At 60.9% G+C, this 113,631-nt stretch carries 108 protein-coding genes and 2 tRNA genes (1 of these 110 only partly in view); 34 read left to right on the forward strand and 76 right to left on the reverse strand.

The window, feature by feature from the left end; all coding sequences use genetic code 11:
- Positions 1-361: 361 nt before the first annotated feature.
- The 6 genes from QQJ98_RS02770 to QQJ98_RS02795 form a co-directional block, all read right to left on the reverse strand.
- The gene (locus QQJ98_RS02770) at positions 362-592 is read right to left on the reverse strand and encodes a hypothetical protein (protein ID WP_284323801.1); all 231 of its coding nucleotides are present in this window, start codon (positions 590-592) and stop codon (positions 362-364) included.
- Between the two features lie 183 nt (positions 593-775).
- Positions 776-1,267: a hypothetical protein gene (locus QQJ98_RS02775; protein WP_284323802.1), complete on the reverse strand. Its 492-nt coding sequence runs from the start codon at positions 1,265-1,267 to the stop codon at positions 776-778.
- Between the two features lies 1 nt (position 1,268).
- Complete coding sequence (locus tag QQJ98_RS02780; RefSeq protein ID WP_284323803.1) at positions 1,269-1,559, reverse strand: hypothetical protein; 291 nt, start codon at positions 1,557-1,559, stop codon at positions 1,269-1,271.
- Positions 1,556-2,092: a hypothetical protein gene (locus QQJ98_RS02785; RefSeq protein ID WP_284323804.1), complete on the reverse strand. Its 537-nt coding sequence runs from the start codon at positions 2,090-2,092 to the stop codon at positions 1,556-1,558. Before QQJ98_RS02785 ends, QQJ98_RS02780 begins: the two co-directional genes overlap by 4 nt.
- 459 nt (positions 2,093-2,551) lie before the next feature.
- Positions 2,552-2,641, reverse strand: a tRNA-Ser gene (locus tag QQJ98_RS02790).
- Positions 2,642-2,833: 192 nt separating this feature from the next.
- Entirely contained in the window at positions 2,834-3,514 is a 681-nt protein-coding gene (locus QQJ98_RS02795) for a GntR family transcriptional regulator (protein ID WP_284323805.1), read from the reverse strand.
- A 198-nt stretch (positions 3,515-3,712) separates the two neighbouring features.
- Between QQJ98_RS02795 and QQJ98_RS02800 the strand changes: the two genes are divergently transcribed.
- From QQJ98_RS02800 to QQJ98_RS02840, 9 genes are all read left to right on the forward strand, one after another.
- Positions 3,713-4,900, forward strand: coding sequence for a M24 family metallopeptidase (locus QQJ98_RS02800; protein ID WP_284323806.1), 1,188 nt, complete (start codon positions 3,713-3,715; stop codon positions 4,898-4,900).
- A gap of 92 nt (positions 4,901-4,992) precedes the next feature.
- Positions 4,993-6,591 carry an ABC transporter substrate-binding protein gene (locus QQJ98_RS02805; RefSeq protein ID WP_431307786.1) on the forward strand — a complete coding sequence of 533 codons (1,599 nt, stop codon included), beginning with the start codon at positions 4,993-4,995 and terminating at the stop codon, positions 6,589-6,591.
- Positions 6,592-6,670: 79 nt separating this feature from the next.
- The gene (locus tag QQJ98_RS02810; protein WP_284323808.1) at positions 6,671-7,678 is read left to right on the forward strand and encodes an ABC transporter permease subunit; all 1,008 of its coding nucleotides are present in this window, start codon (positions 6,671-6,673) and stop codon (positions 7,676-7,678) included.
- Positions 7,675-8,577: an ABC transporter permease subunit gene (locus QQJ98_RS02815; RefSeq protein ID WP_284323809.1), complete on the forward strand. Its 903-nt coding sequence runs from the start codon at positions 7,675-7,677 to the stop codon at positions 8,575-8,577. Before QQJ98_RS02810 ends, QQJ98_RS02815 begins: the two co-directional genes overlap by 4 nt.
- 3 nt (positions 8,578-8,580) lie before the next feature.
- The gene (locus tag QQJ98_RS02820; protein ID WP_284323810.1) at positions 8,581-9,435 is read left to right on the forward strand and encodes an ABC transporter ATP-binding protein; all 855 of its coding nucleotides are present in this window, start codon (positions 8,581-8,583) and stop codon (positions 9,433-9,435) included.
- Positions 9,432-10,283 (forward strand): dipeptide ABC transporter ATP-binding protein, encoded by an 852-nt coding sequence (locus QQJ98_RS02825; protein WP_284323811.1) that lies wholly within the window; start codon positions 9,432-9,434, stop codon positions 10,281-10,283. Before QQJ98_RS02820 ends, QQJ98_RS02825 begins: the two co-directional genes overlap by 4 nt.
- A gap of 133 nt (positions 10,284-10,416) precedes the next feature.
- Complete coding sequence (locus QQJ98_RS02830) at positions 10,417-10,728, forward strand: Dabb family protein (RefSeq protein WP_284323812.1); 312 nt, start codon at positions 10,417-10,419, stop codon at positions 10,726-10,728.
- Entirely contained in the window at positions 10,725-11,975 is a 1,251-nt protein-coding gene (locus QQJ98_RS02835) for a glycerate kinase type-2 family protein (RefSeq protein WP_284323813.1), read from the forward strand. The genes QQJ98_RS02830 and QQJ98_RS02835 overlap by 4 nt, the downstream gene beginning before the upstream one ends.
- Before the next feature lie 263 nt (positions 11,976-12,238).
- Entirely contained in the window at positions 12,239-12,946 is a 708-nt protein-coding gene (locus QQJ98_RS02840; protein ID WP_284323814.1) for a pentapeptide repeat-containing protein, read from the forward strand.
- Between the two features lie 73 nt (positions 12,947-13,019).
- On the opposite strand, the gene purU is transcribed toward QQJ98_RS02840, so the two are convergent.
- From purU to kdpF, 7 genes are all read right to left on the reverse strand, one after another.
- Entirely contained in the window at positions 13,020-13,904 is an 885-nt protein-coding gene (gene purU / locus QQJ98_RS02845) for a formyltetrahydrofolate deformylase (protein WP_284323815.1), read from the reverse strand.
- Positions 13,905-14,242: 338 nt separating this feature from the next.
- Complete coding sequence (locus QQJ98_RS02850) at positions 14,243-14,935, reverse strand: response regulator (protein WP_348523123.1); 693 nt, start codon at positions 14,933-14,935, stop codon at positions 14,243-14,245.
- Positions 14,932-17,706: a sensor histidine kinase gene (locus QQJ98_RS02855; protein WP_284323816.1), complete on the reverse strand. Its 2,775-nt coding sequence runs from the start codon at positions 17,704-17,706 to the stop codon at positions 14,932-14,934. Before QQJ98_RS02855 ends, QQJ98_RS02850 begins: the two co-directional genes overlap by 4 nt.
- A 13-nt stretch (positions 17,707-17,719) precedes the next feature.
- A complete protein-coding gene (gene kdpC / locus QQJ98_RS02860) occupies positions 17,720-18,265 on the reverse strand; it encodes a potassium-transporting ATPase subunit KdpC (protein WP_284323817.1) in 546 nt (181 codons plus the stop codon).
- A gap of 11 nt (positions 18,266-18,276) precedes the next feature.
- Positions 18,277-20,331, reverse strand: a complete 2,055-nt coding sequence (gene kdpB / locus QQJ98_RS02865) for a potassium-transporting ATPase subunit KdpB (RefSeq protein WP_284323818.1) — start codon at positions 20,329-20,331, stop codon at positions 18,277-18,279.
- Between the two features lie 9 nt (positions 20,332-20,340).
- Positions 20,341-22,050: a potassium-transporting ATPase subunit KdpA gene (gene kdpA, locus QQJ98_RS02870; RefSeq protein ID WP_284323819.1), complete on the reverse strand. Its 1,710-nt coding sequence runs from the start codon at positions 22,048-22,050 to the stop codon at positions 20,341-20,343.
- A gap of 34 nt (positions 22,051-22,084) precedes the next feature.
- Complete coding sequence (gene kdpF / locus QQJ98_RS19850; RefSeq protein WP_431307787.1) at positions 22,085-22,171, reverse strand: K(+)-transporting ATPase subunit F; 87 nt, start codon at positions 22,169-22,171, stop codon at positions 22,085-22,087.
- Positions 22,172-22,645: 474 nt separating this feature from the next.
- On the opposite strand from kdpF, the gene QQJ98_RS02880 reads away from it, so the two are divergent.
- Both QQJ98_RS02880 and QQJ98_RS02885 read left to right on the forward strand, forming a co-directional pair.
- The gene (locus QQJ98_RS02880; protein WP_284323821.1) at positions 22,646-23,230 is read left to right on the forward strand and encodes a TRAP transporter small permease subunit; all 585 of its coding nucleotides are present in this window, start codon (positions 22,646-22,648) and stop codon (positions 23,228-23,230) included.
- On the forward strand, positions 23,227-25,041 hold the full coding sequence (locus QQJ98_RS02885) for a TRAP transporter large permease (protein ID WP_284323822.1): 1,815 nt from the start codon (positions 23,227-23,229) through the stop codon (positions 25,039-25,041). Before QQJ98_RS02880 ends, QQJ98_RS02885 begins: the two co-directional genes overlap by 4 nt.
- 123 nt (positions 25,042-25,164) lie before the next feature.
- On the opposite strand, the gene QQJ98_RS02890 is transcribed toward QQJ98_RS02885, so the two are convergent.
- Both QQJ98_RS02890 and QQJ98_RS02895 read right to left on the reverse strand, forming a co-directional pair.
- A complete protein-coding gene (locus QQJ98_RS02890; RefSeq protein WP_284323823.1) occupies positions 25,165-26,271 on the reverse strand; it encodes a TRAP transporter substrate-binding protein in 1,107 nt (368 codons plus the stop codon).
- Positions 26,272-26,535: 264 nt separating this feature from the next.
- Positions 26,536-28,833: a heavy metal translocating P-type ATPase gene (locus QQJ98_RS02895; protein WP_284323824.1), complete on the reverse strand. Its 2,298-nt coding sequence runs from the start codon at positions 28,831-28,833 to the stop codon at positions 26,536-26,538.
- Between the two features lie 89 nt (positions 28,834-28,922).
- On the opposite strand from QQJ98_RS02895, the gene QQJ98_RS02900 reads away from it, so the two are divergent.
- Entirely contained in the window at positions 28,923-29,363 is a 441-nt protein-coding gene (locus QQJ98_RS02900) for a MerR family transcriptional regulator (RefSeq protein WP_284323825.1), read from the forward strand.
- A 53-nt stretch (positions 29,364-29,416) separates the two neighbouring features.
- On the opposite strand, the gene QQJ98_RS02905 is transcribed toward QQJ98_RS02900, so the two are convergent.
- Positions 29,417-30,361: a glycosyltransferase family 2 protein gene (locus tag QQJ98_RS02905; RefSeq protein WP_284323826.1), complete on the reverse strand. Its 945-nt coding sequence runs from the start codon at positions 30,359-30,361 to the stop codon at positions 29,417-29,419.
- Between the two features lie 118 nt (positions 30,362-30,479).
- On the opposite strand from QQJ98_RS02905, the gene QQJ98_RS02910 reads away from it, so the two are divergent.
- On the forward strand, positions 30,480-31,247 hold the full coding sequence (locus tag QQJ98_RS02910; protein WP_284323827.1) for a nitrilase-related carbon-nitrogen hydrolase: 768 nt from the start codon (positions 30,480-30,482) through the stop codon (positions 31,245-31,247).
- A gap of 141 nt (positions 31,248-31,388) precedes the next feature.
- Here QQJ98_RS02910 and galE read toward each other — a convergent pair whose 3' ends face one another.
- From galE to QQJ98_RS02950, 8 genes are all read right to left on the reverse strand, one after another.
- On the reverse strand, positions 31,389-32,375 hold the full coding sequence (galE, locus tag QQJ98_RS02915) for a UDP-glucose 4-epimerase GalE (RefSeq protein ID WP_284323828.1): 987 nt from the start codon (positions 32,373-32,375) through the stop codon (positions 31,389-31,391).
- A 121-nt stretch (positions 32,376-32,496) separates the two neighbouring features.
- Positions 32,497-33,801 carry a UDP-glucose dehydrogenase family protein gene (locus QQJ98_RS02920; protein ID WP_284323829.1) on the reverse strand — a complete coding sequence of 435 codons (1,305 nt, stop codon included), beginning with the start codon at positions 33,799-33,801 and terminating at the stop codon, positions 32,497-32,499.
- A gap of 202 nt (positions 33,802-34,003) precedes the next feature.
- Complete coding sequence (locus QQJ98_RS02925; protein ID WP_284323830.1) at positions 34,004-34,870, reverse strand: glycine-rich domain-containing protein; 867 nt, start codon at positions 34,868-34,870, stop codon at positions 34,004-34,006.
- Positions 34,870-35,283: a hypothetical protein gene (locus tag QQJ98_RS02930; RefSeq protein ID WP_284323831.1), complete on the reverse strand. Its 414-nt coding sequence runs from the start codon at positions 35,281-35,283 to the stop codon at positions 34,870-34,872. Before QQJ98_RS02930 ends, QQJ98_RS02925 begins: the two co-directional genes overlap by 1 nt.
- A gap of 10 nt (positions 35,284-35,293) precedes the next feature.
- Positions 35,294-36,910 (reverse strand): DUF2793 domain-containing protein, encoded by a 1,617-nt coding sequence (locus QQJ98_RS02935; protein ID WP_284323832.1) that lies wholly within the window; start codon positions 36,908-36,910, stop codon positions 35,294-35,296.
- A gap of 261 nt (positions 36,911-37,171) precedes the next feature.
- Complete coding sequence (locus tag QQJ98_RS02940; protein WP_284323833.1) at positions 37,172-38,095, reverse strand: DMT family transporter; 924 nt, start codon at positions 38,093-38,095, stop codon at positions 37,172-37,174.
- Between the two features lie 18 nt (positions 38,096-38,113).
- Positions 38,114-38,719: a LysE/ArgO family amino acid transporter gene (locus QQJ98_RS02945; RefSeq protein WP_284323834.1), complete on the reverse strand. Its 606-nt coding sequence runs from the start codon at positions 38,717-38,719 to the stop codon at positions 38,114-38,116.
- The gene (locus QQJ98_RS02950; protein ID WP_284323835.1) at positions 38,712-39,095 is read right to left on the reverse strand and encodes an ACT domain-containing protein; all 384 of its coding nucleotides are present in this window, start codon (positions 39,093-39,095) and stop codon (positions 38,712-38,714) included. Before QQJ98_RS02950 ends, QQJ98_RS02945 begins: the two co-directional genes overlap by 8 nt.
- A gap of 84 nt (positions 39,096-39,179) precedes the next feature.
- Between QQJ98_RS02950 and QQJ98_RS02955 the strand changes: the two genes are divergently transcribed.
- Positions 39,180-40,064, forward strand: coding sequence for a LysR family transcriptional regulator ArgP (locus QQJ98_RS02955; RefSeq protein WP_284323836.1), 885 nt, complete (start codon positions 39,180-39,182; stop codon positions 40,062-40,064).
- 209 nt (positions 40,065-40,273) lie between these two features.
- Here QQJ98_RS02955 and QQJ98_RS02960 read toward each other — a convergent pair whose 3' ends face one another.
- The 6 genes from QQJ98_RS02960 to QQJ98_RS02985 form a co-directional block, all read right to left on the reverse strand.
- On the reverse strand, positions 40,274-41,119 hold the full coding sequence (locus tag QQJ98_RS02960; protein ID WP_284323942.1) for a hypothetical protein: 846 nt from the start codon (positions 41,117-41,119) through the stop codon (positions 40,274-40,276).
- Between the two features lie 160 nt (positions 41,120-41,279).
- Complete coding sequence (locus tag QQJ98_RS02965; RefSeq protein ID WP_284323837.1) at positions 41,280-41,645, reverse strand: DUF6525 family protein; 366 nt, start codon at positions 41,643-41,645, stop codon at positions 41,280-41,282.
- A 10-nt stretch (positions 41,646-41,655) separates the two neighbouring features.
- Positions 41,656-42,855, reverse strand: coding sequence for a GTP-binding protein (locus QQJ98_RS02970; RefSeq protein ID WP_284323838.1), 1,200 nt, complete (start codon positions 42,853-42,855; stop codon positions 41,656-41,658).
- 191 nt (positions 42,856-43,046) lie between these two features.
- The gene (locus tag QQJ98_RS02975) at positions 43,047-43,790 is read right to left on the reverse strand and encodes a YebC/PmpR family DNA-binding transcriptional regulator (protein ID WP_284323839.1); all 744 of its coding nucleotides are present in this window, start codon (positions 43,788-43,790) and stop codon (positions 43,047-43,049) included.
- 85 nt (positions 43,791-43,875) lie between these two features.
- Positions 43,876-44,853 carry a DMT family transporter gene (locus tag QQJ98_RS02980; RefSeq protein WP_284323840.1) on the reverse strand — a complete coding sequence of 326 codons (978 nt, stop codon included), beginning with the start codon at positions 44,851-44,853 and terminating at the stop codon, positions 43,876-43,878.
- Complete coding sequence (locus QQJ98_RS02985; protein WP_284323841.1) at positions 44,850-45,662, reverse strand: TIGR00282 family metallophosphoesterase; 813 nt, start codon at positions 45,660-45,662, stop codon at positions 44,850-44,852. Before QQJ98_RS02985 ends, QQJ98_RS02980 begins: the two co-directional genes overlap by 4 nt.
- 146 nt (positions 45,663-45,808) lie before the next feature.
- On the opposite strand from QQJ98_RS02985, the gene QQJ98_RS02990 reads away from it, so the two are divergent.
- Positions 45,809-48,199, forward strand: coding sequence for a ligase-associated DNA damage response DEXH box helicase (locus tag QQJ98_RS02990; RefSeq protein ID WP_284323842.1), 2,391 nt, complete (start codon positions 45,809-45,811; stop codon positions 48,197-48,199).
- A gap of 118 nt (positions 48,200-48,317) precedes the next feature.
- Positions 48,318-48,983 (forward strand): ligase-associated DNA damage response endonuclease PdeM, encoded by a 666-nt coding sequence (gene pdeM, locus QQJ98_RS02995; protein ID WP_284323843.1) that lies wholly within the window; start codon positions 48,318-48,320, stop codon positions 48,981-48,983.
- A gap of 17 nt (positions 48,984-49,000) precedes the next feature.
- Here the strand turns inward: pdeM and QQJ98_RS03000 are convergent, their stop codons facing one another.
- The 19 genes from QQJ98_RS03000 to ruvC form a co-directional block, all read right to left on the reverse strand.
- Positions 49,001-49,771 carry a LytTR family DNA-binding domain-containing protein gene (locus QQJ98_RS03000; RefSeq protein WP_284323844.1) on the reverse strand — a complete coding sequence of 257 codons (771 nt, stop codon included), beginning with the start codon at positions 49,769-49,771 and terminating at the stop codon, positions 49,001-49,003.
- A 118-nt stretch (positions 49,772-49,889) separates the two neighbouring features.
- Positions 49,890-50,780, reverse strand: a complete 891-nt coding sequence (folD, locus tag QQJ98_RS03005; RefSeq protein WP_284323845.1) for a bifunctional methylenetetrahydrofolate dehydrogenase/methenyltetrahydrofolate cyclohydrolase FolD — start codon at positions 50,778-50,780, stop codon at positions 49,890-49,892.
- A gap of 980 nt (positions 50,781-51,760) precedes the next feature.
- On the reverse strand, positions 51,761-52,063 hold the full coding sequence (locus tag QQJ98_RS03015) for a chorismate mutase (protein ID WP_284323847.1): 303 nt from the start codon (positions 52,061-52,063) through the stop codon (positions 51,761-51,763).
- A gap of 87 nt (positions 52,064-52,150) precedes the next feature.
- Positions 52,151-53,827: a formate--tetrahydrofolate ligase gene (locus QQJ98_RS03020; protein WP_284323848.1), complete on the reverse strand. Its 1,677-nt coding sequence runs from the start codon at positions 53,825-53,827 to the stop codon at positions 52,151-52,153.
- 283 nt (positions 53,828-54,110) lie between these two features.
- Complete coding sequence (locus tag QQJ98_RS03025) at positions 54,111-54,710, reverse strand: MOSC domain-containing protein (RefSeq protein ID WP_284323849.1); 600 nt, start codon at positions 54,708-54,710, stop codon at positions 54,111-54,113.
- 130 nt (positions 54,711-54,840) lie between these two features.
- Entirely contained in the window at positions 54,841-56,760 is a 1,920-nt protein-coding gene (ftsH, locus tag QQJ98_RS03030) for an ATP-dependent zinc metalloprotease FtsH (RefSeq protein ID WP_284323850.1), read from the reverse strand.
- A gap of 84 nt (positions 56,761-56,844) precedes the next feature.
- Positions 56,845-58,092 carry a tRNA lysidine(34) synthetase TilS gene (gene tilS / locus QQJ98_RS03035; RefSeq protein WP_284323851.1) on the reverse strand — a complete coding sequence of 416 codons (1,248 nt, stop codon included), beginning with the start codon at positions 58,090-58,092 and terminating at the stop codon, positions 56,845-56,847.
- The gene (gene ybgF / locus QQJ98_RS03040; protein ID WP_284323852.1) at positions 58,083-58,928 is read right to left on the reverse strand and encodes a tol-pal system protein YbgF; all 846 of its coding nucleotides are present in this window, start codon (positions 58,926-58,928) and stop codon (positions 58,083-58,085) included. Before ybgF ends, tilS begins: the two co-directional genes overlap by 10 nt.
- A 61-nt stretch (positions 58,929-58,989) precedes the next feature.
- Positions 58,990-59,520, reverse strand: coding sequence for a peptidoglycan-associated lipoprotein Pal (gene pal, locus QQJ98_RS03045; RefSeq protein ID WP_284323853.1), 531 nt, complete (start codon positions 59,518-59,520; stop codon positions 58,990-58,992).
- Positions 59,521-59,604: 84 nt separating this feature from the next.
- Positions 59,605-60,936: a Tol-Pal system beta propeller repeat protein TolB gene (gene tolB, locus QQJ98_RS03050; protein ID WP_284323854.1), complete on the reverse strand. Its 1,332-nt coding sequence runs from the start codon at positions 60,934-60,936 to the stop codon at positions 59,605-59,607.
- A 95-nt stretch (positions 60,937-61,031) separates the two neighbouring features.
- Positions 61,032-62,285, reverse strand: coding sequence for a cell envelope biogenesis protein TolA (locus QQJ98_RS03055; RefSeq protein WP_284323855.1), 1,254 nt, complete (start codon positions 62,283-62,285; stop codon positions 61,032-61,034).
- A 6-nt stretch (positions 62,286-62,291) separates the two neighbouring features.
- Entirely contained in the window at positions 62,292-62,762 is a 471-nt protein-coding gene (gene tolR, locus QQJ98_RS03060; RefSeq protein WP_284323856.1) for a protein TolR, read from the reverse strand.
- Between the two features lies 1 nt (position 62,763).
- Complete coding sequence (tolQ, locus tag QQJ98_RS03065) at positions 62,764-63,459, reverse strand: protein TolQ (RefSeq protein ID WP_284323857.1); 696 nt, start codon at positions 63,457-63,459, stop codon at positions 62,764-62,766.
- Positions 63,460-63,612: 153 nt separating this feature from the next.
- Positions 63,613-64,011 carry a tol-pal system-associated acyl-CoA thioesterase gene (ybgC, locus tag QQJ98_RS03070; RefSeq protein ID WP_284323858.1) on the reverse strand — a complete coding sequence of 133 codons (399 nt, stop codon included), beginning with the start codon at positions 64,009-64,011 and terminating at the stop codon, positions 63,613-63,615.
- A complete protein-coding gene (locus QQJ98_RS03075) occupies positions 63,998-64,693 on the reverse strand; it encodes a DUF2161 family putative PD-(D/E)XK-type phosphodiesterase (protein ID WP_284323859.1) in 696 nt (231 codons plus the stop codon). Before QQJ98_RS03075 ends, ybgC begins: the two co-directional genes overlap by 14 nt.
- Entirely contained in the window at positions 64,690-65,325 is a 636-nt protein-coding gene (locus QQJ98_RS03080; protein ID WP_284323860.1) for a hypothetical protein, read from the reverse strand. Before QQJ98_RS03080 ends, QQJ98_RS03075 begins: the two co-directional genes overlap by 4 nt.
- Before the next feature lie 299 nt (positions 65,326-65,624).
- Entirely contained in the window at positions 65,625-66,650 is a 1,026-nt protein-coding gene (gene ruvB / locus QQJ98_RS03085) for a Holliday junction branch migration DNA helicase RuvB (protein WP_431307785.1), read from the reverse strand.
- On the reverse strand, positions 66,650-67,330 hold the full coding sequence (ruvA, locus tag QQJ98_RS03090) for a Holliday junction branch migration protein RuvA (protein ID WP_284323861.1): 681 nt from the start codon (positions 67,328-67,330) through the stop codon (positions 66,650-66,652). The genes ruvB and ruvA overlap by 1 nt, the downstream gene beginning before the upstream one ends.
- Positions 67,327-67,869 (reverse strand): crossover junction endodeoxyribonuclease RuvC, encoded by a 543-nt coding sequence (gene ruvC / locus QQJ98_RS03095; protein WP_284323862.1) that lies wholly within the window; start codon positions 67,867-67,869, stop codon positions 67,327-67,329. The genes ruvA and ruvC overlap by 4 nt, the downstream gene beginning before the upstream one ends.
- Before the next feature lie 341 nt (positions 67,870-68,210).
- On the opposite strand from ruvC, the gene QQJ98_RS03100 reads away from it, so the two are divergent.
- Positions 68,211-68,414 (forward strand): DUF1127 domain-containing protein, encoded by a 204-nt coding sequence (locus QQJ98_RS03100; RefSeq protein WP_284323863.1) that lies wholly within the window; start codon positions 68,211-68,213, stop codon positions 68,412-68,414.
- Between the two features lie 206 nt (positions 68,415-68,620).
- Here the strand turns inward: QQJ98_RS03100 and QQJ98_RS03105 are convergent, their stop codons facing one another.
- From QQJ98_RS03105 to QQJ98_RS03115, 3 genes are all read right to left on the reverse strand, one after another.
- The gene (locus QQJ98_RS03105; RefSeq protein WP_284323864.1) at positions 68,621-68,971 is read right to left on the reverse strand and encodes a hypothetical protein; all 351 of its coding nucleotides are present in this window, start codon (positions 68,969-68,971) and stop codon (positions 68,621-68,623) included.
- Between the two features lie 111 nt (positions 68,972-69,082).
- Positions 69,083-69,976 (reverse strand): 50S ribosomal protein L11 methyltransferase, encoded by an 894-nt coding sequence (locus QQJ98_RS03110; protein WP_284323865.1) that lies wholly within the window; start codon positions 69,974-69,976, stop codon positions 69,083-69,085.
- Between the two features lie 27 nt (positions 69,977-70,003).
- Positions 70,004-72,127: a primosomal protein N' gene (locus QQJ98_RS03115; RefSeq protein ID WP_431307788.1), complete on the reverse strand. Its 2,124-nt coding sequence runs from the start codon at positions 72,125-72,127 to the stop codon at positions 70,004-70,006.
- Positions 72,128-72,379: 252 nt separating this feature from the next.
- Between QQJ98_RS03115 and QQJ98_RS03120 the strand changes: the two genes are divergently transcribed.
- From QQJ98_RS03120 to QQJ98_RS03130, 3 genes are read left to right on the forward strand one after another with little or no spacing between them, the layout of a single operon-like run.
- Positions 72,380-73,072, forward strand: a complete 693-nt coding sequence (locus QQJ98_RS03120) for a DUF484 family protein (protein ID WP_284323867.1) — start codon at positions 72,380-72,382, stop codon at positions 73,070-73,072.
- Positions 73,069-73,992, forward strand: coding sequence for a tyrosine recombinase XerC (locus tag QQJ98_RS03125; RefSeq protein WP_284323868.1), 924 nt, complete (start codon positions 73,069-73,071; stop codon positions 73,990-73,992). Before QQJ98_RS03120 ends, QQJ98_RS03125 begins: the two co-directional genes overlap by 4 nt.
- Positions 73,993-74,041: 49 nt before the next feature.
- Complete coding sequence (locus QQJ98_RS03130) at positions 74,042-74,740, forward strand: CDP-alcohol phosphatidyltransferase family protein (protein ID WP_284323869.1); 699 nt, start codon at positions 74,042-74,044, stop codon at positions 74,738-74,740.
- 96 nt (positions 74,741-74,836) lie between these two features.
- Here QQJ98_RS03130 and QQJ98_RS03135 read toward each other — a convergent pair whose 3' ends face one another.
- From QQJ98_RS03135 to QQJ98_RS03145, 3 genes are all read right to left on the reverse strand, one after another.
- Entirely contained in the window at positions 74,837-75,697 is an 861-nt protein-coding gene (locus QQJ98_RS03135; protein ID WP_284323870.1) for an EamA family transporter, read from the reverse strand.
- A 108-nt stretch (positions 75,698-75,805) separates the two neighbouring features.
- Positions 75,806-76,240: a methylated-DNA--[protein]-cysteine S-methyltransferase gene (locus QQJ98_RS03140; RefSeq protein ID WP_284323871.1), complete on the reverse strand. Its 435-nt coding sequence runs from the start codon at positions 76,238-76,240 to the stop codon at positions 75,806-75,808.
- Between the two features lie 11 nt (positions 76,241-76,251).
- Positions 76,252-77,127: a LysR family transcriptional regulator gene (locus QQJ98_RS03145; RefSeq protein ID WP_284323872.1), complete on the reverse strand. Its 876-nt coding sequence runs from the start codon at positions 77,125-77,127 to the stop codon at positions 76,252-76,254.
- A gap of 130 nt (positions 77,128-77,257) precedes the next feature.
- On the opposite strand from QQJ98_RS03145, the gene QQJ98_RS03150 reads away from it, so the two are divergent.
- Positions 77,258-77,449 (forward strand): DUF1127 domain-containing protein, encoded by a 192-nt coding sequence (locus QQJ98_RS03150; protein ID WP_284323873.1) that lies wholly within the window; start codon positions 77,258-77,260, stop codon positions 77,447-77,449.
- Between the two features lie 178 nt (positions 77,450-77,627).
- Here QQJ98_RS03150 and ileS read toward each other — a convergent pair whose 3' ends face one another.
- On the reverse strand, positions 77,628-80,591 hold the full coding sequence (gene ileS, locus QQJ98_RS03155) for an isoleucine--tRNA ligase (protein ID WP_284323874.1): 2,964 nt from the start codon (positions 80,589-80,591) through the stop codon (positions 77,628-77,630).
- Between the two features lie 210 nt (positions 80,592-80,801).
- On the opposite strand from ileS, the gene QQJ98_RS03160 reads away from it, so the two are divergent.
- Positions 80,802-81,218 (forward strand): group III truncated hemoglobin, encoded by a 417-nt coding sequence (locus QQJ98_RS03160; RefSeq protein ID WP_284323875.1) that lies wholly within the window; start codon positions 80,802-80,804, stop codon positions 81,216-81,218.
- On the opposite strand, the gene QQJ98_RS03165 is transcribed toward QQJ98_RS03160, so the two are convergent.
- The gene (locus QQJ98_RS03165; RefSeq protein WP_284323876.1) at positions 81,195-83,975 is read right to left on the reverse strand and encodes a DUF2339 domain-containing protein; all 2,781 of its coding nucleotides are present in this window, start codon (positions 83,973-83,975) and stop codon (positions 81,195-81,197) included. The two genes, QQJ98_RS03160 and QQJ98_RS03165, sit on opposite strands and share 24 nt — an antisense overlap.
- Positions 83,976-84,090: 115 nt before the next feature.
- Between QQJ98_RS03165 and QQJ98_RS03170 the strand changes: the two genes are divergently transcribed.
- A complete protein-coding gene (locus QQJ98_RS03170; protein ID WP_284323877.1) occupies positions 84,091-85,302 on the forward strand; it encodes an FAD-dependent oxidoreductase in 1,212 nt (403 codons plus the stop codon).
- Between the two features lie 21 nt (positions 85,303-85,323).
- Positions 85,324-85,692 (forward strand): DUF2237 family protein, encoded by a 369-nt coding sequence (locus QQJ98_RS03175; RefSeq protein WP_284323878.1) that lies wholly within the window; start codon positions 85,324-85,326, stop codon positions 85,690-85,692.
- Here the strand turns inward: QQJ98_RS03175 and QQJ98_RS03180 are convergent.
- The 7 genes from QQJ98_RS03180 to QQJ98_RS03210 all read right to left on the reverse strand — a co-directional run bounded on the left by QQJ98_RS03180 (position 85,677) and on the right by QQJ98_RS03210 (position 90,859).
- Positions 85,677-86,198 (reverse strand): helix-turn-helix transcriptional regulator, encoded by a 522-nt coding sequence (locus QQJ98_RS03180; RefSeq protein WP_284323879.1) that lies wholly within the window; start codon positions 86,196-86,198, stop codon positions 85,677-85,679. The genes QQJ98_RS03175 and QQJ98_RS03180 overlap by 16 nt on opposite strands.
- Positions 86,199-86,259: 61 nt before the next feature.
- Positions 86,260-86,793: a hypothetical protein gene (locus QQJ98_RS03185; RefSeq protein ID WP_284323880.1), complete on the reverse strand. Its 534-nt coding sequence runs from the start codon at positions 86,791-86,793 to the stop codon at positions 86,260-86,262.
- Between the two features lie 123 nt (positions 86,794-86,916).
- Positions 86,917-87,402, reverse strand: a complete 486-nt coding sequence (locus tag QQJ98_RS03190) for a PepSY domain-containing protein (RefSeq protein ID WP_284323881.1) — start codon at positions 87,400-87,402, stop codon at positions 86,917-86,919.
- Between the two features lie 278 nt (positions 87,403-87,680).
- Positions 87,681-88,910, reverse strand: a complete 1,230-nt coding sequence (gene trpB / locus QQJ98_RS03195; protein ID WP_284323882.1) for a tryptophan synthase subunit beta — start codon at positions 88,908-88,910, stop codon at positions 87,681-87,683.
- 121 nt (positions 88,911-89,031) lie between these two features.
- On the reverse strand, positions 89,032-89,478 hold the full coding sequence (locus tag QQJ98_RS03200; RefSeq protein ID WP_284323883.1) for a GNAT family N-acetyltransferase: 447 nt from the start codon (positions 89,476-89,478) through the stop codon (positions 89,032-89,034).
- Positions 89,469-90,524: a quinone-dependent dihydroorotate dehydrogenase gene (locus QQJ98_RS03205; protein WP_284323884.1), complete on the reverse strand. Its 1,056-nt coding sequence runs from the start codon at positions 90,522-90,524 to the stop codon at positions 89,469-89,471. Before QQJ98_RS03205 ends, QQJ98_RS03200 begins: the two co-directional genes overlap by 10 nt.
- On the reverse strand, positions 90,521-90,859 hold the full coding sequence (locus QQJ98_RS03210; protein WP_284323885.1) for a DUF952 domain-containing protein: 339 nt from the start codon (positions 90,857-90,859) through the stop codon (positions 90,521-90,523). The genes QQJ98_RS03205 and QQJ98_RS03210 overlap by 4 nt, the downstream gene beginning before the upstream one ends.
- Before the next feature lie 144 nt (positions 90,860-91,003).
- Here QQJ98_RS03210 and QQJ98_RS03215 point away from each other — a divergent pair, with 144 nt between their 5' ends.
- Together QQJ98_RS03215 and QQJ98_RS03220 are read left to right on the forward strand one after the other, a co-directional pair.
- Positions 91,004-92,515 (forward strand): bifunctional metallophosphatase/5'-nucleotidase, encoded by a 1,512-nt coding sequence (locus QQJ98_RS03215; RefSeq protein WP_284323886.1) that lies wholly within the window; start codon positions 91,004-91,006, stop codon positions 92,513-92,515.
- A 108-nt stretch (positions 92,516-92,623) separates the two neighbouring features.
- On the forward strand, positions 92,624-93,178 hold the full coding sequence (locus QQJ98_RS03220) for a fasciclin domain-containing protein (RefSeq protein WP_284323887.1): 555 nt from the start codon (positions 92,624-92,626) through the stop codon (positions 93,176-93,178).
- A gap of 353 nt (positions 93,179-93,531) precedes the next feature.
- Here QQJ98_RS03220 and irrA read toward each other — a convergent pair whose 3' ends face one another.
- On the reverse strand, positions 93,532-93,948 hold the full coding sequence (gene irrA / locus QQJ98_RS03225; protein WP_284323888.1) for an iron response transcriptional regulator IrrA: 417 nt from the start codon (positions 93,946-93,948) through the stop codon (positions 93,532-93,534).
- A gap of 180 nt (positions 93,949-94,128) precedes the next feature.
- Here irrA and fabA point away from each other — a divergent pair, with 180 nt between their 5' ends.
- The 4 genes from fabA to QQJ98_RS03245 all read left to right on the forward strand — a co-directional run bounded on the left by fabA (position 94,129) and on the right by QQJ98_RS03245 (position 97,560).
- On the forward strand, positions 94,129-94,638 hold the full coding sequence (fabA, locus tag QQJ98_RS03230) for a bifunctional 3-hydroxydecanoyl-ACP dehydratase/trans-2-decenoyl-ACP isomerase (RefSeq protein ID WP_284323889.1): 510 nt from the start codon (positions 94,129-94,131) through the stop codon (positions 94,636-94,638).
- Positions 94,639-94,729: 91 nt separating this feature from the next.
- Positions 94,730-95,959, forward strand: a complete 1,230-nt coding sequence (gene fabB, locus QQJ98_RS03235; protein WP_284323890.1) for a beta-ketoacyl-ACP synthase I — start codon at positions 94,730-94,732, stop codon at positions 95,957-95,959.
- Positions 95,960-95,985: 26 nt separating this feature from the next.
- Complete coding sequence (locus QQJ98_RS03240; RefSeq protein ID WP_284323891.1) at positions 95,986-96,774, forward strand: SDR family oxidoreductase; 789 nt, start codon at positions 95,986-95,988, stop codon at positions 96,772-96,774.
- Positions 96,775-96,780: 6 nt separating this feature from the next.
- Positions 96,781-97,560, forward strand: a complete 780-nt coding sequence (locus QQJ98_RS03245; protein ID WP_284323892.1) for a site-2 protease family protein — start codon at positions 96,781-96,783, stop codon at positions 97,558-97,560.
- Positions 97,561-97,745: 185 nt separating this feature from the next.
- On the opposite strand, the gene QQJ98_RS03250 is transcribed toward QQJ98_RS03245, so the two are convergent.
- The 4 genes from QQJ98_RS03250 to QQJ98_RS03265 form a co-directional block, all read right to left on the reverse strand.
- Positions 97,746-97,819 (reverse strand) — tRNA-Gly (locus QQJ98_RS03250).
- A 370-nt stretch (positions 97,820-98,189) separates the two neighbouring features.
- Complete coding sequence (locus tag QQJ98_RS03255) at positions 98,190-99,593, reverse strand: RtcB family protein (protein WP_284323893.1); 1,404 nt, start codon at positions 99,591-99,593, stop codon at positions 98,190-98,192.
- A 707-nt stretch (positions 99,594-100,300) separates the two neighbouring features.
- Positions 100,301-101,431, reverse strand: coding sequence for a vWA domain-containing protein (locus QQJ98_RS03260; RefSeq protein WP_284323894.1), 1,131 nt, complete (start codon positions 101,429-101,431; stop codon positions 100,301-100,303).
- Complete coding sequence (locus QQJ98_RS03265) at positions 101,413-101,856, reverse strand: hypothetical protein (RefSeq protein ID WP_284323895.1); 444 nt, start codon at positions 101,854-101,856, stop codon at positions 101,413-101,415. The genes QQJ98_RS03260 and QQJ98_RS03265 overlap by 19 nt, the downstream gene beginning before the upstream one ends.
- A 175-nt stretch (positions 101,857-102,031) precedes the next feature.
- Here QQJ98_RS03265 and QQJ98_RS03270 point away from each other — a divergent pair, with 175 nt between their 5' ends.
- Positions 102,032-103,624 (forward strand): RNA repair transcriptional activator RtcR family protein, encoded by a 1,593-nt coding sequence (locus QQJ98_RS03270; protein WP_284323896.1) that lies wholly within the window; start codon positions 102,032-102,034, stop codon positions 103,622-103,624.
- A 210-nt stretch (positions 103,625-103,834) separates the two neighbouring features.
- Here the strand turns inward: QQJ98_RS03270 and QQJ98_RS03275 are convergent, their stop codons facing one another.
- The gene (locus QQJ98_RS03275; protein ID WP_284323897.1) at positions 103,835-106,111 is read right to left on the reverse strand and encodes an adenosylcobalamin-dependent ribonucleoside-diphosphate reductase; all 2,277 of its coding nucleotides are present in this window, start codon (positions 106,109-106,111) and stop codon (positions 103,835-103,837) included.
- 282 nt (positions 106,112-106,393) lie between these two features.
- Here QQJ98_RS03275 and QQJ98_RS03280 point away from each other — a divergent pair, with 282 nt between their 5' ends.
- The gene (locus QQJ98_RS03280; protein WP_284323898.1) at positions 106,394-106,819 is read left to right on the forward strand and encodes a DUF1489 family protein; all 426 of its coding nucleotides are present in this window, start codon (positions 106,394-106,396) and stop codon (positions 106,817-106,819) included.
- 127 nt (positions 106,820-106,946) lie between these two features.
- Positions 106,947-107,861 carry a DMT family transporter gene (locus QQJ98_RS03285; RefSeq protein ID WP_284323899.1) on the forward strand — a complete coding sequence of 305 codons (915 nt, stop codon included), beginning with the start codon at positions 106,947-106,949 and terminating at the stop codon, positions 107,859-107,861.
- On the opposite strand, the gene QQJ98_RS03290 is transcribed toward QQJ98_RS03285, so the two are convergent.
- From QQJ98_RS03290 to hisS, 4 genes are read right to left on the reverse strand one after another with little or no spacing between them, the layout of a single operon-like run.
- Positions 107,862-108,203 carry a hypothetical protein gene (locus QQJ98_RS03290; protein ID WP_284323900.1) on the reverse strand — a complete coding sequence of 114 codons (342 nt, stop codon included), beginning with the start codon at positions 108,201-108,203 and terminating at the stop codon, positions 107,862-107,864.
- A gap of 57 nt (positions 108,204-108,260) precedes the next feature.
- Positions 108,261-108,965: an ATP phosphoribosyltransferase gene (gene hisG / locus QQJ98_RS03295; RefSeq protein WP_284323944.1), complete on the reverse strand. Its 705-nt coding sequence runs from the start codon at positions 108,963-108,965 to the stop codon at positions 108,261-108,263.
- A complete protein-coding gene (locus QQJ98_RS03300; RefSeq protein ID WP_284323901.1) occupies positions 108,962-110,065 on the reverse strand; it encodes an ATP phosphoribosyltransferase regulatory subunit in 1,104 nt (367 codons plus the stop codon). The genes hisG and QQJ98_RS03300 overlap by 4 nt, the downstream gene beginning before the upstream one ends.
- Entirely contained in the window at positions 110,062-111,678 is a 1,617-nt protein-coding gene (gene hisS, locus QQJ98_RS03305; protein ID WP_284323902.1) for a histidine--tRNA ligase, read from the reverse strand. Before hisS ends, QQJ98_RS03300 begins: the two co-directional genes overlap by 4 nt.
- 72 nt (positions 111,679-111,750) lie before the next feature.
- On the opposite strand from hisS, the gene QQJ98_RS03310 reads away from it, so the two are divergent.
- Positions 111,751-111,945, forward strand: a complete 195-nt coding sequence (locus QQJ98_RS03310; RefSeq protein ID WP_284323903.1) for a SlyX family protein — start codon at positions 111,751-111,753, stop codon at positions 111,943-111,945.
- 46 nt (positions 111,946-111,991) lie between these two features.
- Here the strand turns inward: QQJ98_RS03310 and QQJ98_RS03315 are convergent, their stop codons facing one another.
- A complete protein-coding gene (locus QQJ98_RS03315) occupies positions 111,992-112,753 on the reverse strand; it encodes a sulfite exporter TauE/SafE family protein (RefSeq protein WP_284323904.1) in 762 nt (253 codons plus the stop codon).
- Between the two features lie 297 nt (positions 112,754-113,050).
- On the reverse strand, positions 113,051-113,631 hold the final stretch of the coding sequence (gene dnaE / locus QQJ98_RS03320) for a DNA polymerase III subunit alpha (RefSeq protein ID WP_284323905.1). 2,917 nt of this gene lie beyond the right edge of the window; 581 of the gene's 3,498 nt are visible here — the last part of the coding sequence; its start codon lies off the right edge, out of view; its stop codon occupies positions 113,051-113,053.

Genomic DNA, 113,631 nt, shown 5'->3' on the forward strand with positions numbered 1-113,631 from the left:
CTCGTCCTCCTTGCTTCCAAAATTACCAAGCAAGGCGTCTACAAATCTAGGGGCTATTCAAACAGGGAGATTCTGATTCATTCTGGCACCTGTTGAATCTTGTGAGCCTGAGACTGCCACTCTGCCCATCTCAGGGTGTTCCCGGCCTCTATAGCCGTCCAGCGCTTTGCGTCTCGGATCGGTGGCGGTGGCACCATCACTCGCAAAATCTTCTCCCATTGCTTACGATTAACAGCCATATCATTCAGACGACAAACACGGAGCGCATCCGGGCCAAGTTCGCGGCTGAATAGGTCAATCACATATTGACCTGAGGCCTTGATAAGACGGATTAGATTCTGAAAGTCTTCGTCAGTTTCGACTAGTCTCTGTTCCCGCATTGAATTGCCTTCGCTGCCATTTTATCACGCAGTTTGTCCAGCAGTGGAATCGCGCACATTTCCCCACGAAAAATTCGGCGCTGCAATTTCCTCACATATGCGGCGTCTCGCGCCAAATCATCTTTGACGGGTTTTTCTTTCGGTTTGGATTTAGGTTTATACTCAATCAATACTGCGGTGTCGCTGTCGGTCCATTCAATTGATTCATCCACTTTTCAAAACCCCGGCAACGGACGGACGTGGGGGGCGTCTAGATGCAAGATCACTGTAATATCCGGCCCCCGATCTGAATCAAACCGAAATGCTTCTGGGCCAATTTGCTGCCCAGATTTTGGGCTGAGGTCTCCAAGAATCTGCATAATTGATGCGATCTGTTCTAGATTGAGTTCCATTTTTTACTCCATTATGCCGACTTTGCGCGCTTCCGCAATTCTCGCGGCCAATGGCAGAGTCAAAAGAATTTCAAGCTGCTGCTTTTTGCCCATATCCGCCAGCGGGTGTTCTTTGGTGCCGCCTCCAACGCTGGCCACGCCAAGCTTGCGGGCCATCGCCATGCGCTCGGCACGCTTGTGGGGGTGGATTTCTTCGACTTTTAGGACCGCTTCCGCCTGTGCGACCACATCGCCCGCTTGAACGCGCCGTAGGTTTTGCACCTCGCGGAAAGCCTTCAACTCCATGAATTCTTTCTCATACGCGGCTTGATCAAACGCGCCCCCGAACGTGCCTAGGCGCGCTTCTGATAGCTGGAAGACGTCAGACTCGCTGATCTGGACGCCGTAATGCTTCATCGCGTCGTCTTGGACACGCTCGACCATCGCGGCCCATTTCTCGGAGAGAAACGGGGAGTCATTTACGAGTCGTTGAAACTCGGGGTATTCATTTTCCATGTTAACGGATTCCTTTATTGCTTGCATATTCGACCAGCAAAATCGTTTGAATGTGATCATACGTCGCTTTTGTATTCTGGTCTGGATCGGCCTTGCGCAATTGCGCCACGAGTCGCTCCACGTCTGACATTTTCAATCGAGTGGAAGCCTGAAAGATTTGAGTCAAAAGAGGTTCAGAATTCAGAATCTCTTCGATTTTGATGTTGCTCCCATTTGCGCGATTATATACGGCGCGCATTGCGGGGGTGCTGGAAAGGACTAGGCGGCGAATTGCGGTTAGAAAGGTATTCATGCCGCTGCTGCCTCAGTCCAAAACTCTTCCAACTCGCGCGGATCGAGTCCGCCATTGATCAGGCAGAACCCCTCGATAAACTTTGGCCAATTATGGGGGAGATTTGATTCTTCCCCCGTAAGTACAAATTCCGTAATTCCTGACGCCAGCAGGACCTTACTGCGTAGGGCCTCCCCATATATATAGAAGGCGTCGCCACCCGGAATTGTCGCCAAAGTATTCATAAATTTGGCTTGCATTTTTTTAGACCGCGCTTGCGCTTTGGGATCCACATGCAGGAAGGCTTCAAAACTGCGCGCGACCATCAGCCCGTCTTTACCGACGTAAAGGTCTGAATTGTGATCTGATACCTTGACAAGTTCCGCAAGTTTTGGACGTGCTTTCCTGTCCGTCCACTTCAGAACCTCAACTAGGTAATAGTGCGGGTGTCGGTTTTTGGTGAAATGGGGCGAGCAGCTCATTGACTGACCCACTGTCGTGGGGTTTAGGCCCAAGACCTCTGAGGCTGACGCCTGACTGATAAAAACTGGCATGTAGATTTCCTTTTAACTTAACGAATTTATACTTGACAATTCGGATTTTGTCAAAAATCCGCGCATAACGGTTCAATTAAGCGATTCGAGAATTAAAGTCAGATTGAGGCGCGCTAACGCGCCCCCGCCACAAAACAAAAAGGCCCCGAGCATTTACGCCGGGGCCTTATAGTCGTCTTGTCTTAAGCGGGGAGGCGCTAACGCGCCCCCGTCATAAACCAAGAAGGCACCAAGTTTTGACGTTAGGAGCCCGTGAAGTGAAGGGTCCGGCAGTCGTGTCGCTGTGGTGATGTGAACGGCCCCGCCGTATCAAGTAGCCTGTGGACGAGTCGTACATCAACAGATCAGACCGGTTAGAATGTCTGCTTGATACTCCACGCGTCAGCGTGGGTCCAATAGCGTGTCCAATGAGCTGATTCGAAATGTTGGATTTGTGAGAAATATCAATGGCTTGAGTGTTGGCGGAAGCGGTGGGATTCGAACCCACGGTACGGTTCCCCGCACGCTAGTTTTCAAGACTAGAGCCTTAAACCACTCGGCCACACTTCCCTGCCCGGAGCTTTGATACACAACCGGAGTCGCGTCTTCATTGATCCGTGGGGGGCTGATACCATTGTTTGCTGGGAATTCAAGCGCAAGCTGCGTCAAAGGCGGATGGCGTTGCTTTTCAAGCCCTAAGCTTTGCAAATATCTACGCTTTTCGACGGCGCGCTTTTCAAGAATCGGTGCCGCATCATCGGATTACGCGCTACCAAAACCTGCCTTGATCCGGGCCAGATGCACAATCAGCGCATGTTGCGCGCCGCGGATGTGGGTGACGGTCAGATCGGCGGCGGCAGCTGCGTCGCCCCGCGCGCAGGCTTCCAGGATTTCAAGATGTTCGATATTCGCGCGGGTGTGGCCTTCGCTCAGCACCAGTTGCGCGCGCACATAGCGGTCCAGACGGTCCATCGCATTGCTGAGTGTGGCAAGATGAAACGGCAGATTGCTGGCACGATACAGTGTCAGATGAAAGGCGCGGTTCAAATCACCCCAGCGCATCGGATCGTCAGAGCTGGAGAATTCCTCATAAATCGCCCGCGCCTCGGCGATCAGGGCGGGCGTCATATGCGGCACGGCGGCGCGGATCACATGCGCGTCAATGATGCAGCGAAAGTCGAAAATCTCACTGGCCTCGGCAAGCGAAAGCCCGACCACCACCGCGCCTTTGAAGCGATGGTTTTTCACCAGCCCCTGTTGTTCCAGCATGGTGATCGCCTCGCGCACAGGGATCCGGCTGGTGTGAAACAGCCGCGCGATTTCGTCTTGGCGCAACGGGTCCCCGTCTTTCAACTCGCCCTCAATAATGGCGCGGCGCAGCGATTCAAAGACCAGCCCGCCTGCCGAGACTGTCTTGGATACGTCCACGCCCTTTAGTGCCATGCTTGCCCCCCGATCCTCTGAATACTGCTTTACGCAAGGTGCGGCAAAATGGAAGAAGAATCACATTGTATATCGGATCCAATCCGGGTTAGCTAAAAAGCGCGTCAGTGGGGAGCTTGGCGTGCCAGCTTTGCGCGCGCTTTTGGCGCGTGATTGCCATTTCTCCTCCGCATGTCGCAGACAAAAAATGGACCGTTGATGACCGATTTTGCGACCGCCCTTGCCGCCTTTCGCCCCGTTGTGGCGCAGCCGATCGCGGTGGCAGAGTTACAGGCGCGAATTTCCGAATTGCAGGCGCGTATGCTGCGTGACGGCGTCAAAGCGGTCTGGCTGGATGCATCAACCGCACAGACCTACTACACTGGGCTGCGGCTGGGGCTGTCAGAACGGATTCACGGCGCGTTGGTGCCAGCTGCAGGCGCGCTGATTTACATTTCACCGCAGTTTGAGGTGCCAAAGCTGCGCAGCATGCTGCGGGTTGAAGGCAATGTTGCGGCTTGGGAAGAGCATGAGAACCCCTATGCGCTGATTGCTATGCAAGTGGCGGCGCTGGTGGCCCCGGGCGCGGGGCTTGCGCTGGACCCAGCGACGCCGTTTGTGTTTGCATCAGCGCTGATGGCGCAGGTGGCAGGCCCCGTGACCTCGGCGCAGGCGATGATTGAAGCGCAGCGGCAGTGCAAATCGGCGGCGGAACTGGCGCTGATGCAAACTGCGATGGATGCCAGTTTTGCTGTGCAAAAGGCGGTCTATGCCGGGCTGCGCGCCGGAATCTCGACCACCGAAGTCACCAATTTCATCCTCGCCGCGCATGTGGCTTTGGGCCTAAAGCCGCTGTTTGCCGCCGCGCAATTTGGTGGGGCCACTGCCTATCCGCACGGCGTGCCCGACCCCCAAATCTTGCAATACGGCGATATGGTGCTGTTCGATATGGGCGGCACCTTGCACGGCTATGCATCTGACATCACCCGCACTTATGTCTTCGGCACCGCCACCCCGCGCCAGCGTCAGCTGTGGGAATTAGAGCGTCAGGCGCAAAGCGCTGCCTTTGCAGCTGCACAAATCGGCACCCCTTGTGGCGCGGTTGATGAGGCAGCACGGACTGTGTTCACGGCTGCAGGCTTTGGCCCCGATTATCAGGTTCCGGGCCTGCCGCATCGCACCGGGCATGGCCTTGGCCTTGATATCCACGAAGCCCCCTACATTGTCGGCGGCAACCAGACCCCGCTTGCCGCAGGCATGTGCTTTTCTATCGAGCCTATGCTTTGCGTTTACGGCGAATGTGGCGTGCGGCTGGAAGATATTGTTTACATGACACAAACCGGCCCGCGCTGGTTTGTGCCGCCCGCCGAACGGTTGGATGATCCGTTCGCAGACCCCACGACCTAAGGCGCAACCCATCCGCGCCTGCAACGAAAACCGGCCCGCCTGAACAGGCTGGATAAGTGCTTAACAGAGAGTGAAAGGACCAAGACATGAAAATGCTGACCCGTATCCTTATTGCGGCATCCGCACTGGCGATGACCACCGCCATGCCCGCCCTTGCAAAAACCTTCGTCTACTGCTCGGAAGCATCGCCCGAGGGCTTTGATCCGGCACCCTACACCGCTGGCGGCACCTTTGATGCCTCGGCGCATCCAATCTACAACCGTCTGGTTGAATTCAAAAAAGGCACCACCGAGGTCGAGCCTGCGCTGGCTGAATCGTGGGAAATCTCGGCTGATGGTCTGGAATACACGTTCAAGCTGCGTCAGGGCGTGAAATGGCAATCGAACGACAAATTCACCCCATCGCGTGATTTCAACGCCGATGACGTGATCTTCAGCTACCAGCGCCAAGCGTCCGCCGATCACCCGTGGAACCAGTATATCGCGGGCATCACCTACGAGTATTACAACTCTATGGAAATGCCGTCCTTGATCAAGGACATCGTCAAGGTTGACGATTACACCGTGAAATTTGTGCTGACCCGCCCCGAAGCACCGTTCATGGCGAACATCGCGATGCCGTTCGCATCCATCTTGTCGGCAGAATATGCGGATGTGCTGGACAAAGCTGGCACCAAGGAAGACCTGAACAACGCGCCGATCGGCACTGGCCCGTTCAAATTCGTGGCTTACCAAAAAGACGCTGTGATCCGTTACGCAAAGAACGCCGATTACTGGGGCACAGCGCCGCTGATCGACGATCTGGTGTTCGCAATCACCCCGGATGCGGCTGTGCGCCTGCAAAAGCTGAAAGCTGGCGAATGTCAGTTGATGCCCTACCCTGCCCCGGCCGATATCGCCGCGATCAAGGAAGATACGAACCTGAAAATGGACGAGCAAGCTGGCCTGAACGTCGGCTACCTTGCCTACAACACCACCCAAGCGCCGTTCGACAACCCCAAGGTCCGCAAAGCTTTGAACATGGCGCTGAACAAGCAAGCCATCATCGACGCGGTGTTCCAAGGTGCAGGCCAAGTCGCCAAAAACCCGATCCCGCCGACCATGTGGTCGTATAACGACGCTATCGTGGATGACGTTTACGATCCGGTCGCGGCCAAAGCCGCTTTGGAAGCTGAAGGCGTCAAGGATCTGTCGATGAAGATCTGGGCGATGCCGGTGCAGCGCCCCTACATGCCGAACGCCAAGCGCGCGGCAGAACTGATGCAGGAAGACTTCGCCAAAGTCGGCGTCAAGGTAGAGATCGTTTCCTACGAATGGGGCGAATATCTGGACAAGTCGATGGAGCCGGGTCGTGACGGCGCGGTGATCTTGGGTTGGACCGGGGACAATGGTGATCCGGATAACTTCATGGGCGTGCTACTGTCTTGCGCTTCGGCCCAGCCGGGTGGTGCAAACCGCGCGTTCTGGTGCAATGAAGAGTTCTCGGCGCTGCTGGCAAAAGCCAAACAGACCGCAGACGTGGCAGAGCGCACCAAGCTTTATGAAGACGCGCAAGTGATCTTCAAGGATCAGGCACCTTGGGCAACCTTGGACCATTCGACGCAATATGTGCCGATGGCCAAGAACGTCACTGGTTTCGTGATGAGCCCGCTGGGCGATTTCACCTTTGACACCGTTGATCTGGCTGAATAAGCGCGTATGAAACCGAATGTGCGGGGGGCAGCCCTCGCACATTCGACATTTGGCCAAAGGCTTGGCCCAAGGAACCCCCATGTTCAGATTCATTTTCAGCAAGCTGCTGTATCTGGTGCCGACCTTTATGGGCATCACCATCATCGCCTTTGGTTTTGTCCGCATCCTGCCCGGTGATCCGGTGCTGCTGATGGCAGGCGAACGCGGCATCTCGCCCGAGCGTCACGCGATACTGTCCGAGCAGCTTGGCTTTGACCGCCCGATCTGGGTGCAATATTTCGATTTTCTGGGTCGGCTGTTCCAAGGTGATCTGGGCAACTCGCTGGTGACCAAAAAGCCGGTGATGGCTGAATTCCTGACCCTGTTCCCGGCGACGGTTGAATTGGGTCTGGTCGCTATTCTGATTGCCACATTGATCGGCGTGCCGGTGGGCGTGCTGGCGGCAATCAAGCGCGGCTCGTGGTTTGATCAGGTCTCAATGACCGCCGCCTTGGTCGGCTTTTCGATGCCGATCTTCTGGTGGGGCCTGCTGCTGATCATCTTCTTTTCCGGCATCCTCGGCTGGACCCCGGTGTCTGGCCGCATCAGCCTGATGTATTTCTTCCCCGATGTGACCGGATTCATGCTGATTGACAGCCTGATCTCGGGGCAAAAGGGCGCGTTCACTTCTGCCATATCGCATCTGATCCTGCCGTCCGTGGTGCTGGCCACCATCCCCTTGGCCGTGATCGCCCGGCAAACCCGATCCGCGATGCTGGAAGTGATGGGCGAAGATTATGTCCGCACCGCGCGGGCCAAGGGCATGCCGCCGCGCCGCGTCATCGGCGTGCACGCGTTGCGCAACGCGATGATCCCGGTGATCACCACGATTGGTTTGCAGATCGGCGTGCTGATGGCAGGTGCCATTCTGACCGAGACGATTTTCTCATGGCCGGGCATAGGCAAGTGGATGATCGATTCCATCTCGCGCCGCGATTACCCGGTGGTGCAAAGCGGGCTGTTGCTGATTGCGGGGCTGGTGATGCTCGTTAATCTGCTGGTCGATCTGACTTACGGCCTGATCAATCCAAGGATCCGCCACAAATGAGCGATACAACAATCAAACTCAGCGATGCCGCAATCCGCAAGCAGATGCTGGCCGATTTCTGGTTTTACTTCCGCCAGAACCGCGGTGCAGTGGTCGGCATGTGGGTGTTCATCGGCCTTGTGCTGCTGGCGGTTTTCGCCCAAGTCATCGCCCCGCATGACCCCACCCAACAATACCGCGACGCGCTGTTGGTCCCACCCTTCTGGCAAGAGGGTGGCAGCACCAGCTTCCTGCTCGGCACCGATGCGGTGGGCCGCGATATGCTCTCGCGGCTGATCTATGGCGCGCAATATTCGTTGTTCATCGGCGTCGTGGTGGTGGCCATCGCGCTGATCGGTGGCATTTTCGTGGGCCTGCTGGCGGGCTTCTTCGGCGGTTGGGTTGATACCGTGATCATGCGGGTGATGGACGTGATCCTTGCCTTCCCATCCCTGCTGCTGGCCCTGGTGCTGGTGGCTGTGTTGGGGCCGGGGCTGACCAATGCGATGATCGCCATTGCCATCGTGTATCAGCCGCACTTCGCCCGCCTGACCCGCGCCGCCGTGATGGGTGAGAAACAGCGCGAATATGTCACCGCCGCGCGTGTCGCGGGGGCTGGCACCATGCGGCTGATGTTCAAGACCATACTGCCCAACTGCCTTGCGCCCTTGATCGTGCAGGCCACGCTGTCGTTCTCGTCCGCCGTGCTCGATTCTGCCGCCTTGGGCTTCCTGGGCATGGGCGCGCAGCCACCGTCCTCGGAATGGGGCACCATGCTGGCCGAAGCGCGCGAGTTCATCCTGCGCGCATGGTGGGTTGTCACCTTGCCCGGCCTTGCGATCCTGATTTCCGTGCTGGCGATCAACCTGATGGGCGACGGCTTGCGTGATGCCCTTGACCCCAAGCTGAAGCGGAGCTGAGCCATGGCGCATAACACCGGGCCACTGTTGAACATCAAAAACCTGACCGTGCGCTTTGCGACCTCGACAGGCACATTCACTGCCGTTGACGGCGTCGATATTTCCGTCAGCCCGCGTGAGGTGCTGGCGATTGTCGGCGAAAGCGGTTCCGGCAAATCGGTGTCGATGCTGGCAGTCATGGGCCTTCTGGCCGACACCGCCACCGTCACCGCCGATGAGATGAGCTATGATGGCCGCGATCTGCTCAAGCTAAGCACTGCCGAGCGTCGTCGCCTGATCGGGCGTGAGATCACCATGATCTTTCAAGAGCCCGTCTCGTCACTGAACCCATCCTTCACGGTTGGCTTTCAGATCGAAGAAGTTTTGCGCTTTAACCTTGGCATGAACCGCAAAGACGCCCGCGCCCGCGCGATTGAGCTGTTCAACGCGGTTGGCATCCCCGAACCTGAAACCAAGCTAAACGCCTATCCGCATCAGATGTCGGGCGGGCAGTGCCAGCGCGTGATGATCGCAATGGCGATTGCCAGCAATCCGCGCCTGCTGATCGCGGACGAACCCACCACCGCGCTGGATGTGACGATCCAGAAGCAGATCCTCGATCTGTTGATGGATTTGCAGGAAAAACACGGCATGGCGCTGATCCTGATCACGCATGACATGGGCGTTGTCGCCGAAACCGCCGACCGGGTGATCGTGCAATACAAGGGCCGCAAGATGGAAGAAGCCGACGTGCTCAGCCTGTTTGAGAACCCGCAAAACTCTTATACCCGCGCGCTGCTCTCGGCTTTGCCGGAAAACGCCAAGGGTGACCGTCTGCCCACAGTGGCCGATTTCATGGCAGCGGAGGCCAAGCTATGATTGCCGATGCGAAGATCGTTGTGGAGGGCCGCGCGCTGACGCAAGACTACCATGTCAGCGGTGGCATGTTTGCTGCCAGCAAAACCGTGCAAGCGGTGAAGGGCGTCGATTTCGCGGTGGAAAAGGGCAAGACCCTTGCGATCGTCGGCGAAAGTGGCTCTGGCAAATCGACGCTGGCGCGGATCATTGCACTGATAGATCCGCCCTCGGGTGGCGTGCTGAAGGTGGATGGCCAAGAGGTTAACATCAGCCGCAAACGCCTGACGCCTGCAATGCGGTCCAAGGTGCAGATGGTGTTCCAGAACCCCTACGGCAGCCTCAATCCGCGCCAAAAGGTCGGCGATGTGCTGATGGAGCCTTTGCTGATCAACACCGCCATCCCCGCAGCCGAACGCCGCGAGCGTGCCGAGGCGATGCTGGCGAAAGTCGGCCTCGCCCCCGAACATTTCAACCGCTACCCGCATATGTTCTCGGGCGGCCAACGCCAACGCATCGCCATCGCCCGCGCGCTGATGCTGAACCCGGCGTTGTTGGTGCTGGATGAACCCGTCTCTGCCCTCGATCTGTCGGTGCAGGCGCAAGTGCTGAACCTGCTTGCCGATCTGCAGGATGAGTTCAATCTGACCTATGTGTTCATCAGCCACGATCTGTCGGTGGTGCGCTATATCGCCGATGATGTGCTGGTGCTCAGCAAAGGCGTCGCGGTAGAGCAAGGCAGTCGCGAGGCTTTGTTTGCCGATCCACAGCACCCCTACACCAAGCAGCTGTTCGCAGCGACTCCGGTGACGGATGTGGCCGCGATCCGCGCAAGGGTCATGCGCAAACAACTGGCGCGCGCCGAGGCCTAGCGGCACAGGATTCTGTTTCGGGCGCCCCTTGTGCAACCCCTTGCAGGCGGGCGCTTTGCAGGGTCTGATGGTCTAACAAAAGCCTCTCCAGCTTTCAGATCATCAGCCTCGGGCTCGGGGCGGAAGGGATACCATGATCCGCCATATCGTCGCGTTGCGCCTGAAGGCCAGCATCACCGAACCGCTCAAACAAAGCCTGTACAGCGATCTCGCCGGGCTAAGTGCGGTGATCGACGGGATCGTGGCATTTCACGCCGGGCGCAATGTCTCGATAGAGCCGCTGTCGCGCGGCTTTGATGATCTCTTCTGGTTTGATTTCCGTGATGCCGCCGTGCGCGATGCCTATGTGATCCATCCCGCCCATCAAGCCATCGGCGCGCGGATTGTCGCTGCCTGCGAAGGCGGTGCAGACGGGGTTTATGTGTTTGACGTAGAGCTGCCATGACCCCGCAAGATCGCAGCCTGCTGACGGGTCTGTTTCAGGCGGCGGTGCTGGCGGCGGACCCAGCACAGGCCCTGCGCGCGCATCTTCCGGCCCGGCCCAAAGGCCGGGTGGTGGTGATCGGCGCGGGCAAGGGGGCGGCGCAGCTGGCGGCGGCATTTGAAACGCTGTGGGATGGCCCGCTGTCGGGCGTTGTGGTGACACGCTACGGCTACGGCTGCCAGACCCAGCGGATCAAGGTGCTGGAAGCCGCGCATCCGGTGCCGGATCAGGCTGGATTGGCGGCCTCGGTGGCGTTGTATGGGGCGGTGCGTGGATTGACGGCGGATGATCTGGTGGTGGCGCTGATCTGCGGCGGCGGCTCTGCTCTGCTGCCCTGCCCGCCCGACGGGCTGACGCTGGAAGATGAGGCGGCGCTGAACCGCGCCTTGCTGGCATCGGGCGCGCCTATTTCAGTGATGAATGCGATCCGCAAGCAGGTGTCGGGGATCAAGGGCGGGCGGCTGGCGGCGGCGTGTCATCCGGCGCGGGTGGTGTCGCTGGTGGTGTCGGATGTGCCGGGTGATGATCCGGCACAGGTGGCGTCGGGGCCGACGGTGCCGGATGCGGTCAGCCGAGAGGATGCGCGGGCGATGGTCGCGGCGTGGCGGATTGATCTGCCAGAAAAGATCGCGGCTTGGCTTGCGGGGGAGGATGGCCGCGCGCCTGATCCTGCCGATCCGGTGTTTGCCGGGCACGAGGTGCGGGTGATCGCCTCGGCCCGGATCAGCCTTGAAGCGGCGGCGGCGGCATCGGCGGTGCCTGCGGTGATCCTGTCGGATGCGATCGAGGGCGAGGCGCGCGATGTGGGGCGGGTTCATGCCGCGATTGCCGGAGAGGTGTTCAGCAGGAACCGGCCTTTCGCGCGGCCCGTGGTGATTTTGTCGGGTGGAGAGACCACGGTAACGTTGCGCGGCAAAGGTCGCGGTGGGCGGAATTCGGAGTTTCTGCTGGCGCTGGCGCTGGCTGCCGAGGGTGTCGATTTCGCCGCCCTTGCCGCCGATACCGATGGGATCGACGGGTCGGAAAACAATGCCGGGGCGTTCGCGGATGGTGCCAGCATGGCGCGGCTGCGGCGGCTGGGGATGGACCCTGCGGCGGCTTTGGCGCGCAATGATGCCTATACGGCGTTTGAGGTCTTGGGGGATTTGTTCGCGCCGGGGCCGACGGGGACCAATGTGAATGATTTCCGGGCCATTTTGATCCGCTGAATTTGTGGTCCCAACTCGGGACCAAATTTTATCGTTTTTAATCAGTATCTTAGGGTGGTGATTTTAAGGTTTTGTTAAGAATTTAGCCCCCGCCCCCCGGATCGCCACATCTAGCCGCAAGCGCCCCGCGGCTGACAGCTTGGGCAATGGGGACTGCGCCAAGTTCTGCCGGTTGGGGCATTTGCACACACAGGCAAGGCCGAGACGGCTGGTCGTGCGCGCCGCTTCGGTGCTAGACTGGGCTGACAAGCAAAGGTCACACCATGAAACATTCTGCCTATCGGTTCCTTGCACCCTATGGAGTGGCGGTTGCCGTCACATTATCCGCCGCGATGCTTGCGCATCCCGCGCAAGCCGGGTGCAGCGATGGGCCGGGGGCGGCTATGGATTGGACCGGCTGTTCCAAAGAGCGTCTTATGCTGAACGGCCGCGATATGTCTGCGGGCATTTTCGAGAACAGCTTTTTGTCTGGCACCGGGTTCAATGATGCGGTGTTGGCTGGCGCGAACCTTCAGCGCAGCGAATTGGTGCGCAGCTCGTTCATCGGCGCGGATCTAAGCGGGGCTAATCTTGAAAAATCGCTCGCCAGCCGGTCAGATTTCAGCGGGGCCAGCTTGCGCGGCGCGCGGCTGGTCAAGGCCGAGTTTCTGCGCGTCAGCTTTGTCGGTGCCGATCTGACCGATGCTGACCTGAGCAATGGCGACTTTTATCGCAATGATTTCAGCAATGCCAAGCTGAGCGGCGCAAATATGAACGATGCCATCATGCCGCGCACTGTGTTCACCGGCGCTGTGATGGCGGGGGCCAATCTGGCGGGGGCGTTTTTGGAGCGCACGCATTTTGAGAATGTCGATCTGTCCGGCGTCGTTGGGCTTGAACAAAGTCAGCTGGATCAAGCCTGCGGCGACAGCACCACGATTTTGCCCGCCGGGCTGACCGTGCCAAAGCACTGGCCTTGCAACGAAGAATAAGCGCTTAGGACTGGCCCTGCCTAACGCAAGCGACGGCGCTGTGGCGGAAGGCCAAGCGCCGCCTTGTGGTCATTTAGCCCATGCGTTCCGAGGCATAAGAGCCGGGGCTTGCCGGGAACACGATGGTGCGATCGCCGTTCAGGAACACCCGGTGGTGGATATGGGCGTGGATCGCCCGGCTGAGCACCGCGCTTTCGACATCGCGGCCAAGGCTGACGTAATCATCGCCCGATTGCGCATGCGTGACGCGGACAATGTCCTGCTCGATGATCGGGCCTTCGTCGAGTTCGGCGGTGACGTAATGCGAGGTCGCACCAATCAGTTTCACGCCACGCTCGTAAGCCTGTTTATAGGGGTTCGCCCCTTTGAAGCTGGGCAGGAATGAATGATGGATGTTGATGATCCGTCCCGACATCTCGCGGCACATCTCATCCGACAACACCTGCATATAGCGCGCCAGCACGATCAGCTCGGCCCCGGTTTCGCGCACGATGCGCATTTGTGCGGCTTCGGCTTCGGTCTTGTTTTCCTTGGTGACTTTGATCAGGTGGAACGGAATGTCATGGTTGACCACCACCTTTTGATAATCCGAATGGTTCGAGATCACCGCAACAATGTCGATTGGCAAGCCACCGATGCGCCAGCGATACAGCAGATCGTTCAGGCAATGGCCAAAGCGGCTGACCATGATGATGACCTTGGCCTTGACCGATTCATCATGGAATTTCGATTGCATTTCAAAGGCTTTTGAGGTCTCGGCAAAGCCCTGTTGCAACGCTTCCAGCCCGCGACCTTCTTCGGATATGAAGCCTACGCGCATGAAAAACCAGCCATTCTGCACATCGTCGAATTGCGAGCTGTCAACGATGTTGCAGCCGCTTTCGGCAAGATAGCCGGCAATCGCCGCAACGATGCCGCGCTTGCTTGGGCAGGCGACGGTCAGGCAGTATTTGGTCATCGAAGTCTCCGTTTGGATAGATCTGCCCGGCGCGGGGCCGATGGCGAAAAGGCTGAGCGGGCGCTGCAGTGGCAAGGTAACAGGCAGTCTGCTGATTGGCCAGCCGAGGGCGACCAACAACAGCAAGCGACGACAACAGCCCTGCACGTTGGCCCAGATCGGGCAGGTGTTTGGATGTGGCAGCCTTTGCAGTGCCGCCCATACATCGGCTGCCGTGCAGGGGCCAAGTGTGGGCGGCGTTTTATCGCATTTTGGTGGGGAAAGTGCGCTGTGCGGCCATGGATTTGCCCAAGGTTTGGCCGTTTGCCGAAAGTTTTGGCAGTGCTGGGGCCAGCGGCCTAGCCATCGCTTTCGGCAAAGCGATAGCCTGCGCCGGGTTCTGTGCGGATCAGGTTGGGCATGTTGGGATCGGATTCGATCTTGCCGCGCAGCTGGCCGATGAACACTCGCAGATATTGGGTGTCGTCGTGATGTGCAGGCCCCCAAACGGCCGTCAGGATCTGACGATGGGTGACAACCCGGCCCGCATTGCGCGCCAGCACCGCCAGCAGGTCATATTCCTTTGGTGTCAGCCGGATCGGCACCCCTGCCCGCGCGATCAGCCGTTTGTCGAGATCAATCAGCAAATCGCCGAAGCGCAGTCGCGTCACCTCGCCCAAGGCGCGGGCGGCATGACGGGATGCCGCGCGCAGGCGGGCCAGCAGCTCGCCCATGCCGAAGGGCTTTTCAAGGTAATCATCCGCGCCCAGATCAAGGGCTTCGACCTTTTCCGCCTCGCGGTCGCGCGCCGATAGAATAATGATCGGCACGCGGGAAAACGCGCGGATGTCGCGCAGCACATCCTTGCCGTCGATGTCAGGCAGGCCCAGATCAAGGATGACCGCATCGGGGGCGGCACTGGCGGCAAGGCGGATCGCATCATGGCCGGTCAGGGCGGGCAGCACCTCGTAACCCGCGCTGCCCAAAGCGATGCGCAACAGGGATTGGATTTGCGGCTCGTCATCGACCACCAGCAGACGTTTCAGGGTCACGCGCTGCCCCCCCGATCAGAGGCGTCAGACGGCAGATCGGCGGGCAGTTCTGCGGCGGGCAAGCGCACCAGCAGCCGTGTGCCACGCCTGCGCACCGCCGGGCTTTCGGCACTGATCACGCCGCCCATCGAGGCCACCAAGCCCCGGCAGATCGACAGCCCCAGCCCCGTGCCGGGCTTGCGGCGATCTGCACCGCCCGCGCGGTAGAACTTTTCAAACACCCGCTCCAGATCGCTTGGTTTGATGCCGGGGCCTTCATCGGTCACAGAGATCACCACGTCCTTGGCCTCATCACGCGCATGCAGGCTGATTTCACCCTCGCCGCCATACTTATGCGCATTGTCGAGCAGATTGTAGATCACCTGGATCAACAGATCCTGATCGCCGCGCACAAAGCGCAGACCGGGGGCGATGCTCAGCTTGACCTTGCGCCCGGCATGGGTCTTTTGCAGCCGCTCGACGGCGCTGCGGATCGCATCGGCGACATCGACCCAATCGCGCCGCATCTTGATCGCGCCGGATTCAATCCGCGACATATCCAGCAGGTTCGACACAAACCGGCTCAGGCGGGCCGCCTCTTGGTCGATCGCCAGCAGCAGTTCCTGCCGCTGCGCTTCGGGCAGATCACCCAGTTGGCGCAGACTGGACACTGCCCCGGTGATCGAGGCCAAGGGCGTGCGCAGATCGTGCGACAGGGACGACAGCAGCGCGTCGCGGATGTTTTCATTTTCTTGCAGGGCGGCGGCTTTCACGGCTTCGCCCACCAGCTGCACCCGGTCCAGCGCGATAGCGGCTTGTTCGGCAATCGCGTTCAGATGCGCGTCATCATCGGCGGGCATCGGCTTGCTGCGGTCGGGAGGCTCGTAGCCCAGCACGGCGACCACCCTGTTCTGGGTGATCAAGGGTTGAAAGCGAAAGCGCACATTCGGCAGCGTGCCGGTTTTCCAGCCTGCGGCCTCGCGCTTTTCCAACGCCCAGCGCGCAGCACTTTGCTCGGCGGGGTCGGTCAGATCATCGGGCGGCCATGCCGCCTGCGTTTGCAGGCCCTCGCCGCCATTCAGCAGCAAGATTGCCTTACCCCCCAAGATGTTATGCACCTGAGACACCGTGGCCCACAGCACCTCGTCTGCTGTCGAGGCCGCCGAAAGCTTGCGCGAAAACTCGAACAAAGCCTGCATGCTGCGGCTGCGGCGCAGCGCTGCCAACGCCTGATCGCGCACCCGGCCCGTCAACGATCCGGTCAGCACGGCAATGCCCAGAAAGATCAGCAGCGCGAAAAACTCATGCGGGCGTGCAATGGTCAGGGTGTGGACAGGCTCGATGAACAGAAAGTTATAGGCGACAAACGACAAAAACGCCGCGATCACCGCCGATCTGGTGCCAAAGCTGACAGCGCAAAATAGCACCGCCACCAGAAACACCATCGACAGATTGGGCAGCAGCAAAATCTGGTTCAACCCTGACCCCGCCGCCGCAGCCGCCAAAGTCGCAACCGCCGCCGCTGCCGCATCGCGCAGCCAACCGGGGCGGCGCAGCGCCATTCCTAGTCCGGGCAGCCGCGCGACCGGATGCGGCAAAGGCACCACCTGCACGCCGATATCTTGCGCCATGGCCACCAGCTGATCCGACAAGGCCGCGCCAAAAAGACGGCCAAACAGCTGCCGCGCCCGCCCTACCCGCGAGCGTCCGATCAGAATTTGCGTGACGTTTTCGCGCCGCGCCAAGGCCAGCAGATCGGCGGTAAAATCCGAACTGACCAACCGCAAAACCTCGGCCCCTAAAGTCTCGGCCAAGGTCAGGCTTTCGGTGATGCGGCGCTCGGCCTCGGGGTCAAGCGTATCGCGGTCAGGGCGGGCCAGATGCACGGCAATCCAGCCTGCGTTCAGATTGGTGGCAAGACGGCTGGTCTTGCGCACCAAGGCCACAGCCCCCGCATCCGCGCCGATACAGACCAGCAGACGTTCCGACGTGCCCCAAGGCCCTTCGATGGCCTTTTGCCGCAAAAGCTGAGTCATCTGATCTTCGACCCGGTCGGCTGTCTGGCGCAAAGCCAACTCGCGCAGCGCCGTCAGATTGCCGGGGGTAAAGAAATTCTCAGTCGCGCGCTGCGCGGTTTGCGGCAGATAGACCTTGCCTGCTTTCAGGCGGGTGATCAGCTCGTCCGGGGTGATATCGACCAGAACCACCGCTTGGGCAGTGCGCAGAATGGTATCCGGCACGGTTTCGCGCACCGCGATGCCGGTGATATGCGAGACAATATCGGCAAGGCTTTCAAGATGTTGGATGTTCAGCGCTGTCCAGACGTCGATGCCTGCATCCAGCAGCTCTTTCACATCTTGCCAGCGCTTGGGGTGGCGGCTGTCCGGCGCGTTGGTATGGGCAAGCTCGTCCACCACCAGCAGGCGCGGACGGCGGGCCAATGCGGCGTCAATGTCAAATTCCGCAAGGGCGACGCCGCGATAGATCAGCTGGCGGCGCGGCAAGGTTTCAAGCCCCGCCACCAAGGCTTCGGTTTCAGCGCGGCCATGGGTTTCGATCAGCCCGATCACCACCTCTTGGCCCTCGGCGCGCAGACGTTGGGCGGCCTGCAACATGGCAAAGGTCTTGCCAACGCCGGGGGCCGCACCGAGGAAGATTTTCAACGCACCCCGCGCTGCCCCGCCGCGACTTGTCGCCTCACGCCCTTCCTGATCGCTCAGCGCAAGCAAAGCGTCGGGGTCGGGGCGTTTGGGTCCGTTGCGTGCGGGGCCTGGGCGGGATGGGTCTGCCATGGGGCGATAGTGTTCAGTTTACAGCAATTTTGTCGAGCGCAAGGTTCAGGCGCAGCACGTTGACGCGCGGCTCACCGATCAGGCCGAACATCGGCTGCTCGGTGTGATCGGCCACCAGTTTGGCAAGCTGATCCGGCGTCACCTTCCGCGCCGCCGCCACCCGCGCGATTTGCTCTGCGGCATTGGCAGGCGAGATATGAGGATCAAGCCCCGAGGCCGAGGTCGTCACCGCATCGGCAGGCACCGCGACCCGCCCCGCCACATCGCCGGCGACACGGTCAAGCAGCTGTTGCGACAGCGGGCCAAGGTTAGATCCAGACGAACCCGCCGCGTTGTAATCGACAGCCGAAGGGCGGGAATGGAAATAGCCGGGGCTGGCAAAGCTTTGTCCGATCAGATCAGATCCGATCACCTTGCCATCAAGGGCAATCTGGCTGCCGTTGGCCTGATCGGGAAAAGCCGCTTGCGCGACGCCAGTGATCGCCAACGGATAGGCAACCCCCAACAGCAGCGTGAAGGCGGCCAGCAAAACGACGGCGGGGCGAAGATGGGTCAACATGGTCGGGCTCCTTAAGCCAGATGCAGGGCGTTGATCAGAAGGTCGATGATCTTGATGCCAACAAACGGCATCAACAGACCGCCAAGCCCATAAATCAACAGGTTACGGCGCAACAGGGCGGCAGCTCCGCTGGCTTTGTAGGACACGCCCTTCAAAGCCAGAGGGATCAGCGCCACGATAATCAGCGCATTGAAAATCACCGCCGACAGGATCGCCGATTGTGGAGAGCCAAGGTGCATGATGTTCAGCGCTGACAGCTCGGGGTAAGTGGCGATGAACAGAGCGGGCAGGATGGCGAAGTATTTCGCCACATCATTGGCGATGGAAAACGTGGTCAGCGAGCCGCGCGTCATCAGCAGTTGCTTGCCGATTTCCACAATCTCGATCAGTTTGGTGGGGCTGCTGTCCAGATCGACCATGTTGCCAGCCTCGCGCGCGGCTTGGGTGCCGGTTTGCATCGCCACACCCACATCGGCCTGCGCCAAAGCGGGGGCGTCATTGGTGCCATCGCCGCACATCGCAATCAGCCGCCCGCCTTGCTGTTCGCGGCGGATATAGGCCAGCTTGTCTTCGGGCGTGGCTTCGGCCAGAAAATCATCGACGCCCGCTTCGGAAGCGATCGTGGCGGCAGTCACCTTGTTATCGCCCGTCACCATCACCGTCTTGATGCCCATGGCGCGCAGGGCGGCAAAGCGCTCTTTGATATTGGGCTTGATCACGTCTTTCAGGTGGATCACCCCCAACAGCGCACCGTTTTCCGCCACGCCAAGCGGCGTGCCACCTGAACGTGCGATGCGATCCACGGCGGCGCGGAACTCTGCCGGGGCGCGGTCCATGGTCAGGCCCGCATAGTGCAGAACCGAATCCACAGCGCCTTTGCGGATTTGGCGAGCGCCCAGATCAATGCCCGACATCCGTGTTTGCGCGGTGAAGCTGATGATCACCGGCGTCTGCGCGCCGAAATCCGGGTCCGACAGGCCGTGCTCACTTTTCGCCAATGCCACAATGGAGCGACCCTCGGGCGTGTCATCCGATTGGCTGGCCAGCAGCACAGCGGCGGCAAGATCAGTCTCGGTGATGCCGGGAAGCGCTACAAAATCCGCAGCCATCCGGTTGCCAAAGGTGATGGTGCCGGTCTTGTCCAGCAGCAACGTATCCACATCCCCCGCCGCTTCGACCGCGCGGCCCGAGGTGGCGATGACGTTAAAGCGGATCAAGCGATCCATACCCGCGATGCCGATGGCAGACAGCAAGCCGCCGATGGTGGTCGGGATCAGGGTGACAAGCAGCGCCACCAGCACCACCACCGACACCGCCGTGCCGGAATAGCCCGCCAACCCCCACAGCGTGACGGTGGCGATCAGAAAGATCAGCGTCATCCCCGACAACAGCACCGACAGCGCCAATTCATTCGGGGTCTTTTGCCGCTCGGCGCCTTCCACCAGCGCGATCATGCGGTCGATGAAGGTGGAGCCGGGGGCGGCGGTGATGCGGACCTTGATGAAATCCGACAACACCGTGGTGCCACCGGTGACGGCAGAGCGGTCGCCACCTGCCTCGCGGATCACCGGGGCGGATTCGCCGGTAATCGCGGCCTCGTTGATGGCGGCGACGCCTGCGATGATCTCGCCGTCCAGCGGGATCACATCGCCCGTCTCCACCAGCACCACATCGCCAAGCCCAAGTTGCAGGGCGCTGACATGCTCATACAGGTTATCGTTGGCATCGGGATGCAGCAGCAGCTTTGCCTGCACATCACTGCGGCTTTGGCGCAGGCTGGCGGCTTGCGCCTTGCCGCGCCCCTCTGCCACGGCTTCGGCAAAGGTGGCGAACAGCACGGTGAACCACAGCCAAGCCGCGATCTGGCCTGAAAACAGCGGCGTGCCGATGCCCAGGATCAGCTCGCGCAGCCACAAAACGGTGACAAGCGCGGCCACGACTTCGGTTACAAAGATCACCGGGTTGCGCGCCAGTTTGCGCGGATCAAGTTTCAGCACGGCATCGCGGGCGGCGGTCAGAATGATCGCACGATCAAACAGCGCCGGAGCGGTTGGGGAATTGGACATTTTCATCTCCTAGAACGTCTTGCCGGCCAGCATCAGCACATGCTCGACCACCGGACCCAGCGCCAAAGCCGGGAAGAATTGCAGCCCACCAAGGATAAGGATCACCCCTACCAGCAGACCGATGAACAGCCCGCCATCGGTCGGGAACGTGCCAACCGAGGCTGCAGCCCGCGGCTTGGCCGCCAGCGATCCTGCCATTGCCAGCACCGGGATCACATAGGCAAAGCGGCCCAAGCCCATCGCAATGCCCAAGGTGGTGTTGAACCAAGGCGTATTGGCCGACAGCCCGGCAAAGGCCGAACCATTGTTCCCCGCAGCCGAGGAATAGGCATAGAGCAGCTCGCTCAGCCCATGCGGGCCTGCATTGGCAAGGCTGGACAAAGCGGCAGGCAGCATCGCCGAGACAGCGGTAAAGCCAAGGATCACCATCGGCAGGATCAGCACCGCCAGCACCGCCAGCTTGATCTCGCGCGCCTCGATCTTCTTGCCCAGAAACTCGGGCGTGCGGCCAACCATCAGGCCTGCGACAAACACCGCCAGCACCGCAAACACCACCATGCCATAAAGGCCCGACCCAACACCGCCCGGCAGCACCTCGCCCAGCTGGATCAGGAGCAGCGGCACAAGGCCACCCAAGGGCGTCAAAGAGCCGTGCATGGCATTGACCGCACCGCAAGAAAGCCCGGTCGTCACCGCCACGAACAACGCCGACATGGATTGACCAAAGCGGATCTCTTTGCCCTCGAAATTGCCCATTGCCGGATCAACGCCCAGCGCCGCCATCAGCGGATTACCCGAGGTTTCGGCCCAATAGACAACGCCCACGCCCGCAATCAGCAGGAACGCCATCGCCGACAGGATCGCCCAGCCTTGGCGTTCTGACCCTACCATGCGGCCAAAGGTGATCGGCAGCGCGGCAGAGACCACCAGCATCGCCCAGATCGCCAGCATGTTCGACAGTGCCGAAGGATTCTCAAACGGATGCGCCGAATTGGCGTTGAAAAAGCCGCCGCCATTGGTGCCAAGTTGCTTGATCGCCTCTTGGCTGGCGATTGGGCCCATAGAGATGGTTTGCTGCGCACCCTCTAACGTGGTCGCATCAAAGCCCGCCGCCAAGGTCTGCGGCACGCCCAGCCAGATCAGCAGCAGCGCCACCACCACCGACAAAGGCAGCAGCACATACAGCGTCGCGCGGGTCATATCGACCCAGAAATTCCCCAAACCCTGCGCGCCCGACCGTGCAAACGCCCGCGTCACCGCCATCGCTATCGCAATGCCAGTGGCCGCCGACAGGAAGTTATGCACCGCAAGCCCGGCCATCTGGCTGAAATGGCTCATCGTGGTCTCACCACCATAAGCCTGCCAGTTGGTGTTGGTCAGAAAGCTGATCGCGGTGTTGAAGGCAAGATCAGGCGGCAAGCCGGCAAAACCTTGCGGGTTCAGCGGCAGATAAGCTTGCAGGCGCAAAATCGCATACAGCGAGGCAAAGCCCGCCGCGCTGAACATCAGCATCGCCACCGCATAGCTGTGCCAGCCTTGCTCGCGCGCGGGGTCCACCCCGGCCAAGCGATAAAATCCGGTTTCAACCGGGCGCAAAACCGGGTGCAGCCACGTGCGCCCCCCGGTGAAAACCTGTGCCATATAGCGCCCAAGCGGCACCAGGCTTGCCAGCACCAATGCCAGCACGACCGCGATTTGCAGCCATCCGATAAGTGTCATGGAAATCTCCAAGGCCCAAGCCCCGAACCTGCGTTCAGAACTTTTCGGGCGCGATGAGGGTGAAGATAAGGTAGATGCCAAGGGCTATGGCGACGATCAGGCCCAGAATGGGTTCAAACATCGTGCCCTCACGCCCGCTTAAGCAGGTTGGCGTAAAGCGCCATCAGCCCGATCAGGCCAAGGCCAAGTCCGCCATAAATCAAATCTGCCATGTGATGCTCCTGTTTGTGCAAGTTTGTGCATGGCGGCAATTTGCAGCAGAACGGCGTTAAGGCTCCATTCCGAAGATGGCGGTGCGATGTAAGGAAGTTGTGGGGGTTTTGGGCCCTGACTTACCGCCTAGGGGCGTGCCGCATCCGCAGTCGTTTGCCGCAATATCAGGCCAATTCGCAAAGCCCGCGCCGTACAGCCGCCAGCGGGGCGCTTTCTTGCAGCCCATATCCGCCTTCCCATACGTTACCACTTGGTTTTATGCGAAAAATCCGGGAAACTCGCGGATAGGAGGAGTGGTTTGATCATTGGTGGAAAATGTTTCCCACCAGTCTTGAGCCAACAACGAAAAGCGCCATCAGAGCGCCAAAAAGGGGGGTTACCGATGAAAAACCTGCTCGCGGTTTCCGCGGGGATCGACCGCATCAATGAAATCATCGGAAAGGCCGTGTCTTGGCTGATCCTGGTGGCGGTCATCGTCAGCGCAGTCAACGCGGTTGTGCGCAAAGTCTTTAGCGTCTCATCCAATTCATGGCTGGAACTGCAATGGTATCTGTTCGGCGCGGCCTTTCTGCTGGCCGCCGCCTATACGCTGAAACAGAACGAGCATATCCGCATCGACATTGTCTACGGCGCCTTTCCGCGCCGGGTGCAGCATTGGATCGACCTGTTCGGCCATGTGGTGTTCCTGATGCCGTTTGCCTTGCTGATGATCTATTACCTTGTGCCCTATGTCTCGCGCTCGTTCCTGTCGGGCGAGGTTTCGACCAATTCCGGCGGCTTGACGATCTGGCCCGCCAAGGCGCTGCTGCTGGCGGGGTTCTTCCTGTTGGCGCTGCAGGGTGTGTCGGAAATCATCAAGAAAATCGCGGTGATGCGCGGGGTGATCCCCGATCCCACCCCGTTCATCTCGGCGCATGAGGCCGCCGAGCTGGAAGGCAAGGCTCTGGTCGAGGAGATCAGCAAATGATGGAATTTATCGCGCTGAACATGGCACCGATCATGTTCGCAAGCCTCGTGATCTTTCTGCTGCTGGGCTATCCCGTGGCCTTTGCGCTGGCGGCGAACGGGTTGTTTTTCTTCTTCATCGGGGTCGAGCTTGCGCCGTTGTCAGATGGCGCAATCAACCTCAGCTGGCCGCTTTTGAACACCCTGCCCAATCGGTTCTGGGGGGTGCTGTCGAATGAGACCTTACTCGCTATACCGTTCTTTACCTTTATGGGCATCGTGCTGGAACGCAGCGGTATGGCCGAGGATCTGCTGGACACCATCGGCCAGTTGTTCGGCCCGATCCGCGGCGGTCTGGCCTATGCGGTGATCATCGTTGGCGCTTTGCTGGCAGCGACCACCGGGGTTGTCGCGGCATCGGTGATTGCGATGGGGCTGATTTCGCTGCCGATCATGCTGCGCTATGGCTATGACAGACGGGTGGCGTCGGGGGTGATCGCGGCCTCTGGCACTTTGGCGCAGATCATTCCGCCCAGCCTTGTGCTGATCGTGCTGGCTGATCAATTGGGCCGATCGGTTGGCGATATGTATGCAGCGGCGCTGTTTCCCGGCATGATCCTGACCGGGTTTTACATGGCCTATGTGCTGGTGATGTCATTCATCAAGCCCGACTCGATGCCCGCCCTGCCGCTAGAGGCCCGCACCTTGGGCCATGGCGTGACATCGTTGTTCGTGGCCTTGCTGGCAGCGGTGGCGATTTCCTATGGCGCGCACCGCTATTTTGACCAAGACGGCAGCAGCAATGCGACGATCATGGGCGCTGTGGTGGGGATTCTGGCAATCTATCTGGCCGCAGTCGCAGACAAAACGCTGAAAACCGGCGTGATGTCACGGCTGGCGCAACAGGTGATCATCGTGCTGATCCCGCCCTTGGCGCTGATCTTTCTAGTGCTGGGCACGATCTTCCTTGGCATCGCCACCCCGACCGAGGGCGGCGCTATGGGTGCGGTTGGTGCCTTGTTGCTGGCAGCGGCCAAAGGGCGGCTGACGATGTCGGTGGTGACGCAGGCTTTGGCCTCGACCACGCGGCTGTCGGCGTTCGTGATGTTCATTCTGATCGGCGCGCGGGTGTTTTCGCTGACCTTTTACGGCGTGAACGGCCATTTGTGGGTAGAGCATCTGCTGACCTCCCTGCCCGGAGGCCAGACCGGCTTTCTGATCGTGATCTCTATTCTGGTGTTTCTGCTGGCGTTTTTCCTCGATTTCTTCGAGCTTGCCTTCATCATCGTGCCATTGCTCGTGGCCCCAGCGCAGGCTTTGGGGATTGATCTGGTCTGGCTGGGGATCATTCTGGGGGTCAACATGCAGACCTCGTTCATGCACCCGCCTTTTGGCTTTGCGCTGTTCTACCTGCGCTCGGTCGCTCCGCGTCTTCCCTATCTGGACAAGGTGACAGGCAAGAAAACAGCGCCCGTTACCACGGGGCAGATTTACTGGGGGGCGGTGCCGTTTGTGGTCATTCAGGTGGTGATGGTGGGCGTGGTGATCGGCTTCCCGCAACTGGTGATGCATTACAAGGCAGCCCCGGTTGATACCAACAATGTCACGATCACCTTGCCGCAAATGCCCAAACTGGGCGCCGGTGGTTTGGGTGGCGGCGGCTTGGGGCAACCAAAGATCGGTGCTCCGGCTTTGGGCGCACCTGCTTTGGGCGCACCTGCCGTTGGTGCTCCGGCTGTTGGTGCTCCAGCTGTTGGCGCACCTGCCTTGGGGGCACCTGCTTTGGGCGCACCGGCCATCGGGCAGCCTGATCCGGCCCAGCCCGCGCCCTGACTGCGGGACTGAATGAAAACGGCGGCCCCTGATCGGGCCGCCGTTTTCATGTCTGCACAACCTGTCACAAAGAAAAACCCCCGATGGCCCGAAAGCCACCGGGGGTTTGATCCTTGCGAAACCTTACAGCTTGCCCGCGTTCTGCTGGGTCATCATGAAGGTGTCATAGTTGTATTCCGCGATCTGCGACCAAGTGTAATGCTCGGACCGGAAAGCCTTGATCGACCCCCACAGCTTGGCAAAGGTCGGGTTTGTCGCCTCCATCTCGGCATAAACCTCATTGGCGGCAACAAAGCAGGCTTCCAGAATCTCGGGGCTGAACGGGCGCAGCTGCGCGCCATTGGCCACCAGCGATTTGATCGCCGTCGGGTTTTTGTAATCGTATTTCTGCAGCATATCGGCATCGACGCCTTGGCAAAGCGAGCGCAGCAGCGACTGATACGCAGGCGTCAGACCGTCATAAGCTGCCTTGTTGAACATGAAATGCACGGTCGGGCCGCCTTCCCACCAGCCGGGATAGTAGTAATAGGGTGCGACTTTCTGGAAGCCGAGCTTCTCGTCATCATAGGGGCCAACCCATTCCGCGCCATCAATCGTGCCTTTTTCCAGCGCCGGATAGATGTCACCGCCCGCGATCTGCTGCGGCACCACGCCCAGCTTTTCCATCACCTTGCCAGCAAAGCCGCCAACCCGCATCTTCAGGCCCTGCATATCGGCCACGGTGTTGATTTCCTTACGGAACCAGCCGCCCATCTGCACGCCAGTGTTGCCACCCGGCAAAGCCACGATGTTCTGGGTTGCAAGGAATTCGTTATACAGATCAATGCCGCCGCCGTGGTATTGCCAAGCGTTATGCCCGCGCGCCGACAACCCGAACGGCACCGCAGCCGCCACCGCCCAGCTGGGATCTTTGCCCCAATAGTAATAGCCGACCGTATGGCAGGCCTCGATATTGCCCGCGGTGACTTCATCGGCGGCTTGCAGACCGGGCACAAGTTCACCCGCCGCAAACACCTGAATGGTGAAATTGCCATCGGTGGCCTCGGACAGCCGCTTGGCCAACACCTCGGCCCCGCCATAGATCGTGTCGAGCGATTTCGGGAAAGACGAGGTCAAGCGCCACGTCACTTTCGGCGCAGCCTGCGCAATCGCAGGGGCAGCCAAAGTGGTGGCCGCAGCGGCGCCAACGCCGCCAATGGCCGCTTTGGTTAAGAATGAACGACGATCCATGAATTCCTCCCGGTTGTGGTCATATGTCTTATGTCAGGCAAACCTGCTGTCGCGCTCCTCCCGACAGATGCCGAGAGCTTACATGGGAAACAGGCTCTGTCCAGTGGTCAGGCCGATGTTCGGCGCACTGCAAGCGGTTCTGCCCTAAGGGAAACTGCGCGCAGGGTGTGACAGTGGCGCAGTTCAGCCCAGCGTGCTTAGCGGTTGGGCTTTTGCCCCTAATCTAAGCAGCTGCCCCTGGCCCAAGCAGGCGCTTTGCGCGGCCTAGCGCGCTTCGGGGTTGAACCGAAGCAAGCGCAGCGCGTTCAGCGTCACCAGCACGGTGGCCCCGGTGTCTGCCATGATCGCCAACCACAGCCCGGTCAGGCCCAGCACGGTGGTGATCAGAAACACCGCTTTCAGCCCCAAAGCGATGGCGACGTTCTGGCGGATATTGCCCATCGCCGCGCGCGCCAGCCGGATCATCGCTGCGGCATCGGTAACGCGGTTGCGCAGCAGGGCGGCACTGGCGGTTTCCAGCGCCACATCACTGCCAGACCCCATCGCCACCCCGACCGAGGCCGCAGCCAGCGCGGGCGCGTCATTGATGCCGTCGCCCACCATCATCACGCCGCCCGCGCTCGCCATCGCCTTGATTTCGCGCACTTTGTCATCGGGCATCAGTTCGGCGCGATGCTCCATCCCCAGCACGGCGGCAATTGCAGCCCCGGTGCGGGCGTTGTCGCCGGTCAGCATCACAGCGCTGACGCCCAGCGCTTGCAGTTCGGCCACCGCCGCAATCGCATCGCGACGCGGTTCGTCGCGCAGCGCGATCAGACCCAACGCGATCAGGCCCTGCGCCACGCCTTCGCGGAACACCACCACCACGGTTTTGCCCTCGGCCTCCAGCGCATTGGCCCGCGCCATCGCGGCATCATCCAACACGCCCTGCGCCGCCGCAAATCGTGGCGAGGCGATCCAAGCGCGCGCGCCATCCACCACAGCTTCGGCCCCCTGCCCGATCAGCGCCTTGGCATCGCGGGCTTCGGGCGTGGCAATCCCCGCCGCCGCCGCCCGCGCCATGATCGCCAGCGCCAGCGGATGGCCAGAGCCGTGTTCAACCCCCGCCGCCACCGACAACAGCGCGGCCTCATCACCGCCAAGCACCACCAGATCGGTCACCGCAGGGCTGCCCGCCGTCAGCGTTCCGGTCTTGTCAAACGCCACCCGCGACACGCCCGCCACCGCCTCGATCACCGAGCCGCCCTTCATCAAAATCCCCCGCCGCGCGCCCGTCGACAGCGCCGAGGCGATCGAGGCCGGGACAGAGATCACCAGCGCACAGGGGCAACCGATCAGCAGCAAAGACAGGCCGCGATAAATCCAAACCTCCCAAACCTGCCCGAACACCAGCGGCGGCACCACCGCGACCAGTGCCGCCAGCAAAGTGATCAGCGGCATGTAAATCCGGCTGAACCGGTCAATGAACCGCTCTGTCGGGGCGCGGGCGGCTTCGGCCTCTTCAACAAGTGCTATGATGCGGGCGATGGTGTTATCCTCGGCGGCTTTGCTGACGGTGATCCGCAGCGCCGCCTCGGCATTGATCGAGCCTGCGAACACCGCATCACCGGGGCCTTTGGTTTTCGGCATCGACTCGCCGGTCACCGGGCTTTCGTCGATGCCCGAGCTGCCTTCCGCGATCACACCATCCGCAGGAATACGGTCGCCGGGGCGCACCAACACGCGCTGGCCGATCTGCAACTGGGCGGCATCGACCTCACGCGTGACGCCCGCTTCGTCAAGCAGCGCGGTTTTCGGCACCAGATCGGCCAAAGCCCGGATCGACGCCCGCGCCCGATCCGCGGCAACGCCTTCCAGCACCTCGCCGATGGCGAACAAAAACACCACCATCGCGGCTTCCTCGGCGGCACCAATGAACAGCGCGCCGATGGCGGCAATGGTCATAAGCGCCTCAATCGTAAAGGGAATCCCTGCACGCAGGGCCGCAAACGCCCGCATTGCGACCGGAGCCACCCCGATCAAGCACGCCGCAATGAACGCCCAAGCCGCAATTTGCTCAGAGGCAAAGGCGCGCACGCCCCAAGCCGCCGCCAGCAGCAGCCCGGTCGAGATCACAAGACTGCCCTTGGCGGTCTGATACCAGCTTTTGCCGCGATCCGCAGGGTCAGACCCATGCGTATGGCTGTGTCCGGCGGCGCCGTGATCGTGGCCGCCGTCATCGTCACCGCCGTGGTCATGGCCGGCATGATCGTGGTCGCCGCCACCGTGGTCGTGGCCTGCATGATCCTGCCCCATATCACCCCCCGGCAACACAACCTTGCGCTGCGCCGGGGCCTGCCCCTGCACCGCGATGCCGTAACCCAGCTTTTTCACCGCCGCCTCAATCGCCTCTGGTCCAGTGCCATCCGGCTGCAAATGCAGGCTCAGTTTTTCTGACATCACCCCGACCTGCACCTGCGACACCCCCGGCAAACGCTCTAGCGCCTTGGTGATCTTGGCAGCACAAGACGCGCAATCCATGCCCGAGATGGTCCAGTCGTGGCGGGTGTTCGGTTGTGTCATCTGATTTGCCTTCCTCTTTTTTGCCCATCTTGAATCGGCGCTTCAGCATAGCTAATGTCTCTAGCAACTATAGGTTCAAGAGGTAAATCATGCTGACCATCGGAAAATTGGGCCGTGCCTCTGGCGTGAAAGTGCCAACGATCCGCTATTACGAACAGATCGGCCTGCTGCCCGCTGCGGATCGCTCGGCGGGCAATCAGCGCCTTTACACCCGCGCCACGCAAGAGCGGCTGGCCTTCATCCGCCATGCCCGCGATCTGGGCTTTCCCCTAGAGGCCATCCGCGATCTGCTGGGCCTGTCCGACCGCCCCGAGCAATCCTGCGCCGAAGTCGATGCCATCGCCCGCACCCAGCTCTTGGCGGTCGAGGGCCGGATTACCCGCCTGTTGGCCCTGAAAACCGAGTTAGAGCGGATGGTCGATCATTGCGCTGGCGGCACGATTGCCGAATGTCGGGTGATCGAAGTGCTGGGCAACCACGCCCATTGCAGCGCCGATCATGGCCGCGATCTGCTGACGGTTTCAGAATAACTGGCTTTTCAGAATAACTCGCGCTGTGGGAACACCTGGCCCTGCCGGACCACTCAGGCGCCAAGACCCTGCAACAGCGCAGCATAGGCCTGCTCGCAGCGGCGCTGGCGGCGGCTGATCTTTTGATGCTGCAACATCTCGGCAATCAGCGCCTGCACCTCGGCGCTGTAACGGGCAATCGAGTGATCCTCGCCCGCAGGCTGATTGCGCTCGGCAAAGTAAGCCTCGGTGTGGCGGGCGGTTTCGGCATTGGTCTCCGGCACCGCCCCCCGACCCCGACTGCGCCGCAACGCAAAGCTGTCGGGGGCTTTCAGGCCGTAATGGTTGTAATGCGCCAGACGGTGCGACACCGCTTTCACCTCGCCATTGCGCAACTGCCGCCACAGCGGCAGGCTGGGGTCGGTCTTGCTGCGGGTGCCGTCGCCCCACAGCACCTGCAACGGGGTATTCTCTTTGAAGCCGACCATGCTGTGATTGTGGATACTGCGAAACCGCGCCGGATTCCGGGTCAGGGTTTTCAGCGCGGCATTGGCCTTGTGATGGGTGGCAATGCGCTGGGTGAACTGCGGACATACCAGCCCCGGCTGCCAGCGCGGCACCGGTTGACTGGTGAAAAACATCCCGTTCAGCGCGATCACATCGACATCCGGCGCGGCCCGCTCGGTCAGATCGCCGACCCGGTGATCGCCGACATGCACATTCAGAAATTCATCGGCATCCAACATCATCAGCCAGTCACTGCCATCAATATCATGCAGCCGGCGGATTTTCTCATAGCCCGCGTGCTGCGGAATATCGCCGGGTTTCAGCTTGTTCGGGACATGGCCGATATAGCCCGCGCCATCCAATGCCGCCAACAACCGATCCGAGCCATCGCTGCAATCGTTCGACGCGATGAAGATGCGCTCAAATCCCAACACCAGATGATGCGCCACCCATTCCAGCAGAAACGGGCCTTCGTCCTTGACGCTGGAAATCAGAGTGTGGCGGGGCGGCACGGGAAACCTTTCAGCTTTGTGCCAGATGAGGAAACCCGCCGCAGAAAGTCAATGCTGGCGGGGTGACACCGCGCGCGCGCCGCGCCATGATGCGGCCAAACCAACGCAGGAGCCCACGATGCCAGACCTTCGCCTTGCCTTGATGCAAGCCGCCTCGCCCGCCGGAGATTGTGCTGCGGCTTTCGCTGCGGCAGAGCATGGCTTGCGCGCAGCCGGTGCTGCGGGGGCCAATGTGCTGGTGGTGCCGGAAAGTTTCGCGCCGGGCTACAACAGCGATGCGATTGCGGCACTGGCACTGGCGCGGGGTGACGCTTGGCAGGATCGGCTGGCTGCGGCCTGCCGCGCCGCAAACTGTGGTCTGGTGTTTGGCTATGCCGAGCGTGACGGCGATGCGATCTACAACGCGGCCTTGGCCCTGGGACCAGATGGGGCGGAACTGGCGCATTACCGCAAGATCCAGCTTTATGGCGCGCGCGAGGCGTCGATCTACCAATCCGGCGACGCTTACGTCAGCTTCGATCTGGCCGGGCACAAGGCAGCGCTGCTGATCTGCTATGATGTCGAATTTGCCCCCCATATCGCGGCCTTGGCGGCGGCGGGGGTTACGGTGCTGCTGGTGCCGACCGCCAATATGCTGCCCTACACCCATGTGATGCGCGCCACCGTGCCCGCGATGGCGGCCAATCATGGCATGACGATTGTGTATGCCAATTATTGCGGGATCGAGGGTGATCTAAACTATGCCGGCGGCTCGTTGATCGTCGGCGCGGATGGCGATGTGCTGGCGCAAGCTGGGATGGGGCCGGCCTTGCTGGTGGCCGATGTGCCAGCGGTGGATGCAGCCCGTCTGTCCAGCCAAGCGCGCGATTACCGCGTCGTCCGGTAACCCTGTCACCGCCCCCTCGGCCCAGATTTCCCGAAGCCGCCCCGGACTTGATCCGGGGCCTCATGGGTCAGCCACGGCCAGGCAGAGGCCCCGGATCAAGTCCGTGGCGGCTTCGGGACGTTCATCTGCTTTCGCAAAACCTCAACGCAGGAACCCCGGCTTCTGGCTCCAGCCCAACGCATCCCGGATCATCTCGGGCAGGGTCGAGCGGTGCGGCTCCCAGCCCAGTTCCGCGCGTGCTCGGTCCGAGCCCGACACCAGCGCCGCCGCATCCCCCGCACGGCGCGGGCCTTGCACGATCGGCACATCGCGGTTGGTGACGCTGCGGCTGGCGTCAATCACTTGCCGGACCGAAAAGCCATGTCCGGTGCCAAGGTTGAACGCGCGGTTGCCGCGCCCGTCAAGCAGCCAGTTCATGCCTTTGACATGCGCATCTGCCAGATCCATCACATGCACATAATCGCGCACACAGGTGCCGTCCGGCGTCGGATAATCCTGCCCGAACACCGTCAGCGCCGGGCGACGGCCCTCGATTGCATCCAGCATCAACGGGATCAGATGGGTTTCCGGGCGATGCTGTTCGCCGATTTCGCCATCAGGATCAGCGCCCGCGACGTTGAAATAGCGAAAGATCACATGGTTCAGCCCATAAGCTGCCCCGAAATTCTTCAGCATCTCCTCGATGGCCTTTTTCGACGCGCCATAAGAATTGATCGGATGCTGCGGCGTGTCCTCATCCAGCACAACGCCGTCTTGGTCGCCATAAGTGGCACAGGTCGATGAGAACACGAAATTCATGCAGCCCGCCTGCACCGCCGCCTCGATCAGATTGAGCGAGCCGTTGACATTGGTGCGCCAATACCGCCCCGGATCGGACATCGACTCGCCCACCAGCGACAGCGCGGCAAAATGCATCACCGCCACCGGGCGATACTGGTGGAACGCCGCGTCAATGCTGGCGCGGTCCAGCAGATCGCCCTGCACAAACGGGCCGAATTTCACCGCTTCTGCCCAGCCGGTCGACAGATTGTCAAACACCACCGGCACAAAGCCCGCGCGGGCCAGAACCTTGCAGGCATGCGCGCCGATATAGCCCGCTCCACCCGTCACCAACACATGTTTCTGCATCTGCACCACTGACCTTCGCCGCCAAGACTGCCGCGACTAAAAAAGTATTAAGCCGCCCGCGTCCAGCGCAATCATCTGATGCACCGGACCTTTGCAGCCGCGTTTTCCGGCAAGCCGCGCCTTAGCGCCCGACCGCCGCATAGGTTTCAAACCCGGCCTCGGTCGCCTCGGCAAGCGAATAGATGTTGCGCAGATCGGCCATGCGCGGGGTCTCCATCTTTTTCGCCAGCTTGCCAAGATCAAGCGCGCGGAACTCGTTCCACTCGGTCAACAGCACCACCAGATGCGCGCCCGAGGCCGCCTGATAAGGGCTGTCGAGCCATTTGACACCCGGCAGCAAGGCCTCACCCTCGCGTTGGCCCTGCGGATCGACCACGCGGACCTTAGCCCCCGCACCGACCAAAGCAGGCACGATGGTCAGGCTGGGCGCGTCGCGCATATCGTCGGTGTTGGGCTTGAAGGTGACGCCCAGCACTGTGACGATCTTGCCGTTGACGCTGCCGTCACACAGATCGACAATCTTGTCGATCATCCGGCGCTTGATCTCATCGTTCACCTTGATCACGGTTTCAGTGATCTGCATCGGCACGGCATAATCCTGACCCATGCGGGCCAAAGCCATGGTATCTTTGGGAAAACACGACCCACCATAGCCGGGGCCTGCATGCAGGAATTTATTGCCGATGCGGCCATCCATCCCCATGCCTTTCGACACATCCTTGATATCAGCGCCAACTTTCTCGCACAAAGCCGCGATTTCATTGATGAAGGTAATCTTTGCGGCAAGGAAGGCGTTGGCCGCGTATTTGATCATCTCGGCGGACTCGAGCCCGGTATAAACCACCGGGAATTCGCGCAGGAACAGCGGGCGATAGATATCGGCCATCACCTTGCGCGCACGCGGGCTTTCAACGCCCACAACCACGCGGTCAGGCCGCATGAAATCGTCGATCGCAGCCCCCTCACGCAGGAATTCGGGGTTCGAGGCCACATCGAACTTTGCATCCGGGTTGGCTTCCGCTGCGGCTTCGGCGACCTTGCGATTGGTGCCAACCGGCACCGTCGATTTCGTCACGATCACCGTGTAACCCGTCAGCGCCCGGCCAATTTCCGCTGCTGCCGCCATCACATAGGTCAGATCGGCATGGCCATCGCCACGCCGGGTGGGCGTGCCGACTGCGATGAACACCGCATCCGCACCCGCCACCGCTTCGGCCAGATCGAGCGTGAACGACAACCGGCCTGCGGCCACGTTCTTGGCCATCAAGGCTTGCAAGCCGGGTTCAAAGATCGGCACCTCGCCCGCGTTCAGCCGGTCAATCTTGCCCGGATCTTTATCGACGCAGATCACCTCATGCCCGAAATCCGAGAAACACACCCCCGAAACCAAGCCGACATAGCCGGTTCCGATCATCGCAATCTTCATGCCAACACTCCTGGCTGTTCCTAAGCCGTCTTAGGCAGCCAGCGCGGTTGTGTCAAATCCGCGAACAATCAAAGCGTGGAAAATCAAGCGGAAAGCTGCAGGGTAACGGCCCGCAAGACCGCGATGCGCAAGGCAACGGGCCGCAGGGTTTCCCCTGCGGCCCGTTGTTTCGATAAACCACCGTTGTTTGGCTAAACCGCTGTCAGGCAAGGCAGGTGATCAGCACAAAGCCGTCGCCACCACGACCGCCCTGCCCCGCCGTGACCCCGCCACCACCGCCACCACCGCCCGAGCCGCGACCGCCCGCACCGCCAGCGCCGCCTCCGCCTGCGTTCGACGCGCCCCCGCCCGAGCCGCCGCAGAACGTCGGCGGCGACCACAGCTCATAGCCTGCCGCGCCCGCAGTGCTGCCCGCCGGACCTCCCGCCAAGGTTGGGCATAACCCCGCGCCCGTCACCGCGCCCCCCGCGAAATCGGCCGAGGTGGTGCCACCCCCGCCCGCGCCGCCACTGGTGAAGATATTCGATCCACCAAAGCTTACCGCAGCCCCTGCCGCCCCGGCGACCGCCCCGCCCGCAGCACCAGCTTGCCCCGCGATGCTGATGAAACTGCCCAGCGCCGAATAGGCCCCGCCGGATGTGACGCTGCCAGCAGCCCCCGCAGCCCCAACCGCCGCCGCCGTCCCCGTGCCACCGGCGCCGCCGCCATTGGCGCTGGCAAGCATGCTCGCCGCAACCGCAACCGGGGCAAAGCTGACGGTCGAGGCCCCGCCCGCCGCCGCCGCCGCGCCGCCTGCCCCCACCGCAACGAATAGCGTGCCGGGCAGCAGCGCTGCAGGCACCACGATGCGCGACACCGCCCCCGCACCGCCGCCACCACCACCACCCCGTGCCGAGGCCGCCGCGGCGGCAAAGCCCGCGCCGCCGCCACCGCCGCCGCCCACCAGCACGATCTCCAGCAGCACCGCCCCCAAAGGCAGCGTATAGCTTTGCCACTGCCCCGCCGCCCCCACCGGATCAAACCGCCGGGTCTGTCCCGCCTCACGCGGCAGGAAATGCGGAAAACTCATCAGTAATCCCCCCCGAAACCCGCCACCGCATAGCCGCCCGCCACCGCCGTGCCCAAAGTCAGATTGACCATATACCCCGGCGGCACCGGGATATTCAGCGGCAACTCGTTGCCCGACAGCGCCGCCACTTCCGACAGCGTGGTCGCGGGCAGCGACAGCTCGGCGATCAGCACATTGTTGGTGGCGGTCGCATTGCTGGCGCCATTGTTCAGAAACACCCGCAGCACGCTTGCCACATTGGTGCCACGCGGCCGCACCACCAGCTTTTGCAGATACGAGCCATTGCTCGCCTCTGCCGTGAACACTGTGGCGACGGTGCCGGTGCCATCCTTGGCGGTATTGGCAGCGGTCAGCGCGTTCACCCATTCGATGCGGGCGACTTTTGAGAAAATCGGGGAAGTATTGCCGGGCATTGCCGCTCTCCTAGTTGACGAAAGATTGTTGGTTCAACGCGACCTGCACGCCGTATTTACTCGCCGGGTTCAGCGCCCAGACCGCACCTGCGCCCGAGACGATGACATCGCCCTTGTCGCCGTCACTGACACCGCCGCCCGCGCCGATGACATGGCTGACCCCGGCGCTGCGCAGCTTGATCTGCCCGCTGGTGGTGTTCAGCCAAACCATGCCATTGGCTGGGCTGACCGGGTCTGCCGCCTGCCCGCCCAGGTTCAACACCTGCGGCAGACTGACCTGCCCCGTCGCACGGGCCACCGTCAGCGCTGTGTAAAAGCTGGACCCGTCCGGGCTGACCTTGATGGCGAAATCATCCGATCCGGTGGTGCCCATCTCGGCCCGCCCCGAAAAGCCGGTCTGAAACGTCAGGCTTGCGGTCTGCGCCGCCGCCGCCTTGTTCAGCTTCAACTGATGCCCGGCACCTGCATGGTTCAGCAGCGTCGCCGCCGCGTTCACCGACAGGCGGTTGGTTGCATCCGGCGTAGCGCCCCCCAGGCCCAGCGCATCCGCCGTCACCGTCGCATTGGGCGCGGCAATGCCGGTCACACTCGCGGCAAAGGTGACAGTGGGCGCGTTGATCACCACCGCCCCCAATGCCCCCGCCACAGCCGAACCGATATTGACCACCGTGGTCGAACCGCTGACCCCACCCGTGCCCAGATTGACCGTTGAAGTATTCCCCGATGAGGTCGCCCCGCCGCCAACGCTGTAGGTGCTGTTTGCGGTCGAGGTGCCAAGGCTAGCCACAGCCCCGCTGATCGTAAAGCTGCCCGAGAATGTCTTGCTGCCCGTAAAGGTCTGCGTCAACGACAGCCCCGCCAACTCGGTGGAGCCATTGGGCAACGTATAGCTGCGCGTTGTCCCGGTGCTGACCGACGCCACCGAGAATGTCGCCCGCTTGCTTGGATCGCTGGTGTCGCGCAGGCTAAAGCCGTTGGCCAACATGCCCTGCGGCAGTGCCACATATCCCGTCGCCGCCGCCACCGTCACCGCATCCAGAAACCCGCTGCCATCCGCCGAGACCTTCAGCGCCAGATCATCCGAGCCTTGGGTGCCCAGCAGCGCGCGGCTGGAATATCCGGTCTGAAACGCCAGACTGGCCGTGTCCGCCGCCGTGGCTTTGTTCAGCTTCATCAGATGCCCGGCCCCGGCATGGTCAAACAGCGAGGCCGCCGACGACACCACCAGCCGGTTGGTTGCATCCGCCGTCGCCGAAACTCCCAACTGCGCAACGCCCAGCGGCCCCTCGGCCAGACCCACCCAAGCGGCGCCGTTAAAGCTGACCATGCCAGCCTCGGCCAGCACATAGGCCTGCCAACCCGCAAGCGGTGTGATGAACTGCCACACCCCGGTCTCAAACACCGCGATCTTGCCCGCTTGCCCTGCCCAGACCCCACTGGCCCCGACCGGCACGATATAGCGGTCGCCCAAGCTTGGGCTTACCGGCGGATCCGTCACCGCGCGGCTCTGGACTGCCAACTGCACCATCAAATCGAGCAGCCGCAGCGCCTCGTTATGTGTCACATGCTTTTGCGCTTGTGCGGGTTGGATCAGGGGCAACGACAGGATCGTTGAAGTATCGGGCATCTATAACCTCCGCGAGAACGCTCATGGAGGCAGAAGCTATGAAAAACCCATTAACACCGATAAACCACAGCGCGCGCTGGCAGCACCATGGCCAAATCCCCGCAATCGGGTGGGGCTTGGTCGCGCCGACACCCTGTGATGCGCAGCGCCCGCACCGCCCAAAACCCGACGAAATATCCAGATGATGTGGTCAGATTTTCACAATCCACCACCTACAGAAATTTGTCCCAGCTGGGACAGAATCCCAAGGCCAAACGCCGCTCAATCGCCGCGCAAAGCCTCGGCGTCCAGCCCGCCCTGCACACCGCCCCGCCGCGCCTGTCCGCGCGCAGCTTCATCCTTCCACGTAACGAACGTGATCGCGCCAATGATCATCGCCCCGCCCAGCAGCACGAACACATCCACTGCCTCGTCAAACAGCAATGCCCCGACCAGCGTTGCCCAGATCAGCGTCAAAAACGTCACCGGCTGCGTCACGGTCAGCGGAGCCGCGCGAAACGCCCGCGTCATGCAATAATGCCCCGAGGTCGCACAGCCCGCCACAATCGCAAGCCAGCCCAGCTGCGCCCAAGTCACCGGCACCCAGACCCACCACGCCAAAGGGGCCAGCCCAATCGTCACCGTCACCGACATCATCGCGACGATCACCGATGCGCTCGCCAAACCCGTCAGGCGCTTGGCAAACAAATAGCTGCCGCAGAAAAACACCGAGGCCCCGATCTGGCTCAGATGCCCCATGTTCAGCGCCTGCACGCCGGGCCGCAGCACGATCAGCGCGCCGATCAGCGCCACCGCCACAGCCATGATCCGCCGCACCGACAACGGCTCGTGCAGAATAACCGCCCCGGCAATCAGCATCAAAACCGGGTTCAGATAGCCAATCGCCGTCGCATGCGCGACCGGGATGCGCGCCATCGCATAAAACCAGAACAGCACCGCAATCGTATGCGCCACCCCACGCCAGGCAAACAGCGCCAAAGCCTGCCCGCTCAGCCCCCGCAGCATCCCCGGCAACACCGGAGCCAGAAACACAACGCCAAAGGCAAAGCGTAAAAACGCCGACTGCGCGGCAGGCAGATCGGTGCCCAGATAGCGCACAATGCCGTTGACCCCCACAAAGGAAAGTCCCGACAGCACCATCCACATCACCCCTTCGCGGGGCCGTCCCAAATCGGTCATATTCATGGCCGCCATCAAGCAAGCCTAGCCGCCAATGGCAAGCCCCAGCGCGATGCTCCACATCGTCACGCCCACGATCACCTCTAGCACCACCCAAGCCTTTGGATTGGCAAACACCGGCGCCAGCAACCGCGCGCCATACCCCAGCGCGGTGAAAAAGCTGAAACTCCCCGCCGCCGCCGCCACCCCAAACGCCAGACGATGCCCCGGATATTGCGCCGAGATCGAGCCCAGCAACACCACGGTATCCAAGTAGACATGCGGATTGGCCCAAGTCAGCACCAGCACCGTCGTCAGCACCTTTGACACCGACACCGCAGGCCCATCGCCCGGCTGCAATGCCTCCCCTCCCGCCAGCGCCGCGCGAAACCGCAAGCCGCCATAGACGACCAGAAACACCACGCCGCCCCAGCGCATCGCCTCGGCAAACCACGGCACCGCCCCCGAGATCACGCCAAACCCCGACACCCCCAGCGCGATCAAAACCGCATCCGAGATGGCACAGGCCAGCACCACCACGCCGACATGCTCGCGCCGCAACCCTTGCCGCAGCACAAACGCATTCTGCGCCCCGATCGCAAGGATCAGGCTAAGGGCCACCAGATAGCCCTGAATCGCCGCCTCAAACATCACTCAATCCCCGCAAAGCCGCCATCGCATCGCCCCGCCGCTCCCACGGGACCAACACATGATCATGATAAAACCCCGCCACCACATTGGCGCTGATGCCTTCCGCCGCCAAAGCCCGCGCAATCGCCGCCGTCAGCCCCACCGCAGCAAGGTCGGAATGAACCGTCAATGTGATCCGGGCCCAATGCGCCAGCACCGCAATCCCCGCGGCCGCCAGAACGGCAACCTCTGCGATAACCGTCATCCCCTCTGCCTCGCAAATCTGCGCAAACGCCCCCGCGATGGCCTGATCGCTGACCGCATAGCCATAGGCTTGCGCGTGCAACTCGGGCCGCATCACCCGCAACAAAACCGCCAGATCCGCCTCACCCGCCATCGCAGCCTCCTGTTTCGGCTTGACCTAGCAGCCGGGGCGGTCCTCACTCAAATTAATCTTTCTCTGATCAGATAAGCCGCGCTAATGTTTGACCCCGCCCAACTTGCAGCCCTCGCCGCCGTGCATCGGCGCGGCTCCTTCGATCTTGCGGCGGCAGAGCTGCATGTCACCGCCTCGGCGATCTCGCAGCGCCTGAAAGCTTTGGAAGAGGTGGCGGGCACCCTGCTGATCCGCCGCGCCCAGCCCTGCACCGCCACCCCGGCAGGGCTGCGGATGATCCGGCACCACGATGAAGTCACGCTGTTGGAGCGTACTTTGGCCACCGATCTGCCGTGGCTGTCCCCCCGCCCCGCCACGTTGCGGATCGCGGTCAATGCCGACAGTCTGGCGACTTGGGTGATCCCGGCGCTGGCGGCCACGACGGGCTTTCTGTTCGATCTGGTGATCGACGATCAGGATGTCAGCCAAGATTGGCTGAAACGCGGCGAGGTGGCCGCCGCCATCACCGCCCACCCCGGCCCGTTGCAAGGCTGCGATACCATCCCGCTGGGGGCGCTGCGCTACCGCGCCACGGCCTCGCCCACCTATATCGCGCGCTTTATGGATCAGGGGGTGACAGAGGCCAGCCTTGCCGCAGCGCCCGGCCTGACGTTTTCCGACAAGGATCGGTTGCAACAGGATTGGGTGGCCCGCCTGCTGGGCAAGCAAAACAAGCGCGCGCGTCCCAGCCACCGCCTTGCCAGCAGTCAGGGCTTCGTCGATGCCTGCCTTGCGGGCTTGGGCTGGGGCATGAACCCCGAGGCTTTGGTTGCGCCCCATCTGGCCACTGGCGCGCTGATAGAAATGGTGCCGGACACACCCTTGGATGTCGCCCTGCACTGGCAATTCAGCCGCCTGACCGCCCCAGCCTTGGCCCCGCTCACCCGTGAAATCCGGGCGGCGGCGGCGCGGGTCTTGGTGGGGGTTTAGCGGTACTCCCAACCCGGGGCCATTTTTTGGTGTCTTGTATCAAACAGATGGGGTGGTGGGTTTAAGGGATTTTTTAGGTTTGGGTCGAAGTACAGCCCGCCGTAGTGCAGGCTCGTTCTGTTTTGTGGTCAACCCCGCGCGCCTGCTTTAGAAGGCCGATGAAGTAGACTTCTTTTGTGTCGCAAAGATCCCAAACTGTCGGTGAGATGTTAGAGCTGGATGTGGATGTGATCATCGTGGCGCGCAGCTCGACAACCCTGAAACCTGATCTTGTCGCTATCAAATCCAAACCTAAGCTTCAGATGCGGTTCTATAAATATCTTTCCCACACGGTTATCTTCGGCAAGCAATTGTAGTGCGGCTTTCATTCGCATCCGTTCCAGTTGGTAATCAGGCCATATGGTCTGCAACCAAGCCAAGTCCCACCTCAGCGTGAAAACATTATCAGGGCAGTCAGTCGGACCATTTTCAAATGCAAAATACCCGATAGGCGAGCGCGTTACACCCGGCAAATACACTTGATCGCTTTCGTAGTAGTAGGCCAAGTCAACTTTGCGCCCGTCATCGTGAGAAATATGCGGAAGCAAGGGAAAGCCTGAAAAAAATGGGAAATTTGCGTCCAAGACGAGGGTCTTCGTGCCGGGGAAAGCACCTTCCATTTTGGCGCTATAGTCTTTCAGGACGCTCTTAAGCTCAGGAACCAGGTATTGCCTGTTCAGCGCGCAATAGAACACTGATCGCATTTCAAGGGTTTCATTAGACAGACAAGGCAGTGGTTCGCGTCCGAACATCGGGGCAATCCAGAGCGCAGACGCCGACAGGACGATATAGGTTGACACGAAGACTATCGCACGATGCCGAAAGAAAATCGCCAACAACCAAGCTAGCCCTCCTAGCTGCGAAATAGCAGTCAGGAAAATGAAAACGGAGAAGTGTGCCAGAACTCGCATCATCACTCGACTTAACCACAGAGTTTTGGCGGCGAACAGGTGAGACGCGAACGACCGCTTCGTCCGCATCGCTGCCATTTGCCGCGCTAACCCCCATCCCCCCATCAAGCAAATCTCCCGCCCGGAATAAAGGCGCTTTAGCGCCGCCGGGCAGCGCCTGACCGCCCCCTCGGGCGGGCGCTTCTGCGCTGTCTCGCTTAGAACTTCTGGGGAGTTGGCTGAGGCATAAAGCGCCTAGAATATCTGATGCTCGCCCACCCGGCGGTCAGGCGTTGCCCTTGGTTCGTGATCTACGATTGAGCGCCTGCCAGAACGGCACTTGCGGCTTAACTCTGCGCCGTGCAGGTGCCGCAGCACTAGGCGCTACCGGATAGCACCTCCCCCAAACCTGCGCCGCGTCGCGGGCGAGTTTGCGGGCTTGCGCCGCATCCATCCGCGCATAGACGGCGGCCAGATCACCGCCCGCATCCCGCCATGCAAGCGCCCAAAGCCGGGCGACGGAACGCGCGCTCCACGGCAGATGCGCGCTGGCCAGCCAGCGCCGCGCTTCGGCGGGCAGCGCATCATAGGCTTGCATCGTGTCAGAGCGCGGGCTGCGGCGCAGCGAGGTGGCGAGGTTGCCAGCACTCATGCGGCAGCGCTCATTCTGCCGCCACCCGCTGCCAAGCTGGGAACGGATCTGGCAAGTTCGCCCATAGCTTTGGCGCAAGGCTTTGGGCGGGCAGCAAAGCTGCATCCAACGCGGCGGTGATCGCGGCTTGATCCATATCTGCGCCAATGAAAACCAGCTCTTGCCGCCTGTCACCCCAAGGCTCAACCCATTTCGCCGCTACTTCGGCCAAGGCGTCGGGATGCGTGGGCCAGCGTTCGCGCGGCACGCTCGCCCACCAACCGCCCAACGGCGTAACACTGGACAATGCCCCGGCAAGGCTGAATTCCAGCGCCATATTCGGGCGGGTGGCGATCCAGAAATGCCCCTTGGCGCGGATCACACCGGGCAATTCGCCGTTCAGCACACCATGGATGCGGGCGGGATCAAATGGCGCGCGGGCGCGGTAGACGAAAGAGCGGATGCCGTATTCCTCGGTTTCCGGCGTGTGATGCGCGAAGCCATACAACTCCTTGGCCCACAACGGATGTTCCTGCGCGCGGTCAAAATCAAACAGCCCAGTGTCAAAAATCGCATCCGGGCTGACGATGCTGTGGTCGGTTTCAATCAACCGTGCATCGGGGTTCAGCGCGCGGATAATCTTGCGGGCAGCATCGGCACGGGCGGGGCCAGCATCTGAAATCTTGTTCAGGATGATGACATTGGCGAATTCAATCTGATCAGTCAGCAGGCTGACCAATGTGCGCTGATCGCCCTCGCCCAAGCTTTCGCCCCGGTCCGACAGGAAATCATGGCTGGAGAAATCGCGCAAAAGGTTCAGCGCATCCACCACCGTCACCATGGTATCCAAACGCGCCACGTCCGACAGGCTATCGCCGTGCTCATCCCGGAAATCAAAGGTGGCGGCGACCGGAAGCGGCTCGGCAATACCGGTGGATTCGATCAGCAGATAGTCAAAGCGGCCCTCGGCGGCCAACTTGCGCACCTCGATCAACAGATCATCGCGCAGGGTGCAGCAGATGCAGCCGTTGGTCATCTCGACCAGTTTTTCCTCGGCGCGCGACAGGGTGGAACCGTCGCGGATCAGATCGGCGTCGATGTTCACCTCTGACATATCGTTGACGATCACCGCCACCCGGCGACCATCACGGTTGTTCAGGATGTGGTTCAAAAGCGTGGTCTTGCCCGTGCCGAGAAAGCCGGACAGGACAGTGACGGGAAGATGGGGCATGGGTTGATTCCGTTATGTTATAATATAACGTATCAATCCAAGCGATCGGATGCAATCCATCACTCTTGCGATAATGCAGAATGTGCCAAGGCGCGCATGCGCTGCGCTTCAGGGGGAGCATATGAAAAAGCCGCGCAGAGTTTGCGCGGCTTTCCTCAATTTTCCTAGGGCGGGGTTTTTCCCCTCCGGGTTTATGCCAGTTGCTCGGCCACTTCGTCGCTCATATCGAAGTTGTGGGTGACGGTTTGCACATCGTCATCCTCTTCCAGCATGTCGATCAGCTTCATCAGCTTGGTTGCGGTTTCCAGATCAACCTCGGTCAGCACTTGCGCCTTCCAGATCAGCTTGGATTCCAGCGACTCGCCCAAGGCTTTCTCCAATGCATCGGAAACCTCGTTCAGGTTTTCGACCGCACAATAGATCCAATGGCCATCTTCATCCGATTCCACATCATCCGCACCAGCATCCAGTGCCGCCATCATGATGTCATCCGCCGAACCCGCCGAGGCCGGGTAGGAAATCTCGCCCAAACGGTCAAAGCCATGCGACACAGAGCCGGTCTGCCCCATATTGCCGCCGAATTTGCTGAAATAGCTGCGCACAGCCGATGCCGTGCGGTTCAAATTGTCGGTCATCGCTTCGACCATGATCGCGATGCCGCCTGCGCCGTAGCCTTCATAGCGGATTTCGGTGTAATCGTTGCCGTCGCCCATCTGCGATTTCTTGATGGCGCGGTCGATCACGTCTTTTGGCATCGACACGGCCTTGGCCGCCTTCACCGCCAGCCGCAGACGCGGGTTCATGTCCACATCGGGCATGCCCATCTTCGCCGCGACGGTGATTTCCTTCGCCAGTTTCGAGAACACTTTCGAGCGGGCTTTATCCTGCTTGCCCTTGCGGTGCTGGATGTTCGCCCATTTTGAATGGCCTGCCATGACCCGTCTCCGATCGCTTCTTCAGATGATGGGTTGCCTTACACCAGCCAAGGGTGTGGCTGCAACCCCGGCTGCAAACCAAGCCTTATTCGTTCAACGGTTGTAGGGTTTGCACCCGCAGTTTCGGCTGCACAAGGCTCAGGCCCGCCAGCATCACCGCCGCCGCCGCCCAGACCCAAGGGCTGAACCGTTCACCCAGCAAAACCATCGCCCAGATCACCCCCGATGCGGTCACAAGATAGCTGGATTGCGAGGCGAACACCGCCCCCGCCTTGGCCGCCAACCACACAAACGCCGAATACAGCAGCGCATGCAGCGCCGAGGACGCGATCAGCGCCCATTCGGCGGGTCCGGGTGGCAAGGGCATCGCAAAGCCATGCCCAAGTGTCAGCATGATCGGCGTGCACAGGATCAACCCCGCCAAAGAAGCGCCAAACATCGCCTGCAATGCATCCATGCCCGCAGTGCCGGTCTTGGCGACATAAGTGCTTTCCATCGCGTAAAACAGCGGGCCGATCATCGCCACCGGCAAAAACGCCGCCATTGCGGGATCAGGCAGACTGGCGTTGGGCAAGGCAATCAGCAGCACCCCGGCCAGCCCCAATCCAAGCCCGGCCAAGCGGCGGCGCGAGAAGTTATCCATCCCCAGAGCCATCGCCATCGGAAACGCGATCAGCGGCACCATCGAAATCAGGATCGACATGATCCCCGACGGCAGCCGTGCCACCGACGTGTACAATGCCGCGTTCGGCACCAAAGTGCCCAAAATCGCCACCACAACGTAAAACTGCATCGCATCGCGACGCAGCGGAAGACGTTTGCCGCGAGAGAGGGTCAGCGCGCCCAGCACAACCGTGCAGACCGTCAACTGCCAAAAAATCAGCCCGAACGGCTTGTGCCCGGTCGAGGCCGCAATCTTGCCCAAGGGCTGCGTCAGCCCCCAACCAAGGCCAAGCCCCAGCAAAATCAGCATCAGCATCCAGCGTTTCGGGGCGTTCTGGATATGGGGCGGCATCGCGGGGGACGGCATTGTGCGGCTTGGCATCTCGGGGCTTGGCATCATGGCGCAGATTGCTCCAACACGCCGCCTTGGCGGATCATCTTGATTTTCAATGCCTTCCCGGTGCGGTCATCGGTTTCAACGTAAGCCCCCGACAGCGTGGCAGGCCCTTCGGCGGGGGTAAAGCGCGCGCTGGACATGCCGGTGATAAAGCGGCGCAGCGGTTCGAGTTTCTCCATCCCGATCACAGAGTTGTAGTCGCCGCACATCCCGGCATCGGTCAGATAGCCGGTGCCCCCGGACAGGATTTGCGCATCGCCCGTGGGCACATGGGTGTGTGTGCCGACCACAAGGCTGGCCTGCCCGTCGCACCAATGCCCCATCGCCATTTTCTCCGACGTGGCCTCGGCATGCACATCGACCACCGCCGCCTGCACCGCCGCTCCCATGCGGTGGGTTTTCAGGATGGTCTCGACAGCGCTGAACGGATCATCAAACGGGCGTTTCATGAACACTTGGCCCAGCACTTGGGTCACCAGCACCTTGCGGCCTTGGGTGGCGTCAAAGATCTTCACACCGCGACCGGGGGCGACCTTGGAGAAGTTCAACGGCCGGATGATGCGGGGTTCCTGTTCGATAAATTGCAGCATGTCTTTCTGATCAAAGGCATGATCGCCCAAGGTCAGGCAATCCGCGCCCGCGCCCAGCAGCACCCGCGCATGCTCGGCGGTCAGACCCGCGCCCTGGCTTGCGTTCTCGCCATTGACCACGACAAAATCGAGGCCCCAATCACGGCGCAACGACGGCAGACGATCCACAATCGCCGCCCGCCCTGCCCGCCCCATCACATCGCCTAAGAACAGTATTTTCATAGGGATTGGATTAGGCTGCGCAGGCAGCCACAGCAAGCCCATCCGCGACATTGCATTGGCGTCGGGAGCCTCCGGCGGGGATATTTTTGGCCAGTATGAAAGCCCGGAGGGGTTTTCTTTGAGCGGTCGGGGATTAGGTTGGCCACATGGATTTGCCACTGGCTTTGCAAGACTGGTTTGATGCCCAAGGCTGGGGCCTGCATCCGCATCAGCGGGCGATGCTGGTGCGGGCGGGTGATGCGTCAACTTTGCTGGTAGCCCCCACCGGGGGCGGCAAGACTTTGGCAGGGTTTCTGCCCAGCTTGGCAGAACTGGCGGATGGACGCCATCAGGGGCTGCACACGCTGTATATCTCGCCTCTGAAGGCGCTGACGGCGGACATAAGGCGCAATCTGCGCCGCCCGGTCGAGGGGGCGGGCCTGCCCATCCGCATCGAGGATCGCACCGGCGACACCACCTATACCCAACGCCGGAGGCAGCGCGCCGATCCGCCGCATATCTTGCTGACCACGCCGGAAAGTCTGGCCTTGCTGCTGTGTTACGAGGATGCGCCGCGGATTTTTGCGGGCCTGCGCCGGGTGATTGTCGATGAAATTCACGCGCTGGCCGAAAGCAAACGTGGCGATCAGTTGATGCTGCAACTGGCGCGGCTGGCGGCTTTGTCGCCGGGGTTGCGCCGGGTCGGCCTGTCGGCGACAGTGGAAGACCCGCCCGCGCTGGCGGCTTTCCTCGGGGCGGGCACGCAGGTGTTGCAGGCCGATCCGGGGCCTGACCCGGATATTGCGATGCTGGTGACCGAAGCTCCGCCGCCTTGGGCGGGCAACGGCGCGCATTACGCCATTCCGGCGATTCTGGAGCAGGTCAAACGCCACAAGACCACACTGATCTTTCACAACACCCGCGCGCAGGCCGAGATCTTCTTTCACCGCCTGTGGCTGCTCAACACCGAAGACCTGCCCATCGGCATCCATCATGGCAGCCTGTCACGTGAGCAACGCGACCGGGTAGAGGCCGCGATGGTCGAGGGTCGTCTGCGCGCGATTGTCTGCACTGGCAGTCTTGATCTGGGCATCGACTGGGGCGATGTCGATCTGGTCATTCAAGTGGGTGCGCCCAAAAACGTCAAACGCTTGGTGCAGCGGATCGGGCGGGCCAATCACCGCTACAACGCGCCCTCCAAGGCACTGCTCGTGCCTGCCAATCGCTTTGAGGTGGTGGAATGTCAGGCGGCCTTGCAAGCCGTGGCCGCACATCAGTTGGACGGCGAGCCGCGCGGTCCGGGGCCGCTGGATGTGCTGTGCCAGCATATCCTTGCCACCGCTTGTGCTGCCCCGTTCGATGCCAATGCGCTTTACGCCGAGGTGATCACCGCAGGCCCCTATGCCGGGTTGAGCCGTGCCGACTTCGATCTGTGTCTGGATTTTGTCGCCACCGGCGGCTACGCCCTGCGCGCCTATGACAAATGGCAGCGGTTGATGATCCGCGACGCGAAATGGTCGCTGCGCGATCCGCGCGCGGCTGTGGTGATCCGCCAGAACCTTGGCACCATCATCGACACTGAAACCCTGAAAGTCCGACTGAAAGGGCGTTTGGGCGGCACGCCGCTGGGCGAGATTGAAGAAGCCTTTGCCAGCACCCTGACCCCCGGCGACACCTTTCTGATCGGCGGGCAGGTGGTGCGCTATGATGGTTTGCGCGAAATGACGGTCGAGGTCACGCGGCAACCGGGGCGCGACCCCAAGGTGGCGGTGTTCTCGGGCACGAAATTTGCCACCTCCACCCAGCTTTCGGAACGCATTTTGCAGATCTTCCAGCATGGCGATTGGTCTGACCTGCCGCGCCATACTGCCGATTGGCTGACAATGCAGACCGAGGTTTCACGCTTGCCTGCACCGGGGCGGTTGTTGGTGGAAAGTTTCGGCTATGAGGCGCGGCAGTATCTGGTGCTCTATGGCTTTGCGGGCCGCAATGCGCAGCAGACCTTGGGGCTTTTGGCCACCAAGCGGATGGAGGATCAGGGCCTGCATCCGCTTGGCTTTGTCGCCACTGATTACGCCACGATGATCTGGGGCCTGGATGCCGTGCCCGATCCCGCCGCCTTGCTGGACCGTGCCACCCTGCGCGCCGATCTGGAGGGCTGGCTGGGGGGCAATGCGGTGATGAAGCGCACCTTCCGCAATGTGGCGATCATCGCGGGGCTGATCGAGCGCAGCCATCAGGGGCGGCGCAAATCGGGGCGGCAGGCGACGTTTTCCAGTGCTATTCTGTATGACACGTTGCGCAAATATGATGCGGGTCATCTGATGCTGGCGATCACAAGGGCCGAGGCGATGCGGGGATTGGTCGATTTTTCGCGGCTAGAGGCAATGCTGGAACGCATTGGCGACCGGATTGACCACGTCCGGCTGAACCGCCCTTCGCCTCTGGCTGCGCCATTGTTCTTGGAGATGGGCAGGGTTCCGGTCGAGGGTGCAGGGCGCGAGCGTCTGGCCGAGGATGCGGCGGCGCAACTGATGCGCGATGCCGGCTTGATTTGACGGCTTGTCCCTAAACAAGGGCCGCCTCGGGGGGCATCGAGCCACCGCTTGGCGGCGTTGCCAGCGCCCTTGATCGACGGCTTGCCAAGCCTGCCAAGCTGCGGCAAAGCTGCGGGCGATGTATCGCTTTACCCTAGCCTCGGCTGACTTATCTGCGCTGCCTTCGGGCGCGTTGCATTGGCCTGATCAACGCCTTTTGGTGGTGTCAGACCTGCATTTCGGCAAATCCGAACGGCTTGCGCGACGGGGCGGTGGGCTGCTGCCGCCGTTCGAGACGCGCGACACCCTGCAGCGGCTGGACGATGACCTAGAGGCCTCGGGCGCGCGGCGGGTGATCTGTCTGGGCGATAGTTTCGACGATCTGCACGCTGCCGAGGCGATGGATGCCGCCGATCAGCTGTGGCTGACCCGGCTGATGGCGGGACGCGACTGGACTTGGATCGAAGGCAACCATGATGCAGGCCCGTTTGCGCTGGGAGGCAGTCACCGTGCCACATGCCAGATCGGGCCGCTGGCCTTCCGCCATGTTGCCACAGCCGAAACGCCAGAGATTTCAGGCCATTACCACCCGAAATTGCGGCTGGCGGGCCAAGCCCGGCGCTGCTTTTTGCTGGATGCGGCGCGGGTGATCCTGCCTGCCTATGGCAGCTACACCGGCGGATTGTGGAGCCATGATCCGATCTTGGCCGGGCTGATGCAGCCGAACGCGCTTGCGGTCACCACCGGCAAAGCCGCCCTTCCCTTGCCAATGCCGCGCGAAAGGGCTGCAGGCCGCGGCACGTGACAGCAAGCCGCACTGCGTTACAGCAAACCACGTGCCAGCAGTTTGTCGCGGTGATTTTTCGACACCGGCAGTCGCATCTCGCCCGGCAATATCACGAACAGCTTGATGCCGTCACGCTCGATCCCCTGCACAGCATGCCACGCCACCCAATGCGAGCGGTGAATCTGGTCGCCATCCACCGGAGCCGTCTCGGCCATGGCATCGCTGAACCGCATCAGCAGACTGATCGTGCCCGCACTGGTCAAAACATCCACGTAATGATCGCGCACAGAGATCGCGATAAGGCTGCCGCGCATCTCTGGTTCAATCCGGGCCAACAAGCGTGGCAAAGCGGGAGTTTGCGGCGCAGCATCGGCTTTGGCCGGGGCGGATTGCTCTTGTTGCACCACCGCTTGACGCAGCGAGCTGACGCCAAGCGACACCGTCGCCACAAGGATCATCAGCTCACCCAATTCAGGAATGGCAGTTCCGACGTAAAAATGCACCGGCAATGCTACCAGTTGCAGCAGCGGGGCCATCACAATACTGAGCAATGCCGCAATCGCCAAAGCCCGCACCCGTTCGGATTTGTGGCCCAGAGTGATCTTGACGATCGCGCGCACAGACGATCCCACGATGATCGTGCTTCCCATCACCATTGCCCAAAAGCCCAGCCGGGTGAGAAAGCCAAACGCCTGCGCGGTGCCGAACGGCCCGGTGACCGCCAGAAAGCAGGTCAACAGCGCCCAGACGGTCAGGGAGACACGCGACCGGAATTCATTTTTGAACTGTGCGAAAAAGCCCAACATGCGCCTCCGGCGCGTAACTGATAAAACTGAGCCGTCCTTAGCGACAGCTTTTCTTTGTGGCAATCATCCGAATTATTCAGCCGGATAATTGCAGCGTTTTGACAACAGTATAAGGGTTTCAGGCCGTCAAACCCTTGGGTTCCGGCAGGCCGTTGGCGCGGCAGCAGGCTGTCAGCGCATTGGCAAGCAGGCAGGCAATGGTCATCGGACCTACCCCGCCCGGAACTGGCGTGATCGCACCCACGACTTTCGCCGCTGATTCGTAGTGCACATCGCCGACCAGCTTGTTCTTGCCATCGCGCTCGATACGGTTGATGCCGACGTCGATCACCGTGGCACCGGGCTTGACGTAATCGCCGGTGATCATTTCCGGGCGACCCACCGCTGCAACCAGAATATCCGCGCCCCGGCAGACCGCTGCCAGATCCTTGGTGCGGCTATGTGCAATTGTCACCGTGCAGCTGTCGCCCAGCAGCAATTGCGCCATCGGCTTGCCGACGATGTTGCTGCGGCCCACGACGACGGCGTTCAGCCCCGCTAGACTTCCATGATGGTCGCGCAGCATCATCAGACAACCCAGAGGCGTACAGGGCACCATGCTCTTTTGCCCGGTGCCCAAAAGCCCAACATTGGAAATGTGAAAGCCGTCAACGTCCTTGGCCGGATCAATCGTGTTGATAATCAGTTCAGAGTTTAGATGAGCTGGCAGCGGCAACTGCACAAGAATGGCGTGAACTTTCGGATCGCCGTTCAAGGAATTGACCAAGGCCAGCAGATCAGCCTCGGAAGTGTCCTCAGGCAGGCGATGTTCGAAAGATGCCATTCCCACTTCGATCGTCGAGGCGTGCTTGTTGCGCACATAGACCTGAGACGCCGGATCTTCGCCCACCAGAACCACCGCCAAACCCGGCTGGATGCCATGATCGGCCTTCAGCTTGGCGACATGCGCCTGCACCTGCGCGCGGACGGTTGCTGCGAAAACTTTGCCGTCGATCACTTTAGCGGTCATTTCTCTCTCCCTAGCTCGCCGCCGCGAAGGCGTGGCGATAATGGTCCATTTGCATGCGCGTCGCCAGAACGGCGTTTTTCATCAGGGTGGCGACGGTGACAGGCCCAACCCCACCGGGCACCGGCGTGATCCAGCCCGCCACCTTTGAGCAGCTTTCAAAATCGGCATCGCCCACCGTGCGGCCATCGACACGATTGATGCCAATGTCGATCAGGGCTGATCCGGGCTTCAGCATCTCGCCCGTCACCAAACCGGGCTTGCCCACCGCGACAAACACCGCATCCGCCGCGCGGCTATGCACGGCAACTTGCCGGGTCATGTGGTGGCAAACCGTGACGGTCGCGCCCAGCCCCATCATCAGAAAGGCAATCGGCTTGCCGACGATTTCAGAATGACCGATCACGCAAACATCCAAACCCTCCAGCTTGAGCGGCAGGGTTTTCAGAATTTCCACCGCCGCCACAGCCGTGCAGGGGCCAAGCGCGAGATCGTTATAGACGATATTGCCGATGCTGGCCGGGTGCATGCCTTCCACATCCTTCAACGGATGCACCGCCTTTTGCAGCGCCTTGACCGGGATATGCGCAGGCAAGGGCCTTTGAATGATGATGCCGTTCACACGCGGATCGGCGTTCAAGCCAGCGAGAACGCCGGTAAGTTGTTCTAAACTAATGCTTTCAGGATAATTCCGCGCCTCAAAACCCACGCCCGCATCTTGAGCCTGCCGCTGCTGGTTGCGCACATAAAGCTCTGCCGCTGCCACATCGCCCACCGAGATCGACACCAGCTTCGGTGCCCAACCGGATTCGGTCAACGCCCGCGCTTCTTGCNTTTTTAATGATACGGCGACCACCGAGATCGACACCAGCTTCGGTGCCCAACCGGATTCGGTCAACGCCCGCGCTTCTTGCAAGGTCTCGCCCCGCATCCGCGCGGCAATGGCTTTTCCGTCAATCAGCGTCGCCGTCACTTGCGCCCTTTCAGGGGCTATCCGGCCCCAAAACCCGTTCTTCTCTGGCAATCGACCATTCCATCAGCCGCCGCCAAAGCTCTTCTGTCAGCGCAGGGTCCAAGCCTTCGGCCACCGCCCGCGCCCGCACCCGATCCACCACCTGCTCGATTCGATCATCAATCCGGGCAGGTAGCAATTCGATCTGCTTCAACTCTATCGCGCGGTCGATATACCCCGCCCGCAGCGCCAGTTTTGCGACAATCTCGGCATCCAGCGCGTCGATCTGCACACGGAGTTCCTGCATCGTCTGGCAATCAGCGGGGGCCTTCATCGCGCTCTCCTTTGGGCTGGCACCGGGTTAAATCCGATGCAGCCCAAAGGCAAGGCGACGAATGGCCCCAGCCTGTTTCACAAAGCCTTAGAACAGCCCTTCGACATGGCCATCCGCGTTCAGGCGGATCACCTCAGCCGACGGCACCCTCGGCAGACCCGGCATGGTCATGATCTCACCGCAGATCGCCACGATAAAGCCAGCACCCGCCGACAGCCGCACTTCACGCACGGGCACGGTATGGCCGGTGGGCGCGCCGCGCACGGTCGGATCGGTGGTAAAGCTGTATTGTGTTTTCGCCACGCAGATCGGCAGATGGCCGTAGCCCGCAGCCTCCCAGGTTTTCAACTGATCGCGGATCGCTTTGTCGGCGATCACGTCATCGGCATGGTAAATCCGCTTGGCGATGGTTTGCAGCTTTTGGAACAGCGGCATCTCGTCGGGATACAAAGGCGCAAAGTTCGCAGCGCCAGATTCCGCCATCTGAACGACCTTTTTCGCCAGATCTTCAATGCCTTCCGAGCCCAAGGCCCAGTGTTTGCACAAGATCGCTTCTGCACCCTGCTCGGCCACATAGGCCTTCACAGCTGCAATTTCGGCATCGGTGTCGCTGAAGAAGTGGTTGATCGCAACCACAACCGGCACGCCAAAGCCTTTGACGTTGCCGATGTGACGGCCCAAATTCGGGCAGCCTTTTTTCACCGCATCGACGTTCTCGGTGCCCAGATCAGCCTTGGCGACGCCGCCGTTCATCTTCATCGCGCGCACGGTGGCCACGATCACAGCCGCCGAAGGCTTCAGACCGGCCTTGCGGCATTTGATGTCGAAGAATTTCTCGGCACCCAAATCAGCGCCAAAACCAGCCTCGGTCACCACATATTCGCCCAGCTTCAGCGCGGTTTTGGTGGCGATGACAGAGTTACAGCCATGCGCGATGTTGGCGAACGGGCCGCCATGCACGAAGGCCGGATTGTTTTCCAGCGTCTGCACAATGTTCGGCTGCATCGCGTCTTTCAGCAACACGGTCATAGCACCGTCAGCCTTGATATCGCGGGCATAGATCGGGGTCTTGGCGCGGGTGTAGGCCACCACGATATCGCCCAGACGTTTCTGCAGATCGTCCAAGTCGTTGGAAAGGCACAGGATCGCCATGACTTCCGAAGCCACGGTGATGTCAAACCCGGTCTGACGCGGGAAGCCGTTCGACACGCCGCCAAGGTTGACCACAATATCCCGCAAAGCGCGGTCGTTCATGTCCATCACGCGACGCCAGACGATGCGGCGGGCGTCGATCTCAAGGCTGTTGCCCCAATAGATGTGGTTGTCGATCATCGCCGACAGCAGGTTATGGGCGCTGGTGATGGCATGGAAGTCACCGGTGAAATGCAGGTTCATCTCTTCCATCGGCACAACTTGGGAATAGCCGCCACCAGCAGCGCCACCCTTCATGCCAAAGTTCGGGCCCAAAGATGCCTCGCGAATACAGACCACGGCCTTTTTGCCGATGCGGTTCAGGCCATCGCCAAGGCCCACCGTGGTGGTCGTTTTGCCTTCGCCGGCAGGGGTCGGGTTGATCGCGGTGACAAGGATCAGCTTGCCATCCGGGCGATCTGCCAAGGATTTGATGAACTCTTGGCTGACCTTGGCCTTGTCGTGGCCATAGGGCAGCAGATGCTCTGCCGGAATACCAAGTTTCGCACCGATTTCCATGATCGGCTTTTTCTTGGCTTCGCGTGCAATCTCAATGTCGGTTTTGAAGGCCATTTCTCTCTCCCAGAGGCACGGGCTGTCCCGTTGGCGACGTGATAGCGGAGAAAACAGCAATTCAAACACGCTTTTCCGACTTCTTCCCCGCCAAATTCGCCTTGATGCGTTTCCGATCGGAAAGCATGGAACGCATCAAGAAAATATTCTGCCAATAGAACATATGGTCCAAAACGCAGGACAGGCATTTGCGCGGCCAAAACTGCGCAGATGCGCCCCACAATCACAGGGCATTTTCCAAAACGACAGCTTGCGAGGTCGAACAGGCCCGCAAGTGTAAGCGTTAGACGCCGCGCGCCTTTTCCAGATGCGCCCAAGCTGGCTGGTCTGGCACATAAAGCCTGACCTTGGCGCCCAGCCGCAGCATGCCTTCAGCCTCAACCCAAGCGGTAAAGCCCCGCAGACCCTGTGCTGCGGGTTTGAAGGCTTTGCCAAATCCCTTGTGGCGGTTTTCAATAGGACGCGCAGGCAAGGTGCAAGGGCGGTTTTCCATATCAACCACCAAGGTCGCACCCCCCTCGGCTTGCAAGCGAGACGACGGCGGCAGGTGGCTGAAATCAGGGATGCCTGCGATCACCAAAGAAGTTCCCAGCAGCGCAGGGTCAAGCGTTTCAAGCCCCATGTTCGCCGCGATCTGCGCCAGATCCTCCGCCCCCAACACAGAAAACTGCCGGGTGTTGCGGATGTTCAGATTGCGTTTGTAAAGCGCCGCCACCCGGCTGCAGGCGGGGCGGTTAGTGCCGCCATGCGCTTCCCCCGCGGGGCCGTCGAAACCAGCGAAAATCTCGGTCAGCGGCGCACTTTCCAAGGCGGCATCGCGATCAGCCACCCGGCCCAACCAAGTGATCGTGCCATAGAATTCAGTGGGGATAATCGCTGCCATATCAGACCTTTAGCATAAAGACACCCGCATCAGCGGGAACAGAACCGCGCCATCGCATCCAAGGCGGGCCACAAATGCAAACCCCGAAACCGTTGAAAGGTTTCGGGGCTGCCATCTTATCGCGCTATCCTCACGCAGAGGGTTCCATCGGGGCAGCAGGTGGCTCCACCGCCTTTGGCTTGCGCGCGCGGGTCTTAGGGATCGCGATGACGCCCGAGCCGCCGCTTGGCCCCTCGCCCATGCCATCATCCGCCGCATCCGGGGTGCCGCCCGCGACCACTTTGCGAATTTCTTCGCCAGTCAGGGTTTCATATTCCAGCAAGCCTTTGGCCAGCCGCTCAAACCCTTCGGCCTGTTCCAGCAGAATACGCCGCGCGGTCTGATAGCCTTCGTCGATCAGGTTTTTGACCTCTTGCTCGATCAGCATTTTGGTATCAACCGACACCGAGAAGCCGCCCGTGCGCCCTTCATAGCCGTCATGCGCTTCGGAATAGTCGATATTGCCAACCGCATCCGACATGCCCCAGCGCATCACCATCGAGCGCGCCAGCCCCGTCGCCTGCTGAATATCGCCCACCGGGCCAGAGGAGACGCCCTCTTCGCCATATTTGATGATCTCAGCGGCTTTGCCTGCCATGGTCATCGCGATGCGCTGCTTGCCCTCGTCCTTGTGGATCTGCAAACGATCCATTTCCGGCAGGCTCATCACCATGCCCAAAGCATTGCCGCGCGGAATGATCGTCGCCTTGTAGACCGGGTCGCATTTCGGCAAAGCCATGCCAACAATCGCGTGACCGGCCTCGTGATAAGCGGTTTTCGACTTTTGATCGTCGGTCAGCACCATCGAGCGGCGCTCCGCCCCCATCATCACCTTGTCTTTGGCGTTTTCAAAATCGCCCATGGTGACAAAACGTCGGCCAACGCGGGCAGCAAGCAAAGCCGCCTCATTCACCAGGTTTGCCAGATCAGCGCCCGAGAATCCCGGTGTGCCGCGTGCAATCACCCGCAGATCAACGTCGGGGCCAGACGGCACTTTGCGCGCATGCACCGACAGGATTTTCTCACGGCCCTTGATATCAGGGTTCGGCACATGGATCGTGCGGTCAAACCGGCCGGGGCGCAGCAAAGCTGGGTCCAGCACGTCCTTGCGGTTGGTCGCCGCCACGATGATCACGCCTTCATTGGCGTCAAAACCGTCCATTTCGACCAGCAACTGGTTCAAGGTCTGCTCGCGCTCGTCATTGCCGCCGCCCATGCCGACGCCACGCGCGCGGCCCACGGCGTCAATCTCGTCGATGAACACGATGCAGGGAGCATTTTTCTTAGCTTGTTCAAACATATCGCGGACGCGGCTTGCACCAACACCCACAAACATCTCAACAAAATCAGAGCCAGAGATACTGAAGAACGGCACGCCCGCCTCGCCCGCAATCGCGCGCGCCAGCAAGGTTTTACCAGTGCCCGGAGGGCCAACCAGCAGCGCCCCCTTCGGAATCTTACCGCCAAGGCGCGAGAATTTTTGCGGGTTGCGCAAGAATTCGACGATCTCTTCCAGCTCTTCCTTCGCCTCGTCAATGCCAGCCACGTCGTCAAACGTCACCCGGCCTTGCTTTTCGGTCAACAGCTTGGCGCGCGATTTGCCAAAGCCCATCGCGCCGCCTTTGCCGCCGCCCTGCATGCGATTCATGAAGAAAATCCACACGCCGATCAGCACGATGAACGGCAACCAGACCGACATCAGCGACAGGATCGACGATTGTTGCTGGCTGGTGGCTTTGACTTCAATACCCTTGCCCAGCAGCCGGTCGGTCAGGGTCGGATCGCTTGGCGCGATGGTGGCGTAAGAGGTGCCGTCCTTGGCCTTAACCACGACGCTTTCGCCATCCAGTGTGACGCTTGCGACATCGCCCGCCTCAACCCGCTGAATAAATTCAGAATAGGCGACGTTGCGTGACGACGAGGCAGTCTGCCCGCCACTGAAAAGATTAAAAAGCGCGAGGATCAGCAGAAAGAGAACGACCCAGAATGCGATGTTTCGTGCGTTACCCACGAACTTCTCCGTTTGATTGGCCGGGAGGCCCGAATGGGGCCAGTGTTGGCGATTGGTATTAAGATAGAGATAAGTCCGCCGGGTTCAATGCGATAAGACAAAGGAAGCGAAGCTGGGGCTGCAATTTGCGCACCAACCGTTGGAAAATCCGGCCACAGGTGCGGCAATAAGCGTCTGATTCCGCCAGATCGCCGGGCTGACCAGCAGCGCATCGCGCGGGATGCCAAGGTCGCGCCACGCTTTCAGGCAGCTTAAACCGTCGGCGCCAAGCGCGCCGATCGTCAGATCGGGGGCATGCGGGCCGGAAAGCTGCCAGCGATTGTCCCAACGCTGATCTGTTGGCACCTGCATGTCCTGAACTGCTTTGGCCTCGCGGAGAATTTGGATCGCATCAGAATGGCAGCGATAGCGCACACCGCCAAGGGTGGCATCTTTGCCAGCCGCCAGCGCCGTTTGCACCGCCGCCAGCCCGTGCTCGCGCGGCGGATAGGCGGCGCCTGACATCCATCGCAGCGCCGCGATCAACAGGCGGCGCTGAATTTCTGCGGGCAGCGCGAGATAAGTTTCGCGCGGCAGCGTCAACATACCGGTTGCAGTCTGCGCAAAGCCCTGTGCCGCCTCGGCCATCTGTCGGGTAAGCGCCCAGCGCGCGGATTCCAGATTATCGGCAACCACGGCAAGTTTTGTCGCAGTGATGCCAAAATCTGCCAGTGTGGCCAGCGCGTTACGCGCTTTGACGCGGGTGTAATGCAGATCAGAATTGCTGGGATCTTCGACCCAATTGACCGCATGACGGCGCAGATAGCCACGCAAATCCGCGCGCGACACGCCCAGCAAGGGCCGCGAGAATTGCACTTGCCCTTGCCCCCAACTGCTGCGCATCCCCGACAAGCCATCAATTCCGGCTTGCCGCGCAAGCCCGATCAAGAAAGTCTCGGCCTGATCATCGGCGGTGTGGCCAACGGCGATCTGGGCAATATCCTGCGCCACGGCCCAAGCCTCGGCGATCTGATACCGTGCCCGCCGCGCGGCATCCATCAGATTGCCCGCCACATCCTTGCGCTGCCAGAGGCTGATCTGATGCGGAATGGCGCGCGCGGCGCAGAAAGCCGCGACCATCTCGGCCTCGGCCCGTGCTTCGGCCCGCAAGCCGTGGTCAATCGTCAAAGCCGCCACCCGGCCCGGATGGCAGCGCTGCAGCAAATGTAACAGCGCCATAGAATCGCCGCCGCCCGAAACCATCACGCCAATGCGCGCGGTATCTGGGTAAGCCTTGCTTGCAATCTCAAGCAGTTGCGCGTCAGGATCGGGCGGGGCAGCGCCTACTGGCACCCCAGCCCCTGCATCGACACCTGAGCATTGGTGGCATGAATACTGCCCGGAAAGCGATTGCCAACCTCGGCCAAGGTCACGCAAGCATCAGGGGTCTGGCCCAAAGTGCCCAACGCCTGCCCAAGCTTCAACAGCGACTCGGCGGCAAAAGGCCCGTCAGGTTTGCCCGAAAACGCCTCAAGATAGGCCCGCGCCGCATTGGCGGTATCGTCCAGCTTGGACAAAGCCTCGCCACGGTTGAAATTGGCTTCCTCGCTTAGCGGGCTGCCAGGATAGGATTGGGTAAAGGTCGCAAAGAGGTCCGCGGCGGCGCGAAAGTCACCTTGACCGAGCACCCCCTTGGCCCGGTCAAAATCGTTCTTCTCACCCATTGCCAATTCCGGCGCATCTGTCGCAGGCGCAGTCGCCGTTGCTGCCGGAGCCGGATCATTTGCCGCCGCCGGAGCAGCCGAGCCGCCCCCCAAAACCGGCGTTTCCGGTATATTCGCCGGATCGCAGCCTTCCGTCTGTTCGCACAAGCGGAACTCGATATCGCCGATCCGGTTGGTGCCATCGCTGACCACCCGGTTCACCTTCAGCTCGATCTCTTCGGTCTTGGCGGTGATCCGCGTCAAAGCCGCCTCAATCGCGTCCATCCGCTGCAAAGCATCGCCGCCCGCAGCGCCGCTAGAAGCCGCACCCGATTGCACCAGCTCGGCCTTCAATCCGTTGAAATCCGCCGACAACCGACCGAGTTCGGTCTGCAGATCGGCCAGGGTTTGCGCCTTGTCCTGCGCGAACGCGGGTCCAGACACAAGCGGGGGAAGCAAAGCGGCACAGAGCAGCAGCCAACGCATCAGATCAGTCTCCGTTTCCAGAACGGGGGCAGCCCAAGCCGCCCCCCAATCAAGCCAGTCGTTAAGCGCCAGCGCCCATCGACAACACCGTCACAGCGCGACGGTTTTTCGAATAGCACGCCTCGTCCGAGCAAACCTCAATCGGACGCTCTTTGCCATAAGAGATGGTGCGCATCCGGCTTGGCGCCACGCCTTGGCTGATCAGGAAATCCTGCACCGAGGCCGCACGCCGCGCGCCAAGCGCAAGGTTGTACTCGCGGGTGCCCTGCTCATCGGCATGACCTTCGATGATGATGGCATAATCGCCATTGCTGGCCAGCCACGACGCCTGCCCCGACAAAATACCGCGCGCTTCTGCCGTCAGGGTCGAGGTGTCCACCGGGAACAGCACGCGATCACCAACCGATTGGTTGAAATAGGCGATAGATTTCGGATTGCTTGGGTCGCCCAGACCATTGGTGTCAATGAAGCCACCATTGCCGCCGGCACCACCAGCGCCGCCCGCACCGTCCTGGCCATAGCGGTTGGGGTTGTTACAGGCGGCCATGCCAAAGGCGGCAACCAGCAAAAGGGCTTTCGGAAGCAGGGTCATCAGGGGGTTATCCTTTTCTTATGGGCTCGATTTGCCCCGTTATATCAGCTTTGCGCGGCCATGGGAATCAGCCGCGCTTAAGAATTACGGCAGCATCGGCGACCAGGACGGGTCCGAAGCCGGGCCATCCGTCGTCACCGCTTTCAGATTGCGGCCCGACACATCCACCGACATCAGCCCGGCCTGCCCGCCCGCGCCAGCACCTTCACGGGTGAACATGATCACGCGGCCATTCGGTGCCCAAGTCGGGCCTTCATCCAGAAACGACGCCGTCAGCAAACGCTCTTCGGTGCCATCGGTCAGCATCGCGCCAATGTGGAAGCGGCCCTCGTTTTGCTTGGTGAAGGCGATCATATCGCCGCGCGGGCTCCAGACCGGGGTGGAATATCGCCCCTTGCCGCCGGAAATCCGCACCCCTTCGCCGCCGCCTGCGCTCATCACATAGATCTGCTGCGTGCCCGAGCGATCCGATTCAAACACGATCTGCGACCCATCCGGGCTAAAGCTGGGCGAGGTTTCAATCGACGGCGCATTGGTCAGCTGGCTCATCTGACCCGAGTTGATATCCATCGAATAGATGTCGCTGTTGCCGCCCTTTTCCAAGGAAAACACCACAGTATTGCCATCCGGGCTAAAGCGCGGCGCGAAGGTCATCGTGCCGGGGACTTCACCCAGATTGCGGGTTTTCAGGCTGCCCACATTCATCACATAGATCGCCGGAAAGCCCGACGCGTAAGAGGTGAACAAAATCCGATCGCCATTCGGCGAGAACCGGGGCGCCAGCACAATGCTGCTGCTGTCGGTCAGATATTTCACATTGGCGCCATCGTAATCCATCACGCCCAAACGCTTTTGGCGCTGATTTTTTGGCCCACTTTCAGCCACATAAACCACGCGGCTGTCAAAATACGGGCCTTCCCCGGTGATACGCGCATAAACGGCATCCGCCACCTTATGCGCCATCCGCCGCCAGCTGCCCGGCGTGCCGGCAAATTGCAGCCCTTCACCCAACGGCTGGCCCGAGGCCACGTCGAACAAACGGAACTTCACCACAATGCGGTCGCCACCTGCCTGCACCGCGCCAGTGATCAGCGCCTGCGTGTTGATCGCCTGCCAATCGGGGTAGGAAATCGGCGCATCGAACGAGGTGACGCGCGAAATATACGCATCCTTCGGCGTCTCGACGAACAACCCCGTCCCCGCCAGATCTGCGGCCACCACGCGCGAGATATCGGCAGCCAGACCGCCCGCCCCGCCTTCGTCGATGAAATCCGGCACCGCAAACGGCATCGGTTCGATCACCGGAGAGTTGATGTCGATGGTGATTTCGGCATGGGCGGCCGTGGTCAGAGCGAGCGAGCTCAGGCTGGAAAGCCCGATCAGCAAGGCTGCGGTCAGGGATTTGAAATGGCTCATCTTGTCCTCGTTGTTCAAGGGCGAATTATCTGGCCTGCTCTGGCCCTGTGATTGTGCGCACTTGGCGCGGTGTTTGCAGGGGAAATTTTGACCGATCATCTCAGCCTCATACCGCTGGCGTCGAAATTCAGGTTCATCACGTTCCATTCGCCATATTTGGCGGGGTCCAGATCGTAGCCCGCCTTGCCGCCACAGCCTTTGACACCGCGGATCACGGCGCGGCGGGCGGCTTCAAAGGCTTGCGCCGCCGCTGCATCGTCGCCACCCGAGAAGGTCGTCATGGTGATGCCGTTGCTATCAGGCGTGCCGTCTTCCTTCATCTCGACCCGCAGCGTCAGCTTGATGCGCTGTGCGGCGGTCGAAAGCGTGCCGATGTTCCAGCATTGGTTGATCGAAACCCGCAGCCCTTCCTTTTCGCCTGCCGTCATCGGCGGACCTTCGGGAATGTCGGTCTGGCCACCGTCTTGAGCGGGAGCGTCGGTGGCACCTTCGGCAAGCGCCGCTTCAACAGCCGCCTGTGCATCAGCCGCCGCTTGGGCTTCGGCCTTCGCCGCTGCATCTTTCGCAGCCTTTGCATCGGCCTTGGCCTGCTTATCGGCCTTTTCCTTGGCATCCTTGGCCGCCTGCGCGTCAATCGCAACCTGCGGATCTTCGGTCGGTGTCTCTTCTACCACAGGCTTGTCAGGTCGCGTTTGCGGGCGGCGGCTGCTGGTCGGGGCCAGTTCGGGCGCATCTTCAGCGACCGCATCCGGTGCGGTCTGGGCTGCCGATTCCTGCGGCGCTGCGGCGGGTTTTTCTTCTTCGACAGGCGGCTGATCCGTCGGCTGATCCGTCACTTCTGGCGCGACCTCGCCTTCAACGGGAGTGTCCACCGTGGCCTCAACCGGGGTGTCGGTGATCCGCTTTGAGGGCCGGGGCTTGGGCTTCATGGTGCTGTCCGGCACCACAACCAATTGCTCTTGCTCGGCAATCGGTGCGACAGCAGGCGGCGCCTCATCGGGCTGCGGATCATCCGCGACCGGAATTTCTGGGCTGGGCTGGACAGGTTCAGGCTGCGCAGGTTCAACAGGCGGCGGCTCTGCCGCGGCAACCTCTGGCTCTACCGGAGCAGGCGCTTCGACCTGCGGCTTTGGCTTGGCTGCGGGCCTGACCTCGGGCACCTCGGCGGGCGGCTTGGTCGACTTCGCCGCCGCATCCTGCAACGCCGCCAGATCAGATTCCGACACCATCGACACCTGCACCGAATCCGGCGGAGGCAATTCACGCGGTGCAAACAGCCAGTCCCCCAGCACCACCCAGGAGATCACGACCACATGGCCCACGCCGGAAAGGATCTGGCTTTTGTCCATAACGCGCTAGTTGCCGTCCATCTTCGGCCCGCCCGCATCGGTGACAAGGCCAATCTCACTGAACCCGCCCGCAGACAGTGCCCCCATCACCTCGGCCACGCGCGTGTAAGGCAACGCCCCATCCGCCCGCAGGAAGATCTTTTTCGAGCTGCGCTCTGCCGCAATCGCATTCAACTTCGGGATCAGATCCGCCTCGGCGATTTCGGTGGTCTGGATCATCACCAACCCATCCGCCGTCAGCGACACCGTCAACGGCTCTTCCTGCTCGGTCGGCAAACTGGCCGCCGCCGTCTTTGGCAGCTCCAACGGGACGCCCACAGTCAGCATCGGCGCGGTCACCATGAAGATGATCAGCAGCACCAGCATCACATCGACAAACGGCGTGATGTTGATGTCGGCCATCGCCGCAGACGACCCGCGCCGCCTGCGCCCTCGCCCGCCACCACCGCCCGCGCTTTTGACAACCCCGCCGCCCATCTTACGCGTCCAACTGGCGCGAGAGGATGGTGGCGAACTCATCGGCAAAAGCACCGTAACCGCTGGTGATATGCTCAGAATCCGCGTTCAGCTTGTTGTAGAAGATAACGGCGGGAATAGCCGCGATCAGACCAATCCCCGTCGCCATCAGCGCCTCGGCAATACCCGGAGCCACAGTGGCCAGATCGGTGTTCTTTGTCGCCGCAATCTCGGTAAAGGCGTGCATGATGCCGTAAACCGTGCCGAACAGCCCGATAAACGGTGCCGTCGCGCCCACGGTGGCAAGGAACGACAACCCCTTGTTCAACACCTCGGATTCGCGCGCAATCGCCACATCCATCGCCCGATCAATCCGCGCCTGCGCGCCTGCGATCAAGCCGCCATCCTGCCGGTGCGATCTGCGCCATTCCAGCATGCCAGCGGCGAAAATCTTTTCAGACGGGCCCTGCGGATCGCCGCCAATCTTCTCGAACAAGCCATCCAAAGGCTCGCCCGACCAGAATTCCCGATCAAACACGTTCGCCTCGCCGCGGGATTTGCGGAACAGGATGTGCTTTTGAATGATGATCGACCATGACCAGAACGACATGGCCATCAACATCAACATCACGATTTTCACCGTGAAAGTTGCACGAATAAATAGCGCTAGGACAGAGAAATCAATCTCTTGCGCCATGCCAACGGCTTCAGTGTTCATACGCCTGCTCTTGTTATCGGGGCTCTTTGGCCGCCTATTGCCCTAATTCTAACAAGAATTGAACCCGATTGCCAACACAATGGCGCGATTTCAGCAACAAACCGCCCCGACACCGATATTGCGTGAACGGTCCGCCAAAAAGACTGCGCGCGTTTAATCCAGCAAAGGTAACAGCTTGGCGCGAATATCCTGCGAAATCCGCGCAGGCGCACCCGCATCGGTCAGACACACCAATGTAACCACAGCCACAAACAACCGCTCCGCCCCGCGCAAAACCTCTTGCCGCAGTTCGATCCGCGCGCCTGATACTGCGAGACATTCGGTCACAACCCGCAATATATCGTCAAACTTTGCCGGGCGCAGATAATCGGCCTCAACCCTGCGCACCGCAAAAACCAGACCCTGCCTCGCCTTCATCTGCACCTGATCCACCCCCAAAACCCGCACCCATTCGCTGCGCGCCCGTTCGATGAATTTCAGGTAATTGGCGTAATAGACAATGCCCGCAAGATCGGTGTCCTCGTAATACACCCGCAGATCAAAGCTGTGCATCCTGTCCCTCCAATCGCGCCACCTCTGCCGCCTCAGAGACAATCGCCGCCCGCCCCTGCGGCGTCAAAGCGTAAATCCCCACCGCGACCCGCTCGAACCAACCATAATGATCATCGCGCAAAATCACCCCGGCCCGCCTGACGCCCGAGGCTTGCGCCACCACGCGCGGCGCAGCCTGCCCGGTTTGCAAGGCGATCAGACAGCGCAACGCATCCTGCCGATAGGCCGTCACCCGTTTGATCCCGGTCGTGCCGCCAGTGTTCGGATCACCCACCCGACGCTCAAATTCCCGCAACAGCCGACCCGCCCGCGCGGTATTCTTTCGCGGATTATACGGCGCGGGATCCAAATGCGCCTCGACCGCCCCCGGCCCGGTCTGCGCAAGCCTAACGGCCAAAAGTCCCAGCCCCAACCGCCGACACAAAGCCACGATATCCTTGTAGCGCAGCTTCCAGCCCTTTTCCGTCACCGGAACCGCCAGATACACGTCGTCAAACAAGGCCTGCCGCGCCACACCCTGCATCACCAGCGCCAGCGAAAACGACAGCTTCATCTCGACCACAACCGCAGGCTCATCGCCGCGCCGCGCCAGAATATCACAGGCGCCAACCTCGGCCTTCACCACATAGCCCTGCGCCTCAAGATAGGCCTTCAACTGCGGATAAAGATCGGCCTCTTTCACGGTTGCGCCGCAGCTTGCGCCATCATCCGCGCCGAGACCCGCAGAGCATGCGCCGGGTCGCGCGCCACCACAGGCATATGCGGCGCATGGATCGCACGGATCAGATCGCCGACATCGGGCCGCAGCAGCACCCGATCCGCCACCCGGCCCAGCGGCGAGATTTCGGCAAATGCCCGGTCCGACCACAGACAAATCACTTGCGCCGCCTGCGCAAGCGCCAGATCCTCGGCCGCCATCGCCTCCAGATGCGCGTCCATCCGCAAAAACACGAAAGCCGCCTTGATCGCGCCATCGGCATCAAAGCGGAAAAACCGATACTGATTGGCCCCCGCCGCCTGCAACCGCGCGCAAAGCGGGCCAAGGTCCGGCACCAACTGATCCAGCTTGGTCACTTGCGGCAGCTCTGCCCAATCGCGGAAGAAAAACACCATCAGATTGGCACCCAGTTCCGGGTCAGTTTCGGCCATCTGATGCCCGGCCAGCGCCACCACTGCCTCTATCGCGCCCTTGACCACCGCCAACGTCGCATCATCGACGCCAAACACCACCGGCACAATCGGCCGCCCCCAGCGCGCGCACAGATAGCTGCCATCGCTGCGGGTGAAATAGCTTTGAACCTGTTCGGGCGTCATTGGGGTCTCCATCATCTGCGCAGGGGATAGCGCGGCAGCCCCGCAGGCTCAACCATCTGAGGCTGGTCTCGGTTGAAAGCTGCGTCGCCGACCACCCGGAATGAATAGATTGCGGGCTGGATATCTCGACGGAAAGGATGACCAAAGCGCCCCCCTTCAAATTTCACATTGGCCTAAATATCCCCGCCGGAGGCGCAAGTTTCAACCGGCGCTGCGGCTTCAAATCTTAACAATTTCTAAACAGCACCCCCATAACCCGTTGATTTCATATAAACCGACCTCTTGTCCACGCGTGGACACTAGCCTTCAAACAAATCCTGCTGCCCAACAGGCCGGGGCGCATCCAAGCCCAAATGCCGCCACGCCCGCGCCGCCAGCATCCGCCCCCTCGGCGTTCTTTGCAGCAATCCCTGCTGCAACAAATAAGGCTCGATCACCTCCTCGACCGCATCGCGTGCCTCTGAAAGCGCCGCCGCAATCGTCTCGACCCCCACAGGCCCGCCACCATAATGCTCGGCCAGCAGCATCAAATACCGCCGATCTGCGCCATCAAGTCCGATCTCATCCACCCCCAACCGCGTCAACGCCCGATCCGCAATCGCCCGCGTCAACCGCCCGTCCCCCTCAACCGTCACAAAATCCACCACCCGCCGCAGCAACCGCCCCGCGATCCGAGGCGTCCCCCGCGCCCGTTTCGCAATCTCCCGCGTGCCGTCCGGGTCCGATTGAATCCCCAACAACCGCGCCCCACGGGTGACGATAAGATCCAGCTCATCTTCAGTATAAAACTGCAACCGCGTCGGAATCCCGAACCGATCCCGCAGCGGCGTCGTCAACAACCCCAATCGGGTCGTCGCTCCCACCAGCGTGAAGGGCTGCAGATCAATCCGCACCGTCCGCGCCGCAGGCCCCTCGCCGATCACCAAATCCAGCGCGAAGTCCTCCATCGCCGGATACAGCACCTCTTCCACCACCGGGGAAAGCCGATGAATCTCGTCGATAAACAGCACATCGCGCGGTTCCAGATTGGTCAGGATCGCCGCCAGATCGCCGGGTTTCGCGAGCACCGGCCCCGAAGTCATCCGAAACCCCACCCCCAACTCGCGCGCCATGATCTGAGCGAGGGTGGTTTTGCCAAGGCCGGGGGGGCCATGAAACAACGTATGATCCATCGACTCGCCACGGATCTTCGCGCTTTCAATAAACACCCGCAGATTGGCACGGGCCTCTTGCTGGCCAACAAAATCCTCCAGCACCTGCGGACGCAAAGCGCGGTCAAGATCTTCGGGCAAGGCTTCGGGGCGCAGGTCAGGATCAGATTTCATCAGCGCGCCTTCGGAGCCAGCAATTTCAGCGACGCCCGGATCAGTGCCGCCGTATCAGCCTCGGGCTGTTCGGCGACAATCGTAGACACCGCCTGCGCAGCCTCGCCCTGACCGTAGCCAAGGTTCAGCAAAGCCGACAGCGCATCCGCCGTAAATCCCGCCCGCGCCTGCGCCGCCGAAGCGGCAACCATTTTGCGCGGGGCCATCGGCACGATCGGTTCCAGCACTGAATCGTCCGCCTCGGCCGCCACCGCCAGATTGGCTCCCATCGCCATGATACCGGGCGCCTTGGATTTCAGCTCTAGAATAACGCGTTGCGCCAGTTTCGGCCCCACACCGGGTGCTGCCTGTATCGCCCGCTGGTCGCCCAAGGTCAGCGCCCGTGCGACACCATCCGCGCCCAAGGTCCCCATGATCGCCATGGCGGCCTTGGCTCCGACGCCCTGCACCGTGGTCAGCAGCTTGTGCCATTCCTTATCCAGCATGGTCGGAAAGCCAAACAATTGCAGTAAATCCTCGCGCACCAGCAAGTCGGTATACAGTGATACCGCCTCACCCACCGAGGGCAGGCCCGCCAAAGTGCGGTCATTCACATGCACAATATAGCCTACGCCGCGCACGTCGATCAGTACCTGATCGCTGCCGCGCCAATCCAGTCGCCCAGACAGCTTGCCAATCATCCAACTGCCCTTTTCATCGCCGCCTGCAACCGCCCTGCCGATTGCAAATGATGCGCGTGGCAAATCGCAATCGCCAGCGCATCCGCCGCATCCGGCCCCGCGATTTTCACGCCCGGCAGCTGCACCCGCACCATGTGATCGACCTGCCCCTTGTCGGCATGGCCCACCCCTACCACGGTTTTCTTCACTGCATTGGGCGCATATTCGCCCACCGTCAGACCAAATTGCGCCGGCACCAACAACGCAATCCCGCGCGCCTGCCCCAGCTTCAGCGTCGCCACCGCATCCTTGTTCACAAAGGTATTCTCGACCGCCGCCGCATCGGGGGCATATTGGCGCAACACGTCGGTCAGTTGCGCATGCAAGGACAGCAACCGCCGCGCCAGATCGCCACTGTCGCCGCCGGGCGATCCCTCAAGCCCCACACCGGGGGCCGAGTGGCAGATGCCATTCGCGACATGCGAAAGCTTGGAGCCCGCCACATCAATGATGCCCCAGCCAAGGTTGCGCAAACCGGGATCGATTCCCAAAACCCGCATACCTGCCCCTTTTTTTCTTATGTTTCGCAGATTTCACCGCTTTCACAAGAATTAGCACGAAAAGAGAACATCCGCCAAGAGCGAATTATTTCTTGCAAGCCAGAGTGGAGAAGATTACCCAAAAGAGACAAAACGACATCCCGCGCACGAAATACGACTGAAAAACTCGTTGTTTGCTAACCGCCTACAAAATAGCGGTTTATCTGCGGTAGATGGCTATGCAATGGGCGCAATGCAGACATGCTTGCCGCCCCATTGCTCCTTTTCAATGCCATAGCTAGATAGGCCTCACCGGAAGCAAGGTGCTTCGCGGAAACAAAGTTTTGAAAAGGATAACCGCTATGGCCGCCTATGAGTCGTCCCGCGCGGCGCCGTTTGGCGCCATCTCGATTTTCCGTTCTGTTCAGTTCGTTTCGACGTTCGCGAACAGCTTCGCTGCCTGGAATGATGCACGCGTAACGCGTCGCGCTTTGGGCAAACTGTCTGACCGTGAGCTTGATGATATCGGTCTGTGCCGTGGTGATGTGGAATTGATCGGCCGCTAACTGCTTTTGGAATGATCTGACAGCAGATCATTTCATACGCAGGCGCCAGATCTAATCGGATGTAAAAAGGGTCGGTGCCGCGAGGCATCGGCCCTTTGCGTTTGCGCCTTGCGCTTTGGGCATAGCCGGACGTGTGGACATCAAATCAAAATGCAGGCAAAGCCGCCGTGGCTTGCCTGCGCTTTTGTTTACGCATTAGCAGTGATTTATTTGATAGAAGCCAAGCCTTCGGTGATCTTGCCCGCCACGAACACCGTCACCGGATCCGCCTGCATCAACCAGCCGCCTAACCGATCAAAGCCTTCACCAACCTGCAAGGCCTGCACGCGCTGATCATAAGATTTCGGGCCAACAGATTGATAGATCATGCCTTTCAGGCCAAACCCAGCACAAAGCACCATCAGCAGAGGCATCAGATAAGAGCGGCGTTTGCGAGCAGGCGGGTTGAAATAGGAACGCCCTAGCGTCCCGGCGGCGTCAAAACCATAGCCTTTGGCACGCTTTTTCTCAAAGCGCGCAACATTGCTGTAAAAATCTACCAGATTCGGGTCGGCCATCCGAATTACTCCACATTCATTGGCCCCCGCCTGATTGCTCCGTACGAGCGGATTGTGGCAAAACTTGGGCAGATGCTTAAAACTGCCGTTATTTCGCCGCTAATACCGCCATCACTGACTTAGTTTCGCCTCTAAGTTGCGCCGCATCACCAGACATGACCATTCGCCAAGATCTTCGCGGGCTTCCGGGGTGAAACCGTTGGCAACATAGGCGGCGGTGATCGAATCGGCCTGAACCACAAGCAAACCTGACAGGATAATAAGGCCGTTATGTGCCAGATGTTTGGCCATATCAGGCGCGAGTTCGACCAGCGGGCCTTTCAGGATATTGGCGAACACCAAGTCATAGGGCGCAGCTTCGGCCAGACGCGGATGCGCGAAGCCTGCGGCCTCCATCGTCTCAATGCGGCCTTCCATATGGTTGATGGCGACATTGGCCTCGGCCACATCCACCGCAACCTCGTCGATATCAGAGGCCAGCACCAAAGCATCAGGCAGCACCGCCGCAGCCGCCAGCGCCAGCACCGCGGTGCCGCAGCCGATGTCGGCCACCTTGGCCGGTCGGAAGCCTTCGCCATACAGCCGATCAAACGCCCGCAGACAGCCCAGAGTCGTGCCGTGATGCCCCGTTCCAAACGCCACCGTCGCCTCAATCTGCAGCGCGATCTTGTCGGCAGGCACCTTGTCGGCGTCATGGCTGCCATAGACAAAGAACCGCCCCGCCTCGACGGGCGACAACTCGCGGCGCACTTTGGCGACCCAGTCGATCTCGGGCAGTTCCGACAAGGCGAAAGGTTTGGCATCGAAGGCCATCGCCAGCAATTCCAAGACCGCCTCATTCGGGGCCTCAAGGAAATACGCGCCGACTTCCCACAGACCTGAATCGTCCTCGATCTCAAACACACCCACGCCTGTGGGTTCCGGCTCCATCTTCTCGATGGCTTCGGCGAGGGCGTTGGCGGCATCTTCGCCCATCAAGGTGGTCAAAGCGGTATAAGTGGGCATTTTGGCGTCCAATCTAGGGTCGAAGCCCTAGTAAAAGCTTTGCGGGTCAATGTCGATGGAAAGCCGCAGGTTGTTCGGCAGTTTGAATTGCCCCACCCATTCGGCAATTGCGGCCTGCAAGGGGGCTGTTTTCTCGGCCTTGATCAGCAAGCGCACCCGATGCCGCCCCCGCACCCGCGCCACCGGAGCAGGCGCTGGCCCGTAAACCTGCGCACCGATTTTGCGAAGCGGCCCATCGCGGCGGGCCAGTTCTGCCCCGAAATCAAACACCTGCGCCACATCGGGCGACGAGAGGATAATACCTGCCATCCTGCCATAAGGCGGCACGCCCGCCATCCGCCGCTCTGTGGCCTCCGCCCGCCAAAATGCCTCTTCATCTCCACCCAAGATCGCGCGGATCACAGGATGCTCGGGCTGAAACGTCTGCAACAGCGCTGTGCCCGGCTTATCCGCCCGCCCTGCCCGCCCCGCCACCTGCCGCATCAGTTGAAACGTGCGTTCCGCCGCGCGCAAATCGCTGCCTTGCAACCCCAGATCGGCGTCAATCACCCCCACCAGCGTCAGCAGCGGAAAGTTATGCCCCTTTGCCACGATCTGCGTGCCGATGATGATATCGGCCGCCCCCTCGGCAATCGCCACGATCTGCTCTTTCAATGCGCGGGCCGAGCCGAACAGATCCGACGACAGCACCGCCACGCGGGCATCGGGGAACAAAGCCACCACTTCTTCGGCCAACCGCTCCACACCGGGGCCGACCGGAGCCATCTTGCCCTCGACCTTGCAGGCCGGACATTCGGTTGGAATCGGTTTGGTCGCGCCGCATTGGTGGCACTGCAGACGGTTCAAAAACCGATGCTCCACCATCCGCGCATCGCAATCATCGCAGCCCACCTGATGGCCACAGGCACGGCACAAAGTGATCGGCGCAAAGCCGCGACGGTTCAGGAACAGCAAAGACTGCTCCTTCCGTTCAATCCGCACCTTCACCTCAGCCGCCAGTTTCGGTGAAATCCAGCAATTCGCGGCCAGCTTTTGCGCCCGCATATCAATCGCCTGCATATCCGGCAGTTCCGCCGCCCCAAACCGCGCGCCCAGATCGAGACGGCCATACTTGCCCGCCTCAACATTCGCCCAAGTCTCCAGACACGGGGTCGCACTCGCCAAAACGATCGGCGCACCCACAATCGCCGCCCGCAACACCGCCATATCGCGGGCATTATAGAACACGCCTTCTTCCTGCTTGTAGGATGTGTCGTGTTCTTCATCGACCACGATCAGCCCCAGATCGCGGAACGGCAGGAACAGGGCCGAGCGCGCACCGACCACAAAAGACGCCTCGCCCTGCCCCACCATCCGCCACAACCGCCGCCGCTCGGTCATCGTGACACCCGAGTGCCACTCCGCGGGCCGCGCGCCAAACCGCGTCTGCACCCGCGTCAGAAAATCGGCGGTCAATGAGATTTCGGGCAGCAACACCAACGCCTGCCGCCCGCGGCGCAAACACTCCGCCACCGCCTCCAGATACACTTCCGTTTTGCCTGACCCGGTGACACCCTTCAGCAGCGTGCCGGAATAGCCGCCCTGCGCGACCAGTGCCACCAGCGCATCCCCGGCGCTGACCTGATCGCCCGCGAGCCGCGTATTCGTCACCGGATTGAGCGGCGGATAGGGCAGATCGCGCGGCGCGTCCTGCTCCAGAACCACGCCCAGCTTGACAAGGCCCTTGACCACCGTGGGCCCGCAGGACGCTTCCTCGGCCAATTCGCCCAATGTCACGGGGGCGCTGCCAAACCGCCGCAACGCCTCAACCACGCGAAACCGCGCTTCTGTCATTTGGTTGGGGATCACCGGGCCCAAGACATAGGTTTTGCGCATCGACGGCGGATCGCCCAGCCCCGGCGCGCGGGTTGCCAGCCGCAGCATCGCGGCCATCGGCGTCAGCGTATATTCCGCCGCCCGCGTCAGAAACGACCGCAACTCGGCCCGCATCGGTGCGGCGTCCAGCACCCGATTGACCGAGCGTATCCGCGCCGGATCAAACTTGCCTTCACCCTTGCCCCAAACCACGCCAATGACGCGGCGCGGCCCCAAGGGCACCTCAACGAAATCACCGTCACCGCAACCGCCCTCGGGCGCTTTGTAATCCAGCATACGGCCCAAAGGCTCGGTGGTCAGCACGCCGACCAATTCCCCCGCCTGATAGACCCGCTCGACCACTATCCACCCTTTTCTTTTCGCCTGTTTGAGGTAAACCCCCAGCCAATCCGTCGCAAGGCACGCGAAGGCCAGCAGGGAGACTTTCTTTGCGGCCTAAGCTGTTGCGAAACTGTGGCGGCTGACAGGAAAGATAGGCAGAATTTTCTCTAACCTGCTATAATTGCTGAAAATAGGGATAGGCCAAGCATGATCGACCCAGAGCTGCGCGACAAAATCCTCGCGGAACCCGAGGTTCTGCTGGAAGACCGCGATGTGATGAACGCCCTGATCGGCGCGAATGAGCGGTTGATGGGCAGCAATATCGTCGATCTGCGCGGCATCGCGATGGAGCGGTTGGAGGGGCGGCTTGACCGCTTGGAAGACACCCACCGCACGGTGATTGCAGCGGCCTACGAAAATCTCGCCGGCACCAATCAGGTGCATCGGGCGATTTTGCAGATGATGGACCCGCTTAGTTTCGAGGAATTTTTGAAAACCCTCGCCTCTGATGTGGCAGGGACCCTGCGCGTTGATTGCGTGCGGCTGGTGTTGGAATCGGTGCAGGATGCCGAAGACCCGGCCCTGCGCAAACTCGGCGACGTGCTTTATGTCGCCGAGCCGGGCTTTGTCGGCGAGTATATCTCGGGCGGGCGCAATGTGCCGCTACGCCCGGTGGTGCTGCGGCAGGTGCTGCCGGAATCCGATGCGCTTTATGGCGAACGCGCAGGCTGGATCAGGTCCGAAGCCTTGATGAAGCTTGATTTCGGCAAGGGACGCCTGCCCGGTATGCTGGTGTTGGGCGCGGAAGACCCGCATCAGTTCAAACCCACACATGGCACTGATTTGCTGGCATTTTTCGCGGGCGTTTTTGAGCGCACCATGCGGCGCTGGCTGTCATGAACGCGCTGCTGATCTCGGCCGCTCAGCGTGACGCGCTGGCACGTTGGCTGGATCATCTGCGCGCTTTGGACGCCGCCGCCGCCAATACGCTGACCGCCTATGCGCGCGATGTCACCGGATTTCTCGGCTTTCTGGCCAGCCATCATGGCGAAGCCGCGGGCCTCAGCGCAATCGCACATGTCGATCAATCCGATCTGCGGTCTTGGATGGCGCATGAACGCGGCCGGGGCATCGCCGCGCGCAGCCTCGCGCGCGCACTCTCTGCCGTGAAGAATTTCATCGCTTGGGTGGCTGACCGCGAAAACGTCGACGCCACCGCGGTCCTGTCGGCCCGAAGCCCGAAATTCCGCCGCAAACTGCCGCGACCGCTGAGCGTCGAAGGCGCGCGCGATATGATCGACCAAGTCGGCGCGCAACGCGATGACTGGATCGCCGCCCGTGACGTCGCCGTGGTGACACTACTGTACGGCTGCGGCTTGCGGATATCCGAGGCGCTGGGTCTGACCGGGGCAGTACACCCGCTGCCAGACACCCTGCGCATCCTCGGCAAAGGTGGCAAAGAGCGTATCGTGCCAACCTTGCCCGCCACCCGCGCGGCCATCGCCGAATATGCCCGCCAATGCCCCTATGATCTCACCCGCAACGCGCCGTTGTTTCGCGGCGCGCGCGGTGGCGCATTGAACCCCCGCCTGATCGCCTTGGTGATGGAAAAGGCGCGGCTGCAACTGGGCTTGCCCGCCACCGCCACCCCGCATGCGATGCGCCACAGCTTTGCCACGCATCTGTTGTCTGCAGGCGGAGATCTGCGCGCCATACAGGAACTTCTGGGCCATGCGTCCTTGTCCACCACCCAAGCCTATACGGCTGTGGACGCCGCCCGTCTGATGGAAGTCTACGAAAAAGCGCATCCTCGCGCCTGATTTTCACCCCAACCCTTGCCCCGAATCCCGATTTGAGCGATCACAAAGCATGGATATTCGTCTTAAAGCTCTCTCCGTCCACCTGCTGACCGCCACTGGCGCGGTGCTTTCGATGTTCGCCATGCTCGCGGCGGTCGAGGGCAATTGGCGGGTGATGTTCCTGTGGTTGGTGTTCGCGTTGATCGTTGATGGCATCGACGGCCCCTTGGCGCGGCGCTACGATACGCCGAACAACTTCCCGATCTATGACGGGGTGTTGATGGATCTGATCGTCGATTACCTGACCTATGTGTTCATCCCGGCCTATGCTTTGTTCAAATCGGGCATGCTGGATGGCTGGACCGGTTGGTTTGCCATCATCGCGATCTGCTACGGCTCGGTCATTTACTTCTCTGACACCCGGATGAAAACCAAGGACAAAAGCTTTTCCGGCTTTCCGGCCTGCTGGAACATGGTGGTGCTGGTGCTGTTCGCGGTGGATCCCTCGCAATGGGTGATCCTGTTTTTCGTGATTCTGCTGACCTCGGGGATGTTCTTGAACCTGAAATTCGTCCACCCCACCCGCACCAAACGCTGGCGCTGGGTGACACTGCCCATGTCGCTGGCTTGGGTGATCTTTGCGGGCTGGGCGGCTTGGATGAATTTTTCCGAAGGATCATTGGCGCATTGGGGCTTGGTGATCACCTCGCTGTATCTGTGTCTGGCGGGCATTGCGCAGCAGATCGTGCCGGATCGTCACGCGCATTAAACGCGGGTGCAATGGGGCAAACCCAAGCCGGGGCCAGCCCCGGACCCCGGGATATTTAGGAACAGATGAAAGCAAATTTTAGTAAAATTGTAGCGATCAGAGGCGGGTGAGGATAACCCCGCCCACGATCACCGCCGAGGCTATGGCCTTGCCTTTGGTCATCCGCTCGCCAAACGCTAGCCAACCGATCAGCACCGCAAACAGGATCGAGGTTTCGCGCACTGCTGCAACCACAGCAATCGGCGCTTTGGTCATCGCCCAGACCGACACGCCATAGGCACCATAAGACGCCGCCGCCGCAATCATGCCAACGCCCCAGGCCTTACGGTCGCGCGGCAGCACATCGAGGCCCTTGTAGGCCAGCATGCCGGTGGCAAACATCAAACCGTCAACCACAAAAACCCAAGCCACATAAGCAATCGCATCGCCTGCCACCCGCGCGCCATGACCATCCAGCAGGGTATAGCTGGCCGTGGCACAAGCCGACCCCAGCGCAAACGGCAGCATTTTGCGGTTTTCACCTTGAGCAAAAATCCCCTGCGCCATCAGCAAAATCCCCGCCCCCAGCACGAAAATCCCGGCATATTCATGCAGGCTGAGCGCATCGGCCGGCATCGCATTGGGCCAAAGCATCGCCAGCAGCGGCCCCAGCACAGCCACAATCAACGGCGCTGATCCGCGCGCAATCGGATAGACGCGGGACAGATCGCCATGCTCGTAAGCATAGGTCAGGAAGGATTTGTAAAAGAAATGCGCGCACCCTGCCATCAGCACCCATTTCCACACTTCGGGCGCGGGCAGCGGGCAGAAACTGGCAACCGCAAGGCCAATCGGCACCTCGCCAATCGACAGGATGATCATCGCACCCAGCCGCGACGTCCCGGTCTTGATCAATGCGTTCCAAAGGGCATGCAGGAAGGCTGAACCGAGCACGGCCAGCAGGATTGCAAAACTCAAAATCAGCCCGCCCTGAATAATTTTACAGAACTGTTACAGAGCCTTTGCCACGGCGGCAATATCCGGCGTGACCGCGCCGATAAGGCCAGATCAGATCGGAAGGCTTGCTCAGATCAGCAAGCTGGCGGCACCCTCCAGCTTCAGCAGAAACACCTTGCTTTCAACGCCACCTTTCGCCGAAAAACCGCCCAATCCCTTTGCCGCCAAAATTCGGTGGCAGGGGATCAACACCGGAATAGGGTTCGCGCCACAGGCCTGCCCGATCGCCTGCGCTGGTGCGCCGATCTCGCGTGCAAGATCGCCATAAGCCCGCGTCTGCCCATAGGGGATTGCCGCCATAGCCCGGCGCACTTTCTCGGAAAACCCCGTGCAAAAATCCAACGGCAGATCAAACGCCGTCAATCGACCGTCAAAATACGCCGTCAGTTGTGCGATGGCCTCGGCCAGCAGCGGCGTAGCGGGCGCTGGCCCCACCTGCCAATGCAGCGCCGTGATCATTCCGCCCGCTTCGGTGACGCTGATCGGCCCGAGCGGGCTGTGCATCCCGGCCTGCATCACGCCAGCACCCCACCCGTCGCCAGCGGTCGAAACGCCTCGCGCAGCATTTCCGCCAGCCCCTCAATCGCCGCCGATCCACCGCGCGGATTGCGCTTTAGCACCACCCGCGCCCGGTCCACGATGGGAAAGCCATCGGCATTGGTCAACTCTCGGCAGCCCAGCGGAATCGTACTGCGCGACAAAGGCGAGATTGCCAGCCCGGTCCGCGCCGCCACCCGCAGACTGGCCGAGGTGTCACATTCAAACGCCGCCCGCCACGGGATGCTTTGCTGATCCAAGGATCGCAGCGCGAAATCCCGGCACCAGTCTGACCGGAAATAAACCCCCACCGGCACCGGTTGCTGCAAATGCTGCGCATGCGCGATGGATGTCACCCAAACCGTTGGATCAACACATAAAACCTCGTCGCCCGAGGTGTGGCTGCTGTCATAGATCACCGCCAGATCAAGCTGATCGTCGTCCAACGCCGCCTGCTGCGGTGCGGTGAAATCGCAGCGCACCGTGACTTCGACGCCGGGGTGGCGTTCCGAAAACGCGGCCAAAGCGCGCGGCAAAATCGTCTCGGCATATTCATCTGGGATGCCTATCCGCACCGGCCCCGCCAGCGGTTTTTCCCGCAACGCCGTCGCGGCCTCGTCCAGCAGGCTGGTGACGCGACGGGCATAGGGCAGCAGTTGGGCGCCGCGTGGCGTCAGCGCCACGCCGCGCGGCAGGCGGGTGAACAACGGTTGGCCCAGACTTTCCTCCAGCTTGCGAATTTGCATCGACACCGCCGATTGAGTCCGCCCCACCCGATCCGCCGCAGCCGTCACCGACCCAGTATCCACCACCGCCAGAAACGCCCGCATCAGGTCACTATCAAGGGGGATCATCGCTAGCTGCCATTTATGAATCTGATGGCAGGCATAATTTCTATGCGTTTGTCTTATGTCAAGGATTCGGGCAAAACAGGCTTATCCGAACCGAAGCCGTCCGATCAAACCGCCCCTGAAGGAGTCCGCCATGATCCGTTTCATCCTCGCCAATCTGCGCCAGCGCCACGCCTTGCGTCAGTCGATCAGCGGCCTGTTGCGCCGCGCCGACGATCATTTGCTTGAGGATATCGGCCTGACGCGGGCCGAGGTTCAGGCTTTGATCGCAGCCCCCCTGCAGCCACAGCCGCGCTTTGACGTCTACGCGCCCCTGCACGCCTGAGAATCTCACGTCCGAAAATCTCACACCAGAAAGTTTCCTGACGACTTGACGGGCAGAGGTGCAGCCTCTGCCCGTTTTTTTATGCACGGCTGTCGCGCAACCCAAGCTGCTCCGGACTTGAACCGGGGCGACTGGGGCTGTCAAAAGGCCCCGGATCAAGTCCGGGGCAGCTTTGCGATCAGCCCAACGCGTCGTTACAGCGCTGGCAGGTGCCGGGGTGTTTATGGCTGCCCACGTCCGGCAGGATACGCCAGCAGCGCTGACATTTCTCACCGTCCGCATGCTTGAAATCAACCTGCAGGTCATTCACCACATTCAATGGTCTGTAAGCTGACATTGGAGCAAGTTCGTTTGATTTAATCTCGATGCCAGAGGTGATGCAAATCTCTGCAAAATCTACTGATCTTAGAACTCTTGCCAAATCCGGAGCCGCGTAAACTATTGGAGCAGCCTCAAGTGATGATCCGATCACCTTATTTGTTCTTTCAACTTCCAAACCCGCAGTAACCATACGCCGGGCTCTGCGAATTTCGTCCCACTTCAAGCCCAATGAGGGCTGCATCCACTCCGCAGGCGTCTCCGGCATGTCGATCAGATGCACCGAGGATTGCTCACCGGGGAAGCGACACAGCCAAACCTCCTCCATCGTGAACACCAGCACCGGGGCCAGCCAGGTCGTCAGACGGTGGAACACGATGTCCAAAACCGTGCGTGCCGCGCGGCGGCGCTGGCTGTCTGCGGGGTCGCAATACAGGCAATCCTTGCGGATATCGAAATAGATCGCCGAGAGGTCCGTGGTGGCAAAGGTGAACAGCTTTTGGAACACGCCTTGGAAATCATAGCGCGCGTAGCCTGCCCGCACCTCGGCATCGAGTTCCGCCAGACGGTGCAAAACCCACTGCTCCAGTTCCGGCATATCGGCATGGGCGACCTTTTCAGCCTCGGTAAAGCCCGCCAAATTCCCCAGCAAAAACCGCATCGTGTTGCGCAAGCGGCGATAGCTGTCAGCGACACCTTTCAGGATTTCCTTACCGATGCGCAGATCCACCGTGTAGTCGCTTTGCGCCACCCACAGCCGCAGAATATCCGCGCCGTATTCCTTGATGACTTCCTCGGGGGCGACGGTGTTGCCGATGGATTTGGACATCTTCATGCCCTTCTCATCCAGTGTAAACCCATGTGTCAGCACGCCGCGATACGGCGCGCGGCCCTTGGTGCCACAGGCTTGCAGCATTGACGAATGGAACCAGCCGCGATGCTGGTCGGTGCCTTCCAGATAGAGGTCGGCGATACCGTCAGCCGAACCATCCTCGCGGTCGCGCAGCACAAAAGCATGGGTCGAGCCGCTGTCAAACCACACGTCCAACACATCGAACACTTGGTTATAACGCGACGGATCAACGATGCCGTGCAGGACTTTTTCCTTGAATCCTTGCACATACCAAACATCCGCGCCCTCGGCCTCGAACGCTTCCTTGATCCGCGCATTCACGTCTTGATTGCGCAAGATGAAGTCGGCATCGGTCGGCTTTGCACCGACTTTGGTGAAGCAGGTCAGCGGCACACCCCAAGCGCGCTGCCGCGACAGCACCCAATCGGGCCGCGCTTCGATCATCGAATGAAGCCGGTTGCGACCCGCAATCGGCGTCCACGTCACCAACTGATTGATCGAGTTCAGCGCGCGGGTCCGGATCGTGTCGCCATAGGTCGACATGCCGTCATCCAGCGGCTTGTCGATGGCGACAAACCACTGCGGCGTGTTGCGATAGATCACCGGCGCCTTCGAGCGCCAGGAATGCGGGTAGCTGTGCTTGACCTTGCCCTTGGCGAGCAGCGCGCCCTGCGCATGCAGCGCCTTGATATTGCTGACGTTCGCTGCCCCCTCTTTGCCCTCGGCGTTGATGATGAACTGCCCGCCGAACAGCGGCAGGTCGGCACGATACGAGCCATCCGCCTCGACGTTGTAGGTCATCGGTAGTTGGAACTTGAGGCCCATCTGATAGTCATCATCACCGTGGCTGGGTGCCGTATGGACAAACCCGGTGCCCGCATCATCGGTGACATGTTCGCCGGGAAGCAGCGGAACATCGTAATCCCACTCCCCCGCGCCACCTTCGATACCGCGATAGGGGTGGGCGAGCGTGACGCCATCCAAGTGACCAACGCCGCACAGGCGGGTCAAACTACAGCGGGACGCTTTGGCGATTCCTTCCATCAGCGCATCGGACATCAACAGCACTTCGCCAACCTTGGCAGTGCTGTTTTCTTCCACGCTATCAACTTTATACATCCCGTAAGAGATACTCGGGCTGTAAGAAACAGCGCGGTTTTGCGGGATGGTCCATGGCGTCGTCGTCCAAATAACGATGGAGGCTTTGCCAAGGGAATTTAGAAGTTCACCTCTGTCTTCATTTCCTGTTTGAAGACTGAGAACAGCCGGGTTGTTGATCTGGTCCAGAGCAACCACCGGAAACCGCACCCAAACCGTGTGCGAGGTATGATCGTGATACTCGATCTCCGCCTCGGCCAGCGCGGTTTTCTCGACCGGCGACCACATCACCGGCTTAGACCCCTGATACAAACTCCCGTTGGTCACGAACTTCATAAACTCATCCGCGATCACCGCTTCGGCGTGGTAATCCATCGTCAGATATGGCTTTTCCCACTTCCCCGTCACGCCCAACCGTTTGAATTCCGACCGTTGCACGTCGATCCAGCCCTCAGCGAATTTGCGACATTCCTGACGGAAGGCCACCACATCCACGTCGTCCTTGTTCAATCCTTTGGCGCGATATTGCTCTTCGATCTTCCATTCGATCGGCAACCCGTGGCAATCCCAGCCCGGCACATAGCGGGCATCCTTGCCCATCATCTGCTGCGAGCGCACCACCATATCCTTCAGGATCTTGTTCAACGCATGGCCGATATGCAGATGGCCGTTGGCGTAAGGAGGGCCATCATGCAGGGTGAACGGCGTGCGCGCATCGGCCAAAGCCTTCTCGCGCAGGCGGTCGTAGACCCCGATCTTTTCCCAGCGTGCCAGCCAATCAGGCTCGCGCGCAGGCAGGCCCGCCCGCATAGGGAAATCGGTTTCGGGCAAGAAGACGGTGTTGGAATAGTCAGCAGTCACATCAGCGCACATCGCGGCAGTCCTTGGAATAGGGGTATCGGAGGGGTGCAACGCACCAAAATCCCGGCGTCTGAAAGCTCAGAGCGCCGGGCTGATAATTCGGAATATGCGCGCGAAGATGCGGTCCATCCGCGCCTTATAGGAAAGGCTGCGGGAAAGGTCAAAGCCCCTGCGACTCTGCGTGTCCTTGCAGGCCACCACCAAATCGCCGAACCTGTGGAAATGGCACAGCAGACCCACCCCCTCGCCCGTTTTCCGATCGCGCCAGAGCAGATCGACACCGTGGTGGCCGCGTTTTATCACAGCGTGCGCCGCCATCCGAGCTTGGCGCCGATTTTCGCAGCGCATGTGGCAGACTGGCCCGCACATGAGACGAAAATCGCCCTGTTCTGGCGCAACGCCATCCTGTTTCAGCGTGGCTATGACGGCAACCCGATGGCCGTCCACAAGGCCGCAGGCAATGTGCATCCCAGCATGTTTGACCCTTGGCTGGCTTTGTTCGACGCCACCCTTGCAGCCGAACTGCCGCCCGAGACCGCGCAGGCGTGGTCCACCCTCGCCCACCGCATTGGCCGTGGCTTACGCTATGGGCTGGTCGATAGCGCCAAGACTGCCTCAGGTGTCCCGCTTTTGCGTTGAAACCTCGCCCGCCCAGCGGTTCAGCCACGCCAGCCCCGCCAAGCACAGCCCAAGCCCCAAGAAGCTGACCACCCGCGTCAGGCCCGTCAGCCCCGCAGCATCCAGCAGGAATACCTTAGCGATGGTCAGGCCAATCACCGCCATCGCCACCCGCCGCAAGCTGCCAGAGCGCCGCGCAATCGCCTGATAGAGCAGCCCCGCGCCCAACAGCATCAGCGCGAGCGTGTAGGAGTAAAGCTCACCCTGCTTCATACCATACGCGCCCAGCCAATCGCCCTGCCAGAACCGCCTGATCTCCAGCCCGACATACAAAGCCAACAGCGCCAGCCCCACAACAAGAAACCCCAACTGCAACCGCCGCCCCAACCCCGGCAGCTTCCACACCGCCGCAAGCAAGATCAGACCCGGCACGCCGTAGGCCAGGAGCAGCGTGTCCAAAACCATCGGCCCCAGAACCAAAGCACCGGGATCTTCAGCGTAGGAGCTGAACAGCGGATTGAACGGCCCCACCGCCAACGCCAAAGCGCCCAAAGTCAGCCCTCCAGCCACCACAGCAATCGCTTGCCGCAACCGCAGCAGCACCCCGCCCAACCGTGCGCGGTAAATCTGCATCAGCATCAGCACCAGCCACGGCAGCCCATTCAGGCTGATCGACCAATAGGTGTCATAATTGCCAAACGCCCCTTCCGGCAAAACCCAGCGCGTGATTAGGATGTTGGCCAAAATCGCCGCCAGCCCTGCCGCAGCTGACTCGAGCACGCCCTTCGGCAACACCCGCCCCTCGGGCAATATTCGCCACGCCGCCACAAGCGCCGCAATCACCCCGACAAAGGCCAGCAACACCTGCGTCAGCGGAGCCTCAAACGCCCAGTCGAGCCCCGGATCGGCCAGCAAGCGATAGCCCAAAACCGCCACCGCTGCCTGAATGAACCAGCCCATCTCGGGCAGTTTAAACCGTCGATCCAACTCCGCCGCCACCAGCGCCAAAAGGGCCAAGGCCAAAGTCAGGGCGGTATTGGTGGTGACCAGAAACAGCGCCAAAGCGATCAAGGACAGCGCCGATAGTGTGGCGTAAGCTGGCCTGCGCCGATCCTCGCCACGCGCAAACATCACTGCAAGCACGACCATCCCTGCTGCCACCGCCATCACATGCAGCGCCCATGGATACGCGCCAATCACCACCTCTGGCAGCCACAGCAGCGCTAAAATTGCCACCACCACAGGGGCCACCAGCGCCGCCGCAGCCCCCTGTATCAGTGCAAGCACCCCCTCTTGCCGTGATCGCCACGCAAAAGCCGCCGAAATCAGCGCAGCCATACCAACCAGCCAACTGATCGTCAGTGGTGCCGCCACCTCGGCGCCTCGGTTTGCCGCAGCCAGAAAATCCCATTTCAACGGCATATGCGAGCTGCCGATCTGCGCCAGCATCAGCCAAAACCCAACCGCAGGGATCACCCCCAGATCGGCCAGCCCCTCGGCCTTCTCGGCCCAAACCACATAGGCCAAAGCCATCACTGTCAGCCCGCCAAAGGCCAACATCGCCTCGCCGCTTGCAGCACCCGCCAGCAGCACCAACCCCAAGGCCGAGGCCAAAGCCGCCCCGCCCGCCAACAGCACCGGAAATGGCGGCCTGACGCTGCCAAGCCCTGCCAGCAACAGCGAAGGCCCTGCCTGACGCGGCACCAAGCCGCGCTCGGGGATCGCCACCGCCATCATTGCCAGTGCCAGCAACAGGCAAACCCAGCCTGCGACGCCAGCCCCGGCCATCATCGAAAGCCATCCGCCCGCATAGCCCAGAACCAGCGCCAGTACCGACACCCAAGCCCAGCGCCGCAGCGTGTCGACCCCCAGACCCAAAGCTGCAATCACCGCGAAATACGCGTAAAGCCAAGGTGCCGCGCCACTGCCACCATTCACCACAAAGGGTGCTGCAAACGCGCCCAGCAGGCCCACCGCGATCAGCAAAGGCCCATAGAACCAGCCCAAAACCAGCGCCAACACCGCGGTCGCCACATGACCCACAAACGCCATCTGCGGTCCGATCAACCCATACATCAGCCGCGCCGACAGCACGGCTGCGAACATCGACACCAGCCCCGCACCCGCAAAGACCGAGGGCAGATAGGCCGTCGCCACCTCTTCGCTATCACCGGAACGCCTGCGAAGCCATTCGCCCGCGCCAATCAGGCACAGCCCGAACGCAATCCCGCACAGCACCCGCAGACCCGGCGGCAGCAACCCGTTCTCAATGCCATATTGTACGAAAAACACCCCAGCCAGCGCCAGTGATGCCGCCGAGATCGCATAGACCCAATTCGCCTTCAGCCACTCCGCCAGCCGCGCAACCGCGCTGGGGCCAGCGGCGGGTTTTGGCGCGGCCACAGGGGCCGAAACGCCAGCCGCAGCATCTTCGGACGCTTTCGCGCCGCCTGTTGCGCGCTCCCACGGGGTCAAGGGCCGTGTGGGTTGCGGCACCACAGCCGATATGTCAGCCGTCGCCGCATCCACCGCAGCGGGCTCAGCCAAAACCACATCGCTTTGCTGCGGCTCTGCAATCACCCGCGTGGGCTGGGTTGGCACCATGGGCATGCCAGCCGCACCATCCACCATATCCTGCAACCGCGCGGCATGGCTCGCCAACTGCTGCTCTAGCTCCGCCACACGACGGCGCAGGCCCGCTTGACCAATCAGCAGCGCAACAATTGCAACCGGGATGGCCAGTGCCACCAGACCCAGCAGAACCAGCAAGCCGTCCATTCCCGCACTCCTCGCAATTTCCGCCACCATAAGCGCCGCAAGTCCTGCTGCACAGTGGGGAATCTCGCACCCGATAGGGCTTGCCGCCCCACCACAAAATCGCGCAAATGCGGATATGAGCCAACAATCGCATCCGCTGAACATCGGCATCATCGGCGCGGGGATCGGTGGTCTTGCCGCCGCAGCCCTCTGCGCGAAAGCAGGCCACCGCGTCACTTTGGCCGAGCGTTTTGCCACCCCGCAGCCATTGGGATCGGGGCTTGTGCTGCAGCCTGTCGGCCTTGCCGTGCTGGACGCGATCGGGGCCGACGCCCGCGCCTATGGCGCACCTATTGCCCAAATGCTTGGCCATGCCGGACAGCGCTGCGTGCTGGATGTTTCCTACCGCGCAGATGCCCCCGGCCTTGCGATCCATCGCGCCAGCCTGTTTTCGGTGCTGTGGCATGCAGCCATTGCCGCGGGGATCACCTTGGAAACCGGCGCGGGCTGCGTGGCTGCCCCGCTGTCCGAGAGCAAACGCCTGATCCTGCGTGATCATGCCGACCCGCTTGGCCCATTCGATCTGGTGATCGACGCCTCGGGCGCGGGATCAACCCTGTCGCCGATGCAAGCCCGCCCCTTGGGCTATGGCGCGGTTTGGGGCACAGTGCCGTGGCCGGCGCAGACAGACCTGCCGCGCAATCAGCTGACGCAGCGCTATCAAGCCGCCCGCCATATGGCTGGGGTGTTGCCCATTGGACAGTTGCCCGATGATCCGACCCCGCGCGCGGCCGTCTTTTGGTCGGTGCCGCGTGCCAAACTGGATGATTGGCCCCACCAAGACCTGAACCACTGGAAAGCCGAAGTCTCCGAACTTTGGCCGCAGATGGCGCCGTTCCTGACCACCCTGCAAAGCCCCACCGATCTCACGCCCGCCCGCTACAGCCACGGCACGCTGCGCCGCCCCTACGCGCAGGCGCTGGCTTTCATCGGCGATTCCGCCCATCGCGCCAGCCCGCAACTGGGCCAAGGTGCCAACATGGCGCTGCTTGACGCCTTCGCGCTGACCCAAGCCCTGCGCCTTCCGATTGATGAGGCCCTGCCCCGCTATGCCCAGATGCGCCGCTGGCATGTCCGGGCCTATCAGGCGATGTCAGCGGCCTTTACCCCGATGTATCAATCGCACAGCACCACTCTGCCCCGCCTGCGCGATCATCTGCTGGCCCCGATGGCAACGCTGTGGCCGATCAACAGGTTTCTGACGGCGCTGGTCTCTGGCACCATGCTGCCCCCCGTCGCCGGAATGAATTGGCCGCAAAGCACTGGACTTACCCCGCCCAACCGCTAGGTTCTGCCGAAAGGAGCCCCGATGCGCGACCCATCTTTGAACGTGCTTGGCAGCACATTGGAAAGCTGCTCAACCGCCCCCGTCACCGGATTTTTCCGCGATGGCTGCTGCAACACCGGGCCAATGGATCAGGGGCTGCACACGGTTTGCGCGCTGATGACTGCCGAGTTTCTGGCCTATTCCAAATACTTGGGCAATGATCTGTCCACGCCGCGCCCCGAATATGGCTTTGCAGGGCTAAAGCCCGGCGATCAATGGTGCTTGTGCGCAGGCCGATTTTTGCAAGCCCATGACGAAGGCGTCGCCCCGCTGGTCAAGCTGCAATCAACCCACCAACGCACGCTGGATGTGGTGACGCTGGAAACATTGCAAATCTACGCGGCGGATTGAGACTCTGGCAGACGCAGCGTTCCCGCCTCGTCGCGCATCAGATCTTCAATGAACAGCGACAGCAATTGTGAACGCCCGCTGACCCCGGCCTTGCGATAAATCGCATTGGTCTGCGCCTTGACTGTGCCTTCCGAGGTGTTGCGCAAAGCGGCGATCTCGCCAGTGGACATGCCTTTGATCGCGAACAAAGCCACATCCTTTTCGGCGGGCGTCAGGCCCCATTCGCCAAACCGCTCGGCCAAAAGCCCCATGAACGCTCCCGAGGCCCGGCGCAATCGCGTCTCGGCCCGGCGACGGTCAAGGATGGCGCGGCGCAGCAGAATTGCCCCCAGCACCACGCCGATGATCAGCCCGAGCGCGGCCCAGATCTCCATGATTTCACGCAGCTCCCACGGCAGCGGCGTGGTGGTGATGCCGATGAAAGACGACAAAATATCCGACACGAAGAAAATCGCGCAAGCCGCCTGCAATAGAAAGATCGCAAAGACGAAAGCCGGATGTCTCACTTAGGCTCCAAGTTTCTTAAGGTCGATCATGCCACACTGCTTTGGCAGCAAGCTGCCCCACTCAGTCGTCATCGCCGTCGCCGCCCGAACCACTGCCGCCAGAACCAGATCCGCCATGCCCGGAACCGCCATGATCATCCGATCCATCGTCGGAGCCATCATCGTCAGAGCCATCATCGTCGGAGCCACCATCGTCGGAGCCACCATCGTCGGAGCCACCATCGTCCGAACCTTCATCCCCGTCCGATCCATCGTCATCGTCCGATCCATCATCCCCGGAACTGCCTTTGCCAGAGTTGTCGCCGCCAGCGATCTCGGGCATCACCTGACCATCCGCCGCCAACAAGACATCGCGCAGAATTTCGCCGGTGCGCGGGTTCAGGATAATCTCGCGCAAACCACCGCCACGTGCCGCGACGATCCGCACCCGGCCCAGCAAGGTGCGCTCGACATTGATCTGCCGGTAGCCCTGCCGGCGCAACTGCGACACCACCGATTTTTGATAGCTGTCAGCGCATGCCGCCCCCGGCAGCACACCAAAGCTTGCACCAGCAAGACCGCCAGCGCACAGACGTAGAAACGATCTGCGGTCCATCTTCGTCCTTCAACGGCACACATTGCCGCTTTGCCTGTAGTATCACGCAAGCCAAGCACGCCGACAAGCTTTGTGTCGAACCCGGCGTGCTTGGCCTCTGATCAAGCTTGGTCTCTGATCACATCAGTCGTCAGAGCTGTCGTGATCACCACCGCCATCATGATCGCCACCGTGATCATCGCCACCATCATGGTCGCCACCATCATGACCGCTGCCGCCATGATCATCGCCATCATCATGGTCAGAGTCATCGTCCGAGCCATCATCATCCGAGTCATCATCGTGCCCATGATGCCGCCCGTGATCATCGGTGAAATCGTCATCCTCGGTCGAAACCTCGACCCCGGTGCCGCCGACGGTAGAGCCCGTCGTCTCGGTTTCGCGCTTCACTTCTGCACCGCTGGCCTTGTCGTAAACAACTTCAACCTTCACACCATCCTTGACGGCCTCGACCTTGATCTGGGTGGGGCCTTCCTTGACATCGATATGCGAATAGGCCGCGTCCTGATAGGTTTTCACCACATCTTGCGTGGTGATTGCGGCCTGTGCCGTGCTGGCCCACAGGCCAAATAATGCGGTCATCATCAGGGGGTTTGCTGTCAGTTTCATCGGGTTTCCTTTGTGCTGCCCTACCAAAAGCGCCAATCGCGGCGACAGGATCAGCGATGACAGCCAAAGCCCCCGGCTGGCTATTGGCGCAGAGTTTACCCCCGCCCGCTTCGGCCCAAAGTTTGCGCCGCTAAACCGCAGTTTAGGCAAAATGGCCGAAAGTTTACGGCTATGGCGCGCGCCGCTTTGCAAAGCTGCGAAAGCCTTCGCACAGACTGCCCAGCAAAAAGCCGCGCGACCTTGCGGCGGCGCGGCTTGATCGTGCGAAAGGTTTCGCTTCAGATCTTCATATCAAAGCCAAGGTGCTTGGCGACGGTGAAAATGTCCTTATCGCCGCGCCCACACATGTTCATCACGATGATATGGTCGGCAGGCAGGGTCGGCGCGATCTTCATCACATGCGCCAAGGCATGGCTGGGTTCCAGCGCTGGGATGATACCCTCCAGCTTGCAACACAGCTGAAACGCCTCCAAAGCCTCGGCATCGGTGATACTGACATATTGGGCGCGGCCCATATCGTGCAGCCAGGAATGTTCCGGCCCGATGCCCGGATAATCAAGGCCAGCCGAGATCGAGAAGCCTTCCAGAATCTGTCCGTCATTGTCCTGCAACAGATAGGTGCGGTTGCCATGCAAAACGCCGGGGCGACCGCCGGTCAGGCTGGCGCAATGCTGCATGCGGTCGTCAACGCCCTTGCCGCCTGCTTCCACGCCAATGATGTTCACCGATGGATCATCCAAGAACGGATAGAACAGCCCCATCGCGTTCGAGCCACCTCCGATGGCCGCCACCACGGTATCGGGCAGACGGCCCTCGCCTTCCTGTTCGGCCAACTGCCAGCGGACTTCCTTGCCGATGATGCTTTGGAAATCGCGCACCATCGCAGGGTAAGGATGCGGCCCGGCCACCGTGCCGATGCAATAGAAGGTATCGCGCACGTTGGTCACCCAATCGCGCAAGGCATCGTTCATCGCATCTTTCAGCGTGCCGCGACCACTGGTCACCGGAATCACTTCCGCGCCCAAAAGCCGCATCCGAAACACGTTCGGCGCTTGGCGTTCCACATCATGCGCGCCCATATAGACCACACATTGCAGCCCGAACTTGGCGCAAACCGTCGCCGTCGCAACGCCATGCTGCCCCGCCCCGGTTTCGGCGATGATCCGGGTCTTGCCCATACGACGGGCCAGAATGATCTGCCCCAGCACATTATTGATCTTATGCGCGCCGGTATGGTTCAGCTCGTCGCGCTTCATATAGACCTTGGCACCGCCCAGATGCTCGGTCAGCCGAGGCGCAAAGTACAAAGGCGAAGGCCGCCCGACGTAATGCTTCCACAGGTCATCCATTTCCGCCCAGAAGCTCGGATCGGTCTTGGCGAATTCGTAGCGCTCTTCCAGATCAAGGATCAGCGGCATCAGGGTTTCCGACACAAACCGCCCGCCAAATTTGCCAAAGCGGCCTTGCTCGTCTGGCCCGGTCATAAAGCTGTTGATGCCGTCTTCCATCGCTGATCTCCCCGATTGTTCGATTGGGTTTAGCGCCCTTGGGCTGCGGGGGAAAGGGGGCTGTCGGCCCCCTCGCCCTTGCGGGCTCACCCCCCGAGGATATTTGCGCAGAGAGGATGCCCTAAAGCGGTTTTTTATAGCCGATATGGCTGGGGCTATAGCCGAGGCGATCATAAAACGCATGGGCGCGCGTCCGGGTCTTGTCGGTGGTCAACTGGATCACCGAAGCCCCCGCCGCCCGCGCACGGGCCTCACATTCCGCCATCAAAGCTTCGCCAATCCTTTGCCCGCGCAGATCGGCCACCACCCGCACCGCTTCGACCAGCGCCCTCTTGGCGCCTTGTCGTGACAGTCCGGCCAGAATCGTCAGCTGACACGTCGCCACGATCCGGCCCGCAGTTTCGCCGACAATCAACTGATGCATCGGATTGGCGGCGATCTCGTCAAACGCGGCCAGATAAGGTGCCAGATCATCGCCTTCGCGTGCCTGCCCCAAAGGATCATCCGCCAGCATTGCAACCAAAGCCGCGACATCCTCGGCGCGGGCATCGCGAAAGCTTACAGCCATTGCGCCCGCCCCTGCCCAACAGCATCAGCGACCGATGCATAGCCATCGCGCGCCAGCAGCGCATCCAAACCGCGCGCAATTTTGCCCGCCAGCGAAATCCCCTGATACACCATCGCGCTGTAAAACTGCACCGCACTCGCCCCAACAAGGATCTTCACATAAGCGTCTTCGGCGCTGGAAATCCCACCCACCCCGATCAGCGGCAGCTTGCCTTCGGTCAAAGCCGAAAGCTGCGCCAGCACCCTTGTGGATTTTTCAAACAACGGCGCCCCAGAAAGCCCGCCCATCTGGCCCTTGTCAGCACTTTTCAAACCTGCCCGCGACAAGGTGGTATTGGTCGCGATGATCCCCGACAAGCCCGAAGCCAAAGCCACCTCGGCGATCTCGGCCAGCTCATCCTCATTTAAATCGGGCGCGATCTTCAGGAAAATCGGGATCGGCTGCGCCAGCCCCGCGCGCGTTTCCATCACCCCCGCAAGCAACGCCGCCAACGCCGCCCGCCCCTGCAAATCGCGCAATTTCTCGGTATTGGGGGAACTCACATTCACCGTGGCGAAATCCACATGCGGCCCGCACACCGCCAGCACCCGCGCGAAATCCTGCGCACGGTCCGCCGAATCCTTGTTCGCGCCAAGGTTCAGCCCCACCGGCACCGTGCCCCGAACCCGCGACGAGAGCCGCGCCCCGATCACCTCGGCACCTTCATTGTTAAACCCAAAGCGGTTGATCACCGCGCGGTCCTCGGTCAGCCGGAACAGCCGAGGCTTCACATTCCCCGATTGCGGGAGCGGCGTGGCTGCCCCCACCTCGACAAAGCCAAACCCCGCGCGGCTAAGCGGCCCAACAGCGGTCGCGTTCTTGTCAAACCCCGCAGCCAAGCCCACCGGATTGGCCAGATCCAACCCCGCCACCCTGCTGCGCAACCGATCCGAGGTGATCACCCCCGGCAATGGCACCAGCCCTGCCGAAAGTGCGCGCAACGACAACCCATGCGCACGCTCGGGATCAAACCGATGCAGAACCGCCAATCCCAAAGCTTCGATCAAAACACGCCCTCCGGAAAGATATGCCCCGCCGCCCCCAAAGGCAGTGATTTGTCCCAAACCACATCGGCCAAAACCAGAGGCCGATACAGATGCGGAAACAACGCCCCCCCGCGTGAGGCTTCCCATTTCAGCGCATCGCCCAGACGATCCGTCTCGCAGGCCACCAGCACCAGATCGGACACATCTGCGAAATACTTCGCCGCCGTTTCCGCCAATTGCGGCGCGCCCGAGAAATGCACAAAGCCATCGGCCAGATCGACAGGCGCACCGGCCGTCACGCCCGCTGCACGAAAAGCGTCCCATTCGACGCGCCGGAATATCTTGTAAATCAGCATATCCGCCTCATGCCCTGCCCAGCACTTTCGGTCAAGCATCTGCATCGGCGCATCACCGCCAAACCCCATCTCGTGCCAAGCCGCTCTTTGACAGACTCAACCGCAAGCTTCAAACTGCCACAAACCGCCGTATCGGAGATCGCCATGCCCCAGCCGCCCGCCATGCACCGCACTCTGCTCGCCCTGACCACAGCCCTGCTGCCGTTCGCAGCCCCAGCAGAGACTGTCAAACTGACCCTGCTGGGCGTCGGCGATGTCTATAACTTCACCGAGGAAGATGGCCGTGGCGGCTTTGCCCGCCTGAACGCCGTCGCCCGGGCCGAGCGTGCCGCCAATCCCAACACGCTCTACCTGTTTGATGGCGATATGCTGTCTCCGTCCCTGCTGTCTGGCTTTGACAAGGGTCAGAACACCATTGATCTGACCAATCTCGTGCCCTTCGACCTTGCCATCCCCGGCAATCATGAATTCGACTTTGGCCCGGCGAATTTTCTCGAAAAGGTGAAAGCCTCAAAATACCCATGGGCCGCCATCAATATCACCAATGCCGATGGCAGCCCGCTGCAAGGCGTCGGCGGCGTGATGGTCAAAGACATCGCCGGGCTGAAAGTCGCACTGATCCCGGTGGCGCAAGACACCTCGCCCTCTGTCGCAGCGACCGGGGATCTTAAATTCCTGCCTTCGGTCAGCACAGCGATTGCCGCCGCAAAAGCCGCCCGCGCTGATGGTGCCGATCTTGTGATAGGCGTGGTGCAGACAGATATGGACAATGACCGCAAACTGATGAAATCGCACGCATTTGACGTGATTTTGTCAGGCGATGATCACTCCTATGCCACCGCCTATGATGGCGTGACCGCCTATGTTGAAACTTCGATTGACGGCCAGTTTCTCTCACCGGTCGATCTGACCATCGACATCGCCCAGAACGATGGCAAACGCGAGATCAGTTGGACCCCAGCCTTCCGTTTCATCGACACCGCGACGGTGCAGCCCGATCCCGAAACGCAAGCCATGGTCGACAAGCTGGCAGCAGGCCTTGATGAAACCCTGAATGTGGAAATCGGCACCTCTGAAACCGCGCTGGACAGCCGCCGCAACATCGTGCGCGCCGCGGAATCCGCGATGGGCAACCTGATTGCCGACGCGATGGTTGCTGCCACTGGGGCAGATGTGGCGATCATGAACGGCGGCGGCATCCGCGGTGACCGCACCTATGACGCGGGCAGCAAACTGACCCGCCGTGATATTCTGACGGAACTGCCCTTCGGCAATGTCACCGTGCTGACCGAACTGCCCGGCAGCCAGCTGCTGGGCGCTTTGGAAAATGGCGTGTCACAGGTTGAAAAAGGCGCAGGCCGCTTTGCGCAAGTTTCGGGGGTCAGCTTTGTCTATGACGCCTCTGCAGAACCGGGTGCCCGCGTGTCCGAGGTGATGGTCGGCAGTTCCTCCCTGAACCCCGATGCGCTCTACAAGGTGGCGGTCAACGACTACATCTTGGGCGGCGGCGACGGCTACAGCAGTCTTGGCGGTGGCCGACTGATCACTGACACCGGTGCGGGCAATCTGGTTGCCACCGATGTGATGCGCTATGTCGAGAAATCCGGCACGGTAAAGCCCATGGTCGAAGGCCGCATCAAACCCCTTGCACCCTGATTATCACGAAAGCGTGAACTTTCACGCCAACTGAAACTTCCATCCAAGCCAGACCGTTTCCCTAGCATACGGACAGGAATTATCCTGCCGATGAACAGGGAAACTGCCATGACCTTCACCGCAAAAACCTCTGCTTTCGTGCTTGCAATCGCCTTGATCTCCGGCCCGGCTCTGGCCGAAAATCCCATGGTCGGCGGTGCCGCGATGTATGAGACTAAAAACATCGTCGAAAACGCGGTGAACTCGAAAGACCACACCACGCTCGTCGCCGCTGTGAAAGCCGCAGGTCTGGTCGATGCGCTGCAAGGCCCCGGCCCGTTCACCGTGTTCGCGCCCGTCAATGACGCTTTCGCAGCCCTGCCCGCAGGCACCGTTGAAACCCTGCTCAAGCCCGAAAACAAAGACATGCTGACCAAGATCCTGACCGCGCATGTGGTGGCAGGCAAATTCACCACCGCGCAGATGGCCAAAAAAGCCAAAGCCTCGAAAGATGGCTATTTCAACATGACCACGCTGTCGGGCGATCATCTGTCGGCGAAAATGAAGGGCGGCAGCCTGTATATCTACGACGAATCCGGCACCGCTGGCAAAGTGACCATCTCGGATGTCGAACAGTCAAATGGCGTCATCCAGGTTGTGAACAAAGTTTTGCTGCCGAAGTGAGTAACGAGTTTTAAGTAACAAGTGCCCATTCAGCGCGCCTCTCCTCCCGCGCTGACCTTAACGGCGCGGTCTGCCTTCTCGCAGATCGCGCCTTTTTTACACGTTCACCGCGCGCCGCCTCACATAAAGCTTGCAGCTCATATGTTCACATTGGCAAAAATATTCCCGCCAGAGGCTCCGCCGCAGATGCCAGCCGCCACCCGACCCGTCGCGCAATCCCCCGCTGCAGCCACCCCACGGAGACAAGCGGCGGCACGCCGCGCAGACGACCTGAAAGGAATGCGGCCCTTGGCCGCGCAATTTGATAAGCCTTGGTTTCGGCGGCGCAGGTCCCAGCCCTTAGCCCCGGCCCGTCAGGCGCGCTTCAACCGGATCACCACGTCAACACGGCTCACCGCCATGCCCTCAGGAGCTTCTGGCAAACCAGCAATCACCAGGTCCTCGGCAGGTGCATCGGTCAGCGTATGGCTATCTTCCCAGTAAAAATGCGGGTGATCATCCAGCCGGGTGTCAAAATAACTGCGCGCACCATCGACCACGACTTCGTTCAGCAGCCCCGCTTCGCAAAACGCCCGCAAGGTGTTGTAGACCGTCGCAAGGCTTACCTTCGCGCCCGCCTCGCCCACCGCCGCATACAGACTTTCCGCCGTCACATGCCGATCCATGCCATCGCCGACCAACAGCCCAGCCAAGGCCAGCCGCTGCCGCGTCGGGCGCAAACCACCCCGGAGAAGCCAAGTCGTGCTGCGTTGTTGTTCGCTGTAACCCATCGTCGCTTTCCAATGCAGGCCCCAAGCCCGCCGTCCTTCCCCTATATAGAGTGTAAAAGCAGTGCTTTTCAAACGAAAACCCAAAACTCCCACCCCGCCAGCCTCTGGCCCACACTTGTTCGCCTTTGCGCTGGGTGTTACACGGGGAAAACGGCAAACCATTGGGGGGTTATCGAAGGCATGAGCGGTTTTCCAACTTCGTTCGGTAAGGACGATCTGCTGAAATGCGCGCGCGGAGAGCTGTTCGGCCCCGGCAACGCACAATTGCCCGCACCGCCGATGCTGATGATGGACCGCATCACCGAAGTCTCCAGCGACGGCGGCGAACACGGCAAGGGCCATATCATCGCCGAATTCGACATCACCCCAGATCTGTGGTTTTTCGACTGCCACTTCCCCGGCAACCCGATCATGCCCGGCTGCCTTGGCCTTGACGGTCTGTGGCAGCTGACCGGCTTCAACTTGGGCTGGCGCGGCTGGCAAGGGCGTGGCTATGCGCTCGGCGTCGGCGAGGTCAAACTGACCGGTATGGTCCGCCCGGACCGCAAGCTGTTGACCTACCGGGTGAATTTCACCAAAGCCATCCAAACCCGTCGCCTGACCATGGGCGTCGCCGACGGCATTGTTGAGGCCGATGGCGAAACCATTTACATTGTCAAAGACATGAAAGTCGCGCTGTCAGAGAATTGATCTGACAGCCACCGCCCGTCGGGCTACCCCCGACACCATCGACCCGTCGGCACATACCCGACAAAGCCTACTGCACAAAAAGGAGACCGCCATGCGTCGTGTCGTCATCACCGGGATCGGCATTATTTCCCCGATCGGCAACAATGCCACCGAGGTCGAAGCGAGCTTGCGCGCCGGGAAATCCGGCATCGTGTTCGCTCCCGAATATGCCGAGCATGGCTTCCGCAGCCAAGTCCACGGCATGCCGCAAATCAACCTTGCTGATCATATCGACAAGCGCGATCTGCGTTTCATGGGTCCGGGTGCGTCTTATAACTTCCTCGCCATGCAGCAGGCCATCGCCGATTCCGGTCTGGAACCAAGCGATGTCTCGAATGAACGCTCCGGCCTGATCATGGGCTCTGGCGGGCCCTCGACCTCAAACTTCTTCCAAGCCTTTGACGCGGTGATCAACAAGGGCGCGCCAAAGAAAATGGGGCCATTCATGGTCACCCGCTGCATGTCCTCGACCAACTCGGCCTGCCTTGCGACGCCGTTCAAGATCAAGGGTGTGAACTACTCGATCACCTCGGCTTGTTCGACCTCTGCGCATTGCGTCGGCAATGGCGTTGAACTCATTCAGATGGGCAAGCAAGACATCGTCTTCGCAGGCGGCGGCGAAGAACTGGACTGGACATTGTCCTGCCTGTTTGACGCCATGGGCGCGATGAGCAGCAAGTATAACGACACCCCCGCCACCGCCTCGCGGCCCTATGATGCCACCCGCGACGGCTTTGTCATCGCAGGCGGCGGCGGCGTTGTGGTGCTGGAGGAACTCTCTCACGCCCTTGCACGCGGTGCGAAAATCTACGGCGAAGTCACCGGCTACGGTGCCACTTCGGATGGCTACGACATGGTTGCGCCCTCGGGCGAAGGTGGCGAGCGTTCGATGAAGCTCGCGATTTCGACCCTGCCTGAAGGCCGCACGGTCGATTACATCAACAGCCATGGCACCTCGACGGTGGTGGGCGATGTGACCGAGATGGAAGCCATCCGCCGCGTTTTCGGCAAAGGCACCACGCCTCCGGTCGCGTCGACCAAATCGCTGACCGGCCACTCCTTGGGGGCCACCGGCGTGCATGAGGCAATCTATAGCCTCTTGATGATGAACGGTGATTTCATCGCCGCTTCCGCCAATATCACCACCCTCGACCCCGCCTTGGATGCGTCCGAAATCGTCACCACCCTGCGCGAGGGCGTGAAACTCGACTCGGTCCTGTCGAACTCTTTCGGCTTTGGCGGCACCAACGCGACCCTGCTGATGAGCAAATATCTGGCCTAATCCGCCACTACAACGGGAGTGCCAGTATGGCTGATCTGATGAAGGGCAAGCGCGGGCTTGTCATGGGCGTGGCGAATGAGCGCTCCATCGCTTGGGGCATCGCCTCTGCCCTCGCCGCCGAAGGCGCAGAGCTGGCATTTTCCTATCAGGGCGACGCTTTTGGCAAACGTCTGGCGCCCTTGGCTGCAACCGTCGGCAGCGATGTGATGGTTGATGTTGATGTGACGGATGACGCCTCGCTTGATGCCTGCTTTGCGACGCTGAAAGACAAATGGGGCGGTCTTGATTTCCTGATCCACGCCATCGCGTTCTCGGATAAAAACGAGCTTACTGGCCGTTTTACCAGCACCTCGCGCGGCAATTTCAGCAACACGATGGCGATTTCCTGCTTTTCCTTCATCGACGTGGCCCGCCGCGCATCTGAACTGATGCCAGATGGTGGCAGCTTGATCACCCTGACCTATGGCGGCTCTAACCGCGTAACGCCGAATTACAACGTGATGGGCGTCGCCAAAGCGGCGCTGGAATCGGCCACTCGTTACCTTGCCAATGACCTTGGCCCGCAGCAGATCCGCGTCAACGCCATCAGCCCCGGCCCGATGAAAACCTTGGCGGGTGCAGCCATTGGCGGCGCACGCGCCACCTTCCGCCATACCGAAGCCAACGCGCCGATGCGCTCGAACGCCACGCTGGAAGCCATCGGCGGAACCGCGGTCTATCTGTGCTCCGACTTCGGCAAATGCACCAGCGGAGAGATCATACATGTGGACAGCGGCTATCATGTGCTGGGGATGCCGCAGCAGGAAAACCTGTAAAATCAGGTGCTTGCCCTTATCCTCTCTTTCGGCCTAATCACCGTCACCGGCCTTGCGCTGCGCGGTGGTTTCAAAGGCGCAGGCTGGAATCGCGTCGGATTTGACGTCAACGCGGCGGGTCTTTCCGCCGTGGCCGTGGCTGCTGCGATCTGGTTTTTCGGCTGGCAGTATGGCTTGGCCTTCATCATCGCCATCATGATCCACGAAATCGGCCACGTCGCCGCCTTCCGCGTCTGCGGCCACCACGACGCGCAGTTCCGCCTGATCCCGCTGTTCGGCGGCGTCGCCGTGTCGCGCAGCCTGCCCGCCAGCCACGACCGCGACTTGTTCATCAGCCTTATGGGCCCCGCGATCTGCCTTGGCCCAATGGCCCTGTGCTTTGCTGTGGCAGAGCTGATCTTTCTGCAAGCCCCGGCGGTGGCGAGTTTTCTTTACATCCAAGGCCTCGTTTTGGGCGGGTTGAACCTGTTCAACCTGCTGCCGTTCTGGCCGTTGGACGGCGGCAAGATCGTGCGCCTGCTGACCTTTACTTTCTTTCCAAAAGCCACCCGCGCGGTGTCAATCCTGATGTCAGCCGCAGCCGCAGCCCTCTGCGTGGTGACCGGGTCATATATCCTGCTGTTCTTCGTGCTGCTGGGCTGGCAGGGCCTGATCCAATCCGAACAACTGATCGAAGTGCAGCGCCCAATGCGCAAATCCACCGCCCTGATCGCGCTGGCCGCCTATCTCTGCACCGCAGGCGCTTTGTACTTAGGGGCCGCGCAATTCGTGCAAAGCCTGTTCTGATCCGCACAAGGCCGGATGTTTACAGCGAAAATCCGTGCAAATTTCCAAGACAGAAATCGCACGCCCCAGGCCGCGCCTTGCCGTCAATCGTTAATATTTCGTTAAAACGACTCTATCAACGCCTTGATATTAAACAAAATAAAAAGGTCCCGCGTTGGGACCTTCACATTTCGTCTTTGAATTTCTGGAGCGGGCGGCGGGAATCGAACCCGCGTCTTTAGCTTGGAAGGCTAAGGTCTTACCATTACACAACGCCCGCGCTGCCCGCCTTCTAGCACCCTAGATCGGCAGGCTCAACACCCCCTGTCGCCGCACCTCAAGTTTGTGAAAGTTGCTGTCAAATTCTGTCCATCAAAACCCTCGCCGCCACGACATGGATTGCTGTGCCGGGCTAGAAAAGGAACGCATGTGGGGAGGCAAGTCTTCAGATCGCGGTCGGGCTGTGTCAGATCCATTTGAACTGCCCCCGATGGCAGGGATGAACTTTTGCTCCAGCAGGATCGACGCCCGCCACAACCCAAATCCCCGCCCTCCGCCCGCTGACACACATCGAACAACTCGCCAAAACATAAGGGGCAAAATTGAATCCCCTAACACAAAGCTGCTACAAATCGGCAAGCCCGGCGCGTTTAGCGCCGAGCTCGTTTCTTGGTTTGCCAGAATGGCGGTTGGTCGCCCGCCATGATGCAGCCGAAGGGATCGATATAGTCTTCGATATCGGCCAAACCGTAGTCTTTGATCTGCTGCACCACCGTCGCGGCTTTTTTGTAGCCCGAGGGCAATTCCGATACGTCAATCGCCCCCGCGTGAAAGCGAATATCAAGCCCCGCAGTTTCCGCCGCTAGCATCGCTTCGGCCGTCACAGCACCATTCCGGCGGCGGTGTTCAGTGCGCGAGAAATTGCGCCCCGCGCCATGCGGGCTGAACCCGAGCCCATGCGCGGCATCGCACCCTTTCACAACCAAAACAGGCTCGGCCATGTTCAGCGGGATCAAGGTCAGCCCCATCGCATCAACTGCATAATCACCCCAAGCAGGCGTCGCCCCCTTGCCGTGATAGTAAAGCCCATCCCGCTCGAACACAAAGTTATGCTCGTTCCAGAACCGATCCGACAGCGTGAACCGCGCCTTTTCCACCACGGCCTGATGCAGCGCGTTGTGGTTGGCCTTGGTCCAGCGACGGATCAATTGCAGGGCGGCCCAATAGGCGCGACCGTCCTCGCTATCCGCCGGAATCCAGGCGTTTTGCTTCAACGTGTCCGGCGACAGGATTTTGCGATATGCCTCGGCCACCTCCATCCCGCCCTTGTACAGCATCGCCCCCGGCCCGCGAGAGCCGTGATGCGTCACAAGCGCCGTCCGCCCCGTCTTGCGCGACCGCCCGACAAACAGAAAGTGATTGCCGTCGCCTTGGGTTCCCATATTGCTTTGTGCAACCTGCAACATCTTGGCGCTGCGTAGAAACTTGTTCTCGCGAAACTCCATCAGCAGATCCAGCGACACCGAAAAGCGGTTGCCATTCTCACGCCCGCCTGCCCCGAAATGCGTCACAGCCGTGGCTGCATCCAACACTGCCTTGGGGTCGGCGTTGCCCATGTCGCTGATCATCACCGAGCAGCAGATATCGGCCGAATGCATCCCCGGATGGATCGCATTGCGCGCGGCAATCACACCACCCACGGGAATCGTCCCCAAAGGCCCCGCAGGGCAAGCGTCAGGCATGATCGCCCCCGCCTCAATCGTCGGCGTCCGCATCAGAACACGCATGGTTTCAGACACATCGGCGACGTTCTTCACCTCGTCCGCGTCGTTAGCCTGAATGTTGCTGTGAAAGGCCAACCCCGACTGCAAACCAAGCTGCGGCGGCGCGGGCGGCGGCAAGCGGCTGTCCAGCATCGACCGAATATCATCCGCCGCCATCCCCCGCAAACGACCTTCCTGCGCCGCCGCCAACAGGCCAGCAAAGGCCGGGCCGGGGCGGTGGCCCCATGCAATGAGATCGTTTCCGGTAATCACCTTCGTTTCATGTTCCATCGTCATCTTTTCTACTCACATTCAAGGCCCCGGCGACAAGGGTGGAAGAGACTTTGGGACCCCGACCGCACCGTTGGTCGCCTGCAAGGAGGGGATTCGAACCCACTCAGGTTGCCCGATTTGGAGCATGTAGTCCCTTCAGCATTCGCCGAGGTCGTTCTGGTTCCGGCGACAAATTGGGTGAGACATGTTGTGCATAAGCTACCCGTTCACACGGGGCCAAGAGTCGAACCCGGCCTCTCCGGGTTGCCCCGGCGCTTTCACCTGTAGTCCCACCAGCATTCGCCGGAGTGGTTTCAATTTTGGTCTCGGCGACAAAAGTTAGATGAGACCAAACTCAGTCACCCGCTTGGCACAGACGGCATTTGATGGCCGAATTTGCTGCCGTGGCGCTCCCTGTAGTCCCATCGGCATTCGCCGAGGTCGATGTGTCAGAAGGACAAGTGTTTGCAAGACGAGGCCCGTCCCGAACGGGCTGGCTTTTGCCTAGTGTAGTCCCGCGGGCATTCCTTCTGCTTTTTTTGGGCCTTCCGTAATTGGCCTTCCATAGCTGGCCTTGACGACAAGGGTTTCGTGAAACGTCTTTTGCTCTACCCGCTGAGCTACCCCTCTTGCGAGGGGATGGGACTCGAACCCACGACCCAAAGATTACTGTAGTTCCACTGACATTCGCCAAGCTGGTTCCGGCATTGCTGCCGAAACCAAGGTTAAAGTGGGGTCGCCTCGATTTGGCCAACCCAATGATCCGCCTCCATCTCGCCGCGCGCAAAGGCGGCGATCTGGTCGAAGACCACGTCAGAGAACCCGCCGATGTTAAGCACATCCTCGCGTTCCTGCGCTTGGGTGGTGCCATAGGGTTGGATGTCGATGCAGACCAGCTTGGCGCGCGGATTGCGTGCTTTCAGCTTGGCCCATTCCGCCATCATTCCCGTAGCCTGCGCCGCATGGTTTGCGTCCACCCATGACTGGTTGTCCGACACAAAAACCACCAGATCCGGCGCGGTCTTTGCAGCGTTCAGCCAGGCCAAAGGCGCCGAGCAGTTGGTGCCACCCCCGCCCAAAGCCGCCAGTTTGGCCGCATTGGTCAGCACGGTGTCGCGCGGCTCCAGCACACAAGCGCGCACCGTAACCTCGAAGGGCAGCACCAGCGCCGCAGGGTTGGCCCGCAGCACCGCCGCAGAAACCAGCGCCGCCACGTCGATGCAGCGCACCGCCGAAGTGGCCCCTTTGCGCATCCCCGTCACCGGCGACGACATCGACCCAGACACGTCCGGGCACACCGCAACCGCGCCTTGCAGCACCGGCACATTCGATACCGCCAGTTCCATCGCATCGTGCAAAGCATCGCGCAGCAAGGGATTCACCCCCGCCGACACCGCCTTCAGCGTTGCCATCAACTGATAGGGCAAAACCCGCGCCGCCTTCACCCTTGCGGGATCGCGCAGCACCGCCGCCACATGTTCAGCCATACCCGGCACCGCAAAAGCGCCCTGGCGGTCAAACGTGTTCAGGTTCTGCCGCAGCATCTGCCACGACCCTTTGCGGGCGATCTGCCCCCATTGCTCTGCCGTCAGCGGCAAATCGGTCAGCATCTGGAAAGGCACATCCGGCACTTCTGCCGTGGCACCCGCCCGAAATGCCAGCCAATCCTGCACCACTTGCGGCAGCGCCGCAGCATCGGCAGGTTTGCCGATCAGCCAAGCGTAAAACGCCGCCCGCGCCGGGCTTTCCGGTTTGGGGTGAACCATACGGATCACATCGGCCAGCGACGGATCATTCCCGACAGACGCCGCCAACAGTGCCCGATCGCTCGCCGCGTTCAGCCAGCCCTGCACCATCGCCTTAGGCCGAGACCCAGCGATTTACGCCCGGTTTGCCCCGACCGCACGATCTGCACAAAGCTCCGCAGCATCCGCCCGCTGTCCACCACGCGGTTGAACACCAGCGCAAACAACGCCGGATCACGCCGCGCCAACACCGCCAGCAAGAAGGCCGGCGTGTCTTTCATATGGCCCTTGGCGCGCACATGCAGAGCGGTCTTGGCCAAAAACGCGGGTTCAACCGCCTCTGCAAATTCCAGCAAGCGGCTGACCTGCGGCTGTGCGTCCTGATAAAACCCATCGCCAAACGTCCCGGTCATCGCCAGTTGCGCCAAGCCATGCGCCTCGGTGTAAGTGTAGGCTTTTGCCCCGGCAAGGTTGCGGGCGGTTGCCTTGGGCAGCAACCGCCCCATGGTTGCTGCAAACACGGATTTGTTTGCCATCATCTTTATCCTTTTGTTTTCGTGAGTATTTTTTGCCCGACACCGCCGCAAATGAAAAGTTTTCCATCAAAATCGCCTAAACCCATGAAACCAAAGCGAAATCAGCCGAATCGTCGAAAACACTTTCCATAAATCCTATCCATTGGTATCGTGATTTATTATTTTGGATATGATCATGCGCAATGTCGTCATCGGCTTCCTCGGCACCCAGCTGGATATGGGCAAAAATCGCGCCTGGCGCCCTTCGGTTGAACTGACTCGTCACGCGAAACTTCCGGTGGATCGCTTCGAATTGCTGCATGATCAACGCTACGCCACTTTAGCGGGCCGTATTCAGCAAGCCATCGCTGTGGTCTCCCCGGAAACCGAAGTCCGTCTTGTGCGGATGGACATGGCCAACCCGTGGGATTTTGAGGAGGTCTACGGCAAGCTGTTCGATTTCGCCAAGGATTACGGCTTTGACGAAGACCGCGAGCGTTACCATGTGCATCTGACCACCGGCACGCATGTGGCGCAAATCTGCTGGTTCCTGCTGACCGAAAGCCGCCATATCCCGGCCAAGCTGCTGCAATCCGGCCCGCCGCGCGGCGATGACACGCCCTATGGCACGATTGATGTGATCGACCTCGATCTGTCGCGCTATAACGCCCTGCAACAGCGCTTTGACGCGATCAGCCGCGAGTCTGTTTCCTTGCTCAAGGGCGGCATCGAAAGCCAGACGCCCGCCTACAACGCCTTGATGGACCGGTTGGAAATGGTGGTCACCCAGTCCGATGCGCCGCTGTTGCTGCTGGGTGAAAACGGCACCGGAAAAAGCCATCTGGCGCAACGGATTTACGAGCTAAAGCTGCAACGCCGCCGCGTCAAAGGTCGTCTGGTGCAGATCAACTGCGCCACCCTGCGCGGCGCTAACGCCTTGGCAGCGCTTTTTGGTCAGCGCCGCTCGGTCACTGGCATCGCAGGCACCGAACGCGCGGGCCTTCTGCGCGAGGCCGATGGCGGCGTGCTTCTGCTCGAGGAAATCGACGCGTTGGAACCCGATGCACAGGCTTTCCTGCTGCAAGCGATTGAGACGGGGCGCTACTATCCCGTTGGATCAGACAGCGAGGTCACTTCCCGCTTTCAGCTTATCGCCACCGCCAATGCGGAATTGGGCACGCTGGTTGCGTCAAACCGTCTGCGCCCGGATCTGTTCGCAGTGCTGAACCAATGGTGCTTTCGCACCCTGCCACTCCGTGCCCGACGTGCGGATGTCGAAGCCCATATCGCGCATTTCCGCGCCAACGCCGAGCGCATTTTGGGCCGTTCTGTCGGTTTCAACGCCGACGCCATGGCCCGCTTTGTACGCTTTGCCCATGATCCTGCGACCCCTTGGCGCGGCAACTTCCGTGACCTATCCGCTTCTGTGCATCGTCTTTGCACTTTGGCGGAACGTGGTCGTGTGACTGCGGCTATGGTGGAAGAAGAAATTGAAACGCTTGGCCAGCAGTGGCAATCCACCGCCGCCGATGCCGATCTGGCGCTTTTGGCAGAGGTGCTGTCAGAACCCCAATCACTGGATGAGTTCGACCGCGCCCAACTCGCGGCGGTAATCCGAGCCTGCCGCGACAGTTCCAGCATCAGTGCAGCGGGTCGCAGGCTATTCGCGGCCTCGCGGCAAGACAAAAACAGCCAGAACGACGCTGATCGCTTGCGCAAATACCTCGCAAGGTTTGAGTTGGATTGGGCATCAGTTCAAACAGCGATGTCGAACAATATGGCCAAGTAACGGATACCCGCCGTATGGTGCGCGATACACTGATCGTTAAACGATGTCGCGATGATGCCAAAGCCAGACAGATCACCACCTCGGCTGATAAGGCAGATTTCACACCGCAATCGACGTGAAAAGCGGGCTTTAAAGACTACAATCGCCGAAACACACCGCCAAAGGCACAAACGCTCCGGCGCATTTCAGCAACCCTCAGTCAGTTGGGCTTCAGCCACATTTGGAATGACCGCAATCATTGCAGGTCATGCAGCCCTCTTTCATCTGCAACGCATAGCTGCCGCAGGATGGGCAAGCTTTGCCTTTGGGCCGCTCTCCAACCACCATCACCTCGGCCTGCGGATCGGTTTTCAACCCCATCCCCTCGCCTTCGATGAAGCCAATCGACACCAGATGCCGCTCGATCACGCCGCCGATGGCCGCCAAGATAGACGGAATATAGCGCCCCTCCATCCAAGCCCCGCCGCGCGGATCGAACACCGCTTTCAGCTCCTCAACCACGAACGAGATATCGCCACCCCGACGGAACACCGCCGAAATCATCCGCGTCAGCGCCACGGTCCAGGCGAAATGCTCCATGTTCTTCGAGTTGATGAACACCTCAAACGGGCGGCGATGCCCCGCGATGATGATGTCATTGATGGTGATATACAGCGCGTGCTCGGACCCCGGCCATTTCACCTTATAGGTCTGCCCCTCCAGCGCCGCCGGACGATCGAGTGGATCGGTCAGATAGACCACCTCGCCGCCCGCCACCATCGCCGGAGCCTCTGCTGGCACCTTGTCGCTGCTTTCCGAAACCGTCAACACCGACCCCGTCACCGCATTGGGGCGATAGGTGGTGCAGCCCTTACAGCCCTGATCCCAAGCGGCCATATAGACCTCTTTGAACGCCTCAAAGCTGATATCTTCCGGGCAGTTGATGGTCTTGGAAATGCTGCTATCAATCCACTTCTGCGCCGCCGCCTGCATCCGCACATGATCCAGCGGCGGCAACGTCTGCGCGTTCACAAAGTAATCCGGCAGCGCCGCATCCCCCTTCAACTCGCGCCACAGCCGCACCGCGTAATCGACGACTTCTTCTTCCGTCCGCGAGCCATCCTTTTGCAGCACCTTGCGCGTGTAAGCATAAGCAAACACCGGCTCAATGCCCGACGACACATTGCCCGCATACAGGGAAATCGTCCCCGTCGGCGCAATCGAGGTCAGCAATGCATTGCGAATCCCATGCGTGCGGATCGCCTCGCGCACGTCATCATCCATCTGCATCATATTGCCCGACGCCAGATAGCCCTCGGCCTCAAACAACGGAAATGCGCCCTTTTCCTTGGCCAGATCAACGCTGGCCAAATACGAAGCCCGCGCAATCGCCTTCATCCAGGCCTCGGTCTGCGCCGCAGCCTCGACCGAGCCATAACGAAGCCCAACCATCAGCAACGCATCGGCCAGCCCGGTGACGCCCAGACCAATCCGCCGCTTCGCCTTGGCCTCGGCCTGCTGTTCCGGCAAAGGAAAGCGCGAGGCATCGACCACATTGTCCATCATCCGCACGGCCAGCCGCACCAGATCATCCATCGCGACGAGGTCCAGCTTGGCGCCCTTGGTGAACGCCCCCGCCACCAGCGTCGGCATATTGATGCTGCCCAAAAGGCACGCGCCATAGGGTGGCAACGGCTGCTCACCGCACGGGTTGGTCGCCGCAATCGTCTCGCAATAGCCAAGGTTGTTGGCCTTGTTGATGCGGTCGATGAAAATCACGCCGGGCTCTGCGAAATCATAGGTGTTGCGCATGATTTTGTTCCACAGATCACGCGCTTGCAGGGTGCGGTAGACGCGACCCTGAAACACCAGATCCCACGACGCATCCGCCTTGACCGCATCCATGAACGGATCGGTGATCAGCACCGAAAGGTTGAACATCCGCAGCCGGGCTGCATCCTTCTTCGCCTCGATGAACGCTTCCACATCCGGGTGATCGCAGCGCATCGTCGCCATCATCGCGCCGCGACGCGACCCCGCCGACATGATGGTGCGACACATCGCATCCCACACATCCATAAAGCTCAAAGGCCCCGAGGCATCCGCCGCGACCCCTTTCACCTCTGCCCCACGCGGACGGATGGTGCTGAAATCATAACCAATGCCGCCACCCTGCTGCATCGTCAGCGCGGCTTCTTTCAGGGCATCAAAAATCCCGCCCATGCTGTCCGGCACCGTGCCCATGACGAAACAGTTGAACATCGTGACATTGCGCCCCGTGCCCGCTCCGGCGGTAATCCGTCCCGCAGGCAAATACTTGAACCCCTCAAGCGCGTTATAGAATCGCTCTTCCCACACCGCAGGCTCGGCTTCCACCTCGGCCAAAGCCCGCGCAATCCGCCGCCAGCTGTCTTCCACCGAAGCATCAATCGGCGTGCCATCCTGCGCCTTTAGCCGATATTTCATGTCCCAAATTTGCTCGGCGATTGGGGCAGAAAAACGGGACATGGGGGCGGACCTTCCTGATGGAAATTCAAGATTGAGATGGCGTCATCATCCAAGACCAAAGCTCCGACCAAGGGTCTGGCAACTTGGTTTGGATTCGGTTCAGAGCCGGGTCTTAGCGGCATGCTTCATGCAGAACAAGTCAAGAGAAACACTGTCGGCGAAACAGTTCGACTTTGTGCTTTGGGGAAGTTCGACTTTGGGCTTTGCGGAACAGATTGCACGGACAAGCCTTGAGCCTACCAGATTTAGCACTATCCTGCACCTTCTAAGTTCGAGGGACTCATGGCGCTCAACATCCTGAAACTCAGCGTCGGCACCGAGTCGGTCGAAGACCTCTCCGCATGGCACGACGCGCATCGCCATATCTGGAAGCCCGGCACGACCGAGCATGTCACCCGTATGTGGCCGAAACGCGAGGATGAAATCCTCAACGGTGGCTCGCTTTATTGGGTGATCAAAGGCGTGATCCAAGCCCGCCAGCGCCTGCTGGGTCTGGCCGAACGCCGCGGCCAAGACGGCATCCTGCGTTGCGCCCTCGTGCTGGATGCCGAAATCATCCGCACCGAAAGCGCCCTGCGCCGCCCGTTCCAAGGCTGGCGCTACCTGCCGCCAGAAGAATCGCCGCGCGATCTGCCAAAAACCCGCGCGCAGGATGATACCCTGCCCCCCGCCCTCGCGGCGGCCCTCGCAGAAATCGGCCTTCGCTAACCCCTAAAACTTACCTAAAATTGTTTCATCCGTTCTTAAATATCCCACGGGGGTCCGGGGGTGTGAAACCCCCGGTTCCGCCATAACCACCCTTCCCTTCCCACAAAATTCGCGCCACAACCCCGATATGGTCAAACGTCCGCTCTGGCTGCTCGCAGTCCCCGTGATCTTCCTGCTGCTGTGGTCGGCGGGCTTTGCCATCGCCAAACTGGGCCTGCAACATGCCGAGCCCCTTACCCTGCTGGCCCTGCGCTACACCTGCGTGCTGGCCCTGCTGCTGCCACTTGCCCTGATCCTGCGCCCACCCTTGCCGAAAACCGCCCGCGCTTGGGCCGATATCGCTGTGACCGGTTTTCTGATCCAAGTGGTCTATTTCGGCCTGTGCTACATCGCGTTCAAATCCGGCGTCTCGGCTGGCGGGGTTGCGATCATCGTCTGCCTGCAACCGATTCTGGTCGCCCTCGCCGCGCCCTATACGGTGGGCGAGGCCACCAGTCGGCTGGGCTGGATCGGGCTGGTGCTGGGCCTCGCCGGGGCGGCCATCGCCATCCTTTCGCGCTCCAGCCTGCAGGCTGAAAACCTTTGGGGTATCCTTTTGACCTTTGGCGCGCTGCTGGGCATCACCGGCGGCACGCTTTATGAAAAACGCTTCGGCACCGGTCAGCACCCGATCACCGCCAACCTGATCCAATACGCCACCGGCGCCGCCTTTACCCTGCCCGCCGCCTACCTCACCGAAGGCATGGCGGTGCAATGGTCGGCCGAGTTCATCCTGATTCTAGGCTACCTTGTGATCGGCAATTCGCTTTTGGCGATCAGCCTGCTCTTGGCGATGATCCGCGCGGGCGAGGTCGCCCGCGTCTCGGCGCTGTTCTATCTTGTGCCTGCGCTGTCCGCGCTGTTCGCTTGGCCGCTGCTGGGCGAAGCGATGCCACCCTTGGCATGGGCAGGCATGGCGCTGGCGGGTCTGGGTGTGGCTTTGGTCAGCCGAAAACCAGTCGGAAAAACTGATCAGACCCCCGCAGAAGCCGCAAAATCCTGATCACCAGCCGCCCGGATTGCCCGGTTTGATGCTGCCGTGACCTTCTTCGCCGGTTTCGCTCATCCAGACCACATGCGAGCCCGTGATCGCCACTGACCAGCAGTTTTCGGGGTCTTGGCCATAGGTGAAGCACATCTTATCGCCCTTCACCGCCCAGGTTCCGGTATAATCTGCGGCGCGAATGGTGCCATCGGCTGCGTAAAACTCACCATAGGCGCCCGAGGCAGACATGCTGCCCGACACGGTATTGCCGCTGATCGCAGCGCGGATCGCATCGCCCGTCGCCAGATCAGCCGCAACGGCGGGACTGGCCAGCAAAAGCAGCGGCAGAATATAGCGCATCAAAGCCTCCTCAGTTGCCCATAAAGGTAAACTTTCGCCCCGCAAGGTCAAGCCCGCTTAAATCTGCGGTAGCGTCAGTCGCAACTTGGCCGCCAAGCTGTCCAGAACAGCCCGCGCCTGCGCCCAATCGGCAGAGCGGCTGGCAAACAGCACCGCTTGGCTCTGCAAGATCACAGAATCCGACAGAATTTTCAGATGGTTCGCCCGCAAGGTTTCCCCCGACGACGTAATATCCGCAATCGCCTCGGCGGTCAGGTTTTTCACCGTGCCCTCGGTCGCGCCCTGACTGTCCACCAGTTGATAATCCGCCACCCCTTGTGCTGTCAGAAACTCGCGCACAAGGCGGTGATATTTGGTCGCAATCCGCAACCGAAAGCCATGCGTGGCGCGAAACGCCGCCGCCGCCGCGTCGAGATCATCCACGGTTTCAACATCAATCCAGCAGCTTGGCACCGCAATGATCAGATCGGCATGGCCAAAGCCAAGCGGGCTGAGTTCCGCCACCTGCACATCCCAATCCGCCAGCTTGTCGCGCACCAGATCGCTGCCAGTGACGCCCAGATGAATCCGCCCCGCCGCCAACTCGCGCGGAATTTCCCCCGCCGACAGCATCACCAACTCGACGTCTTCAATGCCTTCAACCGCGCCGGAATACTCCCGCTCGGCCCCAGTCTGGCGCATCGCAACCCCCCGCGCGCCGAACCATTCAAAGGTCTTCTCCATCAAACGGCCCTTCGACGGCACCCCGATCTTCAACATCAGATCGCCCCCTTCAACGCCGCGACCAAGTGAGGCCGGATGATTCCGCCCACCGCCGGAATAGACCGCCCCGCCCCCAAGCGAGCCGTCAGCGCATCATAACGCCCGCCCGTCGCCACGGCAGGCATCCCATTCGCATGGAACGAAAACACAAACCCGTCGTAATACTCCATCGAGGTCCGCCCAAGGCTCGCCTCAAACGCCAGAGTGTCCACCGCCACCCCACGCGCCTTCAGCGCCTCCAACCGCGCCGCAAACCGATCCACCGCAGGCGCAATCGCAGGCAACATTGGGGTAATCCCACGCAAATGCCCCAAAGCCGCAGCCGCCGGAGCCTGCAACCCCAGCAAATCATACAGCAACGCCGCCTCCGGTGCCTTGATCGGCGACGCCTGTGCATCCTCGATCAACGCCTGCGCCCGCGCCGCAATATCTTCCGGCGCGCGCAAGCCGATGAACGCCCCCGCAGCGGCGATCAAATCATCCGCCGCCCCAGTCGCCAACCGCTCCAGCAACGCCACCCGCCCCGCCGATACCGCCGCGCGCCCGGCAAAGCGGTCCAACAACGCGCGGAACCGCTTGGGCCGCCAGACATGCCGCAACAAAGCCGCCCGCCGCCGCTCGGTCGTCTCAAGCCCGCGCACCGCCGCCATCAGTATGCCGATATCCCCGGTCACCGCCCGCAAGCCCAGCCCGCTGACCAGCCCCGCAAACAACGCAAACACTTCCGCATCCGCAGCCTCTGGCGCTGCGCGATCAAACACCTCGAACCCGACCTGCAAATAGGCGCTGGCCCGGTTGCCCAAGTGCTCCTGCTTGCGGAAAACCTCGCCCATGTAGCAATAGCGCGCCGGGTCCGCGCCATCCGCCATATGCGCCTGCACCACTGGCACGGTGAAGTCAGGCCGCAGCATCATCTCGCCCCGCAACGGGTCTTGGGTGACATAGGCCCGCGCGCGAATATCCTCGCCATAAAGGTCCAGCATCACCTCGGCAGGCAAAAGCACATCCGCCTCAACAGGCATCGCCCCCGCCGCCTGAAACGCCGCGAACAGCCGTTCCGCCTCGGCCCGGATCACCGCTTTGGTCGCAGGCTGCGTCATTGCCCCAGCATCTTCCGCACCGCCGCGACCAGATCCCCACGCGGCACTTCCACCTGCGCAGGCTGATCTTTCCATTCCTCCAGCGTCGCTGATTGCGCAATCTTCGCGCCTAAAATCAGGTCTTTCAGGATCACAACGCCCTTCTCGGCCTCGTTGCCGCCCTGAATAACCGCAATTGGAGACTGCCGTTTATCGGCATATTTCAACTGGTTGCCGAATTGCTTGGGATTGCCGAGATAAACCTCGGCCCGGATCCCCGCTTGGCGCAACTCGCCCACCATCGCCATGTAATCCGCCATCCGGTCCCGGTCCATCACCGTCACCACCACCGGCCCTGCCGTATCCGAGGCCCCCCGCCCCTTGGCAGCCAGCGCCGCCAGCAACCGATCCACCCCAATCGAAACCCCGGTCGCAGGCACCGCCTGCCCGGTAAAGCGCTTGACCAGATCGTCATACCGCCCGCCGCCCGCGACCGAGCCGAACGACCGCTTGCGGCCCTTCTCGTCGAGGATTTCAAACGTCAGTTCAGCCTCGTAAACCGGGCCAGTGTAGTAGCCGAGGCCACGCACCACGGAGGGGTCAATGACGATGCGATCCGGGCCATAGCCTTGGGCACTCAACAATGCCGCAATACTTTCCAGTTCCTCAACGCCTTCCCGACCAACAGCAGACTCACCAACGATCTCTCGAAGATATTGAGTAGCAACTCTGTTCCAGAAGACGTTCACCGAAGCATCACCGCCAAGAACTTCGCGCCCAACGGCTGATCCCTGAAAACTAGCAAGATAGGCATTCACGCCAGTTGCAGAATCCAATGCACCGGGAAGTTTGGAAATATCCTCAAGGCGGCGTTCGATGTGTTTTGATGCGGTCACAAATTGCATCAAAATTGCGATCTGACTGTCACTCAACCCTGCGCCCTTGGTGAAGTCGCCACTTTCATCCTTGCGGCCCGCGCCAAGCAAAGCCCGCACACCCGCGTCGCCCAGACGGTCAATCTTATCAATCGCGCGCAGCACAATCCCGCGCTCGGCCTCTTTGTCATCCCCGGCCAAACCGGCGACTTCCATCACCCCATTCAGCACCTTGCGGTTATTCACCTTCACCACATAATCGCCGCGCGGAATCCCGACGATCTCCAGCGCATCCGACAGCATCGCGCAAATCTCGGCATCCGCCGCCACACTCGCAGACCCAACCGTATCCGCATCGCATTGATAAAACTGCCGGAACCGCCCCGGACCGGCCTTTTCATTGCGCCAGACCGGACCCATCGCATAGCGCCGATAGGGGCTAGGCAGCTCGTTGCGATACTGCGCCGCCACCCGCGCCAGAGGTGCTGTCAGATCATAGCGCAGCGCCAGCCAATCGGCGTCTTCATCCTGCCAGCCAAACACGCCCTCATTAGGCCGATCCACATCAGGCAAAAACTTGCCCAAAGCTTCGACCGTTTCTACAGCAGAAGTCTCCAGCGGATCAAAGCCATAGCGATGATAAACCTCGGCAATCTTGTCCAGCATTGCCTTGCGCGCCGTCACTTCCGCGCCAAAGTAATCGCGGAAGCCCTTTGGGGTCTCGGCGCGGGGACGTGGTGTCGGTTTATCTTTTGCCATAGCTTACAGCCTTCGCTTTTTCTCGCGCTCCGTGTAACGGATGGGGGCGCGCGCAGCAAGCAGAGGTAGGCGATGGACAACACGGCCTTGGAAGAACGCATCGCCCATTTGACCCGCATGGTCGAAGACCTGTCAGATGTCGTCGCCCGTCAGTCGAAAGACATCGACCGTCTGCTGCGCCTGACCCAGCTTTTGGCCGAACGCGAGGCCGAGCGGGAAGGCAACGCCCAAGCCCCCGAAGCCAACGTCCGCCCCCCTCATTGGTGACGGGCGCATTGGGAACGGGCGCGTTGGTAACGACCGCATTGGTCAGTTACATATTCACCAAACGGTAAACCGCCACGCCCAGCGCGAACAGCCCGACCGCAATCGTCAACGGTCGGCGCGGGGCCATCTTCGCCAGATAACCGCCGAAAAACGCCGCGGGCAGGCCACCCAAAGCCAGACCAAACACCGTCATGCGCACTTGGGTCCAGTCGGTTTCCTCGCCCCACCAGCCAAAGAAATAGGCGACGCCCAAAGCCACAAACACCACGAAACTGACGATAAACTCCGAGAAATTCGTCGATCCGATCGCATAGCGCGACTCGACCCCAGACCCCAGAAGCCCGGTGTTCACAATCGGCCCCCACGATCCGCCAATGCCCTCAATCAACCCGCCAGCAAAGCCAATCGTCTGAAAACGCCGGGTTTTCACCACACGCACCACAATGCCCTTGATGCCGCGATAGACAATATAGCCGCCCATCAGCAGCAGATAGCCATTCACCAGATATTGCAGCGCATGGCCTTTCAGCCCCGACAACAGCGTCGCGCCCAGAATCCCGCCAATCGAGCCGAACACCGCCAGCGCGCCGACGATCCGCCAGTCAATGTTCTTGTGATACAGGTTCGACAAAGCCGCCGTGCCGCCCGTCGGCAGCTTTGCCGCATTGACCGAGGCCGAGACCAACGGCGGCGGCACGCCCTGCGCCAACAGCACCGCGGATGAGATCACGCCAAAGCCCATGCCCAATGATCCATCGACCAGCTGCGCAATGAACCCGATCAGCATGTAATCAAAAATACTGTCCATGCTGATTCCACCCTTCAATTACGACTATTCCCGTAGATATTTACTGATTTGACCCAGCAAACAACCATTTTCTTCTCTTTCGCCGAAATTTGGCAGGGATTCGACCCTTCTGCTCACAAATCCGTCATTGTCGGCGAGGTTTCGCACAGCACCAAAGCCGCAGCGCGTCGTGGTCGCAAACGCGGCTTTGCCCCATCCCACGCCGCCCCGGACGTGATCCGGGGCCTCATGCCGTGAACAGAGGCCTCGGATCACGTCCGGGGCGGCGTGAAGAACGTTGCCCAGCAATGTCGCAGACTAAACCTCTTCCACCATGACCACACCCTGCATCGCCTTGATCGCGCCCTTGATCTGGGCTGTCACCGGATAGCTTTGCGGCAGGGTCAGATCAATCTCGCGGCCCTGATCATCCGGCACACACAGGGTAATCTGCGCCCGGCTGCGCCCCTCAACCCTGGCCAACAGCGTCGCAATCGACACCGCAGCCTCCGCCCGGTTCAGATGGATGCGCAAGGCCTGCGCCCCCGCCGCATCGGCGACCTGATCAATCGGCTGCACCGCATTGGCCAACAGCTTCAGCGTCTCGCCCTCCAATTCCGCCTTCACCGTCAGAACCACATTCATCCCCGGCTCCAACAGATCACGCGCGGCTTCCAACGTGTCGGAAAACACAGTCACCTCATAAAGCCCGGTCGGATCAGACAGCGACACAAAGGCAAAGCGATTGCCCTTGGCCGATTTGCGCTCCTGCTTGGACGCCACCGACCCCGCCAGTTTCTTGATCACCGGCCCCCGCTCTGCTGCCTGCGTCACTTCGGTCAGCGTCAGCACATCGCGCCGCTTCAACGCCGACATGTAGTCATCCAGCGGATGCCCAG

Source organism: Cypionkella aquatica (assembly GCF_030161095.1).
Classification (GTDB): domain Bacteria; phylum Pseudomonadota; class Alphaproteobacteria; order Rhodobacterales; family Rhodobacteraceae; genus Cypionkella; species Cypionkella aquatica.

Coding starts and splice junctions, on each gene's coding strand:
- QQJ98_RS02775 (WP_284323802.1), bottom strand. CDS start 1,267: ATGGAAAATGAATACCCCGAGTTTCAACGACTCGTAAATGACTCCCCG.
- QQJ98_RS02780 (WP_284323803.1), bottom strand. CDS start 1,559: ATGAATACCTTTCTAACCGCAATTCGCCGCCTAGTCCTTTCCAGCACC.
- QQJ98_RS02785 (WP_284323804.1), bottom strand. CDS start 2,092: ATGCCAGTTTTTATCAGTCAGGCGTCAGCCTCAGAGGTCTTGGGCCTA.
- QQJ98_RS02795 (WP_284323805.1), bottom strand. CDS start 3,514: ATGGCACTAAAGGGCGTGGACGTATCCAAGACAGTCTCGGCAGGCGGG.
- QQJ98_RS02800 (WP_284323806.1), top strand. CDS start 3,713: ATGACCGATTTTGCGACCGCCCTTGCCGCCTTTCGCCCCGTTGTGGCG.
- QQJ98_RS02805 (WP_431307786.1), top strand. CDS start 4,993: ATGCTGACCCGTATCCTTATTGCGGCATCCGCACTGGCGATGACCACC.
- QQJ98_RS02810 (WP_284323808.1), top strand. CDS start 6,671: ATGTTCAGATTCATTTTCAGCAAGCTGCTGTATCTGGTGCCGACCTTT.
- QQJ98_RS02815 (WP_284323809.1), top strand. CDS start 7,675: ATGAGCGATACAACAATCAAACTCAGCGATGCCGCAATCCGCAAGCAG.
- QQJ98_RS02820 (WP_284323810.1), top strand. CDS start 8,581: ATGGCGCATAACACCGGGCCACTGTTGAACATCAAAAACCTGACCGTG.
- QQJ98_RS02825 (WP_284323811.1), top strand. CDS start 9,432: ATGATTGCCGATGCGAAGATCGTTGTGGAGGGCCGCGCGCTGACGCAA.
- QQJ98_RS02830 (WP_284323812.1), top strand. CDS start 10,417: ATGATCCGCCATATCGTCGCGTTGCGCCTGAAGGCCAGCATCACCGAA.
- QQJ98_RS02835 (WP_284323813.1), top strand. CDS start 10,725: ATGACCCCGCAAGATCGCAGCCTGCTGACGGGTCTGTTTCAGGCGGCG.
- QQJ98_RS02840 (WP_284323814.1), top strand. CDS start 12,239: ATGAAACATTCTGCCTATCGGTTCCTTGCACCCTATGGAGTGGCGGTT.
- purU (WP_284323815.1), bottom strand. CDS start 13,904: ATGACCAAATACTGCCTGACCGTCGCCTGCCCAAGCAAGCGCGGCATC.
- QQJ98_RS02855 (WP_284323816.1), bottom strand. CDS start 17,706: ATGGCAGACCCATCCCGCCCAGGCCCCGCACGCAACGGACCCAAACGC.
- kdpC (WP_284323817.1), bottom strand. CDS start 18,265: ATGTTGACCCATCTTCGCCCCGCCGTCGTTTTGCTGGCCGCCTTCACG.
- kdpB (WP_284323818.1), bottom strand. CDS start 20,331: ATGTCCAATTCCCCAACCGCTCCGGCGCTGTTTGATCGTGCGATCATT.
- kdpA (WP_284323819.1), bottom strand. CDS start 22,050: ATGACACTTATCGGATGGCTGCAAATCGCGGTCGTGCTGGCATTGGTG.
- kdpF (WP_431307787.1), bottom strand. CDS start 22,171: ATGTTTGAACCCATTCTGGGCCTGATCGTCGCCATAGCCCTTGGCATC.
- QQJ98_RS02880 (WP_284323821.1), top strand. CDS start 22,646: ATGAAAAACCTGCTCGCGGTTTCCGCGGGGATCGACCGCATCAATGAA.
- QQJ98_RS02885 (WP_284323822.1), top strand. CDS start 23,227: ATGATGGAATTTATCGCGCTGAACATGGCACCGATCATGTTCGCAAGC.
- QQJ98_RS02890 (WP_284323823.1), bottom strand. CDS start 26,271: ATGGATCGTCGTTCATTCTTAACCAAAGCGGCCATTGGCGGCGTTGGC.
- QQJ98_RS02895 (WP_284323824.1), bottom strand. CDS start 28,833: ATGACACAACCGAACACCCGCCACGACTGGACCATCTCGGGCATGGAT.
- QQJ98_RS02900 (WP_284323825.1), top strand. CDS start 28,923: ATGCTGACCATCGGAAAATTGGGCCGTGCCTCTGGCGTGAAAGTGCCA.
- QQJ98_RS02910 (WP_284323827.1), top strand. CDS start 30,480: ATGCCAGACCTTCGCCTTGCCTTGATGCAAGCCGCCTCGCCCGCCGGA.
- galE (WP_284323828.1), bottom strand. CDS start 32,375: ATGCAGAAACATGTGTTGGTGACGGGTGGAGCGGGCTATATCGGCGCG.
- QQJ98_RS02920 (WP_284323829.1), bottom strand. CDS start 33,801: ATGAAGATTGCGATGATCGGAACCGGCTATGTCGGCTTGGTTTCGGGG.
- QQJ98_RS02925 (WP_284323830.1), bottom strand. CDS start 34,870: ATGAGTTTTCCGCATTTCCTGCCGCGTGAGGCGGGACAGACCCGGCGG.
- QQJ98_RS02930 (WP_284323831.1), bottom strand. CDS start 35,283: ATGCCCGGCAATACTTCCCCGATTTTCTCAAAAGTCGCCCGCATCGAA.
- QQJ98_RS02935 (WP_284323832.1), bottom strand. CDS start 36,910: ATGCCCGATACTTCAACGATCCTGTCGTTGCCCCTGATCCAACCCGCA.
- QQJ98_RS02940 (WP_284323833.1), bottom strand. CDS start 38,095: ATGAATATGACCGATTTGGGACGGCCCCGCGAAGGGGTGATGTGGATG.
- QQJ98_RS02945 (WP_284323834.1), bottom strand. CDS start 38,719: ATGTTTGAGGCGGCGATTCAGGGCTATCTGGTGGCCCTTAGCCTGATC.
- QQJ98_RS02950 (WP_284323835.1), bottom strand. CDS start 39,095: ATGGCGGGTGAGGCGGATCTGGCGGTTTTGTTGCGGGTGATGCGGCCC.
- QQJ98_RS02955 (WP_284323836.1), top strand. CDS start 39,180: ATGTTTGACCCCGCCCAACTTGCAGCCCTCGCCGCCGTGCATCGGCGC.
- QQJ98_RS02960 (WP_284323942.1), bottom strand. CDS start 41,119: ATGGGGGGATGGGGGTTAGCGCGGCAAATGGCAGCGATGCGGACGAAG.
- QQJ98_RS02965 (WP_284323837.1), bottom strand. CDS start 41,645: ATGAGTGCTGGCAACCTCGCCACCTCGCTGCGCCGCAGCCCGCGCTCT.
- QQJ98_RS02970 (WP_284323838.1), bottom strand. CDS start 42,855: ATGCCCCATCTTCCCGTCACTGTCCTGTCCGGCTTTCTCGGCACGGGC.
- QQJ98_RS02975 (WP_284323839.1), bottom strand. CDS start 43,790: ATGGCAGGCCATTCAAAATGGGCGAACATCCAGCACCGCAAGGGCAAG.
- QQJ98_RS02980 (WP_284323840.1), bottom strand. CDS start 44,853: ATGATGCCAAGCCCCGAGATGCCAAGCCGCACAATGCCGTCCCCCGCG.
- QQJ98_RS02985 (WP_284323841.1), bottom strand. CDS start 45,662: ATGAAAATACTGTTCTTAGGCGATGTGATGGGGCGGGCAGGGCGGGCG.
- QQJ98_RS02990 (WP_284323842.1), top strand. CDS start 45,809: ATGGATTTGCCACTGGCTTTGCAAGACTGGTTTGATGCCCAAGGCTGG.
- pdeM (WP_284323843.1), top strand. CDS start 48,318: ATGTATCGCTTTACCCTAGCCTCGGCTGACTTATCTGCGCTGCCTTCG.
- QQJ98_RS03000 (WP_284323844.1), bottom strand. CDS start 49,771: ATGTTGGGCTTTTTCGCACAGTTCAAAAATGAATTCCGGTCGCGTGTC.
- folD (WP_284323845.1), bottom strand. CDS start 50,780: ATGACCGCTAAAGTGATCGACGGCAAAGTTTTCGCAGCAACCGTCCGC.
- QQJ98_RS03015 (WP_284323847.1), bottom strand. CDS start 52,063: ATGAAGGCCCCCGCTGATTGCCAGACGATGCAGGAACTCCGTGTGCAG.
- QQJ98_RS03020 (WP_284323848.1), bottom strand. CDS start 53,827: ATGGCCTTCAAAACCGACATTGAGATTGCACGCGAAGCCAAGAAAAAG.
- QQJ98_RS03025 (WP_284323849.1), bottom strand. CDS start 54,710: ATGGCAGCGATTATCCCCACTGAATTCTATGGCACGATCACTTGGTTG.
- ybgF (WP_284323852.1), bottom strand. CDS start 58,928: ATGCGTTGGCTGCTGCTCTGTGCCGCTTTGCTTCCCCCGCTTGTGTCT.
- pal (WP_284323853.1), bottom strand. CDS start 59,520: ATGACCCTGCTTCCGAAAGCCCTTTTGCTGGTTGCCGCCTTTGGCATG.
- tolB (WP_284323854.1), bottom strand. CDS start 60,936: ATGAGCCATTTCAAATCCCTGACCGCAGCCTTGCTGATCGGGCTTTCC.
- QQJ98_RS03055 (WP_284323855.1), bottom strand. CDS start 62,285: ATGGACAAAAGCCAGATCCTTTCCGGCGTGGGCCATGTGGTCGTGATC.
- tolR (WP_284323856.1), bottom strand. CDS start 62,762: ATGGGCGGCGGGGTTGTCAAAAGCGCGGGCGGTGGTGGCGGGCGAGGG.
- tolQ (WP_284323857.1), bottom strand. CDS start 63,459: ATGAACACTGAAGCCGTTGGCATGGCGCAAGAGATTGATTTCTCTGTC.
- ybgC (WP_284323858.1), bottom strand. CDS start 64,011: ATGCACAGCTTTGATCTGCGGGTGTATTACGAGGACACCGATCTTGCG.
- QQJ98_RS03080 (WP_284323860.1), bottom strand. CDS start 65,325: ATGACGCCCGAACAGGTTCAAAGCTATTTCACCCGCAGCGATGGCAGC.
- ruvB (WP_431307785.1), bottom strand. CDS start 66,650: ATGAAATCTGATCCTGACCTGCGCCCCGAAGCCTTGCCCGAAGATCTT.
- ruvA (WP_284323861.1), bottom strand. CDS start 67,330: ATGATTGGCAAGCTGTCTGGGCGACTGGATTGGCGCGGCAGCGATCAG.
- ruvC (WP_284323862.1), bottom strand. CDS start 67,869: ATGCGGGTTTTGGGAATCGATCCCGGTTTGCGCAACCTTGGCTGGGGC.
- QQJ98_RS03100 (WP_284323863.1), top strand. CDS start 68,211: ATGGCCGCCTATGAGTCGTCCCGCGCGGCGCCGTTTGGCGCCATCTCG.
- QQJ98_RS03105 (WP_284323864.1), bottom strand. CDS start 68,971: ATGGCCGACCCGAATCTGGTAGATTTTTACAGCAATGTTGCGCGCTTT.
- QQJ98_RS03110 (WP_284323865.1), bottom strand. CDS start 69,976: ATGCCCACTTATACCGCTTTGACCACCTTGATGGGCGAAGATGCCGCC.
- QQJ98_RS03115 (WP_431307788.1), bottom strand. CDS start 72,127: ATGCTGGATTACAAAGCGCCCGAGGGCGGTTGCGGTGACGGTGATTTC.
- QQJ98_RS03120 (WP_284323867.1), top strand. CDS start 72,380: ATGATCGACCCAGAGCTGCGCGACAAAATCCTCGCGGAACCCGAGGTT.
- QQJ98_RS03125 (WP_284323868.1), top strand. CDS start 73,069: ATGAACGCGCTGCTGATCTCGGCCGCTCAGCGTGACGCGCTGGCACGT.
- QQJ98_RS03130 (WP_284323869.1), top strand. CDS start 74,042: ATGGATATTCGTCTTAAAGCTCTCTCCGTCCACCTGCTGACCGCCACT.
- QQJ98_RS03140 (WP_284323871.1), bottom strand. CDS start 76,240: ATGCACAGCCCGCTCGGGCCGATCAGCGTCACCGAAGCGGGCGGAATG.
- QQJ98_RS03145 (WP_284323872.1), bottom strand. CDS start 77,127: ATGATCCCCCTTGATAGTGACCTGATGCGGGCGTTTCTGGCGGTGGTG.
- QQJ98_RS03150 (WP_284323873.1), top strand. CDS start 77,258: ATGATCCGTTTCATCCTCGCCAATCTGCGCCAGCGCCACGCCTTGCGT.
- ileS (WP_284323874.1), bottom strand. CDS start 80,591: ATGTGCGCTGATGTGACTGCTGACTATTCCAACACCGTCTTCTTGCCC.
- QQJ98_RS03160 (WP_284323875.1), top strand. CDS start 80,802: ATGGCACAGCAGACCCACCCCCTCGCCCGTTTTCCGATCGCGCCAGAG.
- QQJ98_RS03165 (WP_284323876.1), bottom strand. CDS start 83,975: ATGGACGGCTTGCTGGTTCTGCTGGGTCTGGTGGCACTGGCCATCCCG.
- QQJ98_RS03170 (WP_284323877.1), top strand. CDS start 84,091: ATGAGCCAACAATCGCATCCGCTGAACATCGGCATCATCGGCGCGGGG.
- QQJ98_RS03175 (WP_284323878.1), top strand. CDS start 85,324: ATGCGCGACCCATCTTTGAACGTGCTTGGCAGCACATTGGAAAGCTGC.
- QQJ98_RS03185 (WP_284323880.1), bottom strand. CDS start 86,793: ATGGACCGCAGATCGTTTCTACGTCTGTGCGCTGGCGGTCTTGCTGGT.
- QQJ98_RS03190 (WP_284323881.1), bottom strand. CDS start 87,402: ATGAAACTGACAGCAAACCCCCTGATGATGACCGCATTATTTGGCCTG.
- trpB (WP_284323882.1), bottom strand. CDS start 88,910: ATGGAAGACGGCATCAACAGCTTTATGACCGGGCCAGACGAGCAAGGC.
- QQJ98_RS03200 (WP_284323883.1), bottom strand. CDS start 89,478: ATGGCTGTAAGCTTTCGCGATGCCCGCGCCGAGGATGTCGCGGCTTTG.
- QQJ98_RS03210 (WP_284323885.1), bottom strand. CDS start 90,859: ATGCTGATTTACAAGATATTCCGGCGCGTCGAATGGGACGCTTTTCGT.
- QQJ98_RS03215 (WP_284323886.1), top strand. CDS start 91,004: ATGCCCCAGCCGCCCGCCATGCACCGCACTCTGCTCGCCCTGACCACA.
- QQJ98_RS03220 (WP_284323887.1), top strand. CDS start 92,624: ATGACCTTCACCGCAAAAACCTCTGCTTTCGTGCTTGCAATCGCCTTG.
- irrA (WP_284323888.1), bottom strand. CDS start 93,948: ATGGGTTACAGCGAACAACAACGCAGCACGACTTGGCTTCTCCGGGGT.
- fabA (WP_284323889.1), top strand. CDS start 94,129: ATGAGCGGTTTTCCAACTTCGTTCGGTAAGGACGATCTGCTGAAATGC.
- fabB (WP_284323890.1), top strand. CDS start 94,730: ATGCGTCGTGTCGTCATCACCGGGATCGGCATTATTTCCCCGATCGGC.
- QQJ98_RS03240 (WP_284323891.1), top strand. CDS start 95,986: ATGGCTGATCTGATGAAGGGCAAGCGCGGGCTTGTCATGGGCGTGGCG.
- QQJ98_RS03255 (WP_284323893.1), bottom strand. CDS start 99,593: ATGGAACATGAAACGAAGGTGATTACCGGAAACGATCTCATTGCATGG.
- QQJ98_RS03260 (WP_284323894.1), bottom strand. CDS start 101,431: ATGGTGCAGGGCTGGCTGAACGCGGCGAGCGATCGGGCACTGTTGGCG.
- QQJ98_RS03265 (WP_284323895.1), bottom strand. CDS start 101,856: ATGGCAAACAAATCCGTGTTTGCAGCAACCATGGGGCGGTTGCTGCCC.
- QQJ98_RS03270 (WP_284323896.1), top strand. CDS start 102,032: ATGCGCAATGTCGTCATCGGCTTCCTCGGCACCCAGCTGGATATGGGC.
- QQJ98_RS03275 (WP_284323897.1), bottom strand. CDS start 106,111: ATGTCCCGTTTTTCTGCCCCAATCGCCGAGCAAATTTGGGACATGAAA.
- QQJ98_RS03280 (WP_284323898.1), top strand. CDS start 106,394: ATGGCGCTCAACATCCTGAAACTCAGCGTCGGCACCGAGTCGGTCGAA.
- QQJ98_RS03285 (WP_284323899.1), top strand. CDS start 106,947: ATGGTCAAACGTCCGCTCTGGCTGCTCGCAGTCCCCGTGATCTTCCTG.
- QQJ98_RS03290 (WP_284323900.1), bottom strand. CDS start 108,203: ATGCGCTATATTCTGCCGCTGCTTTTGCTGGCCAGTCCCGCCGTTGCG.
- QQJ98_RS03300 (WP_284323901.1), bottom strand. CDS start 110,065: ATGACGCAGCCTGCGACCAAAGCGGTGATCCGGGCCGAGGCGGAACGG.
- hisS (WP_284323902.1), bottom strand. CDS start 111,678: ATGGCAAAAGATAAACCGACACCACGTCCCCGCGCCGAGACCCCAAAG.
- QQJ98_RS03310 (WP_284323903.1), top strand. CDS start 111,751: ATGGACAACACGGCCTTGGAAGAACGCATCGCCCATTTGACCCGCATG.
- QQJ98_RS03315 (WP_284323904.1), bottom strand. CDS start 112,753: ATGGACAGTATTTTTGATTACATGCTGATCGGGTTCATTGCGCAGCTG.